The organism is Nonomuraea sp. NPDC050643 (assembly GCF_040654715.1).
Lineage (GTDB): Bacteria > Actinomycetota > Actinomycetes > Streptosporangiales > Streptosporangiaceae > Nonomuraea.
The window spans coordinates 56,395-169,665 of record NZ_JBFAIM010000007.1; the positions used below are offsets into that span (position 1 = coordinate 56,395).

At 70.8% G+C, this 113,271-nt stretch carries 106 protein-coding genes and 2 tRNA genes (2 of these 108 cut by a window edge); 66 read left to right on the forward strand and 42 right to left on the reverse strand.

Going from position 1 to position 113,271, the window contains the following annotated elements:
• Together AB0I15_RS11030 and AB0I15_RS11035 are read right to left on the reverse strand one after the other, a co-directional pair.
• Positions 1–1,223 carry the 5' portion of a potassium/proton antiporter gene (locus AB0I15_RS11030; RefSeq protein ID WP_358093000.1) on the reverse strand. The gene continues 283 nt to the left of window position 1, outside the view, so only the first 1,223 of its 1,506 coding nucleotides appear in the window; it begins with the start codon at positions 1,221–1,223; its stop codon lies off the left edge, out of view.
• A 24-nt stretch (positions 1,224–1,247) separates the two neighbouring features.
• Positions 1,248–1,817, reverse strand: coding sequence for a 5-formyltetrahydrofolate cyclo-ligase (locus tag AB0I15_RS11035; protein WP_358093002.1), 570 nt, complete (start codon positions 1,815–1,817; stop codon positions 1,248–1,250).
• 24 nt (positions 1,818–1,841) lie between these two features.
• On the opposite strand from AB0I15_RS11035, the gene galU reads away from it, so the two are divergent.
• From galU to AB0I15_RS11105, 14 genes are all read left to right on the forward strand, one after another.
• On the forward strand, positions 1,842–2,744 hold the full coding sequence (gene galU / locus AB0I15_RS11040; RefSeq protein WP_358093005.1) for a UTP--glucose-1-phosphate uridylyltransferase GalU: 903 nt from the start codon (positions 1,842–1,844) through the stop codon (positions 2,742–2,744).
• Positions 2,731–3,918 carry a gephyrin-like molybdotransferase Glp gene (glp, locus tag AB0I15_RS11045; protein ID WP_358093008.1) on the forward strand — a complete coding sequence of 396 codons (1,188 nt, stop codon included), beginning with the start codon at positions 2,731–2,733 and terminating at the stop codon, positions 3,916–3,918. The genes galU and glp overlap by 14 nt, the downstream gene beginning before the upstream one ends.
• Positions 3,915–4,391, forward strand: coding sequence for a cyclic pyranopterin monophosphate synthase MoaC (gene moaC, locus AB0I15_RS11050; RefSeq protein ID WP_358093011.1), 477 nt, complete (start codon positions 3,915–3,917; stop codon positions 4,389–4,391). The genes glp and moaC overlap by 4 nt, the downstream gene beginning before the upstream one ends.
• Positions 4,388–4,867, forward strand: a complete 480-nt coding sequence (locus AB0I15_RS11055; RefSeq protein ID WP_358093014.1) for a MogA/MoaB family molybdenum cofactor biosynthesis protein — start codon at positions 4,388–4,390, stop codon at positions 4,865–4,867. The genes moaC and AB0I15_RS11055 overlap by 4 nt, the downstream gene beginning before the upstream one ends.
• Positions 4,868–4,914: 47 nt before the next feature.
• On the forward strand, positions 4,915–5,568 hold the full coding sequence (locus AB0I15_RS11060) for a GNAT family protein (protein WP_358093648.1): 654 nt from the start codon (positions 4,915–4,917) through the stop codon (positions 5,566–5,568).
• Positions 5,569–5,692: 124 nt separating this feature from the next.
• Positions 5,693–6,280: a hypothetical protein gene (locus AB0I15_RS11065; RefSeq protein WP_358093017.1), complete on the forward strand. Its 588-nt coding sequence runs from the start codon at positions 5,693–5,695 to the stop codon at positions 6,278–6,280.
• A gap of 49 nt (positions 6,281–6,329) precedes the next feature.
• A tRNA-Ala gene (locus AB0I15_RS11070) sits at positions 6,330–6,403 on the forward strand.
• A gap of 758 nt (positions 6,404–7,161) precedes the next feature.
• Positions 7,162–7,863 carry a response regulator transcription factor gene (locus AB0I15_RS11075; RefSeq protein WP_358093019.1) on the forward strand — a complete coding sequence of 234 codons (702 nt, stop codon included), beginning with the start codon at positions 7,162–7,164 and terminating at the stop codon, positions 7,861–7,863.
• A complete protein-coding gene (locus tag AB0I15_RS11080) occupies positions 7,860–9,320 on the forward strand; it encodes an ATP-binding protein (protein WP_358093022.1) in 1,461 nt (486 codons plus the stop codon). The genes AB0I15_RS11075 and AB0I15_RS11080 overlap by 4 nt, the downstream gene beginning before the upstream one ends.
• 90 nt (positions 9,321–9,410) lie before the next feature.
• Positions 9,411–10,310: a polyphosphate polymerase domain-containing protein gene (locus AB0I15_RS11085; protein ID WP_358093025.1), complete on the forward strand. Its 900-nt coding sequence runs from the start codon at positions 9,411–9,413 to the stop codon at positions 10,308–10,310.
• A gap of 6 nt (positions 10,311–10,316) precedes the next feature.
• Positions 10,317–10,994: a DUF4956 domain-containing protein gene (locus AB0I15_RS11090; protein ID WP_358093028.1), complete on the forward strand. Its 678-nt coding sequence runs from the start codon at positions 10,317–10,319 to the stop codon at positions 10,992–10,994.
• A 9-nt stretch (positions 10,995–11,003) separates the two neighbouring features.
• On the forward strand, positions 11,004–12,566 hold the full coding sequence (locus AB0I15_RS11095; RefSeq protein WP_358093031.1) for a CotH kinase family protein: 1,563 nt from the start codon (positions 11,004–11,006) through the stop codon (positions 12,564–12,566).
• A gap of 162 nt (positions 12,567–12,728) precedes the next feature.
• Complete coding sequence (locus AB0I15_RS11100; RefSeq protein WP_358093033.1) at positions 12,729–13,985, forward strand: SMI1/KNR4 family protein; 1,257 nt, start codon at positions 12,729–12,731, stop codon at positions 13,983–13,985.
• A gap of 241 nt (positions 13,986–14,226) precedes the next feature.
• Positions 14,227–14,652, forward strand: a complete 426-nt coding sequence (locus AB0I15_RS11105) for a hypothetical protein (protein ID WP_358093036.1) — start codon at positions 14,227–14,229, stop codon at positions 14,650–14,652.
• Positions 14,653–14,668: 16 nt separating this feature from the next.
• Here the strand turns inward: AB0I15_RS11105 and AB0I15_RS11110 are convergent, their stop codons facing one another.
• The gene (locus AB0I15_RS11110) at positions 14,669–15,109 is read right to left on the reverse strand and encodes a MarR family transcriptional regulator (protein WP_358093038.1); all 441 of its coding nucleotides are present in this window, start codon (positions 15,107–15,109) and stop codon (positions 14,669–14,671) included.
• Between the two features lie 88 nt (positions 15,110–15,197).
• On the opposite strand from AB0I15_RS11110, the gene AB0I15_RS11115 reads away from it, so the two are divergent.
• Entirely contained in the window at positions 15,198–15,611 is a 414-nt protein-coding gene (locus AB0I15_RS11115; RefSeq protein ID WP_358093041.1) for a nuclear transport factor 2 family protein, read from the forward strand.
• A gap of 67 nt (positions 15,612–15,678) precedes the next feature.
• Here AB0I15_RS11115 and AB0I15_RS11120 read toward each other — a convergent pair whose 3' ends face one another.
• Positions 15,679–16,293 carry an MSMEG_1061 family FMN-dependent PPOX-type flavoprotein gene (locus AB0I15_RS11120; RefSeq protein WP_358093043.1) on the reverse strand — a complete coding sequence of 205 codons (615 nt, stop codon included), beginning with the start codon at positions 16,291–16,293 and terminating at the stop codon, positions 15,679–15,681.
• Between the two features lie 10 nt (positions 16,294–16,303).
• Positions 16,304–16,921 (reverse strand): TetR/AcrR family transcriptional regulator C-terminal domain-containing protein, encoded by a 618-nt coding sequence (locus AB0I15_RS11125; protein ID WP_358093046.1) that lies wholly within the window; start codon positions 16,919–16,921, stop codon positions 16,304–16,306.
• A 122-nt stretch (positions 16,922–17,043) separates the two neighbouring features.
• Between AB0I15_RS11125 and AB0I15_RS11130 the strand changes: the two genes are divergently transcribed.
• A complete protein-coding gene (locus AB0I15_RS11130) occupies positions 17,044–17,664 on the forward strand; it encodes a TetR/AcrR family transcriptional regulator (RefSeq protein WP_358093049.1) in 621 nt (206 codons plus the stop codon).
• Here the strand turns inward: AB0I15_RS11130 and AB0I15_RS11135 are convergent.
• Positions 17,648–18,886 carry a YbfB/YjiJ family MFS transporter gene (locus tag AB0I15_RS11135; RefSeq protein WP_358093052.1) on the reverse strand — a complete coding sequence of 413 codons (1,239 nt, stop codon included), beginning with the start codon at positions 18,884–18,886 and terminating at the stop codon, positions 17,648–17,650. The genes AB0I15_RS11130 and AB0I15_RS11135 overlap by 17 nt on opposite strands.
• Before the next feature lie 163 nt (positions 18,887–19,049).
• On the opposite strand from AB0I15_RS11135, the gene AB0I15_RS11140 reads away from it, so the two are divergent.
• From AB0I15_RS11140 to AB0I15_RS11150, 3 genes are all read left to right on the forward strand, one after another.
• Positions 19,050–19,982 carry a LysR family transcriptional regulator gene (locus AB0I15_RS11140; protein WP_358093054.1) on the forward strand — a complete coding sequence of 311 codons (933 nt, stop codon included), beginning with the start codon at positions 19,050–19,052 and terminating at the stop codon, positions 19,980–19,982.
• Between the two features lie 178 nt (positions 19,983–20,160).
• Positions 20,161–20,868, forward strand: coding sequence for an SDR family oxidoreductase (locus AB0I15_RS11145; RefSeq protein ID WP_358093057.1), 708 nt, complete (start codon positions 20,161–20,163; stop codon positions 20,866–20,868).
• A gap of 57 nt (positions 20,869–20,925) precedes the next feature.
• Positions 20,926–21,297, forward strand: coding sequence for a hypothetical protein (locus AB0I15_RS11150; RefSeq protein ID WP_358093060.1), 372 nt, complete (start codon positions 20,926–20,928; stop codon positions 21,295–21,297).
• On the opposite strand, the gene AB0I15_RS11155 is transcribed toward AB0I15_RS11150, so the two are convergent.
• From AB0I15_RS11155 to AB0I15_RS11170, 4 genes are all read right to left on the reverse strand, one after another.
• Positions 21,294–21,446, reverse strand: coding sequence for a hypothetical protein (locus tag AB0I15_RS11155; RefSeq protein WP_358093063.1), 153 nt, complete (start codon positions 21,444–21,446; stop codon positions 21,294–21,296). The two genes, AB0I15_RS11150 and AB0I15_RS11155, sit on opposite strands and share 4 nt — an antisense overlap.
• A gap of 67 nt (positions 21,447–21,513) precedes the next feature.
• Complete coding sequence (locus tag AB0I15_RS11160; RefSeq protein ID WP_358093066.1) at positions 21,514–24,651, reverse strand: BTAD domain-containing putative transcriptional regulator; 3,138 nt, start codon at positions 24,649–24,651, stop codon at positions 21,514–21,516.
• Between the two features lie 422 nt (positions 24,652–25,073).
• Positions 25,074–26,375, reverse strand: a complete 1,302-nt coding sequence (locus AB0I15_RS11165) for an FtsX-like permease family protein (RefSeq protein ID WP_358093069.1) — start codon at positions 26,373–26,375, stop codon at positions 25,074–25,076.
• Entirely contained in the window at positions 26,372–27,097 is a 726-nt protein-coding gene (locus AB0I15_RS11170) for an ABC transporter ATP-binding protein (protein ID WP_358093071.1), read from the reverse strand. The genes AB0I15_RS11165 and AB0I15_RS11170 overlap by 4 nt, the downstream gene beginning before the upstream one ends.
• A 124-nt stretch (positions 27,098–27,221) precedes the next feature.
• On the opposite strand from AB0I15_RS11170, the gene AB0I15_RS11175 reads away from it, so the two are divergent.
• Both AB0I15_RS11175 and AB0I15_RS11180 read left to right on the forward strand, forming a co-directional pair.
• Positions 27,222–28,406, forward strand: a complete 1,185-nt coding sequence (locus AB0I15_RS11175; protein WP_358093074.1) for an MFS transporter — start codon at positions 27,222–27,224, stop codon at positions 28,404–28,406.
• Between the two features lie 33 nt (positions 28,407–28,439).
• A complete protein-coding gene (locus AB0I15_RS11180; protein WP_358093077.1) occupies positions 28,440–29,285 on the forward strand; it encodes a helix-turn-helix transcriptional regulator in 846 nt (281 codons plus the stop codon).
• Positions 29,286–29,448: 163 nt separating this feature from the next.
• Here the strand turns inward: AB0I15_RS11180 and AB0I15_RS11185 are convergent, their stop codons facing one another.
• On the reverse strand, positions 29,449–29,850 hold the full coding sequence (locus AB0I15_RS11185; RefSeq protein ID WP_358093080.1) for a hypothetical protein: 402 nt from the start codon (positions 29,848–29,850) through the stop codon (positions 29,449–29,451).
• 21 nt (positions 29,851–29,871) lie between these two features.
• Positions 29,872–30,390 (reverse strand): GNAT family N-acetyltransferase, encoded by a 519-nt coding sequence (locus AB0I15_RS11190; protein ID WP_358093082.1) that lies wholly within the window; start codon positions 30,388–30,390, stop codon positions 29,872–29,874.
• 338 nt (positions 30,391–30,728) lie between these two features.
• Between AB0I15_RS11190 and AB0I15_RS11195 the strand changes: the two genes are divergently transcribed.
• Positions 30,729–31,946 carry a cytochrome P450 gene (locus AB0I15_RS11195; RefSeq protein WP_358093084.1) on the forward strand — a complete coding sequence of 406 codons (1,218 nt, stop codon included), beginning with the start codon at positions 30,729–30,731 and terminating at the stop codon, positions 31,944–31,946.
• Here the strand turns inward: AB0I15_RS11195 and AB0I15_RS11200 are convergent.
• The gene (locus tag AB0I15_RS11200; RefSeq protein WP_358093087.1) at positions 31,880–32,827 is read right to left on the reverse strand and encodes a LysR family transcriptional regulator; all 948 of its coding nucleotides are present in this window, start codon (positions 32,825–32,827) and stop codon (positions 31,880–31,882) included. The two genes, AB0I15_RS11195 and AB0I15_RS11200, sit on opposite strands and share 67 nt — an antisense overlap.
• A 73-nt stretch (positions 32,828–32,900) precedes the next feature.
• Between AB0I15_RS11200 and AB0I15_RS11205 the strand changes: the two genes are divergently transcribed.
• Together AB0I15_RS11205 and AB0I15_RS11210 are read left to right on the forward strand one after the other, a co-directional pair.
• On the forward strand, positions 32,901–33,302 hold the full coding sequence (locus AB0I15_RS11205) for a RidA family protein (RefSeq protein WP_358093090.1): 402 nt from the start codon (positions 32,901–32,903) through the stop codon (positions 33,300–33,302).
• A 4-nt stretch (positions 33,303–33,306) separates the two neighbouring features.
• Positions 33,307–33,462 carry a hypothetical protein gene (locus AB0I15_RS11210; RefSeq protein ID WP_358093092.1) on the forward strand — a complete coding sequence of 52 codons (156 nt, stop codon included), beginning with the start codon at positions 33,307–33,309 and terminating at the stop codon, positions 33,460–33,462.
• 358 nt (positions 33,463–33,820) lie between these two features.
• Here the strand turns inward: AB0I15_RS11210 and AB0I15_RS11215 are convergent, their stop codons facing one another.
• On the reverse strand, positions 33,821–34,378 hold the full coding sequence (locus AB0I15_RS11215) for a hypothetical protein (RefSeq protein WP_358093094.1): 558 nt from the start codon (positions 34,376–34,378) through the stop codon (positions 33,821–33,823).
• A gap of 320 nt (positions 34,379–34,698) precedes the next feature.
• Here AB0I15_RS11215 and AB0I15_RS11220 point away from each other — a divergent pair, with 320 nt between their 5' ends.
• Positions 34,699–35,481, forward strand: coding sequence for a neutral zinc metallopeptidase (locus AB0I15_RS11220; RefSeq protein WP_358093097.1), 783 nt, complete (start codon positions 34,699–34,701; stop codon positions 35,479–35,481).
• Between the two features lie 120 nt (positions 35,482–35,601).
• Complete coding sequence (pip, locus tag AB0I15_RS11225) at positions 35,602–36,552, forward strand: prolyl aminopeptidase (RefSeq protein WP_358093100.1); 951 nt, start codon at positions 35,602–35,604, stop codon at positions 36,550–36,552.
• Positions 36,553–36,757: 205 nt separating this feature from the next.
• Here the strand turns inward: pip and AB0I15_RS11230 are convergent, their stop codons facing one another.
• The gene (locus AB0I15_RS11230; protein WP_358093103.1) at positions 36,758–37,252 is read right to left on the reverse strand and encodes an Lrp/AsnC family transcriptional regulator; all 495 of its coding nucleotides are present in this window, start codon (positions 37,250–37,252) and stop codon (positions 36,758–36,760) included.
• 114 nt (positions 37,253–37,366) lie between these two features.
• Here AB0I15_RS11230 and AB0I15_RS11235 point away from each other — a divergent pair, with 114 nt between their 5' ends.
• The 6 genes from AB0I15_RS11235 (at position 37,367) to AB0I15_RS11260 (ending at position 51,082) form a co-directional block, all read left to right on the forward strand.
• Positions 37,367–37,819, forward strand: a complete 453-nt coding sequence (locus AB0I15_RS11235; RefSeq protein ID WP_358093106.1) for a DUF2000 domain-containing protein — start codon at positions 37,367–37,369, stop codon at positions 37,817–37,819.
• Between the two features lie 319 nt (positions 37,820–38,138).
• Positions 38,139–38,999: a DUF4132 domain-containing protein gene (locus AB0I15_RS11240; RefSeq protein ID WP_358093108.1), complete on the forward strand. Its 861-nt coding sequence runs from the start codon at positions 38,139–38,141 to the stop codon at positions 38,997–38,999.
• Entirely contained in the window at positions 38,996–43,840 is a 4,845-nt protein-coding gene (locus tag AB0I15_RS11245) for a DNA-binding protein (RefSeq protein WP_358093111.1), read from the forward strand. Before AB0I15_RS11240 ends, AB0I15_RS11245 begins: the two co-directional genes overlap by 4 nt.
• A 44-nt stretch (positions 43,841–43,884) precedes the next feature.
• Positions 43,885–45,042: an AAA family ATPase gene (locus AB0I15_RS11250; RefSeq protein WP_358093113.1), complete on the forward strand. Its 1,158-nt coding sequence runs from the start codon at positions 43,885–43,887 to the stop codon at positions 45,040–45,042.
• Positions 45,039–48,713, forward strand: a complete 3,675-nt coding sequence (locus AB0I15_RS11255) for a DUF5682 family protein (RefSeq protein WP_358093116.1) — start codon at positions 45,039–45,041, stop codon at positions 48,711–48,713. The genes AB0I15_RS11250 and AB0I15_RS11255 overlap by 4 nt, the downstream gene beginning before the upstream one ends.
• 47 nt (positions 48,714–48,760) lie before the next feature.
• Positions 48,761–51,082 (forward strand): hypothetical protein, encoded by a 2,322-nt coding sequence (locus AB0I15_RS11260; protein ID WP_358093119.1) that lies wholly within the window; start codon positions 48,761–48,763, stop codon positions 51,080–51,082.
• A 44-nt stretch (positions 51,083–51,126) separates the two neighbouring features.
• On the opposite strand, the gene AB0I15_RS11265 is transcribed toward AB0I15_RS11260, so the two are convergent.
• The 4 genes from AB0I15_RS11265 to AB0I15_RS11280 are packed head-to-tail and all read right to left on the reverse strand — an operon-like array spanning position 51,127 to position 55,230.
• Complete coding sequence (locus AB0I15_RS11265) at positions 51,127–52,074, reverse strand: LysE family transporter (RefSeq protein ID WP_358093121.1); 948 nt, start codon at positions 52,072–52,074, stop codon at positions 51,127–51,129.
• Positions 52,075–52,112: 38 nt separating this feature from the next.
• Positions 52,113–53,087: an AraC family transcriptional regulator gene (locus AB0I15_RS11270; protein ID WP_358093124.1), complete on the reverse strand. Its 975-nt coding sequence runs from the start codon at positions 53,085–53,087 to the stop codon at positions 52,113–52,115.
• 15 nt (positions 53,088–53,102) lie between these two features.
• A complete protein-coding gene (locus tag AB0I15_RS11275; RefSeq protein ID WP_358093127.1) occupies positions 53,103–53,966 on the reverse strand; it encodes a maleylpyruvate isomerase family mycothiol-dependent enzyme in 864 nt (287 codons plus the stop codon).
• A 4-nt stretch (positions 53,967–53,970) separates the two neighbouring features.
• Positions 53,971–55,230: a Cmx/CmrA family chloramphenicol efflux MFS transporter gene (locus AB0I15_RS11280; RefSeq protein ID WP_358093130.1), complete on the reverse strand. Its 1,260-nt coding sequence runs from the start codon at positions 55,228–55,230 to the stop codon at positions 53,971–53,973.
• Between the two features lie 483 nt (positions 55,231–55,713).
• Between AB0I15_RS11280 and AB0I15_RS11285 the strand changes: the two genes are divergently transcribed.
• Positions 55,714–56,262 carry a TetR/AcrR family transcriptional regulator gene (locus AB0I15_RS11285; protein ID WP_358093133.1) on the forward strand — a complete coding sequence of 183 codons (549 nt, stop codon included), beginning with the start codon at positions 55,714–55,716 and terminating at the stop codon, positions 56,260–56,262.
• Between the two features lie 34 nt (positions 56,263–56,296).
• The gene (locus tag AB0I15_RS11290) at positions 56,297–56,740 is read left to right on the forward strand and encodes a DUF5360 family protein (protein WP_358093136.1); all 444 of its coding nucleotides are present in this window, start codon (positions 56,297–56,299) and stop codon (positions 56,738–56,740) included.
• Here AB0I15_RS11290 and AB0I15_RS11295 read toward each other — a convergent pair.
• Positions 56,694–57,170 (reverse strand): VOC family protein, encoded by a 477-nt coding sequence (locus tag AB0I15_RS11295; RefSeq protein WP_358093139.1) that lies wholly within the window; start codon positions 57,168–57,170, stop codon positions 56,694–56,696. The two genes, AB0I15_RS11290 and AB0I15_RS11295, sit on opposite strands and share 47 nt — an antisense overlap.
• Before the next feature lie 68 nt (positions 57,171–57,238).
• Here AB0I15_RS11295 and AB0I15_RS11300 point away from each other — a divergent pair, with 68 nt between their 5' ends.
• Complete coding sequence (locus tag AB0I15_RS11300) at positions 57,239–58,219, forward strand: YafY family protein (protein ID WP_358093142.1); 981 nt, start codon at positions 57,239–57,241, stop codon at positions 58,217–58,219.
• Here the strand turns inward: AB0I15_RS11300 and AB0I15_RS11305 are convergent.
• Positions 58,170–58,949, reverse strand: coding sequence for an alpha/beta fold hydrolase (locus AB0I15_RS11305; RefSeq protein ID WP_358093145.1), 780 nt, complete (start codon positions 58,947–58,949; stop codon positions 58,170–58,172). The genes AB0I15_RS11300 and AB0I15_RS11305 overlap by 50 nt on opposite strands.
• A 113-nt stretch (positions 58,950–59,062) precedes the next feature.
• Between AB0I15_RS11305 and AB0I15_RS11310 the strand changes: the two genes are divergently transcribed.
• The 3 genes from AB0I15_RS11310 to AB0I15_RS11320 all read left to right on the forward strand — a co-directional run bounded on the left by AB0I15_RS11310 (position 59,063) and on the right by AB0I15_RS11320 (position 61,411).
• Positions 59,063–59,479 (forward strand): YciI family protein, encoded by a 417-nt coding sequence (locus tag AB0I15_RS11310; RefSeq protein WP_358093148.1) that lies wholly within the window; start codon positions 59,063–59,065, stop codon positions 59,477–59,479.
• Positions 59,479–60,717, forward strand: coding sequence for a sigma-70 family RNA polymerase sigma factor (locus AB0I15_RS11315; protein ID WP_358093651.1), 1,239 nt, complete (start codon positions 59,479–59,481; stop codon positions 60,715–60,717). Before AB0I15_RS11310 ends, AB0I15_RS11315 begins: the two co-directional genes overlap by 1 nt.
• 61 nt (positions 60,718–60,778) lie before the next feature.
• Positions 60,779–61,411 (forward strand): TetR/AcrR family transcriptional regulator, encoded by a 633-nt coding sequence (locus AB0I15_RS11320; protein ID WP_358093151.1) that lies wholly within the window; start codon positions 60,779–60,781, stop codon positions 61,409–61,411.
• 207 nt (positions 61,412–61,618) lie between these two features.
• Here AB0I15_RS11320 and AB0I15_RS11325 read toward each other — a convergent pair whose 3' ends face one another.
• The gene (locus AB0I15_RS11325; protein ID WP_358093154.1) at positions 61,619–62,551 is read right to left on the reverse strand and encodes a DUF5996 family protein; all 933 of its coding nucleotides are present in this window, start codon (positions 62,549–62,551) and stop codon (positions 61,619–61,621) included.
• A 130-nt stretch (positions 62,552–62,681) separates the two neighbouring features.
• Between AB0I15_RS11325 and AB0I15_RS11330 the strand changes: the two genes are divergently transcribed.
• Positions 62,682–63,071, forward strand: coding sequence for a MerR family transcriptional regulator (locus AB0I15_RS11330; protein ID WP_358093157.1), 390 nt, complete (start codon positions 62,682–62,684; stop codon positions 63,069–63,071).
• Here AB0I15_RS11330 and AB0I15_RS11335 read toward each other — a convergent pair.
• Positions 63,058–64,257: a hypothetical protein gene (locus tag AB0I15_RS11335; protein WP_358093160.1), complete on the reverse strand. Its 1,200-nt coding sequence runs from the start codon at positions 64,255–64,257 to the stop codon at positions 63,058–63,060. The two genes, AB0I15_RS11330 and AB0I15_RS11335, sit on opposite strands and share 14 nt — an antisense overlap.
• Before the next feature lie 91 nt (positions 64,258–64,348).
• Positions 64,349–65,983: a phospholipid carrier-dependent glycosyltransferase gene (locus AB0I15_RS11340; protein ID WP_358093163.1), complete on the reverse strand. Its 1,635-nt coding sequence runs from the start codon at positions 65,981–65,983 to the stop codon at positions 64,349–64,351.
• A gap of 78 nt (positions 65,984–66,061) precedes the next feature.
• Here AB0I15_RS11340 and rsmI point away from each other — a divergent pair, with 78 nt between their 5' ends.
• Complete coding sequence (gene rsmI / locus AB0I15_RS11345) at positions 66,062–66,910, forward strand: 16S rRNA (cytidine(1402)-2'-O)-methyltransferase (RefSeq protein ID WP_358093166.1); 849 nt, start codon at positions 66,062–66,064, stop codon at positions 66,908–66,910.
• Between the two features lie 10 nt (positions 66,911–66,920).
• Positions 66,921–68,507 carry a phospholipid carrier-dependent glycosyltransferase gene (locus AB0I15_RS11350; protein ID WP_358093169.1) on the forward strand — a complete coding sequence of 529 codons (1,587 nt, stop codon included), beginning with the start codon at positions 66,921–66,923 and terminating at the stop codon, positions 68,505–68,507.
• On the opposite strand, the gene AB0I15_RS11355 is transcribed toward AB0I15_RS11350, so the two are convergent.
• Positions 68,443–69,963 (reverse strand): hypothetical protein, encoded by a 1,521-nt coding sequence (locus AB0I15_RS11355; protein WP_358093172.1) that lies wholly within the window; start codon positions 69,961–69,963, stop codon positions 68,443–68,445. The genes AB0I15_RS11350 and AB0I15_RS11355 overlap by 65 nt on opposite strands.
• 126 nt (positions 69,964–70,089) lie before the next feature.
• Here AB0I15_RS11355 and AB0I15_RS11360 point away from each other — a divergent pair, with 126 nt between their 5' ends.
• Together AB0I15_RS11360 and metG are read left to right on the forward strand one after the other, a co-directional pair.
• On the forward strand, positions 70,090–71,310 hold the full coding sequence (locus tag AB0I15_RS11360) for a glycosyltransferase family 2 protein (protein WP_358093175.1): 1,221 nt from the start codon (positions 70,090–70,092) through the stop codon (positions 71,308–71,310).
• 165 nt (positions 71,311–71,475) lie between these two features.
• On the forward strand, positions 71,476–73,257 hold the full coding sequence (gene metG / locus AB0I15_RS11365) for a methionine--tRNA ligase (RefSeq protein WP_358093178.1): 1,782 nt from the start codon (positions 71,476–71,478) through the stop codon (positions 73,255–73,257).
• Positions 73,258–73,364: 107 nt separating this feature from the next.
• On the opposite strand, the gene AB0I15_RS11370 is transcribed toward metG, so the two are convergent.
• A complete protein-coding gene (locus AB0I15_RS11370) occupies positions 73,365–73,973 on the reverse strand; it encodes a TetR/AcrR family transcriptional regulator (protein ID WP_358093181.1) in 609 nt (202 codons plus the stop codon).
• A gap of 84 nt (positions 73,974–74,057) precedes the next feature.
• Here AB0I15_RS11370 and AB0I15_RS11375 point away from each other — a divergent pair, with 84 nt between their 5' ends.
• The 3 genes from AB0I15_RS11375 to AB0I15_RS11385 all read left to right on the forward strand — a co-directional run bounded on the left by AB0I15_RS11375 (position 74,058) and on the right by AB0I15_RS11385 (position 76,457).
• Positions 74,058–74,540, forward strand: a complete 483-nt coding sequence (locus AB0I15_RS11375; RefSeq protein ID WP_358093184.1) for an HXXEE domain-containing protein — start codon at positions 74,058–74,060, stop codon at positions 74,538–74,540.
• Positions 74,541–74,608: 68 nt separating this feature from the next.
• On the forward strand, positions 74,609–75,463 hold the full coding sequence (locus AB0I15_RS11380; protein ID WP_358093187.1) for a TatD family hydrolase: 855 nt from the start codon (positions 74,609–74,611) through the stop codon (positions 75,461–75,463).
• Positions 75,464–75,545: 82 nt separating this feature from the next.
• The gene (locus AB0I15_RS11385) at positions 75,546–76,457 is read left to right on the forward strand and encodes a ubiquitin-like domain-containing protein (RefSeq protein WP_358093190.1); all 912 of its coding nucleotides are present in this window, start codon (positions 75,546–75,548) and stop codon (positions 76,455–76,457) included.
• A 30-nt stretch (positions 76,458–76,487) separates the two neighbouring features.
• Here the strand turns inward: AB0I15_RS11385 and AB0I15_RS11390 are convergent, their stop codons facing one another.
• A complete protein-coding gene (locus tag AB0I15_RS11390; protein WP_358093191.1) occupies positions 76,488–77,693 on the reverse strand; it encodes a hypothetical protein in 1,206 nt (401 codons plus the stop codon).
• Positions 77,690–79,762, reverse strand: coding sequence for a serine/threonine-protein kinase (locus AB0I15_RS11395; RefSeq protein ID WP_358093194.1), 2,073 nt, complete (start codon positions 79,760–79,762; stop codon positions 77,690–77,692). The genes AB0I15_RS11390 and AB0I15_RS11395 overlap by 4 nt, the downstream gene beginning before the upstream one ends.
• Before the next feature lie 70 nt (positions 79,763–79,832).
• Here AB0I15_RS11395 and rsmA point away from each other — a divergent pair, with 70 nt between their 5' ends.
• Positions 79,833–80,693, forward strand: coding sequence for a 16S rRNA (adenine(1518)-N(6)/adenine(1519)-N(6))-dimethyltransferase RsmA (rsmA, locus tag AB0I15_RS11400; RefSeq protein WP_358093197.1), 861 nt, complete (start codon positions 79,833–79,835; stop codon positions 80,691–80,693).
• Between the two features lie 424 nt (positions 80,694–81,117).
• On the opposite strand, the gene AB0I15_RS11405 is transcribed toward rsmA, so the two are convergent.
• Positions 81,118–81,426, reverse strand: a complete 309-nt coding sequence (locus AB0I15_RS11405; protein WP_358093200.1) for a hypothetical protein — start codon at positions 81,424–81,426, stop codon at positions 81,118–81,120.
• Between the two features lie 70 nt (positions 81,427–81,496).
• Between AB0I15_RS11405 and AB0I15_RS11410 the strand changes: the two genes are divergently transcribed.
• Together AB0I15_RS11410 and AB0I15_RS11415 are read left to right on the forward strand one after the other, a co-directional pair.
• On the forward strand, positions 81,497–81,868 hold the full coding sequence (locus AB0I15_RS11410; RefSeq protein ID WP_358093203.1) for an NlpC/P60 family protein: 372 nt from the start codon (positions 81,497–81,499) through the stop codon (positions 81,866–81,868).
• Between the two features lie 182 nt (positions 81,869–82,050).
• A complete protein-coding gene (locus AB0I15_RS11415; RefSeq protein WP_358093206.1) occupies positions 82,051–82,953 on the forward strand; it encodes a 4-(cytidine 5'-diphospho)-2-C-methyl-D-erythritol kinase in 903 nt (300 codons plus the stop codon).
• 496 nt (positions 82,954–83,449) lie between these two features.
• On the opposite strand, the gene AB0I15_RS11420 is transcribed toward AB0I15_RS11415, so the two are convergent.
• From AB0I15_RS11420 to AB0I15_RS11430, 3 genes are all read right to left on the reverse strand, one after another.
• Entirely contained in the window at positions 83,450–83,899 is a 450-nt protein-coding gene (locus tag AB0I15_RS11420) for a GNAT family N-acetyltransferase (RefSeq protein WP_358093209.1), read from the reverse strand.
• 228 nt (positions 83,900–84,127) lie between these two features.
• On the reverse strand, positions 84,128–84,733 hold the full coding sequence (locus AB0I15_RS11425; RefSeq protein WP_358093212.1) for a helix-turn-helix domain-containing protein: 606 nt from the start codon (positions 84,731–84,733) through the stop codon (positions 84,128–84,130).
• Positions 84,734–84,742: 9 nt separating this feature from the next.
• Positions 84,743–85,588: an alpha/beta hydrolase gene (locus AB0I15_RS11430; protein ID WP_358093215.1), complete on the reverse strand. Its 846-nt coding sequence runs from the start codon at positions 85,586–85,588 to the stop codon at positions 84,743–84,745.
• 267 nt (positions 85,589–85,855) lie between these two features.
• On the opposite strand from AB0I15_RS11430, the gene AB0I15_RS11435 reads away from it, so the two are divergent.
• Entirely contained in the window at positions 85,856–87,745 is a 1,890-nt protein-coding gene (locus AB0I15_RS11435) for an ABC-F family ATP-binding cassette domain-containing protein (RefSeq protein ID WP_358093217.1), read from the forward strand.
• Between the two features lie 324 nt (positions 87,746–88,069).
• Here the strand turns inward: AB0I15_RS11435 and AB0I15_RS11440 are convergent, their stop codons facing one another.
• Entirely contained in the window at positions 88,070–88,576 is a 507-nt protein-coding gene (locus AB0I15_RS11440) for a MarR family transcriptional regulator (RefSeq protein ID WP_358093220.1), read from the reverse strand.
• A gap of 57 nt (positions 88,577–88,633) precedes the next feature.
• On the opposite strand from AB0I15_RS11440, the gene AB0I15_RS11445 reads away from it, so the two are divergent.
• From AB0I15_RS11445 to AB0I15_RS11460, 4 genes are read left to right on the forward strand one after another with little or no spacing between them, the layout of a single operon-like run.
• On the forward strand, positions 88,634–89,404 hold the full coding sequence (locus tag AB0I15_RS11445; protein ID WP_358093223.1) for a trans-aconitate 2-methyltransferase: 771 nt from the start codon (positions 88,634–88,636) through the stop codon (positions 89,402–89,404).
• A 59-nt stretch (positions 89,405–89,463) separates the two neighbouring features.
• The gene (locus AB0I15_RS11450; protein WP_358093225.1) at positions 89,464–89,814 is read left to right on the forward strand and encodes a glyoxalase; all 351 of its coding nucleotides are present in this window, start codon (positions 89,464–89,466) and stop codon (positions 89,812–89,814) included.
• A 52-nt stretch (positions 89,815–89,866) separates the two neighbouring features.
• The gene (locus AB0I15_RS11455) at positions 89,867–91,345 is read left to right on the forward strand and encodes a CYTH and CHAD domain-containing protein (RefSeq protein ID WP_358093228.1); all 1,479 of its coding nucleotides are present in this window, start codon (positions 89,867–89,869) and stop codon (positions 91,343–91,345) included.
• The gene (locus AB0I15_RS11460) at positions 91,342–92,517 is read left to right on the forward strand and encodes a cytochrome P450 (RefSeq protein WP_358093230.1); all 1,176 of its coding nucleotides are present in this window, start codon (positions 91,342–91,344) and stop codon (positions 92,515–92,517) included. Before AB0I15_RS11455 ends, AB0I15_RS11460 begins: the two co-directional genes overlap by 4 nt.
• A gap of 3 nt (positions 92,518–92,520) precedes the next feature.
• Here AB0I15_RS11460 and AB0I15_RS11465 read toward each other — a convergent pair whose 3' ends face one another.
• The 4 genes from AB0I15_RS11465 to AB0I15_RS11480 all read right to left on the reverse strand — a co-directional run bounded on the left by AB0I15_RS11465 (position 92,521) and on the right by AB0I15_RS11480 (position 97,410).
• Positions 92,521–93,351 (reverse strand): NUDIX hydrolase, encoded by an 831-nt coding sequence (locus tag AB0I15_RS11465; protein WP_358093233.1) that lies wholly within the window; start codon positions 93,349–93,351, stop codon positions 92,521–92,523.
• Positions 93,344–95,404 (reverse strand): RNA degradosome polyphosphate kinase, encoded by a 2,061-nt coding sequence (locus tag AB0I15_RS11470; RefSeq protein ID WP_358093236.1) that lies wholly within the window; start codon positions 95,402–95,404, stop codon positions 93,344–93,346. Before AB0I15_RS11470 ends, AB0I15_RS11465 begins: the two co-directional genes overlap by 8 nt.
• A 118-nt stretch (positions 95,405–95,522) precedes the next feature.
• Complete coding sequence (locus tag AB0I15_RS11475) at positions 95,523–96,392, reverse strand: TetR/AcrR family transcriptional regulator (protein WP_358093654.1); 870 nt, start codon at positions 96,390–96,392, stop codon at positions 95,523–95,525.
• A 79-nt stretch (positions 96,393–96,471) separates the two neighbouring features.
• On the reverse strand, positions 96,472–97,410 hold the full coding sequence (locus AB0I15_RS11480; RefSeq protein ID WP_358093239.1) for an acyl-CoA desaturase: 939 nt from the start codon (positions 97,408–97,410) through the stop codon (positions 96,472–96,474).
• 300 nt (positions 97,411–97,710) lie between these two features.
• On the opposite strand from AB0I15_RS11480, the gene AB0I15_RS11485 reads away from it, so the two are divergent.
• The 12 genes from AB0I15_RS11485 to AB0I15_RS11540 all read left to right on the forward strand — a co-directional run bounded on the left by AB0I15_RS11485 (position 97,711) and on the right by AB0I15_RS11540 (position 109,081).
• Positions 97,711–97,782 (forward strand) — tRNA-Gln (locus AB0I15_RS11485).
• Between the two features lie 154 nt (positions 97,783–97,936).
• The gene (gene glmU, locus AB0I15_RS11490; protein WP_358093241.1) at positions 97,937–99,385 is read left to right on the forward strand and encodes a bifunctional UDP-N-acetylglucosamine diphosphorylase/glucosamine-1-phosphate N-acetyltransferase GlmU; all 1,449 of its coding nucleotides are present in this window, start codon (positions 97,937–97,939) and stop codon (positions 99,383–99,385) included.
• Positions 99,382–100,359 (forward strand): ribose-phosphate diphosphokinase, encoded by a 978-nt coding sequence (locus tag AB0I15_RS11495; protein ID WP_358093244.1) that lies wholly within the window; start codon positions 99,382–99,384, stop codon positions 100,357–100,359. The genes glmU and AB0I15_RS11495 overlap by 4 nt, the downstream gene beginning before the upstream one ends.
• 159 nt (positions 100,360–100,518) lie before the next feature.
• Positions 100,519–101,145, forward strand: coding sequence for a 50S ribosomal protein L25/general stress protein Ctc (locus AB0I15_RS11500; RefSeq protein WP_358093246.1), 627 nt, complete (start codon positions 100,519–100,521; stop codon positions 101,143–101,145).
• A 67-nt stretch (positions 101,146–101,212) separates the two neighbouring features.
• On the forward strand, positions 101,213–101,797 hold the full coding sequence (gene pth, locus AB0I15_RS11505) for an aminoacyl-tRNA hydrolase (protein ID WP_358093249.1): 585 nt from the start codon (positions 101,213–101,215) through the stop codon (positions 101,795–101,797).
• A 109-nt stretch (positions 101,798–101,906) separates the two neighbouring features.
• Entirely contained in the window at positions 101,907–103,346 is a 1,440-nt protein-coding gene (locus AB0I15_RS11510; RefSeq protein WP_358093656.1) for a sugar transferase, read from the forward strand.
• Complete coding sequence (locus AB0I15_RS11515; RefSeq protein WP_358093252.1) at positions 103,346–104,110, forward strand: 3'(2'),5'-bisphosphate nucleotidase CysQ; 765 nt, start codon at positions 103,346–103,348, stop codon at positions 104,108–104,110. The genes AB0I15_RS11510 and AB0I15_RS11515 overlap by 1 nt, the downstream gene beginning before the upstream one ends.
• 20 nt (positions 104,111–104,130) lie before the next feature.
• Positions 104,131–105,045 (forward strand): sulfate adenylyltransferase subunit CysD, encoded by a 915-nt coding sequence (gene cysD, locus AB0I15_RS11520; protein ID WP_358093255.1) that lies wholly within the window; start codon positions 104,131–104,133, stop codon positions 105,043–105,045.
• 1 nt (position 105,046) lies between these two features.
• On the forward strand, positions 105,047–106,309 hold the full coding sequence (gene cysN / locus AB0I15_RS11525; protein WP_358093258.1) for a sulfate adenylyltransferase subunit CysN: 1,263 nt from the start codon (positions 105,047–105,049) through the stop codon (positions 106,307–106,309).
• 92 nt (positions 106,310–106,401) lie between these two features.
• Positions 106,402–107,298 carry a sulfotransferase gene (locus AB0I15_RS11530; RefSeq protein ID WP_358093261.1) on the forward strand — a complete coding sequence of 299 codons (897 nt, stop codon included), beginning with the start codon at positions 106,402–106,404 and terminating at the stop codon, positions 107,296–107,298.
• Entirely contained in the window at positions 107,295–108,170 is an 876-nt protein-coding gene (locus AB0I15_RS11535; protein WP_358093264.1) for a glycosyltransferase, read from the forward strand. The genes AB0I15_RS11530 and AB0I15_RS11535 overlap by 4 nt, the downstream gene beginning before the upstream one ends.
• Positions 108,171–108,358: 188 nt before the next feature.
• Positions 108,359–109,081 (forward strand): WecB/TagA/CpsF family glycosyltransferase, encoded by a 723-nt coding sequence (locus tag AB0I15_RS11540; RefSeq protein WP_358093267.1) that lies wholly within the window; start codon positions 108,359–108,361, stop codon positions 109,079–109,081.
• Between the two features lie 44 nt (positions 109,082–109,125).
• On the opposite strand, the gene AB0I15_RS11545 is transcribed toward AB0I15_RS11540, so the two are convergent.
• The 5 genes in view from AB0I15_RS11545 to AB0I15_RS11565 are tightly spaced (each overlapping or abutting the next) and all read right to left on the reverse strand, a layout consistent with a single transcriptional unit that may run on beyond the window.
• Positions 109,126–110,016 carry a sulfotransferase gene (locus tag AB0I15_RS11545; RefSeq protein WP_358093270.1) on the reverse strand — a complete coding sequence of 297 codons (891 nt, stop codon included), beginning with the start codon at positions 110,014–110,016 and terminating at the stop codon, positions 109,126–109,128.
• The gene (locus AB0I15_RS11550) at positions 110,013–111,263 is read right to left on the reverse strand and encodes a lipopolysaccharide biosynthesis protein (RefSeq protein WP_358093272.1); all 1,251 of its coding nucleotides are present in this window, start codon (positions 111,261–111,263) and stop codon (positions 110,013–110,015) included. The genes AB0I15_RS11545 and AB0I15_RS11550 overlap by 4 nt, the downstream gene beginning before the upstream one ends.
• A complete protein-coding gene (locus tag AB0I15_RS11555) occupies positions 111,251–112,105 on the reverse strand; it encodes a sulfotransferase (protein WP_358093275.1) in 855 nt (284 codons plus the stop codon). Before AB0I15_RS11555 ends, AB0I15_RS11550 begins: the two co-directional genes overlap by 13 nt.
• Positions 112,102–113,001 (reverse strand): hypothetical protein, encoded by a 900-nt coding sequence (locus tag AB0I15_RS11560; RefSeq protein WP_358093278.1) that lies wholly within the window; start codon positions 112,999–113,001, stop codon positions 112,102–112,104. The genes AB0I15_RS11555 and AB0I15_RS11560 overlap by 4 nt, the downstream gene beginning before the upstream one ends.
• Positions 112,998–113,271, reverse strand: partial view of a hypothetical protein gene (locus AB0I15_RS11565; protein WP_358093281.1) — the final stretch only. Its footprint extends 1,022 nt past the window's final position; the window shows 274 of its 1,296 coding nt (coding positions 1,023–1,296); its start codon lies off the right edge, out of view; its stop codon occupies positions 112,998–113,000. Before AB0I15_RS11565 ends, AB0I15_RS11560 begins: the two co-directional genes overlap by 4 nt.

Sequence of the window (113,271 nt, forward strand, 5' to 3'; positions counted from 1 at the left end):
AGTGGCGCCGACTCCACCGAGAGGTCGTGGATCTCGCCGGGGGCGGCCACCCCGAACAGGCGCGCCGCGAACGGCAGCGTCGGGCCCTGGAGCAGGGTGAACACGATGACGATCACGAAGACCTGGTTGAAGATCTCCTTGGAGCCGTCGACGTCGGCCGCCCAGGGAATGGTCGCGAGCACGATGGGAATCGCGCCGCGCAGCCCGGCCCACGACAGGAACGCCTGGTCGCGCCAGCTCACCCGGCCCAGCCGCAGCACACGCGCCACCAGCGAACTCACCACCACGGACAGCGGGCGCGCCACGAGCACCAGCACGGTCCCGGTGATCAGCCCGGGCACGATCGCCGACGGCATCTCCTCGGGGCTGGCCAGCATGCCGAGCATGACGAACAGCCCGATCTGCGCCAGCCAGGCCGCGCCCTCGGCGAATCCCCTGGTCGCGGCCCGGTGCGGCAGGCGTGAGTTACCCAGGATCAACGCCGTCAGGTAGACCGCGAGGAAGCCGGATCCGTGCAGCAGGACCGCGCCGCCGTACGAGACGAAGGTGAGCGCGAGCACGGCGATGGGGTACAGGCCGGAGGCGGGGAGGGCGACGCGGCGCAGCGCGTACGCGCCCGCGGGGCCGATCGCCAGACCGACCGCCGCGCCGATGATCAACTCGACCGTGGTCTCCAGCAGGAACGTTCCCAATGTCGCCGACGAGTGCGACGAGCTGCTGAGCAGCACGACCGCGATCACCGTGGGCGCGTCGTTGAACCCGGACTCCGCCTCCAGCACGCCCGCCAGCCGCGGGGGGAGCGGCAGCCTGCGCAGCACGGAGAAGACGGCCGCGGCGTCCGTGGAGGCGAGCACGGCGCCGAGGATCAGCGCCGTGGTCCGGTCTATGCCGAAAAGTCCCTGTACGGCCAGCGCCAGCACGACGATGCTGACCGCCACGCCCAGTGTCGCCAGGATCAGGGCCATGGGGACGGAACGGCGTACGTGGGACCAGGTCGTGGTGAGGCCGCCCTCGGCCAGGATCACCGCCAGCGCGGTCAGGCCGATCTGCTGGGCGAGCTCCGGGGAGTCAAAAGGGATTCCGAACCCTGATTCCCCCAGAAGCAGGCCGAAGCCCAGGAACACCAGAAGGCTGGGCAGACCGCTGCGATGCGCGATGCGTACGGAGGCGATGGCCGCGATCACGATCACGGCACCAAGAAGGAGCCAGATATCAAGTGTCATCTGGCTCCCCTCTCGTACCTGCGGTCACATAAGACTAGTGAGTCCCGATGGCGTCATGACATACCGGACCTGGCGGTCATGGGGCTCGGCCGGGACGCCGTCGATCAGCTCGCCGTCGTGCAGCAGAGCGACCGTCGGGACGTTCGGGCCGACCCTCGCCAGGGCTCGATCGTACGAACCGCCACCGCGCCCCAGGCGTACGCCCGTCCGCCGGTCGACCGCCAGCGCCGGCACGATCACGAGCGCGGCGGTGCGGACGGCCTCGACGCCCCGGCGGGTGTCCACCGGTTCCATGATCCCGTAGCGGCCCGGAGCGAGGGTGTCGGGCCCGTCGTACACCGCCCAATCCAGGTCATTGTCCTCACGAAGGACAGGGAGGATAACTGTGGCTCCATGTTTCCAGAGAGCGAACACGAGTCCGTGTGTTTCCGGCTCCGACCCCGCTGACCAGTAGCAGGCCACGAGACCGGCCATCTGGACCCACGGCTGTTCGAGCAGCGTTTCGCGGACCTTGATGGCGTTTGCCCGTAGTTGTTCGGGGGAGAGGTCGGTACGCGCCGCGTTCATCTCGCGACGGAGGTTCAGCTTGTCCACAGGTCCCTCCACTAGGGTCTACTCATGGCTGACTTCGACCCTGTGACGAAAGCCGTCGTGCCCGCCGCGGGTCTGGGCACCCGGTTCCTTCCTGCGACCAAGGCGACACCGAAAGAGATGTTGCCCATCGTCGACAAGCCCGCGATCCAGTATGTCGTCGAGGAGGCGGCCTCCGCCGGGCTCCTCGATGTGCTGATGGTCACCGGCAAGAACAAACGGTCTATTGAGGATCATTTCGACCGAGCGTTCGAGCTGGAGGAAGCCCTTGAGGCCAAGGGTGACGAGCAGCGGTTGTCCCAGGTTCGCGAGCCCGCTTCGCTGGCCACGCTCCACTACGTACGTCAGGGTGAGCCGAAGGGCCTCGGCCACGCTGTGCTCTGCGCGAAACAGCACGTCGGTGATCATCCGTTCGCCTGCCTGCTCGGTGACGACCTGATCGACCACCGCGATCACCTGCTGAAGCGGATGATCGAGGTGCGTGAGACCTACGGGGGCAGCGTGATCGCGCTGATGGAGGTCCCCAAGGAGCAGGTCTCCCTGTACGGCGTGGCGACCATCGAGGCTACCTCCGAAGACGACGTCGTCCGCGTGACCGACCTCGTCGAGAAGCCGTCGGCCGCCGAGGCGCCGTCCAACTGGGCGATCATCGGCCGTTATGTGATCGACCCCGCGGTGTTCGAGGTGCTGGAGGAGACGCCGCCGGGGCGGGGCAACGAGATCCAGCTCACCGACGCGCTCCGCACGCTGGCCGGGCGTAGCCCCGACGAGGGCGGGCCGGTGCACGGCGTGCTGTTCCGCGGGCGGCGCTATGACACCGGCGACAAGCTCGACTATTTGCGGACGGTGGTGAAGTTCGCGGCGGATCGGGAGGATCTGGCGCCGGAGTTCGTGCCGTGGCTGCGGGAGTTCCTTGATGAAATCAGTTGACGCGCATCTGGCCGAGATCCTGGCCACTGTACGTCCGCTGGCCCCCATCGAGCTGGAGCTCGAACAGAGCCTAGGGGCGACCCTGGCCGAAGAGGTGTCGTCGCCGGTGCCGCTGCCGCCGTTCGACAACTCGGCCATGGACGGCTACGCGGTGCGGGCCGAGGACATCGCGGACGTTCCGGTCACCTTGCCGGTGATCGACGACGTGGCGGCCGGGTCCGTGGAGCTGCGGGCGGTCGGGCCGGGGCACGCCGTGCGGATCATGACCGGGGCGCCGCTGCCGGCCGGGGCCGACACCGTGGTGCCGGTGGAGTGGACCGACGGGGGGACGGTCTCCGTACGGATCGATCGTCGCGCCGAGGCCGGGAACGCGATCCGCCGGGCCGGGGAGGACGTACACGCCGGTGACGTCGTGCTCGAGCCGGGCACCCTGATCGGCGCCGCGCAACTCGGGATCATCGCCGGAGTGGGGCGGCGGCGCGTCTGGGCGCGGCCGCGGCCCCGGGTCGTGGTCATCTCGACCGGCGCGGAGCTGGTCGAACCGGGCGGGACGCTCGAGCGCGGGCAGATCTGGGATTCCAACAGCTTCACCCTGACGGCCGCCGTACGTGAGGCGGGGGCCGAGGGCTACCGCGCCGGTTCCGTCGGGGACGACCCGAAGGTGCTGCTCGACCGGCTCGACACGCATCTCGTGCGGGCCGACGCGATCATCACCAGCGGCGGGGTCTCGATGGGGGCCTACGAGCCGGTCAAGGAGGCTCTGTCGCCGCTGAGCACGGTCCGGTTCGAGAAGGTGGCGATGCAGCCGGGGATGCCGCAGGGTTTCGGCGTGCTGGGGGAGGATCAAGTGCCGATCTTCACCCTTCCCGGCAATCCGGTGTCGTCCTTCGTGTCGTTCATGCTGTTCGTACGTCCGGCGCTCGCCAAGATGCGCGGCCTGCCCGCCGGCCTGCCCGAGACGGTCACCGCCTATGTCACCGGCCCACTGCGCTCGCCGGCCGGGCGGCGGTCGTTCCTGCGCGGCGTGCTGGAGGGCGACGGCACGGTGACGCCGGTGCGCGGGCAGGGCTCGCACCAGTTCGCCGCCCTGGCCTTGGCGAACGCGCTGATCGTGGTGCCCGAGGACGTGACCGAGGTGGCCGGCGGTTCTTCCGTGGAGGTGATCCGGCTGTGAGTGAGCTGACCCACATCGATGAGACCGGCGCGGCGCGCATGGTGGACGTCTCGGCCAAGGACATCTCCGCCCGTACGGCCACGGCCACCGGACGGGTGCTGCTGTCGGCCGAGGTGGTGGAGCTGCTGCGGTCGGGCGAGGTGCCCAAGGGCGACGCGCTCGGGGTGGCCAGGATCGCCGGGATCATGGGGGCGAAACGCACCCCCGACCTGATCCCGCTCTGCCATCCGATCGCGCTGCACGGGGTCAAGGTCACGCTCGACGTCGAAGACTGGGGCGTGGCGATCACGTGCCGGGTGAAGACGGCCGACCGTACGGGTGTGGAGATGGAGGCGCTGACGGCGGTCTCGGTGGCGGCGCTGGCCCTGATCGACATGGTCAAGGCGGTGGACCCGGCCGCGGTGATCACCGACGTGCGCGTGGAGGAGAAGCTGGGCGGGAAGACCGGCCGGTGGACGCGGGAGCAGGCATGACGCGCGCGCTGGTGATCACGGTGTCGAACCGGGCGTCCGCCGGGATTTATGCTGATAAATCCGGGCCGCTGCTCGCTGAGCTGCTGCGACAGGAGGCCGGGTGCGAGGTCGAGGGGCCCGTGGTGGTGCCCGACGGCGAGCCGGTCGAGAAGGCGCTGCGGGACGGGGTCGAGGGCGGTTACGACGTCATCGTGACCACCGGGGGCACCGGGTTGACGCCGATGGATTTGACGCCCGAGATGACCGCCCGGGTAATTTCCCGGGAAATTCCTGGTATCGCGGAGGCCATCCGGCTGGCGAATCGCGAAAAGGTGCCGACTTCCGTACTGTCCCGGGGATTGGCCGGGCAGGCAGGTAATACCTTGATCATTAATTTGCCCGGATCATCCGGTGGTGTGCGAGACGGCGTGGCCGTACTCGCGCCCATTCTGCGGCACGCCGTTGATCAGATTCGGGGCGGCGATCACCCCCGCTGACCATCGAATCAATGATCCGTGGCGACATCGTGCCCGATGGGGGGATGATGAGAGACGTGGATCGACTTCGTGGCTGGCCGGTGACCCTGAATGAAGGTCCGGTAGGCCTCCGGCCGCTACGGCTGAGCGACGTACGAGTGTGGCGCGAGACCCGGCTGCGAAACGCCGACTGGCTACGCCCCTGGGAGCCCAGCAATCCTGAGACCCCGCTGTTCAGGACGGGGCTAGGGCCCTACATCTCCATGGTCGGCACCCTGCGCCGCGAGGCCAGGCAGGGGCTGGCTCTGCCGTGGGTGGTGACGTACGAGGGGCGGTTCGCGGGGCAGCTCACCGTGGGCGCCATTGTGTGGGGATCCGCCCGTTCCGCCCAGGTCGGCTACTGGATCGACGGGGCGCTGGCCGGCCGCGGGATCACGCCCACCGCGCTCGCCATGGCTGTTGATCATTGTTTTTTCACCACCGGATTGCACCGGCTGGAAGCGAACATCCGTCCCGAGAACCAAGCCAGCCGTAGGGTGGTTGAGAAGTTGGGATTCAGGGAAGAAGGCATTCGGCGTCGCCAACTCCACATCGATGGAGCCTGGCGCGATCACATTTGCTACGCGCTGACCGTCGAGGACGTACCTGGCGGGCTGCTCGTGCAGTGGCGTCGCGCGCGTGAGTCAGCGGCTCACGGGGGTTCTTCTGTCGAAGAGGTTTGACGATCTCGCGACACACCGCACCGAATACTCGTCAATCAGTGACACGCGGTCTTACGGTGCGTGACGTGAGCACATCGAAGACGCGACGAGCACGGCTGCGTCTTCATGCTGCCCGGAGGTGGTCGTGAGCAGCGTCCTCCTCTATCTGGCCATCGTCGTGATGTGGCTTTGCGTCCTCATCCCGATGTGGCTGCGCAAGGACAAGACGAATTTGGCCGAGCTGGCCGAGCTGGAAGAGTATTACACCGGCGAGCACCAGTTGCCCGACCTCGACAACCTGGCGCCTTCGGATGTCACCGACGACTACGACGGGGCTTCGATCGCCGAGATCGAGAAGGTCGACGTCCGCCAGTTCCGCTTCCGCCGCCGCGCCATCATCGTGGCCCGCCGGCGGCGGCTGCTCTTCTTCACCCTGCTGCTGGTGCTGGCCTCGATCGTGACGGCCGCGGTGCAGATGATCCCGTGGTGGGGCGTGGCGCCCTCTGTGGTCATCATGCTGGCGTACATGACGTTTCTGCGCATCGCCGTACAGGTGGACACGGAACGGCGCGAACGGGCCCGTCAGGCGCGCGCTGAGCGGCAGCGGCGGGCACGCGAGCAGCGGCGGGTCGCGGCCGAGGCGGAGGCCGAGATCATCGATCTCGCGGCGATGCACGCGGACGTGCTGTTCGATCAGTACGCCGAACCGCCCAAGCGGGCGGTGGGCGACTGAAACGGTGGCGCGAGGACCCCCCGGAGTTTGCTAACCTAGTCGAGGCCAAGGGGATGTAGCGCAGTCCGGTAGCGCACTTCGTTCGCATCGAAGGGGTCAGGGGTTCGAATCCCCTCATCTCCACCTAGGTCGAAAGGCCGCTTCCAACGCCCTGGAAGCGGCCTTTCGCATTGCTGGGTGACTAGCTCTCCCGTACGTCCTCGTCCACTGGGAAGCAGCTCGACCTTCTCCACGGGCTTCCGGCCAGCCAAGAGATCGGGGCCAGCTACCTTCCGGCCGACATCGCTCGCGGAACGTACCTCGAAAAGCGAGAGGTTCTCCCCTCTGTGTGGAAGACCTCAGTGGCGACCACCACGCCCGCGACCAATCGATCGCCCGCAGTGCCGCTCCGGAGGAGACCGTCACCCTCGGTCTGAGGCAGGGTGCGCAGGTCATGTACGTCATCCACACCGCCCGGGCGGTCTGGAAGTCTCAGGGTCGATCTGGCCCGCAGAATGGGTAACCATCATCGAGGAGTACCTGATCGACCCAGAGGCGAACGTCTCGGACTCGCCTTCCCAGATCTGAGGCAGGCCCATGAGCATTCATCATGCGGACGAGGTTCGTTCCCACTGGTGGCCCCGAGAAGGCTGGCGGCCGGGCCGTCTGGTCTACACCTGGCACCTCACCTTTGAAGGCGCACCACAACTCCATCAACTCGTTGAGCGGTACCAGACAGCCCTGGCCATGGTCGGAAGTCACAACCCGATCCCGGCGCAGTGGCTTCACCTCACGCTGCAGTCTGTGGGGTGAGGTGGAGAACGAGTTGCTCGACCCGCCCGCGGGACACCATGGGCGGCGACTCACACCTTTCTCTCACCGCGAGCGCGTAGAACGATGTCGTGAACGAACAACCTGCCGCAAGAGTGCTGGTCGTCGATGACGAGCCGAACATTCGCGAGCTGCTGTCCGAAGCGCTGGAGCTGAACGGCTTCGCCGTGACGACCGCCGCGGACGGCCGCCAGGCGCTGGAGGCGGTGGCCCGGGATCGGCCCGACATCGTCGTCCTGGACGTGATGATGCCCGGCCTGGACGGGTTCGCGGTCGCGCGCAGGCTGCGCGAAGCCGGTGACAGCCCCATGGTGCTCTTCCTGACCGCCAAGGACGCGGTGCCCGACCGGATCGCGGGGCTGACCGCCGGTGGCGACGACTATGTGACCAAGCCGTTCAGCCTGGAGGAGGTGGTGCTGCGGCTCCGGGCGATCATGCGCAGAATGCGGCCGGTGGAGGAGCAGATCGACGACGGCGTGCTGCGGTACGCGGATCTGGAGCTCGATGAGCAGGCCCACACCGTACGGCGGGCCGGGCGGGCGATCCATCTGTCACCGACCGAGTTCAGCCTGCTGAAATACCTGATGATCAATGCCGAACGGGTGGTCAGCAAGGCGCAGATCCTCGACCGGGTGTGGGACTACGACTTCGACGGCGAGAGCAGGATCGTCGAGTCCTACATCAGCTATCTGCGGCGGAAGATCGACGCCGAGGGCCCGCCGCTGATCCACACGCTGCGTGGTGTCGGGTATCGGCTGCAGGGGCCGTCATGAGGTCGGCCTGGCCCCTGCGACATCGGCTGCTGGCCGCGTTGCTCGGTCTGTGCGCGGCCGGCCTGGCGGCCTTCGCCACGGCGAGCCTGCTGCTCCTCGGTCACTCGCTGCAGACCAAACTGGACGCTCAACTGACCGAGGTGGCCGCCACCTTCGGCCGGCGCCCGGTGCCGCCGCCTCCGCCGCCGGTCGACATGGGCCGGGGCGCCGAGTTGCCGACGCAGTTCAGGATCGCGTTCTACGCTCCCTCCGGGAGCCTGCTGCGCAGCCTGCCCGCCGAGACCCCCGACGGGCCGGCCATCCCCGCCTCGGTGATCTCCGCGGTCCCCCGGGGTCCCGTCGACGTGTCCGCCAGGACGGGGCCGGAGCGGTGGCGCGTGCTGGTGAAGAGCCTGCCCGACGGCGGGCGCATGGCGGTGTCGATGTCGCTGGAGCCCAACCGGGCGACCGTGCACCAGATCCTGGTCATCGAGGTGGCGGTGGGCGGTCTGGTGCTGCTGCTGCTCGGCACCCTCGCTCTCGCCGTGGTACGGCTGGGGCTGCGCCCGCTGACGCGCATGGAGCGTACCGCCGAGGCCATCGCGGGCGGTGACATCGACCGCAGGGTCAGCGACACCGACCCGAACACCGAGACGGGACGGCTCGGCGGGGCGCTCAACGTCATGCTGGAGCGCCTGGCGACCGCGCTCCGCGAGTTCGAGCGCTCCGAGCGGCGGCTGCGCCATTTCGTCGCCGACGCCTCGCACGAACTTCGCACGCCGCTCACCTCCATCCGGGGCTTCGCCGAGCTCTACCACCACGGCCAGGGCCCCAGAGATCCGGTGGCCGAGCGGCTGCTGCGCAGGATCGAGGCCGAGGCCGCACGCATGGGCGTCCTGGTGGAGGACATGCTGCTGCTGGCCCGGATGGACCAGGAGCCCACGCTGGAGCCCAGCGTCGTGGACCTGCACGTGCTGGCCGGGGACGTGGTGCACGCCGCCCGGGCCCGCGACCGCGAGCGGCCGATCCGGTTGATCGTCTCCGATGAGCCGGTGTTCGTGCTCGGCGACGAACACCGCCTGCACCAGGTCATCGCCAACCTGGTCGGCAACGCCATCCAGCACACTCCGCCGGGGACGGAGATACGTGTCGAGGTCGGCTTGCGCGCGGTCGCCGGGGCCCCCGCCTCCGGGGTCGTGCACGCCGGCTCCGGGCCCGTCCCGCACGTCAGGGCCGCGCTGATCGAGGTGGGCGACGAGGGGGAGGGCATCGACCCCGAGCACGTGCCGCACCTGTTCGACCGGTTCTACCGGGCCGACGCGGGCCGCTCGCGCGACAGCGGCGGAACGGGATTGGGCCTGGCCATCGCCGCGGCGCTCGTGCAGGCGCACGGCGGCCGGATCGAGGTGACGAGCACGCCAGGCCGCGGCTCCGCCTTCCGCGTCGTCCTACCGCTGGAGCAGCCTCAGGACGGCTGAGCACATCGGTCGTTCACCTTCGCGTCAGGCACGGTTCACACAGTATTCCCAGCTTCGTGCTGTCAGATGTGTGCTGACGAAAGGAGGGACATGCTGAAAAGGTTCCGCAAACCAGCCGTTTCCGCAGCCGACAGCGGTGATCAGCCGGTTTCCGGCGTGGAGACGGGCGGTGACCAAGGTCACCGGCTGCGGGCACCGAGCAAGCTGCACGCCTTCAACCGGTACGAGATCAAGTATCTCGTGGACGCGTCGGAGGCGGCCGCGCTCAGGGACGAGATCGAGCAGCGGCTGGATCGCGACCGTCACAGCGGCGACACGGGCTACGGCATCTGGAGCGTCTACTACGACACCCGGCAACTCCGCTTCTACTGGGAGAAGATCGAGGGCCTGAAGTTCCGCAGGAAACTGCGGATCCGCCACTACGGCGACCGGTTCGGCGTGGCGGACGGCACGCCGGTCTTCATCGAGATCAAGCAGCGGGTCAACCGGGTCACGCAGAAGCGCCGGGTCTGCCTGCCGTACCGGGACGCGCTGCGGCTGTGCGACGGACGGCGGATGGTCGAGCACGATCCTTCTCAGCGGGCCTTCCTGCAAGAGGTGCTCGACCTGGTGCTCCGCCTGGACCTGCGGGCCGTCGCGATGACCGGCTACCAGCGGCACGCGTACCTGGGCCGCGACGCCGACGTGGGGCTGCGCGTCACCTTCGACCAGCGCATCCGCGGCCGTGACCGGGACTTCCACCTCGGCGCCGACTCCGAGAACCGGCTGATCGTGCCCGCCCGCAAGTCGATCGTGGAGGTCAAGGCCAACGAGCGGGTGCCGTACTGGCTGACCGACCTGACCGCGAAGCGGAACATGCAGGTGGTGCGGGTCTCCAAGTACTGCCAGAGCGTGGAGGCCCACGGGCTGGCCCCGCGCTCGATCTTCCACGTTCCCGACCACGACCTCGACCTCGGCCGCGACCGGCCGACCGTTCTCTCGGAGGCCTGACCCCCCATGGACTTCTCCTTCCAGGACCTGTCCGGCACGTTCAGCGTGGCCGACATCGCGATCGCGATGTCCCTGTCGTTCGTGCTCAGCGCCATGATCGGCTGGGTGTACCGGGCGACGCACCGCAACGTCTCCTACAGCCAGTCGTACGTGCAGACGCTGGTCATCCTGGGCATGCTGATCTCACTGATCATGCTGGTCGTCGGCTCGAACATCGCCCGCGCCTTCGCCCTGGTCGGCGCCCTGTCGGTGGTCCGGTTCCGCAACGCGATCAAGGAAACCCGCGACGTCGGGTTCATCTTCCTGGTGATGGGCGTCGGCATGGCCGTCGGCACCCGCTTCTACCTGCTGGGCGTCGTCGCCGCCGTGGCGATCTCGCTGATCATCATGGTCATGCACCGGTTCAACTGGTTCCAGCTCAACGTGCGCCGCCAGGTCGTCAAGGTGCAGGTCCCCTCTGACGACGACTACACGCACACGATCCAGGACGTGCTCATCCGGCACACCGACGAGTTCGAGCTGGTCAGCATGGAGTCGATCAGGGCGGGCGCGCTCACCGAGCTGATGTACACCGTGAAGATCAAGAAGGGCAGCGAGCCCGCCGACCTCATCGCCGGGCTGCGCGAGCGCAACCACGGCCAGTCGGTCACCGTCCTGACCGGGTACGACCAGACCGATCTGTAGGCCCGGCACATGGCACAGTCCAAGCAGCTCAGGCATCGCATCCCGGTCGAACTCCGGCACAACTGGAAGCTGGTCGCGCTGTGCGTGGCGTTCCTGGCGGCGTGCTGGGGCGTGTTCGGCAGCGGGACGATCCGCCCGTACGTCACCACGGCCCAGGCCGCCGAGGCCGACACCGTCACCACGAACCTGACCGGCGCCAGGGACCTGTTCGACGCCTCCGTGGCGCACGAGGTGAAGCTCACCTTCACCGACCAGGCGTACGAGGACATGCTGACCGAGTACTTCAAGGAGGGCGAGAAGAAGTACGTCGAAGCCGACCTGACCATCGACGGCACCCGGATCCCCAGTGTGGGAGTCCGGCTCAAGGGCAACTCCACTCTGGGAGGGCTGACCTGGAAAGGGCAGTCCAAGCGCAGGGTGATGCCCGGTGGCGGGCAGCGGCCCGAAGGGATGCCCGAGGGTTTCCAGCCACCTGCAGGCTTCCGGCCGCCTGAGGGCTTTCAACCGCCCGGCAACGGGCAGCCGCAGGGTAACGGGGGGCCGCCTGGAGGGGGCATGTTCGGTTCGAGCCTGAAGGCCGAGGAGCCGGAGAACCTGCCGTGGCTGATCAGCTTCGACGAGTTCGTGGAGGGCCGCCGCTACCAGGGCCACAGCCAGGTGGCCGTACGGCCGGCCGCGATGGGCTCGACGACGATGCTGAACGAGGCACTGGGCATCTCGATGGTCGGCGCGGCCGGTGAGCCGACCCAGCGCTCCACCTACAGCTCCTTCACCGTCAACGGCCGCTCCTCGACGCCGCGTCTGGTGGTGGAGTACCTGGACGTGGGCTACGCGGAAGGTCTCGGCGACGGCGTGCTGTACAAGTCGCTGGCCAGCGGCTCCTTCACGTACAAGGGGGAGGACCAGACCGAGTACACCACCGACTTCAAGCAGATCAACAAGGTCGGCGGCAAGGACCTGCAGCCGGTCATCGATCTGGTCAAATGGGTGAACGACGCCTCCGACGCCGAGTTCGCCGAGGGCCTGGCCGACCGGTTGGACGTGGAGTCGTTCGCCCGCTACCTGGTCCTGCAGAACATCATGGTCAACTTCGACGACATGGCCGGGCCTGGCCGCAACTACTACCTGTGGTATGACGCGGGCACCAAGAAGTTCAAGGTCATCACGTGGGACCTCAACCTCGCCTTCAACGGCGACGCCACGAGTGGCGTGAACGACACGATCGGGATGGGCGGCTTCGGCCGTGGCCGCCCTCAGCCGAATCAGCAGCAAGACCGGCAGCAGGAGCGGCCAGGGGGCGGTGGGATGATGCGCATGGGTCATCCCCTGAAGGAGAAGTTCCTCAAGAACGCCACCTTCAAGAAGCTCTACGAAGAGCAGTATCGCGCCCTGCACACCAAGCTGCTGAGCAGCGGCACCGCCTCCGGCCTGCTCGACGACCTCGTCGCCGCCTACAAGCGGAACGAGAAGGCCGACACCGCCAAGGTCGACGCCGAGGCGCGGACCCTGCGTACGTTCCTGCAGACCCGGGCCAAGACGCTGAGCTCCGACAAGGCGATCGGCGGCTCCTGACGTGTTCGCGATGATGGGTCCGCCGGGGCCGGCCCCGAAGGACCCATCAGTTGCGCGGGAGCGGCACCTGCCCGAGGCTGCCAAGGGCCGGCAGCACCGTGGCGATCCGCTGTCCAGCGGCTCCCGGCCTTTGGTCGGGGGCGGCTGCTAGGTTGCGGTGGCATGGCGACATCCTCCCGGCAGAAGCCGCCGATCCTTCATGTGATCGACGAAGAGTTCGTTCCGCCCGATCGTGGTGACGAGCAGGGAGGGCCTGAGTCCGCGGTGCCCGCCGGCGATCCGGACGAGGCGGTGCGGCTCTTCCACCACTACCGGCGGTTGATGGCGCAGATCCTCGGCTACGAGGAGGAGCTCCCCGGGCCCGCGAGCGAGGAGGATCTCGCCGAGGCGGAGGAGAAACTCGGTGTCCCGCTGCCTCCGGACCTCCGCGCGCTGTACGCCATCGCCGACGGTGATGGCGACCTGATCAACCCGCTGTTCGACCGCCAGGAGTGGCTCCCTCTCGCCGAGATCGACGACCTGGACGACGAGTGGCTCGAGATCGCGCGGGAATGGCAGTACGAGCCCTGGCGCCAGACGGTGTTCGACGCCTGGCCACCGAATGCCGTCCGGAGGTCGCCGCTGCGTCCGGGCTGGATCCGGTTCGCGTGCGACACCGGGGGCAACTGGCTCGCCGTGGACATGGATCCCGGGCCGGACGGTCGTCCCGGGCAGGTCATCTCGGTCGGGGTCGACTGCACGTACGGGCCGGCGTACATCGCCGACTCGGTGACCACGTTCCTGCGCCGCCTGGTGGAGGCGCTGGAACGCGGTGACCATCGCTGTCACGACGAGAGCCTGTGGATCGACGCGGACCTGCCGGAGCGGCCCGGCGAGCACGCCACGTACATCGGCGGCCCGCCCTCCCGCGAGCAGGCCGTGCAGGCCGGTCCACGTGTGCAGGAGGTCCGGGTGACCGACGTGGAGGATTGCGCGTTCCTCGCCGCGGTGCCCGACGTGCGTTCGCTGGCGCTGTCGAGCAAGGGTTCCCCCGACCTGACCCCACTCGGTGGCCTTCCGGTGGAATATCTGGAGCTCGATGGGGAGTCGCTCGATCTGACGGCGCCGGCCCGTAACCGGGAGTTGCGGTCACTGTCGGTCACCTGCGCGCGGCCCGTCGAGCTGGCTCCGCTCCGTTCGGCGCCGCACCTGTGGGCGCTGGACATCGCGGCGGCAACCGTCGCCGACATCGCCACGGTGACCGAGCTGAAGGGACTGCGGTACCTGGAGGTGACCCAGGACCAATGGCGGGAGCTGTCGCAACTCGACGACCTGCCGCCGCTGGCCGTCATCGGCATCCACCCCCACCGCCCCGAACGCGACTGGCCGCTCTCGACGGCCTGGGTCACCGTCGACGAGCCTCCTTCGCCGGCAGTCTGAACGCTTGAGTCTCAGGTCCCGCGTTCGTCGTCGTGACGAGTTCGCCGCCGGAGTCGGTGCGGCTCGCCGACCTCGACTGGACGTTCGTCACCACCGGCCTGTCCGACGCCGTCACCGCCGCGCGCCTGCGGGCCGAGGCGGCATCGTCGGACAGCCCCACCCGCCGACCACGACACCGCCGTGCACCGGATCTCCACATTGATCACTCGCTGGACGCATATCGGCCTGCTTTGATGGCGGTGTGCTCGATCAGAGAAGGAACTCGACGAGCGCCGGCGACATCCGCTGGGCCTTCGGCTGCGGCTTCCCCGTGATCATCGCGCTCGCGTTCGCGACCGTCGGCACCTTGCTCGAGGTCCACCTGGTAGCCCGTGCGCACCTCTACTGCGCCGGTGACCTGAGCTCGGGCGAGAACTTCGCCGGATCCTTCTGGGTGGTGAGCCGCTTCGTCTTCTTCCCGGCCGTCTCGGTGGTGTCGGCGCTCACGTCGCTGCCCTTCCAGCTAATCGCCCGGCTGCCACGCGTGGCCGGCCGCGTGTGGCTGGAGCTCCTCCTCCTGGTGCTCACCATCGCCGTCTCGGCCGCCGGGCCGGTCGCCCTGACCCTGTACGACCTGGCCACCCAAGGCACGCCAGGCGACTGTGTGCTGCCCTGGCTGCCCTCCTAGAACGACGACCGGCTCCTCACCCCCGTTGGTGGTGCGTGAGCAGGCGGGTGAGCAGGCGGGTCAAGGTCTGCCTGTCCTCGGCCGGAAGCGGGCCGAGCAGGTCGTCCTGCACCTTGTCGAGCGCTCGATCCATGCGCCGCAGTTGCTGATCGCCCGCCTTGGTGAGGCTCACCATGTTGCGCCTTCGGTCGCCCGGGTCGGGCGTCCGCTCGACGAACCCCTGCGCGGCCAGTTCGTTGATCGCCGCCACGACGTCGCTGCGGTCCATGCTGCAGCGGCGACCGATCTCGGCCTGACTGGCCACCCCGAACTCGTCCAGCGCGGCCAGGATGCGGTAGTGGTAGCCGCGCGCGCCCACCTCGCCGAAGCTGTCGGACGCCAGCCGGTGGGCGTGCACCGCCACCTGCGTGAGCAGCCAGCTCGGCCGCGCGGTCAGGCGCGCTGGGGTCTCTTCCACGACAGCCACCCTACATTGTTGGCGTCCCCAATGAATATGTGTATGGTTGGCGCTACCAATGTTGGCGTCACCAACGAAAGAGGACGACATGTCCACGGACACCCTGATCGCCGACCGCATCGAGATCGCCGACCTGTTCACCCGCCTCGGCCGCCTGCTCGACGAGGGGCGTTACGAGGATGCCGGCACCGTCTACACCGAGGACGTGGTGGTGCACTCGCCGAGAGGCGGCCGGCTCGACGGCCTCGACAAGGTCGTCGCCTTCATGCGGCAGGCTCACGTCGAGGGGGAGCACGCCCAGCACATGACCAACGACCTGCTGGTCAACGTCAACGGCGACGAGGCGGCCACGTCGGCGAACTCGCTCGTGTACTTCTACCGCGACGGCCGGCCACCCCACCAGACGAGCGGCCTGCGACTGGCCTCCACCGCGGTACGGACACCGGCGGGCTGGCGATTCCGCGAGGCACGGATCATGCTCGCCTGGACACGCCAGGATTGATGGCCATTCGAGCCCGGTGCCGGCCGGGACGGGGACGCCGGGCGGCGGCTGTGAGGTCCGCGACGGCTCAGTACGGGTTGCGGGCTCCGTGGTTGAGGACGGCGTCGAACATCGCGGCCGGGAGTTTCAGCCCGGATTGGCTGCGGGCGATCTTTCCCGCGCTCGGCACCTTTCCGGGCTCCGGCCAACTGCTCGTGTCCCACAGCGACGAGCGGACGAAGGCGCGGCTGCAGTGCAGGAACAGTTCCTCGACGCTTACCTCCACCGCCAGTTGGGGGGTTACGCCCTGCATGATCATGCGCTCCAGGTAAGGGGCTTCGGCGACTATCCGGGCGCGGCCGTTGACGCGTACGGTGTCTCCCGAGCCGGGCACGAGGAACAACATGCCGACGTGCGGGCGCTGGAGGATGTTCTCGAGGCTGTCCAGGCGGCGGTTGCCTTTCCGGTCGGCGAAGGCCAGGGTGCGGTCGTCGAGCACCAGGACGCCTCCCGCTGGGTCGCCGCGAGGTGAGACGTCGCAGGTTCCGTCTTCTGCCGACGTCGCCAGCAGGAAGAACGGGCTGAGTTCGATGAAGCGGCGCGACTCGGCGTCGATGTGGTCGATGCCCTTGTCCGCGATGACGCGCAGTGGTGGTTTGACGTATTCGCGCAGTTCCGCCACCGTGCCGATGGTCTTCGTCATGCTCTGTCTCCTATCGGTCGGCCTGGGCCGCCGCGAGCCGCAGGCGTACGCCGTCGATGAAGAGCTCCAGGCCGTACGCGAAGCGCTCCTCGGGGTCGGCCCTGATCACGCCGTCCATCACGCGGTGCAGTTCGGTGTCGGCCAGGTCCGTTCCGCGCTGCTCCCAGTCGCCGGCGGCGCGCTGGGCCTGCTCCTCGATCGTGTGGCCGAGGACGTAGTACATGGCCGCGAAGATCACCCAGCCGGCCCGGTCGAGTGGGAAGCCCGCGTCGGTGAGGATTCGTGCGGCTTGGTGACCGCCGCGTACGGTGTTCGGCTCCACCACGTACGTGCCGGCGACCACGCGGGCGCCGTCACGGTGGGCGAGCAGGGCGCGGCGCAGGCGGTGGGCGATCTCCGTGAGTTGCGTGTCCCAGGGGCCGGGGGTGAGCGGGGTCTCGGTGACCTCGCCGACGATCCGGTCGGCCATGGCGCCGAGCAGCGCTTCCTTGTTCTTGAAGTGCCAGTAGATGCCGCCGGCCTGCACTCCGAGCCGCGCGCCCAGCTTGCGCATGGTCAGCCCGTCGAGGCCGTCGGTGTCGAGGAGGGACAGGGCCCCGGTCACCACGTCCGCACGCTTCAACTGCATACCTGGAGTGTCGCACCGAACTTGAACATCGTTCAAGCTGAACGATGTTCAAGTGAGCTATGTCACAACTTAGGGCGTGATACTAGGCGACCGGTCTAGTATCCGGACGTACGATGGGCGGCATGGGACGGACCAGCGACGCCAGAGAGAAGATCATCGACGCGGCGCGGTCGCTCATCGAGCTGCGTGGCTACTCCGCGCTGGGGGTGGCCGAGATCTGCAAGGCGGCCGGCGTGCCGAAGGGGAGCTTCTACTACTTCTTCGAGTCCAAGGAGGTCCTCGCCCTGGCCGTCATCGACGAGCACTGGGCCGGGCAGAGGCGGGACTGGACGCGCATCCTGACCGGCGACGCGGAGCCGATGCAGCGGCTGCGGCGGCTTTTCGAGGAGACGGCGGCCGGGCAGCTCGCCGGCCAGCAGAGCTGCGGCACCGTGTCGGGCTGCCTGTTCGGGAACCTCACCCTGGAGCTGAGCAACCAGACCGAGGCCATCCGTACGCGCCTGCAGGAGATCTTCGACGCGCAGGTCGAGATGGTCGATTCGGTCATCGCCGAGGCACTCGACCGCGAAGAGGTCACCGTGGCCGACACCCGGGAGGCCGCGCGGTCCGTCGTCGCCCAGCTCGAAGGACAGGTGCTGTTCGCCAAGCTCTACAACAACACCCACCGGCTCGGCCCTCTGTGGTCGAACTGCCTGGCCCTGCTCGGCGCTCGCCCGCCGCGGGAGGCTACGGCCGGTATCTGACCCCGGGCACGAGCGCTTGGCCGGAAGCGTGCTCGGCGGGCATGTGGTGCGGGAAGCCGATGCGGAGAACGGCGGCCGCCAGGGCGGCGGCGAGGACCACGACGGCGGCCACGATCAGGGCCTGGCGGTAGCCGTGGCCGAGCAGGGGAGTGACCACCAGGGGGCCGAGGATCTGGCCGGCCGAGTAGCCGGTCGTCAGCAGGGCGACCGAGCGCGGGAACCGCAGGTGCGCGCCCGCCGCCAGCGCGATGGTGCTGATGCCGAGGAACGTCGCGCCGAACAGGAACGCGGAGATCAGGGCGGCCGTCACTCCGCCGATCAGGGCGGGCAGGGCGATGCCGACCGCCTGGACGACGAGCGCGGCGCACAGCAGGCCGGGGCGGGACCAGCGCCGGCTCAGCCAGGCCCACAGCGCCGAGGACGGTACGGCCGCGAGACCGGCCAGCACCCAGGCGCCGCTGCCGATCCAGCCCGGCGCGCTCGACTCGATCGCGGCGACCAGGAACGTACCGGCGATGATGTAGCCGATGCCCTCCAGCGCGTAGCTGGCGAACAGGGCGGTGAACCAGCGATGTGTGCGCGTACTCGACCGCTGCGTGGTGGCGGCGGCGGAGGCCGGCGCCGCTTCTGGGCGCAGGCTCCACGAAGCCAGGGCCAGGAGCGCGGCGAGTCCGGCCGACGCCCACCAGGCGGCCCGCCAGTCGGCGGCCGAGCGCAGCCCGAGGACGAGCAGGCCGGACAGGGCGATGCCGGCGCCGACCCCGCCGAACGCCCAGCCCGGCAGGTGGGCGGGATGGGTGCGCAGGTGGCTGAGGAGGGAGCTGACCGCCATGACGAAGATCAAGGCGCTCGTCACGCCCGCCACCAGCCGGAGCACGATCCACACGGTCGTGCTCTGCGTGGCGGGCATCCCGGCCAGGGTGGCGACCAGCACGATCAGGGAGCCGCGCAGGACGGTGGGCGAGCGGACCAGGGCGGGCACCAGAATGCCCGCGAGCGCGCCGACGAGGTAGCCGACGTAGTTGGCGGTGGCCAGGTTCGCGGCGGCACCGGCGGACAGCCCAGCCTGGGTCTGCATCAGGGGCAGGATCGGGGTGTAGGCGAACCGGCCGACCCCCACACCGGTCGCGAGCGCGGCGGCGGCCTGGGCCACGTCGACCCACGGCGAGCGCGGCGGGCCGCCCGGTACGGCGGCGAAGCGGCGCGGGATGCGTGCGCTCATGACGAAAATCCTTGCGAGGTGGTGCGTACGGGGCGGCGGGCACCGATCATGCGGCGATCGGCCAGGTCCCACGCCCTATCGTGGGTCTGCCACCCGGGCGGATGCCACGACCGGCTTCCTCGCTGCTGATAGGCGCAGCCTCCCACCGACGTAGCATGATGGTGTGGAGCTGCGCCAACTGCGCTATTTCGTCGCGGTCGCCGAGGAGCTGAACTTCGGCCGGGCCGCCGAACGGCTCCTGATCGCCGGGCCCTCGCTGTCCCAGCAGATCAAGGCGCTCGAACGCGACCTCGGCGTCCGGCTGTTCGATCGCGACCGCCGCTCCGTCACGCTGACCCCGGCCGGAGCCGCCCTGCTCCCGGACACGCGGGCCCTGCTCGAACGCGCCGACGACCTCAAGCGGCGCGCCGGCCGGCTGTCCGGGTCGGTGCCGGTCCGGCTCGGTTACGTCAACTGGCTGCCGGCGGACCTGACCGCCCGCACGGCCGCCGTGGCTCAGTTGCACATCGACGCGTGGGTGGCCCCGTCGCACACGCAGGCCGCCCGGGTCGCCGACGGCAGCCTCGACCTCGCCGTCTGCTGGGTCCGGACCGAGGACCTGGAGCAGCGCGGCCTGCGAGCCCGCCTCATCGGCGCCGACCTGCTCTACGCCGTCGCCGCCGGCGACGACACCGCCGACGTGCCCGCCCACGACACCCTGATCCTCCTCGACGACGACACCATCTCCTGGTCGTCGTGGAACGTCTACGCCGAACACCTGGCCCGTGACACCGGGGCCCAGGAGGTACGCATCTCCGACGGCGGCATCACCGGCCCCGCCTTCTTCGACCATGTCCGCCGCAGCGGGCGGCCGGTCATCAACTGCCCCAAGGGTCAGACCACTCCGTTGCCGCCCGACCTGGTCCGGCGTCCCGTGGTCGCGCCGAAGGTCTACTGGACCTGGTCCCTGGTCTGGCGGCGCGCCGAGGACCGCGCCGCGGTTCTGGACGTCGTCGATGCGCTCTGCGGTGACGTCGGCGACCTCGGCATCCAGGCCCCGGACGCCTGGCTGCCCGACGGTGACCCGTACAAGCCTGACCGGGCCGTACGAGCCTGACCGGCCCGTAACGAGCCTGACCGACTCGTACGAGCCTGGCTGAGAGGCTGCGGCTCTCAGCAGCGAGGAAGCCGGTCATAGCGGTGTGTTGACCCCCACTCGCACGGTCGCCTACGGTCAAATAGTCGACCGGTCGTCTAGTAGCCGGTCGGCTCACCCAGCTCCGAAGAAGGTCATCATGAGCATTCAGAAGGTCGCCGTCATCACCGGCGCGTCACAGGGCATCGGCGCCGGGCTGGTCGAGGCTTACCGCAAGCTCGGCTACGGCGTGGTCGCCACCTCGCGCACCATCGCCGAGTCGCAGGACCCGAACGTCCTGACCGTCCAGGGCGACATCGCCGACCCCGCCACCGCCGAACGCGTCATCGCCGCCGGCCTCGAGCGGTTCGGCCGGATCGACACCCTGGTCAACAACGCGGGCATCTTCGTCGCCAAGCCCTTCACCGACTACTCCCAAGACGACTTCGCCACCGTGGTCGGGGTGAACCTGGCCGGGTTCTTCCGCATCACCCAACTGGCCGTCGAGCGGATGCTCACCCAGGGCGCCGGCCACGTCGTCAACATCACCACCAGCCTGGTGGACAACGCCGACTCCAACGTCCCGTCCGTGATGGCCTCGCTGACCAAGGGCGGCCTGCAGTCCGCCACCAAGTCGCTCGCCATCGAGTACGCCACCCGCGGCGTCCGCGTCAACGCCGTCTCGCCCGGCACCATCAAGACCCCCATGCACCCCGGCGAGCACCACCAGGCCCTCGCCGCGCTGCACCCGATGCGCCGGATGGGCGAGGTCGGCGACATCGTCGACGCGGTGACGTACCTCGAGACGGCCTCGTTCGTCACCGGCGAGATCCTGCACGTCGACGGCGGCATGAGCGCCGGACACTGACCCCGGAGCAGCCGGTTCCGGCTCTTCGCCCCGATCCGGCACGGAAGGAGAACCACGATGACCAGCACGACGGAGGACGAGGCGATCCTGCGCGGCGTCCTCGACCGGTGGAAGGCCGGTGTCGACGGGCACGAACCGCGGCAGGTCGCCGCCGTCTTCACCGAGGACGCGATCTTCCAGGGGCTGCGCCCCTACAGCGTCGGACGCCAGGGCGTGGCCGACTACTACGCCTCCCAGCCTCTCGGGCTGAGGGCCGCGTACCGGATCCTCGAGACCAGGCGGCCCGCCCCCGGCCTGGTCCTCGGCTATCTGAGCGTGGACTTCTCGTTCAGCGACCGTCCGACGCTCACCGTCCGTCTCAGCGTGCTGGTCACGCGGGCGGAGGACGGTTGGTACATCGGGCACTACCAGGTCTCCCGCCTGGACTAGCGCTGTGAGCACACGGTGAGGTGGGTCTCGCCCTTGAAGTCGACGGCCTGGCCGCCCAGGCGCAGGGCCGGGGCCTTCTCGACGACGGTGACGTCGCAACCGTAGTGGGCGAGGGCCGGGCCGGAGATGAGGACGGTGGTGTGCTTCATGCCCGGGAGCGTCGCCGCCGCCGCTGACAGCCGGCCGACCGTCGGCTGACACTCGCGCCGGGAGTCGTCAGGGTGTCGGCGAGCCGGCCGCGGTCAGCGTCGCCAGCGCGTCGTCCCTGCTCATCGAGGCGCCACGGGCGTACGCGGTCGCGAACGTTTCAGCCCCCAGCCTGGCGGTGGCGGTGGCGGCGATCCTGGCGACGTCACGGTCACCGGCCATGGCCATGCCCCGCAGCGCGACGCCGACGCCCAGCAGCAGGGCCGCCCGCTCCGCCGGGCCACCGAGCAGGGTCAGGCCGGCCAGACCCTCGGCCACGGCGGCGAGTTCGGTCGCCATGGGCCAGCGCAGCACGGCGGTCAGGGCCTGCTGGTGCCGGAGCGCGGCCCCGGACGCGTCGTCGTGGGCCTCGGCCAGCCGGCCGAGCGCGGTGAAGATCTGTGACCTGATCCCGTCGGCGGTGAACAGCCCCGTATCGGATGTGGCCAGCGCGGCCTCGAGCAGCCGGGCCGCCTCGGTGAGGTCGCCTTCGTCCCGGGCGATCTCACCGAGGCGCAGATTGACCTGCGTCATCAACTCCGGGCGGCCCAGCCGGCGGGCGAGGTCGCTCGCACGTTCGCAGTCGGCGTACGCGGCGCGGTCGTCGCCCGCCCGCCAGTGCGCGTCGGCCCGCTTGCGCAGCACGTCCACCAGCTCTTCGCGCGCGCCCAGCTCTTCGAGCAGGCCGAGCGCCTCCTCCCACAGGCTCATGGCCCGCGTCCACTCGCCGCGCCAGCTCGCGATCACGCCGAGCGAGTCGAGCGCCTGCGCCTTCCCCCAGCGTTCGCCCAGTGCGCCGAAGCCCGCGAGCACCGATTCGAACCCTCGCTCGGCCTCGGCGACCGAGCCGTTGAGCAGCGCCAGCAACGCGTCGCCGAGCCGTTCGAGCGTCCTGCTCCACGGATCGAAGCCGAGCCCCCAGCGCCGCCCGGCCGTGGGCGCGTCTGGAGGGCCCGCGATCATCCCCCACAGAGCCGGGCCGAACGGGTGGCGCATCGGCAGGTCGAGCGAGTCGACGATCTCCCGGGCCCGCGCCCAGTGCGGGGACCCGGCCTCGGGTACGGCGTGCAGCACGGTCAGCACGTATTCCTCGGCGAGCCCGGCGGGCGGCTCCGGGCCGATGGCGTCGAGCAGGCGTACGGCGTGCGGGATGGCCTGCCCCCGCCGCCCGCTCAGCCACCAGTACATCGCCAGCGCCGCCACCAGCCGCAACGCCGTCGGCCTCGCCCGCTCCACGGCCCAGCGCAGCGCGGCGCGCAGGTTGGCGTCGTCGGCCGACAGGGCGGCCAGCCAGTCGAGCTGCTCGGCCCGGAAGAGATGGCCGTCGGCGTGCCGCGCGAACTCCAGGAACCAGTCGGCGTGAGCCGCCCGCAGCGCCTCCTCCTCGCCGGCCTCGGCCAGCTTCCCCGCACAGAACAGCCGGATGGTCTCGAGCATCTGGTAGCGCTCGCCGTCGGTCTCGACCAGCGACTTGTCCACCAGGCCGGCCAGCGGTTCGGCGGTGTCGTCGCCGCAGACCCGCTCCACCGCCGCCAGGCTCGCGCCCCCGGAGAACACCGAGAACCGCCTGGCCAGCGCCTGCTCCTCGGCGCCGAGCAGCCCCCAGCTCCACTCCACGACGGCGTGCAGCGTCTGGTGGCGGGCGGCGGCGGTGCGGTCGCCGCGCGAGAGCAGCCGGAACCTGCCGTGCTCGGCCAGCCGGTCGGCGATCTCCGCCACGCCGAACGTCCGCACCCGGGCCGCCGCCAGCTCGATCGCCAGCGGCAGGCCGTCGAGCGCCGCGCAGATCCGCAGGACCGCGCCGAGATTGTCCGGACCGAGGGAGAACCCCTGCCGTACGGCCGCAGCCCGGTCGGCGAACAGCCGGACCGCCGGGTAGCCGAGCGGATCGCCGGCCCCGTCGAGCGGCGGGGCCGGCAGCGGCGCGAGCGGGACCAGGTGCTCACCGGTGATGCCCAGCGGCTCTCTGCTGGTGGCCATGATCGTCAGGTCTGGGCAGGCGGCGAGGAGCCGGCGGGCGAGCGTGGCGGCCTCGGCGATCACGTGTTCGCAGTTGTCGAGGATGAGCAGCAGGTCCTGTTCGGCCAGCGCGGCCACGAGGCGCTCGGTGGGATCGGGCAGGCCCGCGCCCGGCGGACGCAGCGCCGACTCCCGTAGCCCGACGGCCCCGAGGACCGCCTGCCCGACCTGTCCCGGTGGCCCTGTCCGGCTGTCGGCATCCACGAATGACAGGTCCACGAAGCACACTGCGGCGGACGGGGCGGCGCGGCGGGCTGCCGCCTCGATGGCCAGGCGGGTCTTGCCGGTGCCGCCGGGGCCGACGATCGTGACCAGGCGGGCGCCGCGCATGGTGCCGATCAGCCGCAGCTCGTCTTCCCGCCCGACGAAGCTGGTGAACTGGGCCGGCAGCCCGGCCCGTGGCACGCGTTCGCGGCGGGGCTCGCCCCGCAGGATCGCCAGGTGCACCGCGGCCAGCTCGGGCGAGGGGTCGGCGCCGAGCTCGTCGGCGAGCAGCCGGCGCATCTCGTCGAACGCCTCCAGCGCCTCCGCCTGCCGCCCGGCCGCGTGCAGCGCCCGCATCAGGAGCCCGCGCGGCCGCTCGCGCAGCGGATGGGCGGCCACCAGCTCCTGCAGCGCGGCCACCGGGCTGCCCTCGGAGAGCGCCAGCTCGGCCTCGATCAGGTCTTCGGTGGCCGACAGTCTGAGCTCCTCCAGCCGGCGGGCCTGCGGCTCCGCGAACGGCGTGCCGGCCACGTCCGCGAGCGCGGGCCCCCGCCACAGATCGAGCCCCTCCCTGAGCGCGGAGACGGCCCCGGCGTGCTGACCGGCCGCGAGCAGCCGCCGCCCGTGACGGGAGAGCCGCTCGAACCGGTGGGCGTCGACGTCTTCGGGTTCGACCGCCAGGCGGTAGCCCGCCCCGTGGAACTCGATCAGCTCGGCGGGCAGGTGCCGTCTGAGCCGGGACACCTGGGCCTGGACGGCGTTGGCCGCGCCAGGGGGCGGGCTGGAGCCGTACTGGCCGTCGATGAGCCGTTCGACGCTCACCAGCCGCCCGGCTTCGAGCAGCAGCATGGCGAGCAGGGCGCGCGGACGAGGACCGCCGACCGCGATGGGCTCGCCGCCGCCGGGGGACCGCACCACGAGCGGGCCGAGTATGCCGAACTGCACGACCCCGATTGTTCCTCAGACCGGCCCGACCCGCTGAATCGGCTCCGGGCGGCCCTGCCCGGGGGTGTGACGTGTTTCTCGGTTTCGAGCCTTTTCCAGCGGAAAGAAGTCAAGCAATTGAGAAGCCACGTGGGCTTCAACCCCTTTTCCTTGGAGAAGCCATGCTTTCGACCGCTGATTCCGTGGGTTTTCCTGGCGCGTCCAAGATCTGCTCTGGCGACCCGTCCAACCTGGCCGGTAACGCACACTTGTGGAGCGAGTTCGGTGAGGACAATCGGGGGACGCATTATCGGTGCGACGTGTGCGGTGTGACGGACGTGAGCTGACGAACAGGTGAATCAGGGCAGGGCGAAGAGGTTCTCGGGGAGAAAAGAGCCGTAATCCTGGAGCATCCGCAGGCGGATGCTGATCCACCGTTACCCTTACCGCTTCCTGCGTGCCTTCCGGGTGGAGAACAGGGTTCCCGCCAGGCCGCTGACGGCGCAGACCAGGATGAGTCCCGCGTACTGCGGCAGCGAGTAGGCGAACCCCGGCTTGCCCGTCATCGCCTGGCCGAGCGCGGTGAGGGAGGCGGCGGCGATCGCCGTGCCGAGCAGGGCGCCCGCACCAGTGACGAGCAGCGACTCCCAGCAGATCGCCCTGGCGAGCTGGGACGGCTTGGTGCCCAGGGAGCGCAGCAGGCGGATCTCCTCCGACCGCTCCGCCATCGACATCGCGCTCGCGTTCAGCACGGAGATCACCGTGTACGCCACCGCCGACCCCACCAGCATCGGAGCCGCCCACGCCGAGGCCCCCGTGCGGGTCACGCCCGCCGCGGCGTCCGAGGTCGCGACGGCGAACAGGAAGGTGCAGGCGAGCGCCACGGTCAGCATCACGGGGGAGGCCGCCGACATCGCCCGGCGCGGCTGGGTGGTCAGCGCGGACCTGGCCAGCAGGCCGGCGCCCGGGTCGAGCCAGGCGACGGGGGCGCCGAGCAGCCCGCCGATTCCACGGATGACGACGGGACCCAGCGCCGAGGCGCCGACGCAGAGGGCCATCGTCGCGCCCAGGCCGGTCGGCACTGCGGCGCTCGGCTTCACCTGCGGCACCAGCCACAGCAGTACGGCGCCGCCGGCCAGGGCCACCAGCCCGGCGACCGCTCTGGGCCACGGCATGAGGCGTTGCTGCGCCGCGCTGTCCCGCAGCACTTCCAGCGGGCCCACGCGGACCGCCTTGCGTGCGGCCGTCCGCGCGGCGAGCCGCGTCACCACCACCCCCACCACCAGGGCCAGGATGAACGGCACCGGCGTGATCTCGATGGGCACGTCCGCGGGCGCCAGCCCGACCAGGCGCATGAAGGTCGCCATGACCTGCGCGTACGGCAGGGCCAGCGCGCACCCGGCCACGCTGGCCGGCACGGACACCACCAGCGCCTCCGCCATGATCAACCGGCGTACCTGCCGCGGGGTCATGCCGACCGAGCGCAACAGGCCCCACGTACGCCGCTGGCGCAGCACGTTCAGACTCAGCATCCCGGCGACCACGAACACCGACACGAACCCGGACACCGTGGCGGACAGGATCAGCAGGCCCATGATGTCGCTCAGCTCGTCGCGCGACGCGGCACCGGCCACCAGCAGGCCGTTGCCGCTCACCAGCATCGCCGCGACGAGCACCGCGACGAACGAGGCGGCGAACCCTGCCCAGGAGGTACGCACGTTGTTCCACGCGAGGACGAGCATCATGCGCGGCCGCCCAGGCGCAGGCCGATCTGCTCGGCCGAGGGGCGCTGGACCAGGTCCACGATGCGGCCGTCGGTGAGGAAGAGCACGGCGTCGGCCCGCGCCGCCGCCTCGGGGTCGTGCGTGACCATCACCACCGTCTGGCCGAACTCGTCCACCGCCTCCCGCAGCAGCTCCAGCACCTCGTGCCCGGTGGCGCGGTCCAGCGCGCCCGTGGGCTCGTCGGCGAACAGCACCTCCGGCCGGCTGAGCAGGGCACGGGCGATGGCCACCCGCTGCTGCTGGCCGCCGGACAGTTGCGCCGGACGGTGTCCCTCCCGGTCGCCCAGGCCGACGCGGCGCAGCAACTCGCGTACGCGGGCCGGGTCGGGGCGTCGTCGGGCCAGCCGGCTGGGCAGGACGACGTTCTGCCAGGCCGTCAGGGACGGCACCAGATTGAACGTCTGGAAGATCACACCGATCCGGTCACGGCGGAGCACGGCCAGGTCCTTCTCCGGGAGCCGGGTGATGTCCTGGCCGGCGACGCGTACCGCGCCCGACTGGGGCCGGTCCAGCCCTGACGCGCACTGCAGCAGCGTGCTCTTCCCGGACCCCGACGGTCCCATGACGGCGGTGAAACTGCCCATGGGGAACGCGGCGCTCACCTGGTGGAGCGCGGCGACTTTCGCGTCGCCGTCGCCATAGGTTCTGGTCACTCCGTCGAGGAGGACCGCTGGATCGATCATGATCATGAGTGTGCCGGGCGGGGGGTGACCGGGGGCATCCGGCATGTCCCCGGCCGAACCCCGAGATGGTGCCGTCCGAAATCGGCCGGTATCCAGGGTTCGGTCGCTGCTTGGCTGGTCGACCATGTCACCTTTGAACGGCTGGCCGGCGGTCGCCTCGCTCACACTGGGCATCTTCGCCATCGTCACCAGCGAGATCCTGCCCATCGGCCTGCTGACCACCATCGGGGCCGAATTCGGCATCTCCGACGGCACCGCGGGGCTGACCATGACCCTGCCCGGAATCGTCGCCGCCGTCGCCGCGCCGGCCCTCACGGTGGCCACCGCCCGCCTGGACCGGCGGGTGATGCTCTGCCTGCTCATGGGGGTGCTCGCCGTCGCCGACGTGCTGGCGGCCGTGGCGGGCTCCTATTGGGTCATGCTGGTCTCCCGCGTGCTCGTCGGGCTGACCATCGGGGGGTTCTGGTCGATCGGCGCCGGACTGGCCGGGCGGCTGGTGCCGTCGTCCGCCGTCGCGACCGCCACCGCCGTGATCTTCTCCGCGGTGCCTCTGGGGTCCGTGCTGGGGGTGCCGGTGGGGACCTTCATCGGGCAGGTGGCGGGGTGGCGTACCGCGTTCCTGGTGCTGGCGGGGCTGGCCGTGGTGGTGCTGGCCGCGCTGGTGACGGTGGTGCCGCCGTTGCCGGCTCGGCAGGTGACCGGGCTTCGGGTGCTGGTGGGGCTGCTGGGGGAGCGGGGGGTCAGGGTCGCGCTGCTGGCCACGTTCCTCGTCGTCCTCGCCCATTTCGGGACTTATACCTATGTCACGCCTTTTCTCCGGGACGTCACCCGGTTGGAGCCGGGCGTGGTCAGCGCCGTGCTGCTGGCGTACGGGGTGGCGGGGATCGTGGGGAACTTCCTGGCGGGCCGGGCCATCGCGAACGGGCTGCGGGGCGCGTTCGTGGCCGGGGGAGCGCTGATCGCCGTCACCACGCTGCTGCTGCCCTTCGCCGGTACGAGCGTCGTCGGGGCCGTGGGGCTGCTCGTGCTCTGGGGGGTGGCCTACGGGGCCGTGCCCGTGTGCTCGCAGGCATGGTTCGTCCGCTCCGCGCCGTACGCGCCGGAAGGGGCCACCGTCGTCTTCACCTCCTCGTTCCAGGCGACCTTCGCCCTCGGCGCCCTGCTCGGAGGGACCGTGGTCGACGCTCTGTCGGTGTCCGCCGCGATGATCTGCGGCGGGCTGACGGCGCTGCTCATGGCGGTGTCCCTGTGGGCGCTCACGATCCCGGGCGTACGAACGAGTTCGCCGGCCGCCCCTGAAGCCCGCTGACCGCCCCGGCCCTCATGCTGGACAATGGGCGATATGGCGGAATTGGGGGAGTTTCTGCGGTCGAGGCGGGCGCTGTTGCGGCCCGAGGAGACCGGGCTGCCCGTGTACGGGGGGCGGCGGCGCGTACCCGGGTTGCGTCGTGAGGAGCTGGCTCAGCTCGCCGGGGTGAGCGCCGGTTACTACACGCGCCTGGAGCAGGGGCAGAGCCCGAACGCCTCGGACGCCGTTCTCGACGCCGTGGCCCGGGTGCTGCGGCTGGACGAGGCCGAGCGGGCGCACCTGTACACGCTGGCCCGGCCCAAGCCGCAGGCCCGCGGGCGGGTGGCCAGGCCGGAGCGGGTACGGCCGGGGGTGCGGCTCATGATCGAGTCGTTCGGTGACGTACCGGCCCTGGTCATGGGCCGTTTCACGGACGTGCTCGCCTGGAACCCGATGGCCCACGCCCTCCTGGCCGGGCACCTGGACTTCGACGCGCCCGCCCGGCCCGCCGGCCGCCCGAACATCGCCCGCATGCTCTTCCGCGACCCGCACACCCGCGCCCTGTACGCCGACTGGCCCGGCAAGGCCCGCTCCACGGTGGCCGACCTGCGGCTGATCGCCGGCCGGTATCCGGACGCGCCGGAGCTGGGCCGGCTGGTCGGCGAGCTGAGCGTGGCCAGTACGGAGTTCGCGAAGCTGTGGTCCGCGCACGCGGTGGCCGACTGCGAGACCGACGCGCGTACGCTGCGGCATCCGGTGGTCGGCACCTTGTCGGTGATGGCCGAGTTCATGGGGCTGCCGAAGGACGACGGGCAGCGCGTGGCCGTCTTCAACGCCGAGCCCGGCTCGTCGTCGGAGGCCGCCCTGCGCCTGCTCGCCACGCTGACCGCCGTCGCGTGACGACAGGGCCGGGGTGCCCACATTCTCCGGGTGCGCGGCCGGTGGCCACGGCTCCCGCCTCGTCCACTCCAGCACGTGCGCTCCGATCGGGGGTGAGGGGCTACCTTGCCGCGCCTGTGAGCCGTCGGCGACCCTCGCGCCGCCGTTCGACGTCGCGCGCAGGTCAGCCTTCCCTCCGCTGACCGAGGGGTACGTCGCTCACCACCGCGATCAGCTCGATCGGGAACTCCCGGTCGGCCTGGCCGACGGTGAGCGCCACCCATCGCCCCGCCTCCGGCCGCCGCCACACCAGCATCGACCCCGCGACCATGCACAGCGTGGTGATCGGTTCCGGCGTCTCGGCCTCCAGGTAGGGAGCCAGGTCGATCTTCTCGGGCGGGCCCCAGCGCGTCGTCAGGGCCGCGGCCAGCTCCTGGAGGGCGGCCTCCATCTCCTCGTCGGCCGCTTCGACGGCGTCCAGACCGGCGTCCCAGAAGTCCTGGCCGGCCCGCAGGACGACCAGGTGGTGACCCTCCGCCGGGAACGGCGCGGCCACCAAAGCGTCGAGATGATCCACCGTGCTCACGCCTACGGAGACTAGCCTGCGCTACTCGAGCTCAGCCGCCGCCGACCCGATCCCGATCGCGTGACGCGTCCCGGTGCGTTCCCAGCGCACCTCACCGTCCTGCCACCGATCGGTGGGACGCAGGCCGGCCGCGGCGGCGACGGCGGCCGAGGCCGCGTGGTCCGGGTGGATGTGGGCCACGACCGTGTCGATCTCCCGCTTCATGAGCCAGTCGACCAGGGTCTTGGCGGACGCGGAGGCCAGGCCGCGGCCCTGCCACGGCGTGCCGATCACCCAGCCCACCTCGGCGGTGCGGCCGTCGATCGTCGCCTGTACGTATCCGACCAGGCACTCCTCCTCGCGCAGCCACACCACCCAGTTACGCCAGCCGGGCGGCCCGGCGACCAGCCGCTCGTAACGGGCGCGCAGCTCCAGCCGGGTGAGCGGGGCGCCCCCCGTGTACGTGTGCAGCCCGGGATCCGACAGCACCGCGGCCATCTCGTCGGCGTGCTCCGCGCGCAGGGGGTGCAGGACGAGGCGCGGGGTCTCGATGGTGTCCACCTTGGCCACCTTATTCATACCGGTGCCGTGCCTGTTTCCCGCGAAAAAGTGGACCGGTCCGGCGGGAGCCCCAGCATGGCCGGATACGGACTCCCGCCTCTCGGCCCGGCGCTCGGCGGTGAGTGCCGACAGGCTCAGGCCCGCTCGTCCGCATCGGCGCGTCGCCGCTGGTCACCGGGGTTGTAGCGGCTTCGGGCGGGACCGGCGCGCGGAACGGGACAGCGGCAGGGTGTGGCGCGGTCGGAAGGTGTTGGGGCCGCGCGGTGACAACGAAGCTCCTTGGCTCCCGCAGGGACGACGCGGACAGTTGGAGGACAACCGCACATTGGAGATCTTCTATGGAACCTCTGCAAATTCCGGTTCCGGGGGAACGGACGTCGGAGACGATCCGCCGGTTCAGGGACGGCAACGGGCCGGTCATTCCCATCGAGCTCCCGGGCAAGGTCCACGCCTGGGCGGTGACGTCGTACGAGACGGTGGACGCGGTCCTCGCCAACGACGGCATCCTGTACAGCAAGAACGCGCGGAACTTCACCGCCCTGAACGACGGCAGGATCCCCCCGGACTGGCCCATCCGGCAGCTCATCGAGGGCGACCACCTGCTGACCCAGGACGGTGCGGACCACCGGCGGCTGCGCAGCCTCGTCAACCGCGCCTTCACCCCGGCACGCGTGCAGGCCCTCGCCCCGCGCATCCAGGAGATGACCGACGAACTGCTCGACCGGCTGGCGGACGAGGGCGACGTGGTGGACCTCGTCTGGCGCTTCAGCGAGCCGCTGCCCGTCGCCGTCATCTGCGAGCTGTTCGGCGTGCCCGAGGGCGAGCGGCACATACTGCGCCGATGCACCAACGTGCTGCTGTCGCACACCGCAACCCCGGAGGAGGCCGCGGCGGCCGGAGGCGAACTGCTCGGCTACCTGGCCACGTTCATCCAGCACAAACGGGGCGACCCCGGTGACGACCTGACCACCGCTCTCATCCGGGCCCAGGAGGACGACGGCGACCGGCTGTCCGACAACGAGATGCTGTGGATCCTGTGGCTGGTGCTCATCGCCGGTCACGAGACGACCGTGCACCTGATCGCGAACACGATCATCGCCCTGTGCGTCGACCGCGAACAGCTCGCCGTGGCGCGGGCGGACGACTCCTGGGCACAGGTGGTCGAGGAGGCATTACGCAGCCGCAACTCGGTCATCAACGTGATGTTCCGCTACCCGCTGCAGGACGTCGTCGTCGCGGGCGAGACGATCCACGCCGGTGACCCGATCATGGTCTCGGTCGGCGGCTCGGGCACGGATCCCACCCACTTCGGCGCGGCGGCCGACCGGTTCGACGTCGCCCGCGAGCCGGAGCCCCACCTCGGGTTCGGCCGCGGCCCGCACTTCTGCCTGGGCGCGCCGCTGGCCAGGCTCGAATCCCGGATCGCGCTGTCCTCGCTGTTCGCCCGCTACCCGGAACTGCGGCTGGCGGTACGGGAGGACGAGATCGTCTACACCTCCTCGCTGATCACCGAAGGGCCGGTGGAACTGCCCGTCGTTCTGGGGCCGCCGAGCTGACCGATCGTCTCCAGCAGCCTGGCGACCAGGGGGTTCCCGTCACCTTGCCGCCAGGCGACGGCCACGCTCGTCCGGACGTCCGAATCGATCGCACGGAAGGCCACGCCCTTGAGCCGCATCCGGCGGATGCCCGCGGGCGCCAGCGAGACCCCCAGCCCGGCCTCGACCAGCGCGCACACGGTCTGCCACTCCACCGCGTGCTGCGTCACCTCGGGCACGAAACCCGCGGCCCGGCAGATCGCCGTGATCCGATCGTGCAGCCGCGGGCCGTGGGCGCGCGGCAGCAGCACGAACGGCGAGCCGGCCAGCCCGGCGACGTCGACCGTGCGCCGGGCCGCCAGGGGGTGAGCCGCCGGCAACACCGCCACGAACGGCTCGGTCAGCACGGTCGCGAACGCCAGCCCCGGCTCGTCCTCCGGCGGCTCCCGCAGCAGGCCGGCGTCGATGCGCTTGTCGTGCAGGGCCGCGAGCTGCGGCGCCGTGGTCATCTCGTGGATCTCGACCCGCACACCGGGAAACCGCTCCCGGTACGCGTTCAGCAGGCCGGGCAGCACCGTCAGCGCGAGCGAGGCCGCGAACCCGAGCCGCAGCCCACCGGCCCGGCCGCTGCCCACGGCCCGCGCCGCCGCCAGCCCGTCCGCCAGCTCGGCCAGCGCGCGGTGGGCGGCGGGCAGCAGCTCCTTGCCCGCCGGGGTGAGCGCGATCCGGCCCGGCGCGCGGGTGAACAGCGCGTGCCCGACCTTGCCCTCCAGACGGCGGATCTGCTGGCTGAGCGGCGGCTGCGCGATGCCCAGGCGATCGGCGGCATGGCCGAAGTGCAGCTCCTCGGCGAGCACGACGAACGCGTGCAGTTGCGGGAGGGGTAGTTCGGGGCGATCCATACCTCCAGAGATATCAGTCCATGGTCGTGCGTGTATTAGACGTATGGGTGCCCGGCCGCATACCGTTCGGCGGGTGAGAGAGCGACGCGCGATCCTCAGCGGTTCCACGTTCGAGGAGCGGATCGGATACGCCAGGGCCGTGGTGGACGGCGACTGGGTGCACGTCTCGGGGACGACGGGTTTCGACTATTCGACGATGACGATCTCCGACGACGTGGTGGAACAGGCCGGGCAGTGCCTGCGCAACATCGGTTCCGCGCTGGCCGAGGCGGGGTGCGGCTTCGCCGACGTCGTACGCGTGCGCTACCTCCTGCCCGACCGCGCCGACTTCGAGCCCTGCTGGCCCGTCCTGCGAGAATGCTTCGGCCAGGTGCGGCCGGCGGCGACGATGCTGGTCTGCGGGCTCTCCGACCCGCGGATGAAGATCGAGATCGAGGTCTACGCACGGCGTCCTGATCCGATCGAGGAAGGGTGACGTGGTGACGGCGGCCCGCCGGGAGGTCGCCGAGGAGACCGGGATGCCGCTCACCGAGCCGGACATGGTGAGCGGCATGGAGAAGTCGTGTTTCGCCGTCGCGCGGCTCGGGCTGGAGGATGGGGTGTGTCACTCGCGGCGCGTGCGTTCGGCGTCGTAGGCGGCGACCGCGCTCCTGCTCACCCGGCGGCGCCTTCACACACAGCGCGAGCCGCCCGTCGCCATGATGATCCAGGAACAGCCAGGCGAGGCGCTTGCGGCCCAGCAGGTAGGACAGGTGCCCGTGGGAATCCTCGGACACCACGCCGGGCAGCCCGGCGATCAGCTCCAGCAGGCGATCGTGCACCCGCTCGACGTCCGCCTCGGTCCACCGCGTCATGGCATCAGCCTGCCGGTCCGCACCGACAAACCGCCGCACCTCCACCGGTCTCCCCCCGGGCCGAACCCCGGGGGAGCGCTGGACGGCGGCGGCCCGGCATCGTCCTGCCGGGAGAACTCGCTCCGCACGTGGTCCGCGGTCAGTCACCGAGCAGTTCGTTGAGCAGGCCGGGCACCCCGATGGCGTCCATGAACGAGGTGGTCGACGCGGAGTCCGACGGAGTCCGGCTCGCGCAGGCGACGGCCGGGCCGCCGATCAGCGAGTTGAGAAGCTGCTGTACGCCGAGCGCCTGGAGCAGCGACTCCTGGCTCGCCACCGGGCTCGCGGCGGTGGACCACTGTGCCGTGGTCGTCGTGCAGTCGGCCGGGGCGATGGTGACGAGCGCGTCGAGCAGTTGCGTGACCGAGAAGGACGACGCCGTCGCGGCCGGGGCCGGGGTGCCGTTGGCGCACGCGACCAGCCGGCCGGCGAGCTCGTTGGACATGGCGTCCGCAGGCGAGAAGACGAAGCCGGAGTTCGCGGGGCGCTGGGCGGCGTACGGTGACATCTCCTCCGGCATGGCCGGCATCTCCAGAGGCGGGGAGAAGAACCCGCGCAACGACGTGCCCGCGACGATCGACTGGAGCAGCCCTCTGACGTCATCGGCCGCGACGGTCGTCGTCAGCCTGGTGCCATTGGGCTGGACGACTCCCGACACCGTGTTGCCATTGCCCAGGATGAGTCCGGTCAGCCGCGAGGGCGCTGTGACGTTGACGCTAATAGTGTCATGGTTGCCGCATTGTACGGTTTCGATGGCGCTTTCGACGGCTGCCCGAGCGGGCACCGCGTTCGCTGTCAGGACGGCGGAGGTCGCGGCGAATACGGCAACGGCCTGCTTGTACATGGCACTCCCTAAGAGGCGATGATCAGCTTTTCGCTGCGATCAGTACCCTTAGTAGTGGTTCAATTACTTCATAGTTGGATCTAGCCCTCTTTACGCGTTGCGACCGACGGCAAATGGCCCTATCGTCACGCCTCGTGAAACCCCTCAAGATCGCAGCGCTGCTGTGCGCATTTATTGTGCCTTTAACCGGTATGTCCGCCGCAGGGGCGGCGACCTACCCCGTACTTGCCTCCGAACTCATCGCCAACCCGCTCTACGAGTCGGGCCGGCTCGCCCAGACGGCCTGCGACGAGAAGCCGATCAAGCGCAACAACCGCAAGCTGGCCCGTGCCTACTTCGACGGGGTCATCGCCTGCCTGGAGAGCACCTGGGAGAAGCACCTCACCGACGCCGGCCTGTCGTACACGAAGCTGAGAGTCCGGCACGTGGCCAAGATCCCGAAGAAGTACTGCGGCTACACGTCGTCCAAGGGCGACTCGGAGGCCCTGTACTGCGAAGGGAACCGTACGGTCCTTGTCGAGTTGGGCAAGGACTGGCTGAACGATGTGTCCGATCTCTGGCTGTTCCATCAGGCTTCTTTCACTTACGCCGAGCACGTGCAGAATCTCGCGGGCATATCGGCCGCCTATGAGGAGCTCCCGTATGACAAAAGGGCGGAGCTCCTCGAGCAGAGCCGTCGCCTCAGTCTGCAGACAGACTGTCTGAGCACCGTTTTCCTGCAGAGCGTCTGGCCGTTGAAGGGGCGCACCACCAAAGACTGGAATTACCTCCTGTCGCTGCAGGAGGGTGACCTCCGTGGGGAGGAGCGCTGGTGGGGGAAGAGTTCCTCCGTCCGCTACTGGATGAAGCAGGGCTTCGCCACCAGCGACCCCGCCTCGTGCAACACCTGGACGGCCTCGTCCTCCAAGGTCGCCTAGGAAAGTGCCGCGGTGGCCGTGTCCCGACCGCCGCGGGCTCCCTGGGCGCCTATCCGGCTGCGGTCGGGCAAGTGACTCCCCTATATTGAAGCGCTGTTACATCTAGGAGAGGAGTCCACCTTGCGTCCCCCGATCGAGCCCTATGAGCACGGCATGCTCGACACCGGCGACGGCGACCTCGTCTACTACGAGGTCTGCGGCAACCCGGAGGGCAAGCCCGCGCTCTACGTCCACGGAGGCCCCGGATCGGGCTGCTCGATCAACGCGCGCCGCACGTTCGACGCGGAACGCTATCGGAGCGTTCTCTTCGACCAGCGCAACTGCGGCCGCAGCCGCCCGCACGCCAGCGACCCGGCGACCGACCTGACCAACAACACGACCCAGAACCTGATCGCCGACATGGAGCGGTTGCGCGAGCATCTCGGCATCGACAAGTGGCTGCTGTACGGCGGGTCGTGGGGCTCGACGCTGATGCTGGCCTACGCCGAGGCCCATCCGGAGCGGGTCTCGGAGATGGTCATCGTGGCGGTCACGACGACACGCCGCTCCGAGATCGACTGGCTCTACCGGGGTGTCGGGCGGTTCTTCCCCGAGGCGTGGGAGCGGTTCAGGGACGGCGTGCCCGCGGCCGAGCGCGACGGCGACCTGCTGGCAGCGTACGCGCGGCTGCTGTCCGACCCCGACCAGAAGGTCCGCGAGAAGGCCGCCACCGACTGGACGACCTGGGAGGACGCGGTGATCTCGCTGGAGTCCAACGGCAAGCCGAACGCCTACAGCGACCGTCCGGCCGACGCCGTGATGGCGATGACCCGGATCTGCTCCCACTACTTCTCCAACGGCGCCTGGCTGGAGGAGGGGGTGCTGCTGCGCGAGGCCGGGAGGCTGGCCGGGATCCCCGGCGTGCTGATCCACGGCCGCCAGGACATGGGCGGCCCGCTCATCACCGCCTGGGAGCTCGCCAAGGCCTGGCCCGACGCCCGGCTCGTCGTCATCGACGACTCCGGGCACACCGGCAGCGAGGCGATGCGCAAGGCGATCTTCGCGGCGCTCGACGAGTTCGCCGCCACGTGAGAGCGAACCCGCGGCTCAGGGGACAGGACGGTGCCCCGGTGACCATCGCCTCACCGTAGTCGAGGGCGAACGGCGAGCCGCGGGTTCGCGTGGCCGGCTGGCGTACAGGGCGCGGCGAGGCGCCGTTCTACCGGCATCGTCACGTCTTGTCCGCTTGCTGACCTGCCACAACCGTACTTTCGCCGGCCATTCGGCCACCACCTATTTAACGTTTGCGGCCGGTACGTGGCCGCGAGGGCCCCTCCGGGGGCAGCACCTCGACCGAGGTCTTGCGGATGTGGTCGTAGACCAGCGACGTGCGGACGTCGGCGATGTTGCGGTGCCGCGAGACGTGGTCGAGCACGAAGTCGCGCAGGTGGCCCGCGTCCCGCACGCCCACCTGGATGATGAAGTCGTCGCCGCCCGACACGACGAACACGGCCAGGGTCTCCGGAAGGGCCGCGACGTAGTCGCGGAACCCCTCGACGGCCTCGCGGATCTTGGGGTGCAGGCGTACGTTGATCAGCGCCTGCACCGGCCGGCCGATCGCGTCGAGGTTGACCTCGGCGTGGAAGCCCTCGATGACACCGCGCTCCCGCAGCGAGCGCACGCGCTCCAGGCAGGTCGAGGGCGCGATGCCGAGGTGCTCGGCCAGCTCCCGGTTGGTCTGGCGGCCGTCGCGCTGCAACTCCGTGAGGATCGCCGTATCAAGTTCGTCCACGTACGCATCCTGGCACGGATTTCCGAACTTCCTTCGGAATCGATGCCTTCGGATTGGTGATATGACGGGGGAAATGTGAGCCTGCTGGGTGAACTTCGGAGAAGGGATCCCGAGATGAGCATGCTCGACGAGCTCGACCGCCGCAGCGACCTGCCGACCAAGAAGATCGCGGTCAAATGGGTGATCGTCATCGACCGCGACCTGCCGCCCGGCCTGCAGGCCAACGCCGCCGCCTGCCTGGCCGCCTCCATCGGGGTGGCGGTGCCGGCGATCGTGGGGCCGGGCGGCGCCGACGCCTCCGGGCTGACGCACGCCGGGCTGCCCTGGACGGGCTGCACGGTGCTGGGCGCTCCCGCCGCGATCATCAAGCGGATCAGGACCGACGCGGCCGCTGAGCCGGGGCTGGTCGTCAGCGACATGGCCGACATTGCCCAGCGCATCAACGTCTACGACGACTACCTGGCCGAGCTCGGCCGTACCGAGGAGCCGTCCTATTACGCGGTCAGCCTGTTCGGCCCGCGCGCGCTGGTCGAGGGGCTCACGGGGCGGTTGCCGCTGCTGCGATAGATGTGCGACAGATGTACGAAGATCGAGGGTTTGCGGAACATGCGTAACACCGGCCCCTTGAGGCCCTAACATCCCGGCATGGAACGTCCGGAGATCGTGCCCGCGCTGGCCCGGTCCATCGAGGAAGAAGAGGGCCGGGCCGCCGGGGCGAATGCGATCCGCGTGGTCACAACGGCCTGCCGGCAGGCCTGACCAGGTCGTGTGATCTTGGCGAGGGTTTCCAGGGTTCGTTTGTCGGTCGAGGCCGCTAACGTTCCGCGCATCGCAGCGGCGGGAGCCGTGGAGTTCTGCACATCCTTGACCATGAAAGGCAGGCGCTGTGGGTTGGCTGGCGGCGGGCGACGGTTATGAGGTCGCCCTCATAGAAGGCCGGGTGGCGGCGCGGCCGACCTCCGGGCGTGCGGCGGGGCGGCAGCTCAAATCGCTGCCCAAGACGTTGCGCGAGCACCCCGAGGTCGACCGGTTGCGCCGGCTGGCGGAGTGGCTCGACCGGCACGCCGCGACGTGCGTCGCACAGGTGGACACCTGGATGGTGTCGTCACTGCCCGTCCCCACCGGGCTGCTGGCCCGGGTGTGGCCGGACGAGGCGTGGCAGACGGCGCTGCGCGACCTGGCCGTGGTCGGCGACGACCCCGACGAGGTCGGGTTCCTGCGCGACGCCACCGAGCCGGGCGAGTTGCGGCTGGTCAACCTCGACGGCGAGACCGTGCGGCTGTCGCCGGAGACGGTGACGCTGCCGCACCCCGTGCTGCTGCCCGACCTCGACGACCTGCGCGAGTTCGCCGCGGAGCTGGGCGTGACGCAGAAGGTCGAGCAGATCCACCGGGCCATCTGGCGCAAGCCCGCCGAGCTGGCGGAGAAGGCCACGTCGGTGTCGGAGTTCTCCGGCGGCAGGTTCGCCTCCCGGTTCGGGCTGGCGGCCAGGGCCACGCAGCTCGGCTACCGGGTGTCCGGAGGCTATGCCACGTGCCGGGTGCGTGACGCGGGGCGGATCGTCGAGGCGTCGGTGTGGATCGGCGAGCCCTACTGGGACAGCGAGGTGGAGACCGGCGGTCTCACCTGGCACGACCACGACGGCAGGTCGCTGTGGCTGCGGGAGGTCGGACCGGTCGCATGGTCCGAGGGGATGCGGATGGCCGCGGCACTGTACGCCGGCCGGCAGGTCGAGGAGGGGCAGTGAGCGAGAACCTGGTTGAGGAGCTGCTGAAGGCCGGAGGCGTGCTGCCGCCGGGCACCGAGGGCGTGAGCGACCGCGCGGTGCCGCTGGTGGCGCGCTCCTACCGCCACCCCGGGCTGGACGACCGGGTCGTCGTCCGGCTGACCGCCGAAGAGCTGCTCGCGGCCGAAGACCTGGCCGCCGGCTTCCTCGGGCTGCTGCCGGAAGGAGAGCCGGCCGCGGTCGGGTTCGGGCAGCGGCGCTCGCTCGGCTTCCCCGAGTGGATCCTGGTGCACCACCCCGAGGACGGGCATCAGGCGCTGGCCCTCGTGCCCGAGCTCGAACGCGCCGCCCGGCAGGCCAAGTCCAAGCCCAAGGCGGCGCTCGACGCCTACCACGCGCTCGCCGCGCGGCTCGCCGCGTCCCTGCCGCACTTCCTGCCCACGTTCTACGAGCAGGCCGGCCGGGTGTTCACCGGCGTCGAGAACGCCACCTACGCCGGGCAGATGTTCTCCCACGCCCGCAAGGCCGAGGCGCGGCACGGGCTCGAGATCGACGAGGAACGGCTCGACTCCGTGTTCCTGGAGTTCGCGCTGGCGGGAGCGCTGCCGGTCAAGGTGCTGTCCGGCTACGCCAAGGAGCTGGCCGCCCGCCTGCCCGCCGGCGAGGCGCTCGACCGGTTCACCCGGCTGTGCCTGCGGCGCACGGCCGGAGGGTTGCCGCCGTCGGCCCAGATGGCCCAAGACCTGCGCAAGCTCGCGCGTGCCGCGGGCCAGGACGCCGACGCCGCCGAGCAGGTCTACCTCACCGAGCTGCTCGCCCTGCCCGCCACCCTGCGTGCCGCCACCGGCTGGTGGAAGGCCCACAAGGGCGCTCTCGCGGCGCTCGGCAAGAACGACCCCTCCGTACGCGTCACGCTCCTCGACGTCATCCCGGAGGCCAGAGACCACGAGATGCCCGGCATCTGGCTGGAGATCATCGAGTCGTCCGGCGCCGCCGACGACCTGGTCACCGGGGCGGTCCAGCCGCGCGACGGCGCGACCGGCTGGCTGACGCGCTTCCTCGCCGCACGCAACAGCGCCTGGGGATCCGCGCCCCACCTGCCCTCGCTGCACGCGCTGATCGAGCGGCTGGCCCCGCACCTGCGGGCGGGCGCCGCGCTGACGGCGCCGCAGGAGGTCGACCTGCTCGACCAACTGCTCGCCCTCGGCATTCCGGTGGCCCTCCCCGAAGGTCACGTCTCGTTGTGGCTGGCGCACTGGGCGGGCGCCGAGGAGCGGCGCGACCTGGTCGCCCTGGAGGCCGACGGCCGCTTCCTCGCCGCGTTCCTCAGCTCCGCCGAGAGCTTCAGCGACAACGACCGCGACCGGCGGGCCATCCGGCTGCTGGCCGAATCTCCCGGCGGACGGCCGATGCTGGCCGAATGGGTACGCCAGGTGGCCCGGCGGTCGTCGGCCGCCGGGCTCCCCGACCTGCCCGACGCCATGCGGAAGCTCGCCTGGCTGCCCGGCGAGGCGCTCGTGCTGGCCGAGGCCGAGGTGCGCGAGGCCGCCGAGGCGGACGTCGCACAGGTGCTCGCCCGCACGCTGCGCGCCGGGCTGATCGACGAGCTGAGCTGGCCGGCCTGGGAGGACGCGGCGGCTAACCTCGTCCCCGCGAAGGACGTCGACGACCTGGTCGTCGCCGACGCCTGGCCGCATCTGATCGTCTCCGGGTCCGCCCAGGTGCGCGTGCTCGGCCCCGAGGGCACCGCGCTCACCCACGACCTGCGGGTTCCCTCCCGAGACACGTGGGGCGAGGCCGGCTTCCACTACGTGGACGGCGAGCTGCTGGTCTACTGGCAGTCGGTCGAGCTCGACCGCGGGCTGCGCGGCTACTGGCACACCACCGCCGACCGGTTCCATCCGCTGGAGGGCGAGGCCAACACCAGAGGCACGAAGCTCGACTGGTACCGCGGCAGCGACTCCGTCACGCTCGCGCTGCCCGGCGGCGGGCGTACGACCGGCCACGGCGTGCTGCACCGCGGCGACACGGCGGTCCCCGACGAGCGGACGACGATCACCGACGGCACCTCCTACTGGGTGTGGTCGTGGGACGGCTCCGACCACAAGAGCACCGGCTGGTACGAGTTCGACCCCGCGAGCGGGCGGCAGGGCCGCAAGGCGATGCCCCCCTTCTTCGCCGACGCGCTGAGCACGGCGCCCGACGGCAGCAAATTCCTCAGCGGCTGGTTGCTGCCCGCCCCCTCCGACGCGCCCACGCCCATCGGCATCCCGGCGAACGGCCTGCTGGGCTGGCGGGTGATACGGCTGCCCGACGGCTCCAGGCGGGGCGAGGACCTCTCGGGGCTCACGGTAACCGTGCCCTCCGGCTCCGAGTCCCCGGTGCGGCCGCTGCTGTTTCCCGGCGCCGAGCGGGCCTGCGCCATCGTGCAGGGGAGCTACCGGCTGCTCATCCTCGACGCCGACGGCGTGGTCACCTCCACGGTCAAGACGGACGCGACGCCCGGCACGTTCGGCAAGGGCACGCTGATGCTGCCGCCGGTGCGTTACTGGAACTACCTTGAGCCCCGCGACATCGAGGGGTCCGCGGTGCTGCGCCGGATCGACGGCGACACCACGGCCGCGCTGATCAAGGCGGCCGAGGCGGCCGACGAGAAGGACCTGCCCGCGCAGATCCGCGCGCTGCTGCCGGGGGTGGGCCACGACGGGCTGGTGACGGGCATCGCCGGGGTCGCGCGCTTCGCCGCCCAGCAGCAGAGCTCGCTGCGTACGATCACCACCCGGCTCACCGAGACGCTGGCCGGCGACCATCGGCCGAAGGAGCCCGCCGGGCCCGCCGACGCGGCGGTCGACGCGGCGTTCAACGGGCTGGGCCGCCACACCAACTACGGCTGGCACGTCGAGGACCACGACGCCGTCTTCCGCCAGATCCGGGCGATCGGTGAGGCGCTGTCGAACCCGGACGAGCCGCCCGCCGGGCCTGGTCGGCTCCACCTGGACCTGCCCGGGCTGGGCGGGGCGTCGCTGCGCTGGGACCCGGCGCTGGACCAGCCCGAGGCGCTCGCCCTGCGCGCCGCCACCGCGATCACCGGCGAGCAGGACCGCGCCACGCTGTCCACGCTGCTCGGCGCGCTGCACGAGCGCGGCCTGCCCCTCTCGGCAGAGCCGGAGCGGTGGCGCCGGATGACGCTGCACCTCGACCGTCAGCACATGGTCACCCCCGACGGAAGCTGGCGGAGCGGCACCTGGCTCGGGATACTCCCGCTGGGAGACGGGGCCTTCATCGGCTTCGTGAGCGTGCTCGACTACGACGGCTCCGGCACCATGTGGTCGGCGCTGCACCACGACCCGGCGGGCCGGTTCGAGGTGCCCGCGCCCTACGTGGTCAAGTCCACCGGCCCGGTCGGCTCGGCCCGCCAGGCGGGCTGGGCACAGGCGTTCCTGGCCGAGCTCGGCACGCGTGGCCCCGCGCCGTGGCGGCCCGAGGCGGCGGCCGAGTTCGCCCGGCTGACCGGGGTGACCCCGACCGCCGCGAAGCTGGTGGTGGCCGGGATGCCGCAGATCGACGCTTACGAGCGGAGCTTCCTCGGCAAGGAGGAGCGCGCGCTGATCGAGGTGAAGCTGGCCGACGCCGCCGTGGTGCGCGACGAACTCCGGGGCCTCGACACGTCCGTACGCTGGGCGGTCGTGGCGGCGCTGCTGCCCGACGACCCGGCCGCGCTCTGGACCGACGGGCCCGACGTGGCCGCCGCGGCCGAGGTGTGGAACACCCTGGTCGGGCGGCAGGCGACCGTGCCCGAATGGCTGCTCGGCGAGGCGGCCCGCGCGCTGAAGACGGGCTGGGACTCCGGCCGGGCGCTGCGCGCGGTCATCGACCCGGCCACCGTTCCCGAGCTGAGCCGTGACGTGGCCTGGAAGGTCCGCGGCGACCGGGTGCATCGGGTCGACGACAACACCACGGGCTTCGACGCGGGCACGCTCGTCATGGCCGTGTCCACGGTCGCGTGGCTGGCCCACCGGCTGCCCGCGGGCGACCCCATCAGGGCCGCGCTGCCCGGGGCGCTGGCCTCCGTACACGAGCGGTTGGCCAACCCCGACCTGATGCTCGACCTCGGCCGCTACGTCGACCTGGTCGCCTTCAAGAAAGCCGCGGGGGTGCCGACCGAGACCGGCGAGGGCTACCTGCGCTACGGCTCGCTCATCCTGGCCACCCACGACAACCGGCCCGCGCCCGGCGTCCGCACCGCGCTGTTCGACGGCGACGACCCCTACCTGCGGGCGCTGATAGCGTCCGAGGGCGCTTTCGCCGCGGAGATCGCCCTGCGCACGGTCCGCGACCCGAGCCTGAAGGCCCTGGTCGCCGACCCGGGCGACCCCGTGGCGGGAGAGCGGGACGCCGACGGGACATGGTGGCCGCAGGACCCGACGCGTTCGGTGCCCGAGCTGGTCGCCGAGGTGGCCGGGGCGCACGCGCTGAGCGCCGACGCGGCGGCCGTTTACCTGATGCTGCTGGCCATGCCCGACCCGACCGACCGCAACCTCGCCAGGTGGACCGGGTGGAAGCCCGCCCGGCTCAAGGCCGCCCGCGCCGAGCTGGTCGCGATCGACCTCGTGGTCGAGGCCACCAGAAGCCGGGCCGGGCGCCGCCTGTTCCTGCCCGGCGGCTGGACCGAGCTGCCCACGCCCAGCCTGCCGCTGGAGCAGTGGAAGCTCGAGATGTTCCGGCCAGACCCCGACCGCAGCGCGCCGCTGGTGCCGCTCGAGCCCGTCGCCGCCCTCTACGCCAGGGCCTGGGGGCGGGTGCGCGAAGGTGACGTTCCCCGATTCGAGGAGCTCAAGGTCAGGCGCGGACGCCGTCGCTGAGCCCCTCGTCCCGTCGTTTCTCATAAGGACTCTCATCCATGACCATGACTGAAGACCAAGTGACCACCGGCCCGGCGCGCCAGGTGCTCCCGGCCGAGGAGCGGTACGCGACCGAGCTGGAGTTCCTCGCCGCCTACGACGACGACCGCCGGCCGCCCGGGTGGTTGCTGACGCCGCGCGCGGTGGTGACGTTCGTGTGCGGCAGCGGCGGCGAGGCGCTCGAACTCCCGCGCGGTCGCGACGGCCTGCCGGCACGCCTGAAGATCGAGGCCAAGTTCGTCGGGGAGCGGGCGCTCGTGGAGCGGTGCGTGGTGACGCTCGCCGGCGAGCGCGGGCTCCTGCTCGTGGGCGAGCCCGGCACCGCCAAGTCGATGCTGTCGGAGCTGCTGGCCACCGCCGTGTGCGGCACCAGCGCCCTCACCGTGCAGGGCACCGCGGGCACCACCGAAGACGCCTTCCGCTACGGCTGGAACTACGCCCTGTTGCTGGCCCAGGGCCCCAGCCGGAGCGCGCTGGTGGACTCCCCGGTGCTCACCGCCATGCGATCCGGCCGCGTGGCCAGGATCGAAGAGATCACCCGCTGCCTGCCCGAGGTCCAGGACGCGCTGGTGTCGATCCTGTCCGACCGCCGGGTCAGCGTGCCCGAGCTGGCCGGTACGGAGGAGGCCCAGGTGCCGGCGGCCTCCGGGTTCACCGTGATCGCCACGGCCAACCTGCGCGACCGCGGCGTGTCGGAGATGTCGGCGGCCTTGAAGCGCCGCTTCAACTTCGAGACCGTCGGGCCCATCGCGGACGCCGCGGCGGAGACGGCGCTGGTCCGCCGGCAGGCGACGGCGGTCGTGCAGCGGGCGGGGGCCGCGTTCGGGGTGGACGACGCCGTCCTTGAGGCGCTGGTGACCGTTTTCCGCGATCTGCGTACCGGGCGCTCCGACGAGGGCTGGGACGTGGAGCGGCCCGGCACGGTGATGTCCACGGCCGAGGCGGTGCAGGTCGCGGCCTCCCTGGGAGTGGCGGCGGCCTACCTGCCGCAGGGCGACGTGCTCGACCTGGTGCCGGGTCATCTGCTGGGCGTGGTCCGCAAGGACGACCCGGCCGACCACGGGCGCCTGCTCGGCTACTGGGACGGGCCGGTGCGCCGCCGGGCCGAGGACGGCTCGGCGATGTGGCGGCGCCTCTGGGACCTACGGGAGAACCTCCGTTGAGCGGGGCTTCGCAGGGCGAGGTTCTCCGGCAGGCGCGGGTGGCACGAGGGGAGGATCCCCGGGAGGCGGTGGGCGCTCTGGCGGCGTCCGTGCGGCCATACCTGCTGGGGGTCCGTCACCACAGCCCCGCGCTGGCCGCGGTCCTGCCCGCCCTGCTGGAGGCGGCGGACGCCGAGGTGGTGTGCATCGAGCTGCCGGCGGACTTCCAGCCGTGGCTGGAACACCTCGCCGCGCCCGAGACCGTGGCGCCGGTCGCGCTGGCCGGGGCGGATGGGGAGGGAGGGCTCGGATTCTACCCGTTCGCCGACTTCTCCCCGGAGCTGGTGGCGATCCGGTGGGCGTGGAAGCGCGGCGTGGAGGTGCTGTGCTGTGACCTCCCCCTGAGCGACCCGAAGTGGCACGCACCAACCCCCACCCTCAGCCCGGCCCCGGTCTCCGCTCCGGCCCCGGCCACCGCGGCCGCTGTGGGTCCGGAGCAGGAGGAGGAGAGCGCTTCCGGCGCGGTGGAGCGGCGGTGGAGCTCGTTCGCCGATGGGCTGGCCGCCTCCGCCAGCGGGCGGGAGGGCGACGACATGTGGGACAGGGCCGTGGAGGTCCTCGCCCCGGGATGCGAGCCGGAGTCGGTACGCCGAGCCGCGCTCGGCGTGGGTTGGGCCCTGCGCCGGGACGCCCAGACGAGCGGCGGCGTGCCGGGCAGAGACCTGGCCCGCGAGGCCCACATGCGCCGCGTCATCGCGGGAGCCGCGGCCGGTGGCCGCCGCGTCGTGGCGGTGATCGGCGCCTTCCACGCCCCCGCGCTGATCGACCCCGACACCGCCGAGGGCGACCCCACCGCCCGCGGCGACGCCGAGGAGCCGGGCCGGAGCGGTAAGTCCTCCGGCACGACCACCCCCAAGGCCTCCGCGAAGCAGCCGGTCACCTCGCTGGTTCCCTATGCGTTCGACCTGCTCGACTCCCGATCCGGCTACCCCGCCGGCATCCGTGACCCCCGATGGCAGCAGGCCGTGTTCGAGGCGGGGGGCGATCCCGACCGGGTCAGAGACGGCGCCGCCCGCGCGATCACCGACCTGTGCCGGCAGATGCGGTCCGCCGGTCACACGGCGGGCACCGGGGAGGCCGTGGAGACGTTGCGGCTGGCCTGCGACCTGGCACGGCTGCGCGGCCTGCCCGCCCCCGGGCGAGGCGAGCTGCTCGAGGCGGTGACGACGGCACTCGGCCAGGGCGAACCCCTGGGCCGGGGCCGGGCGCTCGCGCAGGCCCTCGAAACCGTCCTCGTCGGTACGGAACGCGGCCGCACCGCCCCCGGCACACCGCGCTCCGGCCTGGGCCCCGCGGTCGAGGCCGAGCTGGCCGCGCTGCGGCTGCCCGACCCGGGCAACCCCGAACGCCGGGAGGTCCGCCTCGACCCCCTCCGCTCAGACCTCGACTCCCGCCGCGAGACCCTGCTGCAGCGCCTGCTGATCTGCGGTGTCGGCTATGGCGAGCCGCTCGAGGTGGCGGGCACGGGCGACGCCTCCGCGCTCAGCACCAAGTGGCGGCTCTCCTGGACCCCGGCGGTTCCGGCCCTGCTTGACCTGGCGGGCGTACGCGGGGTGACGCTCGCGCAGGCGGCGGCGGGGACGTTGCGGGAGGCGTACCGGAGGGAGTCGGCGGAGGGAGGGCCCACCTGCCGGCTGATCCTCGACAACCTCCGCGCGGCGGCCCGGTGCGACCTGCCCGAACTGGTCGCCGACCGTCTCGCCGACGCGGCCGTCGCGCTGCCCGCCACGGCCACGCTGGCCGAGCTGCTCGACGCCCTCGACCTGCTGGAGGCGCTGCGCCGCGAACACCTGCCCGGCACCACGCCGGAGGGCCGCGAGCAGGCCGCAGAGCTGGGCGGCACGCTGGTGGAGGCCGCCGTACGCGCGCTGCCCGGACTCGCGGGCAGCGACCTGCCCGAAGACGCGGCCGCCCTGGTCGCGCTCGCCACCCGGGCGGGCGAGGATCGGCTCGGGCTGCGGATGGACGACACGCTGGGGGAGCTCGCGCGTACGGCGTCCCCGCTCATGCAGGGGGCGGCGCTGGCGGCGCGGGTCCTGCTGGACCTCGACGGGGCCGAGGAGCTCGGTTCCCGGGCCGCCGGATGGATCGACACCGCCACCCGGCTGGACGGCCGCCGCCGGCTGAGCCGCCTGCTCACCGGCGTGCTGACGGCCGCCGGGCCCCTGCTCCAGGCCGCTCCGGCGGCGCTCGGCCCGCTCATGGACCGGATCGACGACCTCGCCGACAAGGAGTTCCTCGACCGGCTGCCGGCGTTGCGCGGCGGGTTCGACACGCTGACTCCGGCGGCGCGTAGCCGGCTGCTGGGGACCGTGTCCGAGCGGCTCGGTGACCAGCTCGACCTGGTGCTGACCGCGCCGCCCGAGCTGGTCGGCCTCTGGACGGCGGCCGACGCCGCCGGCCTGGCCGTACTCCGCTCGCTGGGCCTGCCCGTCCCCGAGGCCCCCGACGGCGGCGCCCCGCCGCAGGACGCGGCGACCGACGAGGAGACGGCCGGCCAGGACGACGCCACGGCGCGGCGGCTGGCGCCGGTCGATCGCTGGCGGCTGCTGCTCGGGCGGGAGTCCGACCGGCTCCCGCCCAACGCGCGGGGCTACGCCCGTGCGCTGGACGAGCTGTACGGCGCGGGGCACGGCGAAGGTTCGGACGACTTCGAGGCCCAGAACGGCGGCGGCCGGGACGAGGCGTTCCCGACGGCGCGCGAATGGGCGAAGGAGCTGGAGGCGCTGTTCGGGACCGACGTACGCGAGGAGGTGCTGGCCAGGGCCGCCGACACGGGGCGTACCGACGTTCTGGCGGAGCTGGACCCGGCCTCGATACGGCCGTCCATCGAGCTGCTGACCTCCGTGCTCTCCCTGGCCGGTGGCCTGCCCGAGCAGCAGCTCGCCAAGCTGCGGCCGCTCGTCAAGCGCCTGGTCACCGAGTTGACCCGCGAGCTGGCCACGAAGCTGCGGCCCGCGCTCACCGGGCTGGCGAACCCACGCCCGACGCGCCGTCCCGGCGGGCGGCTGAACCTGCCGCGCACCCTGCGGGCGAACCTCCAGCACACCCGGCGCCTGGAGGACGGGCGGCTGGCGGTGGTGCCGGAGCGGCCGGTGTTCGGCACGCGGGCCAGGCAGGAGGCCGACTGGCGGCTGATCCTCGTGGTCGACGTGTCGGGCTCGATGGAGGCGTCGGTGATCTGGTCGGCGCTGACGGCCTCCGTACTGGCGGGGGTGCCCACGCTCTCCACCCACTTCCTGACGTTCTCCACGCAGGTCATCGACCTGACGGACCAGGTGAAGGACCCGCTCTCGCTGCTGCTTGAGGTGCGGGTGGGCGGCGGTACGCACATCGCCGCCGGCCTCGCCCACGCGCGCTCGCTGGTGAGCGTGCCGAGCCGCACGCTCGTCGTGGTCGTCAGCGACTTCGAGGAGGGCTATCCGATCGGCGGACTGCTGGGCGAGGTGCGGGCCCTGGCCGGGTCCGGCGTGCATCTGCTGGGGTGCGCCGCCCTGGACGACAGCGGCGTTCCACGCTATTCGCTTCCCGTCGCCCAGCAACTCGTCGCGGCCGGGATGCCGGTCGCGGCCCTCAGCCCGCTCGCCCTGGCCCGCTGGGTCGGCGACCGCCTTCGCGGAGAGAACCGGTGAATCCTCCTACAGCAGATGTTTCCGAGCACGGGCGGTCGTTGCCGCCCGTGGCTCCGCAGGTGGTCGCCGCCGCCGTGGAAGGGCTCACGTCCAGGTTGCGGAAGAAGCTGGACGCGGCGGTCGACCAGTACGCCGCCCTTCCCGTCGAGGTCGTGGACGGAGGAGGGATACGGATCCGGTGCGGTGAGGACGCCCTGGTGACGCTCTCGCCCGGGGCGGCCGGGGCGGTCGTGGAGGAGGAGCAGGCGGGGTGTAGCTGCCTGCTCGCGCCTCGGTGCCTGCATCGGGCCGCCGTACTGAGTGCCTGCCCGGTGGCCGACCCTGAGGACCTGGCCGTCGATGGGGCGGATCCAGGTGCACTCTCCGCCCCAGACCTGCCGCCCGGCCCTGAGTCGGCGGCCGGAGGTGCGGCTGCGGCCGGAGGTGCGGCTGCGGCCGGAGCTGCGGTCGGGGCTGCGGCTGGAAAGTCGGGACAGGCGGTCGGTGTCGGTGACGGGCGGGCGGTGGCCGCGGGGCCCACTTCGGCTCAGGTGGCGGCCGGGGCCGGGCTGTGGGCTGCCGGGGCCGCGGTGCTGGCCGCCGGGGTGCCCGCCGCCGGTGCCGTACCGCAGGCGGAGTTGCTGCGGGCCGCCCACACCGCCCGCCTCGCCGGGCTGCCAAGGGCGGAGGCGGCGGCCGTACGGGTCGTGCGGGGGTTGAGGTCGGCCCGCGAGACGCACGGCGGGCACCGGCTGGCAGACCTCGTGTCGGCACTGCGCGAACTCCTGCTCATCGCGGGCCGGTTGGCCGCGGCCGACGCCGATCCGGCGTTGGTCGGTACCGTTCGCCGCACCTACGACCAGGGCGGCAGCCTGCGAGTCTACGGCGTCTTCCGGGAGCCGGTGATCAGCGCGACCGGCTATGGCGGCGTTGTCACCCATGTCGTCACGGAGGACGGACGCTGGTTCTCGGTCGCCGACGTACGGCCGGGAGGAGTGGCCCGGGCCCGGGGCGCGGGCACCGCGACCGTCGCCATCGGCTCGGCCATGCTCAGCCACGCCCAGCTCGCCAGAGCCGGACTGCTCATCGCAGGCGCCACGATCTCCCCTGACGGCCGGCTCGGGGCGGGCAGCAAGGTACGCGCCACTCCGGTGAACGGCATGCCGTGGAACCAGGGTCCGATGGCGGCACTGTTCGCCCGCCCGCTCAGCGAAGCGGCCCCGGCGCGACTCTCCGGCGCCGCCTGGAGCGAGGCCGCCACGGCGGACGAGGCCAGCGAGCCGATCGGCTGCGACCTGGTGATCGTCGGCGCGGCAGGAGACGTTGTCCTGGCCCGCGAACTCACCCACGGCGAGCGACCGAACGGACCCGAGCCGGTACACGGCGACCAGGCGACCAGGGCTCCGAACGGAAGCGAGTCGGCCGACGGCGAGGCTCCGGACAGACGCGAGTCGGCGGATGGCGGGACCCCGAACGGCCATGAGCTTGCGGGCGGCGGGGCTCCAGCCAGACACGGGTCGGCGGATGGCGGGACGCCGAACGGTCATGAGTCTGCGGGCGGCGGGGCCGCCGACGGTCACGAGCCTGCGGATGGCGGGACCTCGGACGATCATGAGCTTGCGGGTGGCGGGGTCTCGAAGGGTCATGAACTTGCGGAGGGTGGGTCGCCGGATGTGGCTTTGAAGGTGGGTGGGCCTGCGGAAGGGGAGCGGTCGGGTGGGTCGTTGCCTGCGGGGGCGGCCGGGAACGGCATGCGCGCGGATGGGCCGTTGATCCGGCTTGTGCCCGCGAACCGCCATCCCGACCTCGCCCACGTCGCCAACCTGCAGCGGCTCGCCTCCCGCCCCGGCCTGTGCGTACGAGTGGTCGGCCGGATCGAACCGGACCGGCCCGCCACCCTGCAGCCCTTTGCCGTGGCACCCGTCCCTGGCGCCGAGCTGACCCTGCGACTGCCCGACGACTGGCAAGGCAGGGCCGACCTGGGCTACGACCGCTTGCAGCGCACCCATTTCCCCCCGGACAACGCTCTCGCCGCATCGGTGCCCATGGAACCGGCCGGAGAGATGGATCCGGTGGCCGGCGCGCCTTTGTGGCGGGTTAGGCGGCTGGTCGAGCTGGCCGTCGCCGGTGGCCGGCGGGCTGTGGCCGAGTCGGGACGCAGCGGCGACTTCAAGTCCCAGGAGGCGTCGCTGCGCCGGGCCGGTTTCCGGTCCGCCGCCGAACTCGCCACGGCGCTCACCGCGGAGGCCGACCGGCGCGATCGCGACGTGTTCGGTCGGCTGACCGACTCGGGCCCCGATCGGTACGTATGGGCATGGCTGGCCGCCTCCACCCACCTCGTCGCGACGGAACGGGCCCTCATCCAGGCCTCGTGGCAGAGCGAGCCATGACGGAGACCATGACCGAGCCATGACCGAGACCACGGGGCCGGCGGCTACACGAGGCGGGCGGCGAGCAGGACGGCGAACACCAGCAGGGCCGCACCACACGCCGCCTCGAGGAGCCGTACGGCCACCGGGGGCAGGGCCCTGCGGATGACGGCGATGAGCCCGGCCGAGACGAAGCACCAGAGCAGGGAGGAGGTCATGAACCCGGCGAAGAAGACGACCAGCGCGGCCGGCCCCGCGTCCTGACCGAGCGCGGCGCTGACGGCTCCGGCGGCGCCTGACCAGTAGACGATGTTCCACGGGTTGCCGAGGGACATGGCGGCACCGACCATGAGCGCACCCCGCCCTGACCGGCCACTCCCTGGCACGCCAGGGACGGGGAGGCCGCTCGGGACGGTGCGCCGCTCGGGACGACCGGCCGTGATGCCATCCCGTTCAGAAGGGGTGTCCGCAGGTGGGGTGGGTGCCGGGCACGCGTCCAGGGGCAGGCCGAACTGCGACTGGTCGTCCACGGGCATGTGGTGGGACTGCGGACGGCTGCCGGCCTCCAAACGGGGCCTTGGGGAGCTGTCCGCCTGCACGCAGGGCTGTGGGGAGCTGTCTGGCTGCATGTGGGAAGGCGCGAAGCCGTCCGCCTGTGTGCGGGGCTGTGGATGGTCGTTTGTGGATATGGCGGACTGTGGGTGGTGGTTCGTGGGGGTGGGTGAGCGGGGGAAGGCGGCGTCGCGGAGGGCTGTCAGTCCGAGCCAGCCGAGCAGAAGGCATCCGGCGATCGTCAGAGGAACGCGCAGGATCGGGACCGTGAAAAGCGCGCCCACGCCCGCCAGCCCCAGCACCGCCCACACCGCGTCCCCGGCCAGCGACCCCACCTGAACCGCGAACGCAGGCCGGAACCCACCCCGTACGCCCCTGCGCAGCGACTCGCTGAACACCGCACCCGGCACCGCGTTGAACAGCAGCCCCACCCACAGGGCCAGCATGAAGATCTCGGACATGACGTTCACTCTCGCGGCCGGACTCCTGAGCGGTCTTGTCAGATGTTGATGGACCGGTAGCGGCCGGGCGTGATGGCGTACGCGGCCAGGAAATGACGGTGGAAATGAGCCTGGTCGGCGAAGCCGAGGCCGTGCGCCACGTCGGCGACCGGTACCCCTCGCCGCAACCTGCGCCGCCCCTCGGCAAGCCGGGCCTGCAGGTGCCACGCGTAGGGCGGGCAGCCCATCGCCCGGGTGAAGGAGCGTATGAGGTGCTCACGGGACACCCCTGCGTACTCGGCGAGGTCGGCCAGGCGGGGTGCGCGCGACAGGTCACCCCGCAGCCGATCGAGTACGGCGGCGATCCGGGCGTCCCCAGGACCCGCACCGGCCGGACGCAGGGCGGGCAGTGAGGCAGAGGCACTGGTGAAGGTGTCGGCAGGGGCCGTGGCGGTAGCGGGGGCACGGGTGGTGGCGGAGGTACGGGCCGAGGCGGCGGTGGTGGTGGAGGCGACGGCGGGAGTGGAGGTGCGGGCCGAAGTGGGGGCGGTGGTGGTGTGGGAGGAGGTGGTGGCGAGGGGTGAGGTCGTTGTGGGGGTTGTGGTGAGGTCGAGTAGGTGGAGGAGTAGGAGGGTGAGGCGTTCCTCCAGTAGGGCGGGGTCGTGGCTTGTGGTAGAGGTTCGGGCGGCTTGGATGAGCTCGGTGCGCAGGTGGGCCGCGCGTACGACCGGGCGTTCGAAGTCCGGGGGTGGGCCGCCGGTCAGGGCGCTGAGTGCGGCCGGCGGGACGTACCAGCTCACACACGTGAACACTGTCTCCTCCGGTGTCCGCGTCGTGCACGACTGGACCTGCCCCGGGTTGTACGCGGTCACCTCGTCCAGATCCACCTCGAACGAAGCCCGGTCCAGTCGCACCCGCTCCCGCCCGCACAGGTTGACGCTGATGACGTACTCGTCATGGCTGTGCGGGGGGAAGCCGCCGGACGCGGGGCTGATGACGGCCAGGTGGGTGCCGTTCACGTCCGTGACCTGCATACCGGAAAGATTAGGTCATATGGGAGGAACAAGGACGAAATACCGGTCGAGCAGGGTCTTGTCGCCCTGGATGTCGAGGCCGTCGGCCGGGATCCGGTGCCAGAGGAACAGCATCAGGTCGGACGCCGTGCCGGCCAGTTCGACGTCCGCTTCCCCGTCACCGACCCGTACGTGCCGGCCGTCGAAGCACACCACCCACTCGCCCGGCCCGTCGGTACGCCGGAAGCGATACCGCTCGCCCGCCCCGGGGGGCGCCTGCCCCCAGGAGCGCCGCGCCGGCGCCATGACCTCGAACGTCTGCGAGATCGCGTCAACCGCCACCTCATCGGCGATCGGGCCCGCGGTGTTGAGGGCGTTCTCGGCGTCCCAGCGGTGGATGGCGGCCTCGATGGTCTGCATCCGCTGCCAGAACCCGACGGTCTGCTCCTCCGACCAGGTCCACGCGGGTTCGTCGGCCCGGCGCTCCCTGAACTGCCTCTCCAGCCGATCCGCCCCCTCGGCGAACCAGTCCAGCAGGGTCGGCGGGATCGGCCCGAAGTTGGGCGCCTGATCGGGAACCGGCCACCCCTCCGGCAAGCCCGCCGCGCCCGCCCTACCCGCAGTGTCCACAGTGTCCGCCGTGTCCGCCGTGTCCGGCAAGCCCGCCGTGCCCCCCGGTAGCTCGGTCGCCGCCAGCATGGCGAGGTCCGGCGGTCCCTTGAGCTGATCTTTGATGATGACGTGCACGCCTCGGTGCACCCCGCCCAGGTGGAAGACGAGGTCGGACATCGACCAACCCGGACAGGACGGTACGGAGGGCGCGTCGCCGGTGCCGGCCGCCCGGGTGGCGGCGTCGTGGAACGCGCGTACTTCCCGGCGGAAATGTGCGGCGAAGTCCATGGTCTCACTGTGCCCCAAGCCGTGGCCCGGGCTCCACCTGGTTCGGCGCCGGGCGTGGCGCCGGGTTCCCGCGGGCCGGCCGGAAGACGCCCGCGACGGCCAGCGCCACGGCCACCAGTCCGGCGCTCACCCACACCGGCGACCGGAACCCGAGCCCGGCCCCGATGGCGGCCCCGCCCAGCCAGGGCCCGATCGCGGCCCCCACGTTGAACGCCGCCGTGGCGAACCCGCCGCTCAGGGTGGGCGCGCCGGTGGCCGTGTACAGGACCTGCGAGATCAGCGTGGAGCCGACGGCGAACGACAACGTCCCCTGTACGAACACGAGCACGACCGCCAGCACCGGCATCCCGGCCACGAGCGCGAAGACCGCCCACCCGGCCGCCAGCGCCACCCCGCCGACCACCAGCAGCCGTACGGGCCGCACGTCGGCGATCCGCCCACTGATCGTGACCCCGGCGAACGATCCCAGCCCGAACAGCGCCAGCATGCCCGGCATCCACGCCGACCCGATCCCGGTGACCTCGGTGAGCAGCGGCGCCAGGTAGGTGAACGTGCAGAACGTGGCCCCGTTCACCAGCGCCCCGAGCAGCAGGAGCACCAGCAGTCGCGGCCGCCGCAACGCCCGCAACTCACCCCGCGCCGACCCCGGCGCACTCGGAGTCCCCGCCCCGCCGTGCGTGGTGGGTTCGGCGACGCCGCCGGGCGGGTTCGTCGCGTTCGACCCGGCCGGTACGGACTTCAGCACCGCGACGATCGCCGGCACCAGCGCGACCGCCACCGCCCAGAACGCCGACCGCCACCCCCACAGCTCACCGAGCAGCGCCCCTCCGGGCACCCCGGCCACGCAGGCGATGGTGACCCCGCCGAGCAGGACGGAGGTGGCGCGCCCCTTGGCGTTCGGCGGGGCCAGGCCGATGGCGGTCGCCATGGCCACGGCCAGGAACCCGGCGTTGGCCAGCGCCGCCACCACGCGGGTGACGAGCAGCACCTCATAGCTCGTGGTGACCGCCCCGATCACGTGGACGAGCAGGAAGACGACCAGGAAGGCCAGCAGGGCGAACCGCCTGGACAGGCGCAGGCTCAGCACCGCCATCAGCGGCGCGCCCACCACCATTCCGGCGGCGAACGCCGAGGTCAGCAGCCCGGCGGCCGGGATGGACACGTTCAGGTCCCGGGCGATGCCGGGCACGAGCCCGGACAGCATGAACTCGGAGGTCCCCTGGGCGAAGACCGCCAGTCCGAGCAGGTAAACAGCGAAAGGCATGAGAAGACTCCGCGACCACGTCATGAATCGACACGAGGAGGCGGGCAGGAGGAAGAGATCGTCCAGCCACGCCAGAGGAGCCCGGCGGCGTCGCGAAAAGCCGACGCGCGGTCCAGGCACGACACAGTCCGTGTGACGGTGATCCGGATGGCGAGGCGGAAGCCCAGGAAAGGCCCGACAACCGGCCCGGCCCACGAAGGGCCGAGAACGGCCGGCCCACGATGAGCCGAGAACGGCCGGCCCACGAAGAGCCGTGGCCCGCCCCATAGGTTGCGGGCGCCCCTGCCTCAACCGAAGGCGGGACGGCAGCGCCAGGAAGCCACCGGACGACCGGTGGCTAGCGTCTTGATGCCTCGGGGCTGGACATACCGGGCAACATAGCAACCCCGCCCCAGCCGGTCCAATCGAATTCCCCTCGAACCGACGCCGATGACGTCCGGAACGCAGTTCAAAGTGTACCGGCCAGCCGGTATATTAACGACTGTGCCACGACCGAGTTCCAAAGACCGGCTGCTCGACGCCGCCGCCGAAGTGCTGCTCACCGAGGGGGCCGAATCCCTCACCCTCGAAGCGGTCGCCAAGAGGGCGGGCGTGTCCAAGGGCGGGCTGTTCTACCACTTCCCGACCAAGCAGGCCCTGGTCGCCGCGATGGTCCGGCGGCTCACCGACGCCTTCGACGACGCCCTGGCCCGCGCGGGCAGCCGTCCGGGCGACTTCCTGCGGGCCTACGTCGAGGCCACCATCCCCGAGCGGCACACCGCCTCCGCCCCGGCCGACCGCCTCACCGCCGGGCTGCTGGCCGGCGTGCTGGTCGATCCGGCGGGGCTGGAGCCGCTGCGGGCGAGGTTCGCGGCCTGGCAGGCGCGGCTGGCCGACGACGGGGTCGACCCGGCCGCCGCGACGGCCGTACGCCTGGCCGTCGACGGGTGGTGGGCGGTCAGGCTGCTCGGGCTCGGCGAACCGGACCCGGAGTTGCACGAGCGCACCCGCCGCTACCTCATGGAGGCGATCGACCGTGCCGTCCGTCACTGAGACATCGCCGTGCCGTGTCGCGGGAAGGCCGGCCGTGCTGCCCGTGACCAAGGCGCTGATGCTGGTCACCGACCTGGGGTTCGTGGCCTACTTCGCGGTCACCGGGCTTGGCCTGATCCCGCCTGAGTGGGCGTTCGCCGACTACGCCGACCCCATGATGGCCGACTGGAACTGGTCGTTCCTCTGGATCGACCTGCTGGCCGCCGCCACCGGCCTCGGCAGCCTCCACCTCCTCCGCCGCGCCCGCGCGACAAATCCGACCAGCCCGACCAGCTCGAGTGGCCTGCCCCTCATGCTGGTCTCGCTCGTGCTGACGATGGCCTCAGGGTTGATGGCGATCGCGTTCTGGACCCTGCGCGGCGACTTCTCCCTGGCCTGGTGGCTCCCGAACCTCTACCTCATGATCTTCCCCATCCCGGCGATCGTCCGGCTCACGAGAAGAATCGGGCGCTCTGGACATAGTCCATCGCCTTCGTGAACTCGGGGTCGCTCATCCGCCGCGTCATCTCCTCCTCCGAGACCTCCTCGACCCGCGTCTGGATCCACCACAGGTTCCCGAACGGGTCGCGGACCCGGCCCACCCGGTCACCCCAGGGCAGGTGCGTGACCTCCGTGGTCGAGGTGCCACCCGCCTCGACGGCGCGCCGGTGGGTGGTGTCGGCGTCGGGGACGTACAGGCGCAGGAAGGCCGGTGTGGACGGCCAGTCGGGCCTGGCGTCGAACAGCATCACGATCGCGTCCCCGATCCGGACCTCCGCGTGCCCGATGCGGCCCTCCGCGTCGGTCACGCGGCCCAGCTCCACGGCGTCGAACGCGGTCTCCAGGTAGCGGATGATCCCGGCCGTGTCCTGGGAGATGATCCACGGAGTGACGGTGGTGTACCCCTCGGGGATCGGGTTGACGGTCATGGCGTCCTCCTTGAAGGCGAGTGCGTGACACCGACGTTAGAGGCGCAGTAGGTCAGGACCTGTCCTACATGTCCGGCATCCTGGAAGACGTGAGCGACTCCCGCCTGCTGACCCTGCTGAGCCTCCTCCAGACCCCGCGCGAGTGGCCCGGCGGCGAGCTGGCGGAGCGGCTGGGCGTCAGCCGCCGCACGGTACGCCGCGACGTCGAGCGCCTGCGCGACCTCGGCTACCCGGTCGAGGCCACCATGGGGGCGACCGGCGGATACCGGCTGGTCGCGGGCGCGGCCATGCCGCCGCTGCTGCTGGACGACGAGGAGGCGGTGGCCATCACGGTCGGCCTGTCCACCGCCGCCAGGCATCCGGTGCAGGGCATCGAGGAGGCGTCGGTACGGGCCCTGGCCAAGCTCGAGCAGGTGCTCCCGGCCCGCCTGCGCTACCGGGTCAGGTCGCTGGGCGTCGCCACCGTGCCCCTGCCGGTGGAGGCCGGGCCGCAGGTCGATCCGGAGCGGCTCACCGCGCTGGCGGCGGCGGTGGCGAACAAGGAGCGGGTGCGGTTCGCGTACCAGGGGAGTGACGGCGGGCGCCTGGTGGACCCGTATCGGCTGGTGGCGGCCGGACGACGCTGGTATCTCCTCGGATACGACCACGACCGCGACGACTGGCGGATCTTCCGCATCGACCGCATCGACGACGTGAAGCCCACCGGGGCCAGGGTCACGCCGCGCGAGCCGCCCGCCGGGGACGCCGCCGCGTACGTCAGGGACCGGCTCTACTCGCTGGCCCCCACGTACGAGGCCGTCGTCACGCTGCGCACCCCCGTGACAGAGCTGGTCGGCGCCCTGGGCGAGGTCACCCCGATCGACGCGGAGACCTGCCGCGTACGCCTGCACGGCGACACCCTCGACTGGCTGGCCTTCCGGCTGACGACGCTGGGCTGCGAGTTCGAGGTGCACGAGCCGCCCGAGCTGACCGCCCACCTGCGCGCGCTGGCGGCCCGTCTCACGCGCGCGACAGGAACTCCAGCACCAGAGGGCTCGCGACCTCCCTGAACTCCTCGAAGTACGCGTGCCGAGCCCCCTCGATGAGCTCCAGCTCCGCCCCGGGAATGCGCCCGGCCAGCAGCGGCGCGTTGGCCGCCGGGTTGAACACGTCGTCGGTCCCGTGCACGACCAGCGTCGGAGCGGTGATGCCGGGCAGCGCGTCCCAGGCGTCGTGCCCTCCGCTGGCGGCCAGGTGACGCCGCCGGGCGTGGGCGGGCATCCCGGGGTCGCCGGTCGTGTGGAACGGCCCCGGATGCGTGGCCAGCCACGCGGGCGTGTACATGAGTTCGAGCAGCGCCCGCTCGGCCGCCGCCCGGTCCGGCTGGGCCAGCGACCTGCGTACGTCGTTGCTGCGCTCGACCCCGTGAGCGCCGCCCGGCGAACTGCACCCGAGCACCAGCGCCCCGACCCGCTCCCCATGATCGGCCGCCACCCACTGGGCGACCCGCCCGCCCATCGACGTCCCGTACACGTGCGCCCGCTCCACCCCCAGCTCGTCGAGCACCGCCACCACGTCACCGGCGAAACCGCGCGTGGAGTACGGCTCGTCCGGCTTGTCGCTGTCGCCGGTGCCCCGGTAGTCGAGGGTGATGGTCCGGTACGCCCCGTCGAAGTCGCCACGGACGGAGTGCCACCATCGATGGTCGTTGGCCTGCCCCTGCAGCAGCACGAGGGGCGGCCCGTCGCCGCTCACCTGGTAGGACAGTTTCACGCCGTCGGGGGTCATCGCGTAGTGCACGCCTTCGATGGTGCCCTACGCCGTGACGCCGAAGAAACGTGGGGGCATGATGTCCGGTACGCCGTCCCGGCTCCGACGTCCCTGCTGAGAGCTCACAAGAGAGGACGAAACCGATGAAGTACATGATCCTTTCGTACGCGTCCCAGCAGGACTACGACGCCATGTCAGGCAAGGAGACGCCCCGGGCCGTCTGGACGCCCGAGGACCTGGCGGCCATGAGCCAGTTCATGGAGACCGTCAACAAGGAGCTGGAGGAGTCCGGCGAGCTGGTCGAGACCCGGGGCCTGGCCGCCCCGGTGCACACCCGCAGGGTCGGCGCCCGCGACGGGGTCCCGTTCGTCACCGACGGGCCCTATGCCGAGACCCAGGAGGTGCTGGCCGGCTACTGGGTCGTGGAGTGCGCGAGCTTCGACCGGGCCACCGAGATCGCCGCCCGCCTGGGCCAGTGCCCCTACCCGGGCAACGCCTATGACGACGCCTACGCCGACATCCGGCCCATGATCGAGTCGTCCGAGGACCTGGGGTTCTGATCGACGGCTTCGCGGGCGAGGACCTGCTGCGCGAGCTGGCGCCGCAGGTCCTCGGCGCGGTCGTACGCCGTTACGGGCACTTCGCCACCGCCGAGGACGCCGTGCAGGAGGCGCTGCTCGCGGCCGCCCTGCAGTGGCCGGAGCAGGGCGTTCCGGACGATCCGCGGGCCTGGCTCATCACGGTGGCCGCCCGGCGGCTGACCGACCTGCTCCGCGCCGAGCAGGCCCGCCGGCGCCGCGAGGACACCGTCGCGTCCTGGACGCTGCCGGCCGACTGGCTCGCACCAGGCGCCGACCAGCCGGACGCCGCCTCGGACGACACGCTCATCCTGCTGTTCATGTGCTGCCACCCGTCGCTGACGCCGCCCTCGCAGATCGCGCTCACGCTGCGGGCGGTGGGCGGCCTGACCACCGCGGAGATCGCCCGCGCGTTCCTGGTGCCCGAGGCCACGATGACCAGGCGCATCACCCGCGCCAAGCAGCGCGTCAAGGACAGCGGCCTGCCCTTCCGGCTGCCGCGCGGGCCCGAGCGCGCGCAGCGGCTCGGCGCGGTGCTGCACGTGCTGTACCTGATCTTCAACGAGGGGTACGCCAGCACCTCCGGCCCCGACCTCCATCGCGCGGAGCTGACGTCGGAGGCCATCAGGCTGGCCCGCCTGGTGCACCGGCTGCTGCCCGGCGACGCCGAGGTGGCCGGGCTGCTGGCCCTCATGCTGCTCACCGACGCGCGGCGCCCGGCGCGTACCGGGCCGGACGGCGCCCTGATCCCGATGGCCGAGCAGGATCGCGGCCGGTGGAACGCCGCCTTCATCGCCGAGGGCGTCGAGCTCGTCACCGGGGCGCTCTCCCGGGGGACGCCGGAGCCGTACCAGCTCCAGGCGGCCATCGCGGCCGTGCACGACGAGGCGCCCACGGCGGAGGAGACCGACTGGCCGCAGATCACCGCGCTGTACGAGCTGCTGATGCGGCTCTCCGACAATCCCATGGTGGCGCTCAACCACGCCGTCGCCGTGGCCATGGCCCGCGGCCCCGAGGCGGGTCTCGGCCTGCTCGAACGGCTCGGGCACGACGACCGGCTGGCCGGCGACCACCGCCTGCACGCCGTCCGCGCGCACCTGCTGGAGATGTCCGGCGACCACGCGGGCGCCCGCCACGCCTACGAGGAGGCCGCCGGTCGCGCCATGAGCTTCCCCCAGCAGCGTTACCTCCACGCCAGAGCGGCCCGCCTGAAGGAATGACACGGGCTCGCATCACCGGAGGAGTTGACGGAGTGAGTACTCACTCCGTACTCTCGAAGGCATGACGGACATCCAAAGCCGGCGGCGAGCGCCGGCGATGAGCCCGGAGCAGCGTCGCGAGATGATCGTCCGCGCGGCCCTGCCCCTCGTGGTCGAATACGGCACCTCGGTCACCACCGCACAGGTCGCCCGTGCGGCGGGCATCGGCGAGGGCACGATCTTCCGCGCCTTCGGCGACAAGGAGGCGCTGCTGGCCGCCTGCATGGCGGAGGCGGTGCGACCGGACGACACGCTCGCCCACGTGGCCGCGATCTCCCTGGAGTTGCCGCTGGCCGAGCGCCTGATCGAGGCGACGGAGGCCCTGCGCGGCTACCTGGCCAGGATGGGCGCGATCGCCGGCGCCCTGGCGGCCTCCGGCGGCCTGCGGCGCGAGGTCCCCCAGGGCGGCGGCGACACCCGCCGCGCGGCCCCCTCCGGGCGGGAGGAGTCGATGGCGGCCACCCGGGAGGTGCTGGTGGGCCTGTTCGAGCCCGAGCGTGACTCCCTCAGGCTGGCCCCCGAGCGGCTCGCCGAGGCGTTCCAGTTCCTGACCATGGCGTCGGGCCGGGGCGCGTCCCCGCTGACCTCGGCCGAACTGGTCGACCTGTTCCTGAACGGCGCGCTCGAGGATGCCACAGGGACTCACGGGAAATAATCGGCCGCGGCGGGGAATGCGGGGCCCGCAAGTGTGGTTACATACATCGTGGCCGGTGTGCCCAGTGTCCCCGGGCCTCACCTATTGCCTTCGCGGACTACCGTTCGGCTGGAGCCGCGTTGTGCCTTTCGCCGAGAGGCGACACGCACACCGGTACGCACTCGTAGAGCGCCCGCTCTCCCCGGAGGGCGGGCGCTCACGTGTGTGTCAGGACCCCCCGTAGTACGGATCCGTGACGCCTCCCGGCGAGGCCATCGCCTCGGTGTCGACCCCGGTCAGCCGCGCGCCCGCCTGATAGGCGCTGTCCAGGAACTCCAGCACGGCGCCCACGGGATCCTCCATGACCCGCACGTCGTCGTAGCGCAGCACCGCCAGATGGCTGCCGCGCGCCGCCATCCACTCGGCCTGCGCGGGGCGCAGCGGCTCCCGTTCCAGCCCGGCCGGCTCGGGCGCGGTGTAGGAGTAGAACGCCGGCCACGGGCGTTCCTTGTCGCCGAACCAGAACCCCGAGCTGATGACCTCCCAGCTGTAGGCCTCCCGCGTGACCGGATCGGTGGCGGGTGAGACCTTCACCACGCGCCCGGTGAACCGGGTGACCGCGATGTCGAACGTGTGCCAGAAGTGGTGCACCGGGCTCGTCTTGCCGGCGAAGTCGGAGGCGAAGCGGTCGAGGAGTTGCACCACCTGCGACAGGATCCGCCAGTAGCGGTTGATGAGCACCGGGTCGTAGCGCGCGTGCAGGGTGTCGTCCGCGAACGGCGTGTCGTCGCCCAGGTCGAACGGCACCGCCCAGATCTCGGGCCGGATGCCCAGCCCGGCCAGGGTCTCGAACAGCCGGTCGTGGAACGAGGCCACCGACCTGCCGATCAAGCTGAACTCCGCGCTGCGCCCGTCGAACACGTCCACCACCAGTCGATGGCGTACGAGGTCGAAGTCCACGCAGAACAGCGGCTGCTCACCCAGGCCGCCCATCGGGCGCGTGGTGAGCCCTCGTCCGGTCGGGTGGAAGGGAACCTGCCACCAGTGGTTGCGCCGGTTGCTCGACGCCAGCCGGATCTTCCCGACGATCTGCGCGAATCGGTGAAAGGTCTCTTTGGCTTCCGTCCACTCCGCGAGCGGCATGGCCGGGAACAGCTCCATGACGGCCCCCTCCGATTTGAGAGCGTTTCTCCGCAATCGTAACTACTCTCAGTATTTGACCAGCTCACAGGGGGTCGCGGGAGATACACTTCGGGCTCGAAGCGCGGTTCGAGCCGAGGAGCCAGGGGTCGTGGAGGACACGTTGATCGACATCGGCGAGGTGGCCAGGCAGAGCGGGCTCGCCGCGTCAGCCCTGCGGTTCTACGAGCGCAAGGGCCTGATCGAGGCCGAGGGGCGCAACGGGTTGCGGCGGGCGTACCGGCCGGAGACGCTCGACCGGCTGGCGCTGATCGCCTGCGCCCGCGACGCCGGGTTCACGCTGTCGGAGATCGCGGAGTTCCTGCGGGCGCGGCCGTCCGACGAGAGGCTGCGCGAGCGCATGGCCGACAAGGAGCGCGAGGTGGCCATGCGGGTCGCGCAGCTCACCCGGCTGCGTGACAGCCTGCGTCACGCGGCCGTGTGCGAGCACGACCCGCTGGTCGAATGCCCCGAGTTCAAGCGGGTCGTCACCCGGAGCTGACATATTTCCTGGGCCGCAGCGCGTGGGCGCGCAGCGCCGCCAGGGCCGCGAGCTGGCCCGAGCGGTCCATCCGCACCGCCAGCTCGTCACTGAACGCCAGCCCCAGGGCCGTGAGCTGGGCCACCAGATCGGCCACCGGCGCGGCGACGTCATCGACGGTCCTGGCCGGATGCCAGCCCTCGCCGCCCACCACCTCGGCCACCCGCTCGCGCAGCTCGCCCGGCGACATCAGCGTGCCGTCGGCGAGCAGCATGAGCGCGGCCTCCCTGGCCGACACCTCGAAGTCGTGCTCGCCCCTGGCCAGCAGCAGCCGGGTGACCGCCCGCCACATGGCCTTGGGCGACTTGAGCAGCCGCTTTCCGTAGTCGGTGATCACCAGCTTGGCGCCGTCGCGGCTGATCGCGCCCAGCTCGCGCTCGGCCAGATCACGCAGCCTGAGCGCCTCGGGCGAGGGCGCCAGCCGCAGCGGCAGGCTCTCCCCGGAGGCGGCCAGGGACAGCAGCCGGTGCAGCGCGGGCAGCGGCTGGGGAGTGACGGGAGCGTGCAGGCGCACCTCGAACGGCTGGGCCAGCTCCCGCCTGGCCGGGCCGCGGCCCAGCACCCAGCGGTTGAGCCGCTCGCCGTGCACCCGGTTGAGCCAGCTGTCGCCGCCCAGCTCGGAGCGGGGCTCGGTCAGCCAGCGACGGGTCAGGGCGGTCCGGTCCACGCTCTCGCCGGCCACGATCGCCAGCTCGAGCGCGGCGGAGCAGGCGATGTGCGCGCCCAGCTCCTCGGGCCCCATGATCATGCTCCACTGAAGCTCCGGCACATCGGGCGGGAGCACACCCGTGGCCTCGAGCGCCTGCTGATAGGCGCTGGTGCCCGCCTCCTCGCCCTCACGGGCGTAGGTACGCAGGATCTGTGCGGTCGTGGGCGAGACGCACAGGGCGGCGTACCGCTCCATGCCGCCCAGTTGGAGCAGCCGTCCCAGGGAACGTGCCAGACGCTCATGGTCGCCATCGGCCTTGAGCGGCCCTACTTTGATCGGCAACGTGTACCAGAGGAACTCGCAGACGTCGAGCTGGGTCACCGTCTCCAGCGGTTCCCCACCCGTCAACCATTCGACGGCGGTCCTGGCCTCCTCGGCCAGGTCCGGCTGAGATCGCTCCAACTCGGCGAGAAGGGCGGTGACATCCGGTGCACTCATGCCTCGAAGTTTGCCGTATCGACCCCGGGCCTGACGATGACCGAATCCGGTGCGTATTGGGTCTTGCACAGCAACTACCTTAAGAAACCGATCATATCCACCGTTTCTCAAACAACATGCGCGCCTTCCACTCCACGTACGGGATCAACTCGGCGGACAGAACGGGATGCAACCACCAGAAGTTGATGAGCGCCAGCAGGGCGAAGGCGCCGACGACGGCGGCCCCCACAGTGCGCCGCACCGGCGTGGTGCCCGCGGCCGTCGGGGTCGAGGACCCTATCAGCAGCCCGGCGCACAGCGTGATGGCCAGCACCATGAACGGCACCATCGGGATGGCGTAGAACAGGAACATCGTGCGGTTGTCGGCGATGGCGAAGTAGAACCACGGCAGCCAGCCCATGGCGTAGGCCAGCAGCACGGCCCCGGCCCGCCAGTCGCGTGAGGAGACGTACCAGGCGATGAGGGCCACCAGCGCGGCCACCGCGCCGAACCAGATCACCGGCGTGCCCACCCCGAGGACCGCCTCGGAGCAGTCCTTGACGCCGCAGAGCTCCTGCCGGCCCTCGTACCAGAAGGCGACGGGACGCAGCAGCAGCGGCCACTGCCACGGCTCGGACATGTAGGGGTGCGAGGTCTCCAGGCCGCTGTGGAAGGTGAACACCTGCCACTGGTAGTGGATCCACGACCGCATCGAGTCGAACGCGAAGAAGAACGGGTTGCCCGCCGAGGTGGCCTGGTCCCAGTTGCGGCCGTAGCCGGTGGCGGTGGCGAACCAGCCCGCCCAGGTGGCCATGTAGGCCACGAACGGCACGATCGCGAACGCCACGATCCCCTGGGGCACGTCCTTGTTGAACGCCCCCAGGTACGGCTGGCGCAGCCCCACCGCGCGCCGGGCCCCGAAGTCCCACAGCAGCGACATGATGGCGAACGCCACCGCGAACGCCAGCCCCGACCACTTGACCGACATCGAGAAGGCCAGGCACACCCCGGCCCCGATCCGCCACCACCGGATGCCCAGCGATGGCCCCTGCGGCGAGATCGGCGAGCTCTCGTACCAGGTGACCAGCCGTTCGCGCGCCTGGTCGCGGTCCACCACCAGACAGGCGAACGCCGCCAGCACCCAGAACATCAGGAAGATGTCCAGCAGCGCCGTGCGCGAGAGCACGTAGTGCAGGCCGTCGAGCGCCAGCAACAGGCCCGCGAAGCAGCCGAGCAGCGTCGAGCGGGTCATCCGGCGGGCGACCCTGGCCAGGACGAGGATGGACAGCGTGCCGATCACCGCCGCGGCGAAGCGCCAGCCGAACGGGTTGAGCCCGAACAACCACTCGCCGAAGCCGATCATCCACTTGCCCAGCGGCGGGTGGACGACGTAGGAGGCGCACTTGTCGAGGTCCTGAGGGGTGCACTGCTGCCAGATGTTGAGGTTGTTCGCGAGGATCGCCTTGTCGGCGTCCTTGATCGTCACCCGCTCGACACCCCAGGTGATCAGCGAGTAGCCGTCCTTCATGTAGTACGTCTCGTCGAACACCACGGCCTTGGGATGGCCGAGCTGGATGAAACGCAGGACCCCGCCGAACAGGGTGACGAGCAACGGCCCGACCCACCCCCACAGCACGCTGCCGCGCATGGGCGGTATGACCCGATCGCGTACGGACCGCGTCTGAGGCTGGCTCTCGCCGGCCTCCGAGCTCTCGTAGGCCTGGTACGGGGAATCGGTCACCGCCATTCGGACATCGTACGGGCCCCAGAGCGGTGGTTACCCAAGAAACACGGTCTAATTGGGATGCCCTGCCACAATGGTCAGGTGACGGTGAACGGCAGGTTGGTGCTGGCAGGAGCCCCCATAGGCCAGGCGGGAGACGTCTCGCCGCGGCTGCGCGAGGTGCTCGGGAGCGCCGACGTCGTGGCGGCCGAGGACACGAGGAGGCTGCGCAGGCTCGCGGCCGACCTCGACGTGGAGATCAAGGGGCGCGTCGTCTCCTACTACGACCAGAACGAGGTGGGCCGGGCCCAGGAGCTCGTCGAGATCCTCAAGGACGGCCGCACGGTCGTCGTCATCACGGACGCGGGCATGCCGGGCGTGTCGGACCCCGGCTACCGCCTGACGCACCTCGCGGTCGAGGCCGGCATCACGGTCACCGCGCTGCCGGGGCCGAGCGCCGTGACCACCGCCCTGGCCGTGTCCGGGCTGGCCAGCGACCGGTTCTGCTTCGAGGGCTTCCCGCCGCGCAAATCCGGCGACCGCGCCCGCCGCCTGGCCGCGCTGGCGGACGAGGAGCGCACGATGGTGTTCTTCGAGTCGCCGCACCGGCTGGCGGCCTGCCTCGAGGCCATGGCCGAGGCGTTCGGCCCCGACCGGCGGGCCGCGGTGTGCCGGGAGCTGACCAAGACCTACGAGGAGGTGCGCAGGGGCGGGCTCGGCGAGCTGGCCGCCTGGGCGGCGGAGGGCGTCAAGGGCGAGATCACGATCGTGATCGCCGGCCACGTGCCGGGTGAGACGGAGCTCGACCTCGACGCGCTGGTGGCCGAGGTGGACCGCAGGGTGGCCGAGGGCGCGCAACGCAAGCTGGCGATCGCCGACGTGGCCAAGGGCGCGGGGATGCCCAAACGAGAGCTGTACGACCTGGTTCACAGGAGATCTGCCACGCCATAGGGTGCGCAACGTGAGCAATTGGGGGGCGCCGGCGCGGCGCCTGGTCCCGCCCATGCAGGACTCACCCCTCGTGGGCTGGTCGGGGCCGATCGCCATCGCGATCTTCGGCGGCCTGCTGCGCTTCGTCAGGCTCGGCGAGCCCAAGGCCGTCGTGTTCGACGAGACGTACTACGTCAAGGACGCCTACTCGCTGCTCACCCACGGCGTCGAGCGCACGATGCTGGGCGACGCCAAGAACCCCATCGCCGACCAGCGCCTGCTCACCGAGAACCTGGACATCTTCAAGCAGTGCCCGCAGCCGGCCGACTGCGCCTCGTTCGTGGCGCACCCGCCGCTGGGCAAGTGGATGATCGCGGCGGGCGAGTGGCTGTTCGGGATGACCCCGTTCGGCTGGCGCTTCGCCGCGGCGGTGGTCGGCACGCTGTCCATCCTCGTCCTGGCCAGGGTCGCCCGCCGGATGACCCGCTCGACGCTGCTCGGCTGCCTCGCGGGCCTGCTGCTGGCGCTCGACGGCCTGCACCTGGTCCTGTCGCGCACGGCGCTGCTGGACATCTTCCTGATGTTCTGGGTGCTGGCGGGGTTCGCCTGCCTGGTGGCCGACCGGGACCAGGCCCGCGCACGGCTCGTCGCCTGGTACGAGAGCGCGTCCCATACCGGGACGGGCCCCCGGCTCGGGTTCCGGGCGTGGCGGATCGGGGCCGGGCTGTGCCTGGGGGCCGCGTGCGCGGTCAAGTGGTCGGGGATCTTCTTCCTCGTCGCGTTCGCCGTCATGTCGCTGCTGTGGGACATGGGGGCCAGGCGGGCGCTGGGGCTGCGGGAGCCGTACCGGGGGGCGCTATCGTACGACCTGCCCGGCGGATTCGCGGCGCTGGGCGTCGTGCCCGCCGTGACCTTCCTCACCTCGTGGACCGGCTGGTTCGTCACGGCGGGCGGCTGGGGGCGCAACTGGGACCAGGCCACCTCGTCGGGGCCGGTGTTCTTCGTGGTCGACTCGGTGCGGTCGTGGCTGGGCTACCAGTCGCAGGTGCTCGGCTATCACAGCGGCCTGGACAGCTATCACCAGTACATGTCGGAGCCCTGGCAGTGGCCGCTGCTGGTGCGGCCGGTCTCCTTCTACTACCCGGTGGACCTGCCGCCCTCGGCGTGCGGGGCCGACAAGTGCTCACAGGCCGTGCTCGGGGTCGGCACCCCGGCCCTCTGGTACGGCGCCGTCCTCGCCCTGTTAGGCCTCATCGCCTGGTACGTCTCCTCCCGCGACTGGCGGGCCGGGGCCGTGCTGCTGGCGTTCGCGGCCGGCTGGCTGCCCTGGTTCTACTACGCCCTGGCCGACAACCGCACGATGTACCTGTTCTACATGATCCCCGTCGTGCCGTTCATGGTGCTGGCGATCGTGCTCATGGCGGGGCTGACGATCGGCAGGCAGGACGCCCCGGCCACCCGGCGGGCCGTCGGGGCGGGGGTCGTGGGGGCGTACGCGCTCGTCGTGCTGATCAACTTCTGGTGGCTCTATCCCGTGCTCGCCGCCGAGGTGATCACGCAGGCACAGTGGTGGGCTCGGATGCTGATGCGTTCTTGGGTGACCGCCGCCCCCAAGTGACGCCCCTGCGCAGCGTGATCGCCGCCGCGACGCAGGCCAGCGGCACGGCCGGAAGCACATAGCGGTAGTCGAACTCCGCCGTCGCCGCCGGGGCCAGCAGCAGGCCGACCGCGCCCAGCCAGGGCAGCACCACCGGGCCGCCGAACGTGCGCCAGCGCACCACCACGCCGTACAGGCCGATCAGCAGGATGCCGCCCAGCATGATGCCGCGCAGGTAGAACACCTTCTGGTAGCCGCTCATGATGTCGGCCCACGGGTGCACGATCCGCGTCTCGGGCGGGCCCTGCTCGTAGCTGAACGCGTCGGTGTCGGTCCGGCCGCCCGCGTAGGAGGACCACTTCGGCAGCCGCTTGGGCTGGCCGTTCTCGTCGAGCTGCTCGTACGGCTTGAACTCGTACATCAGGTAGGTCGGCTCGTCCGGGAAACGCGGCCGCGACCAGTGGAACGAGCGGAAGAAGTCACGCGCGACCACGCGCAGGTAGTCGCCGGGCTGCGACAGGATGGCCCGCGTCGCGAACTTGCTCGCGGCGTCGTTGGTGATCTCGCTCCACTTCTTGTTGACGCCCCACCGGTGTAGCACCTCCCCGGTGCCCGTGCCGTTGCCGTTGCCCTGCCCCCACAGGTACCACTGCGCGTGGTCCTTGCGCTGGTCGATGGGGTCGGTGATGCACAGCAGCAGGAGCTGGACCTCTTTGTACTTGTCGATGTCCATCTTGTTGCAGTCGGCGAAGATGGCCGTGCGCATGTAGAGGATCAGGCCGTCGCTGTTGGTCATCGCGAACTTGCCGTACGCGGAGGCGAACCACCCCATGTACGCCATCACCGGAATCGCGCAGGCGGTGACGACGGCCACGATCGGGCGCCAGCCGGTCCGCTTGACCAGCAGATAGAGCACCACGAGCGCCAGGATGGGCAGGCCGATCGAGCGCGTCAGCCACGTCAGCGCCAGCAGCAGGCCGACGACCGCGCCCGCCTTCCACGTCAGCCGCCGCTTCCACAGCACCATCGTGATCACACCGACCACGAGCAGCAGGAACAGGGTGTCGGACATCACCATCTGCTCGAGCTGGATCTGGTAGGCGTCGAACAGCACCGGCGCCGCCGCCAGCGTGGCCCCCCACTTCGGCAGCCGGAACTTGATCCGCAAAAGCGCGTAGATCAGGCAGGCGGTGGCCAGACCCATGAGATGCTGGGTGAAGGTCAACAGCGTGAAGCTGTGAAACGGCTTGAGCAGCATCAGCCAGAAGCTGTAGCCGTCGGGCCTGATCGGGTGCGGCCGCGGGTGCAGCGACACCGAGACATACTCGTAGGAGTCGTTGAACCACATGGCCGGGCCGTAGCCGAGCATGGTGATGAGCCGCAGCACGGCGCCCACGCCGAAGGCCGCGGCGAACACCCGATGCCTGCGCAGCATGGACAGCGCGCGCGCTGCCCGGCCAGGAGCGGAGTGGTCCACAGGGGTAATCTCCGCGACGCTCACCATGCTGTAAAGAATGCCAGTCGTTTTCAGGTCTGTGCCCGAGCATGGTCGGGCACAGGGCATGATGGTTCACTGGAAGAGCCTTAACTGAAGGGTAGACACGTGGAACTGACGGTGGTCATGCCCTGCCTCAATGAGGCGGAGACCGTGGAAGTCTGTGTACGCAAGGCCGTGGCGTGCATGGAGGAGCACGGCATCGAGGGCGAGGTCCTGATCGCCGACAACGGCAGCACGGACGGCTCGCAGCAGCTCGCCCGCGACGCCGGCGCCCGCGTGGTCCATGTCGATGAGAAGGGTTACGGCAACGCCCTCATCGGCGGCATCAGGGCGGCCCGCGGCAAATACGTCATCATGGGCGACGCCGACGACTCCTATGACTTCACCGCGCTGCTGCCGTTCGTCGAGCAGCTCCGCGACGGTGCCGACCTGGTGATGGGCAACCGCTTCAGGGGCGGCATCTCCCCGGGCGCCATGCCCCCGCTGCACCGCTACCTGGGCAACCCGGTGCTGTCGTTCATCGGGCGGCTGTTCTTCCCCTCGGCGATCAAGGACTTCCACTGCGGGCTGCGCGGCTTCCGCCGCGACTCGATCCTGAAGCTGCAACTGCAGACGGGCGGCATGGAGTTCGCTTCGGAGATGGTCGTCCGCTCCACGCTGGCGGGCCTCGACGTGCGCGAGGTGCCCACGACGCTCTCGCCCGACGGCCGCTCCCGCCCGCCGCACCTGCGCTCCTGGCGCGACGGCTGGCGCCACCTGCGCTTCCTGCTCCTCTACAGCCCGAAGTGGCTGTTCTTCTACCCCGGCCTGGTCATGATGCTGATCGGCGCCGTGGCCGGCACGGCGCTGACGTTCGGCCCGGTGGAGATCGGGGAGCTGGCCTTCGACGTCGACACCCTGGTGGGCGCCTCGGCGATGGTGGTGATCGGCTTCCAGGCGGCCCTGTTCGCGGTCTTCACGAAGGTCTACGCGGCCGAGGAGGGCTTCCTGCCGGAGTCGCCACGCATCCGCCGCCTCGTCGACATCATCACCCTGGAGAAGGGGCTGGTGGTGGGCGGCCTGCTGGCGCTGGCCGGTCTGGTCGGCCTGGTGATGTCGCTGGTGCACTGGCAGGTGCGCAGCTTCGGCGAGCTCGACCCGCGCGAGTCGCTGCGCCTGGTGGTGCCGTCGGCGACGGCCCTCATCATGAGCTTCCAGACGATCTTCGCGGCGCTGTTCATCAGCATCCTGGGCATCCGCCGCACGCGGGAGACCCCGATCGACCACGCCGCCGCCGCGGCCGAGGAGGCCGCCGAGGCGCTCTCCCGCGAAGAGGCCAAGCGCTGACCGCCTGCTCAAGAGCCACGACCATCCTTCCTTTACGCGCTGCCGTGGCCGGCCACCCGCCGACACGGGCGCACGTCCTGGCTCCCCCCTCGCCGGAGTGCGGCGAGGGGGGAGCCACGGCGGCGCGTAACAAATGAATCTCTTCAACCCCGTAGGCTTGGAATCATGTCCCAGCACATCTTGACCGCCGTGGCGTGGCCGTATGCGAATGGCCCCCGGCATATCGGGCACGTTTCCGGGTTCGGCGTGCCGTCCGACGTCTTCAGCCGCTACCAGCGGATGGCGGGCAACAAGGTGCTGATGGTGTCCGGCACCGATGAGCACGGCACCCCCATCCAGGTGCAGGCCGACAAGGAGGGCGTGAGCGCCAGGGAGCTGGCCGACCGCTACAACCGCGTCATCGCCGAGGACCTCACCGGCCTCGGGCTCTCCTACGACCTGTTCACCCGGACCACGACGAACAACCACTACGCCGTCACGCAGGAGATCTTCAAGGGTCTCCATGACAACGGCTACATCTTCCCCAAGACCACGATGGGGGCGATCTCACCCTCCACCGGCCGCACCCTGCCCGACCGCTACATCGAGGGCACCTGCCCCATCTGCGGCTACGACGGCGCGCGCGGCGACCAGTGCGACAACTGCGGCAACCAGCTCGACCCGATCGAGCTCATCAACCCGAAGAGCCGCATCAACGGCGAGACGCCGGTGTTCGCCGAGACCGAGCACTTCATGCTCGACCTGCCCGCCTTCGCCGAGGTGCTCGGCACCTACCTGCAGTCCAAGCAGGGCGAGTGGCGGCCCAACGTGCTGAAGTTCGCGCTCAACCTGCTCGGCGACCTGCAGCCGCGGGCGATCAGCCGCGACCTCGACTGGGGCGTGCCGATCCCGCTCGACGGCTGGCGCGACCAGTCCAACAAGCGCCTCTACGTGTGGTTCGACGCGGTCATCGGCTACCTGTCGGCCTCCATCGAGTGGGCCAGGCGTTCGGGCGACCCCGACGCGTGGCGCCAGTGGTGGCAGAGCCCCGACGCCCGTGGCTACTACTTCATGGGCAAGGACAACATCGTCTTCCACGCCGAGATCTGGCCGGCGATGCTGTTCGGCTACAGCGGCATCGGCGCCCGCGACGGCTCGCCGGGCTCGCTCGGGGCGCTCAACGTGCCGTCCGAGGTGGTCTCCAGCGAGTTCCTGACGATGGAGGGCAAGAAGTTCTCCTCCTCCCGCCAGGTCGTCATCTACGTGCGCGACTTCCTCGCGCGCTACGACGCCGACGCGCTGCGCTACTACATCTCGGTCGCCGGCCCGGAAAACCAGGACACCGACTTCACCTGGCAGGAGTTCGTCAACCGCAACAACGGCGAACTGGTCGCGGCCTGGGGCAACCTGGTCAACCGGTCGATCTCGATGGCGGCCAAGAACTTCGGCGCCGTCCCGGAGGCCGGTGAGCTGACCGACGCCGACCGGGCGATGCTCGAGCGTTCGCGCAACACGTTCGCGCCGGTGGGGGCGGAGCTCGACCGCTCCCGCTTCAAGAACGCGATCACCGAGGCGTTCGACGTGGTCCGCGAGGCCAACAAATACCTGGCCGAGCAGGAGCCGTGGAAGCTCAAGGACGACCCGGAGCGGCAGAAGTCGATCCTGCACGTCGCCCTCCAGGTGGTCGACGACGCGAAGACGATGCTCACGCCGTTCCTGCCCGGCTCGTCCAACAAGGTCCACGCCATGCTCGGCGGCGAGGGCGTGTGGTCGGGCATGCCGGAGATCCGTGAGGTCGACGAGGACGGCGGGACCCCCTACCCGGTGATCACGGGTGAATATGACGGGGCGGCCCGCTGGGAGCACCGGCCGATCAAGCCGGGCACCCCGCTCGCCCCGCCCTCCCCGCTGTTCAAGAAGCTCGACCCGAAGGTCGTCGACGAAGAGCTGGCCCGGCTGGCCGACTGAGCCCGTAGTGCTTGAGGGCGATGGCCTCGGCGGTCTTCCCGACCGTCCTGGCCATCGCCTTTTCCATGACGGGCAGGCCATGGTCCGCCGTCCTTCGAACGATCGCGTCAGGCCACGTAGCGGGTCACGATCGTGATGATCTCCCGTTCGAGCGCCGCCGCGTCGAGGCCGGGCTCGTCCCCGGCGAAACGGTGGACGAGCGACTCCATCGTGGCCACGACGAACCGCGCCTGGCGTCCGTGGTCGCGCGGCGCCAGATCCGGGTCCGCGCGCAGGAGCCGCTCGACGGCGGCCACCGCCTCGCCTTCGGCCTGGTGAAAGCGGACGAGCACGTCCGGCGGACGCGGCGCCTGCTCGAACAGCACCTGGTGAAGCCGCGGGTCCTCGGCATGGACCCGCACGAGCGCCCGGGTCAGTTCCGGTAGCCACAGGCGCAGGGGCCGTGGCTCGGCCAGTACGGCCCGCACCGTTTCGGCCGTCTGCTCCAGGTGCGCCTGCGCGAGCACGACCAGGATCGCGTCCTTGTTCGGGAAGTACTGATAAAGCGATCCGATCGACAGCCCGGCCTCCTCGGCGATCCGGTCGGTGGTCCCGGAGGCGTAGCCGTGGCGCGCGAAAACGCGAGCCGCCGCCTGCTCGATGCGCCGGCGGGTCTGCCACGCACGCTGCTGTCGCGGCGTCTTCCTGGGGCGATAGGGGGAGCGGGCGGGGGGCACCGGCGACCTCCGTACACGAGTGCAAAAGCTGAGGAATCTCTCGTATTCTAGCCGCTCGCCAACAAACCCCCTGGAGGTATCACCGTGACCGTCCTCGACACCCGCCGGACTCCGCTCACCGCCGGAGCGCTGCCCTTCCTGCTGCCGTTCGGCGTCTACGTCCTGCACACGCTGGAGGAACTACAGGGGTTCGCCGCCTGGGCCACGCGGCACTTCGGGCCGGAGACCACGGGCATGTTCGCCGCGTACCACATCCCGCTGATGCTGCTGGTGCTGGCCTGCTCCTGGTACGCCATGCGTCAGGGCCGGCACGGCGCCTGGGTCGTGCTGACCACCGCGTTCCAGTGGCAGTTCGGCGTCAACGCGCTCTTCCACCTGAGCAGCTGGATCATCCTGGGCGAGTACTCGCCGGGAGCGGTCACCGCCGCCGTCGTGTCCATCCCGGCCACCGCGTTCTTCCTGACCTGGATTCGGCGCGAGGAGCGGGCGAGCGGCCGGGAGATCGCCGTGGCCCTGGTCCTCGGCACTCTCATCGCGGCAGGCGCGATCGGCTTCCTCTTCTTGTGAGCTCCCGCCGATCGCGGGGGCGTGGGAGACCTGCGACCGCGAACCGGGTGGACGCTACTTTAGAGGGCGTGACCAAGCTTCCCGCCGTGCCAGAGCCGCTCTCCGCACCCGTGTTCGACAGCCACTGCCACCTCGACATCATGGTCGGCAACCGGCAGGCGTCATCGGGCGACCCCGTGGCCCAGGCCGCGCAGGCGGCGTCGGCCAGCGTACGGAGCATCCTTGAGGACGCCAGGGCGGTCGGCGTGACGAGGCTGGTCACGATCGGCTACGACCTGGCCTCCTCGCGCTGGAACGCCGAGATGGCGGCCGGGCAGGAGGGCGTCTACGCCGGCGTGGCCATCCACCCCAACGAGGCCCACGAGGCCACTCCCGAGGTGCTGGCCGAGATCGAGGCCCTGGCCGGGCGGCCGGAGGTGCGGGCGGTGGGGGAGACGGGCCTCGACTACTACCGCGACTGGGCGAGTAAGGACGACCAGCACGCGAGTTTCCGGGCGCACATCGAGATCGCCAAGCGCACCGGCAAGGCGCTGGTCATCCACGACCGCGACGCCCACGACGACGTCCTGAAGGTGCTGGCGGCGGAGGGCGCGCCGGACAAGGTGGTGTTCCACAGCTTCTCGGGCGACGCCGAAATGGCGAAAAAGTGCGTTGAAGCTGGATATTTCATGTCGTTCTCCGGTCCTGTCACGTACAAGAACGCCGCCTACCTCCGCGAGGCGGCCGAGGTCGCGCCCGCCGAGCTCATGCTGGTCGAGACCGACGCCCCCTACCTGCCGCCGGTCCCGCACCGCGGCAAGCCCAACGCCCCCTACCTCATCCCGCTCACCCTGCGCTGCCTGGCCGAGGTCAAGAAGGTCCATCCGGATGAGTTGTGTGAGGCGATCAGTGCCAACGGAGTCACGGTCTTCGGCGCGTGGTGACCATCTTTTGGTGAACCGGTGGATGCGGGTGAGCGGGCGCCGCTAGCGTTCGGGCGGTCCTGCCCCCCACCGGAGGTGGTTCGTGCGAGGCAAGAGGCGTGCGCCGCGTCCGCCGATCCCGTGGCGTTCCAAGTGGACGCCGGCCGTGTTCCTGGCGGGCACGGTGGCCATCGGCGCGCTCGTTGCGGTGTCGTTCCGCGTCAAGGAGGTCGTCGTGGTCGTCGACGGCGAGCGCAGGCCGGTGCGCGGCTTCGCCGCGACCGTGCACGACGTGCTCGCCGACGCCGGGGTGTCGCTGGGCTTCGGCGACGTCGTACGCCCGTCCACCCAGGCGGCGGTGGTCGACGGGACCACGATCGAGGTGCACCGCGCCCGCCCGATCACGCTCACCCTCGACGGCCGCACCAGCAGGCACCTGGTCACCGCCACGAACGTGGGCGACGCCCTGGCCGAGCTCGACATCGCCCCGGCCGCCGGCCGCCTCTCCGCGCCGCGCGAGAACGCGGTGCCGCTGGAGGGGATGAAGCTGACGGTGTACACGAGGCGGAAGGTGTACGTGGTCGCGGGCACCACCCGGCTCACCTCGCGCACGACCGCCAGGACGGTACGCGAGGTGCTCAGGCAGAAGCGCATCGCGCTGCGCCGCGGCTACCAGGTGACCCCGCCGCTCGGCAGCTTCCCCGAGGACGGCACGGTCATCACGGTCACCCCGCCCCGAACCGTGGCGATCGATCCCGCCGTCGCCCGCCTCAACTGGCGCGGCCTGGCCGACTGCGAGTCCCATGGGAATCCGCAGGCCTACAACCAGGACGGGCCGTACTACGGGATGTACCAGTTCAGCATGCCCATGTGGCAGGCGGTGGGCGGCATGGACCTGCCGACCTCCTGGCCGGAGGAGGAGCAGACCTATCGGGCCCAGGTCCTCTACCAGCAGGTGGGCGGCAGGTGGCAGAGCCAGTGGCCGAACTGCGGTGCCCGCCTGTTCAGCCCCTGACCTGCCACGGTCTTCTTGTCCGGCTTTGTTTTAGCCTGAGAGTGAGATCCCGAAGTCGGCGCCCTTGGGCGGCTGGAGGGTTTGCAGTGTCTCGGCGTTCCGCCCCGCCACCGCGACCCTGCCGTACGGCTGCGCGTCCGGCTGCCCCACGAACAGCTTGTTGCCGCTGAAGGCCACCGACCAGCCGAACAGCCCGTCGGCGTCGGCCAGCTTCCGGTCCTCGGCCGCGTTCTTCCAGGAGACCACCCGGACACCGCCGCCGTACGGCGCGCCGATGGCCAGCCGGCCGTCCGCGGAGGCGGCCATGGAGAACCCGAACGCCTGCTTGCCCTGCTGGGTCACCCTTCTCGTGGGCTTCCTGGCGGGGTCGAGGAGCTGTACGTAACCGGGGCCGGGGGAGCTGACGGCGTAGCCGGAGCCCTCGGAGTAGGCGACCGCGTAGCCGAACCGGTCGCCGGAGGCGTTGGTCGGCGAGTCCAGCTTCAAGGATGTGATCTTGGGCGCGAGCACGTCGTCGATGAAGACCACCGAGCCCGAGTCGATCTTGCCCGCCTCGATCTGGCGGCCGGCACCGTCGTCGTTCTCGTACGGGACGCCGACGACCAGCCCGTTCCTGGGCCCGAACGCCATCGACCAGCCGAACTGGTCGCCGACCTCGCTGTTGCCCCTTACGTCCACGGTCTCCTGGCTGATCCTGCGCAGGTCGCCCGCGCCCTTGCGGACGTAGAGGGCCCCGACGTCCAAGCGCTGGGCCTCGTCCTCGTAAGGGGCGCTGATCGCCACCAGGTCCCCGCGGGCCGCCAGCGACCAGCCGAAGTGCGCGAACCGCTGCGGCTCGGCCGCCGTCAGGCGCTGCGGGGGCGTGGCGCCGCCGCCGTAGACCACGTACGCGGCCCCGGCGTCCTCGGTGCCGTCGATGTCGGCGTACGGGGCGCCGATCACCAGGTCGGCACAGGCGTCGCCGTTGACCTGCGCGAGACGTACCGACCAGCCGAAGCCGTCGCCACTCGCCAGGCCGGGGACGGTGACCGGGACGACCTTGTCGCCGGACAGCACGTGCGCGGCGCCCTTCAGGTCGTCCGCGAACGGATCGCCCACCGCCACGTCGTCCACACCGTCACCGTCGAAGTCGGCGACCCCGGCACAGGCCGTCGCCGTCGCCGTGGCCGCCAGGGCGGGAGCCGGGGCTCCCGCCGCCGCGAGCATGAGCGCCATGAGCGCGGACCGGAGCCTCACAGCGCCACCTCGATCTGCTCGCCGTTCTCCAGCAGCGTCGCCGTCAGCTTCACCGGCTTGCGGTACGTGGCCAGGTCGAACACGAACGCGCTGTCCACCCGCGCACCGGGCAGGATCGCCGGCGGCAGGGTGGCGGGGACCGGGTCGTGCTCCCCGCCCCGGTCGTCGATCATGGTCACGACGGGCTGGATCAGCAGCCTGCGCTCACCGCCCGGGTTGATCATGGTCCAGCGGATCACGCAGAGCTGGCCCTCGGCGGAGGTCTTGCCCTCGAACTCCTTCAGCCCGCACTCCGGCGTCGCCGTCACGATCGCGAGGGGGTCGTCGAAGTTGGCGCCCAGCGCGAACCTGCGGCCCACGTCGTTGGGCTTGGCGGTGGTGGCGACCTGGGAGGGGCTGCCGGGGGTCGCGGTGGTGACCGTGTTCCTGCCGGAGGTGACGATCAGCACGGCCGCGGTCACGACGATGGCCAGTACGGCGGCCGCGGCGGCGATGAGCCACCGGGTGCCGGGCGTACGCGTCCCGCCGAGCGTGTCGGACTCGTCGAGGGGTCCGGCCGGGGAGCCGGGCTGGGTCTGGGTGCCTAAGGGGGCGGCGGGGCGTACTTCCGCGAACTGCTGCTGGGGCTCCTTCTGCTTCTTCTCCCGGGAGCGGAACAGCCCACGAGCCCGCCCCCCTTGCGGTTGGTCGTTCTGTACTTCCCACCGGGCCAGCTCGGCCCTGGCCGCCTCCTCTTCCCGGCGGGCCAGTTCCTCGACGGACGGGGCACTGGGGGCACTCGGCGACGTCGCGCCGTCCGTACTCGCCTGACCACCGGCATCCGCCTGCGTGACCGCGCCCCCAGAAGCGCCGGAACCACCGGAACTGTCGGACTTGGCGGCACCTTTCCCACCACCGGGCGCGCTACCGGAACTCACGGCGCTTCCCGCGCCAGCGGAACCCCCGGCACTTCCCGCGCCACCGGGGGCACTACCGGGACCCCCGGTGCCGTCCCTGGCACCACCTGCAGCATCCCTGGCGCCACCGGTCCCATCCCTCGCACCACCGGAACCGAATGCCACCGGCGGCGCGATCGGAGCCCGCCCCGTCGTGTCGCTGGGCGGCGGTGTCGTGAACGTGGCCGTGATGTCAGGCTCGTCCACGACGTTCTGCGGCGGCTCCCAGTCGCTGAGCATCTCGTTGGCCACCAGGGTGGGCGGATTGACCGCCACGGCCGTGGCCGCCGCCGTCGCCGCCGTGCCGGGAGCGCTGCCTCCCACCAGGGCGATCAGCAGGTCCTGCGCACTGGGACGCAGCGCGGGATCCATCGAGGTGGCCCGCCGCACGAGCTCGTTGAGCGGCGCCGGCAACGCACCCAGCTCGGGCGGGGTGTTGAGCACCCGTGTGGCCAGCGTGATGGGGTCGCCACGCCCGAACGGATGCCGTCCATTGCCGGCATAGGCCACCAGGCAGCCCCAGGCGAAGATGTCGGCCGCCGGGTTGACGACCTCACCCCGTACCTGCTCGGGCGCCCACCATCCCGGGCTCCCCAGCAACTCGCCGGACATCGTGAACCCCGTCTCCCGGTCGAGCGCCCTGGCGATCCCGAAATCGATCACCCGGGGCCCCGACAGCGAGAGGATCACGTTCGCCGGTTTCAGGTCTCTGTGCACCAGCCCCGCCACATGGATCGCCGCCAGCGCCGCCGCGACTCCGAGCGCGACGCCGTGCAGCGGGCCCGGGTCGAGGGCGCCGTACTGCGCGATCTGGTCCGACAGGGGAGTGCCCGCTATGTATTCGGTCACCATGTACGGCCGGCCGTCGCCGGTGTTGCCGTTGTCCAGCACCTGCGCCGTGCAGAACGACGCCACCCGCCGCGCGTTCTCGACCTCCGCATGGAACCTGGCTGCGAACCCCTCCTGGTTGGCGAACTCGGCCTTGACCACTTTCAGCGCGACGAACCGGCCTGTCGGCGCCCGTGCGAGGAAGACGGTTCCCATACCGCCCTCGCCCAGCCGCCCCAGCAGCCGGTACGGCCCGATCTCCCGCAAGTCCGTCGGGCGGAGCGGCGCGGCGCCCGTTGGCTCCATGAGAGACGTCCCTTCCTGTTCCACGCCATCCTCTCCTTTGGTCTCCCCATCCGCCATCACACGTTCTTCGATGCGAGAGACTGGTTGGATGATGAGGCTGTTGGGCCCTGCAGAAATACGTATTTTGGCGAACAAGCTAGATCTTCGCCCGACAAAAAAGCTAGGCCAGAACTTCGTGATCGACGCAGGGACCGTCCGGCGCATCGTCCGCGTGGCCGATTTGTCACCCGATGACGTGGTCATCGAGGTGGGTCCGGGCCTCGGCTCGCTCACCCTCGCCCTCCTGCCGCCGGCCGCTCACGTGGTGGCCGTCGAGATCGACCCGGTGCTGGCGGGCCAGCTTCCCATCACGGTGGCGGAGCGCGAAGCCGCCGACCGGCTCACGGTCGTGAACGCCGACGCCATGAGGATCACCGTGGACGACCTCCGGGGGCATGTGCCGACGGCGCTGGTGGCGAACCTCCCGTACAACGTGGCCGTCCCGGTGGTGCTCCACCTCCTGGAGGTCCTGCCGTCGCTGCGCAAGGGCCTGGTCATGGTCCAGTCGGAGGTGGCCGACCGCCTCGCCGCGGGGCCCGGCTCGAAGGTGTACGGCGTGCCCTCGGTCAAGGCGTCCTGGTACGCGGACGTACGCCGTGCGGGGCCGGTGGGCCGTACCGTGTTCTGGCCCGTACCCAACGTCGACTCCGGCCTCGTCTCCCTGATCCGCCGCGACCCGCCCACCACGACGGCGTCGCGAGAAGAGGTCTTCGAGGTGGTGGACGCCGCCTTCGCCCAGCGCCGCAAAACCCTGCGCGCGGCCCTGGCCAACTGGGCAGGCAGCGCCGCCCAAGCGGAGACCACCCTCCGCGCCGCCGGAGTGAACCCATCGGAACGAGGCGAACAACTAGACGTCCACGCCTTCGCCCGAATAGCCGAACACCGCCCCTAACCACCCCACCCGCCCTCACCGTGCAGTGCCGCCCCTGCACGCAAACCCCATGCTCCTCGCCAACCACACTCCTCCACCACCGCGGTCTCCCACCACCGCGGTCTCCCACCCGACGAGCACTTCTCAATCGACCCCTTCTCCACAGCCCCCCACTCCCATCACCTGTCCGTCCACAGAACCCCGTTCGGCCCTCCGCCCTCACCCGCCGCCGAACGATCCTGGCCTCCCATCCCGCACTCGAGGAGGCCACAATGCCCGCTCACCCCCACGCCGCTCACCCGCGGGCGCATCACCCCGACGGCGCGCACCTCCATCCCGCTCACCCCGACGGCGCGCACCTCCAAGCTGCATACGCACACGGCGCTCGCCCCCAGGGCGCGCATCCTCGGGTCGCACACCCCTGGGCCGATCGCCCCCGCGCCACCTACGCGCGCCTCAACCGCGTCACCTGCGCTTCCCACCCCACCGCCGGCAAAAATCCCACCACTCCTCCTGCTCTCACCTTCATCCCCGTCCACAGCCCCGCCGCCACCAGGGTCTTCCTCCGCCTGACCCTCCTCACCAGCTTCCTCACAGCCTCCTTGGCAGCCCTCTCCACACCCGCGCAAGTCGCTGCCGCCGTCGCCCTGACGCCGACCACCCCCACCCCCGTCCCCACTTCCACTCCCACCACCACACCGACCATCTCCGCCACCCCGTTTGGCCCGGTTGCTCCGACCACGATGACGTTCACAGCCACCACCTCAACTCAGAAGACGAGACAGACCAGAGGCGAGATAGCCGCCTCCGCAGCTCTCGACCAGTTGGGCGTCTCCTTCTCCTGGGGCGGCGGCTCCACCAAGGGCCCGACGATCGGCATCGGCAGGGGCGCCACCACCAAAGGCTTCGACTGCAGCGGCCTCACCCTCTACGCCTGGTCGAGAGCCGGCATAAGACTGAGCCACTACACGGGAGCCCAGTTCCGCCAGGGTCGAAGAATCCCCCTCCACGCCCGCCGCACAGGAGACCTGCTCTTCTTCGGCGGCGGATCCGGCGACCCCACCCACGTGGCGTTGTTCCTGCGAGGAGGCCTCATGATTCACGCCCCCAAGACGGGCGACGTGGTCAAGAAGACCCGCTTTCTCGGCTCGTCCTACTACCGCACCACCTACCGCGGCGCCGTACGTCCAGGCTGACTTCGGCCGGACGACTCGTGGCCACAGCTTAGGATCGGGCAAATAGCCACCAACTTGACTCTGCGTGTTGATGAGGCGGCAGTACTGGCAGTCATATTTCGAGAACCGCATGTCAGGGCAGCGTGCCCCGATAACATCGAGTGTCCTTGACCCCGGCAAGTGATGAGAGTGGCAGAAGATCGATGAGTTCGGTGACCGTACGTGTGCCCGCGAAGGTCAACGTGCAGCTTTCTGTCGGCCCGCTCAGGGAAGATGGCTACCACGACCTGGTCAACGTCTTCCACGCTGTGTCGATCTTCGATGAGGTGACGGCGAAGGAGTCCGAGTCGATCACCGTTGAGGTCAACGGGAAGTGGTCCGACCAGGTGCCCGTCGATGACAGCAACCTGGCGATCCGGGCCGCCCGAGCCCTGGCCAAGCACGCGGGCCGCACTTACGGCGCCGACCTGGTCATCCAGAAGGACATCCCGGTGGCCGGCGGAATGGCGGGCGGCAGTGCCGACGCCGCCGGGGCGCTGGTGGCCTGTAACGAGCTCTGGGGATTGGGCCTGCCCCTCGAAGATCTCATGGAGATCGCCGGCGATCTGGGCAGCGATGTCCCGTTCTCGTTGATGGGTGGCACCGCGGTCGGCACGGGCCGTGGCGAGCAACTGAGCGAGCTCCCCACCGGGGGTACGTTCCACTGGGTCTTCGCCCTGTCCAACGGCGGCCTCTCGACGGCCAGCGTCTACGCGGAGTGCGACCGCCTCAGGAGCGAGTCGGCCGCCAAGGTCGCCTGGCCCCAGCTCAACGACTCCCTCATGGAGGCATTGGGCACCGGCGACGCCTACGCACTGGGCTCCCACCTGAGCAACGACCTCCAGACCGCCGCTCTCAACCTCCGCCCCGAACTCGCCCCCACCCTCGACTCGGGCCGCCAGCACGGAGCCCTGGGCGCGATCGTCTCCGGCTCGGGCCCCACCTGCGCGTTCCTGGCCATCGACGCCACCCACGCCCGCGACCTGGCCCACAGCCTCACCACCACAGGCGCCGCCCACACCGCCGTAGCCGCCCACGGCCCAGTCCAGGGCGCCACCCTCCTCTAACGAGGCCGTGACCGAATACGGTCCCGACGTGCCCCCCGCCCAGCCCGGCTGACGGCCGTACAGTTCGACGGTCCAACGGTCCGGTTCAGCCGTCAGCCGTGCAGTTTCGGCGAGCAAACGCCCAACTCGGGTGGCAGCCGCCCAGCTCGGGTGGCGGCCGTGCAGTTCGGCTTACCGAAGGTCGGTAGGCGGCAGCAGCGTGTACGAGTTTCGCGTCGGCTCAGCGCCGCATGGCCCTGAGAGCGGCATGGTCGGGTGGAGGTGGAATTGCTCGGCGATGTTTCGGTGCGCACCGAGAGGTCTCGTCGTGCGTCCGGCCGAGCCGGTCGGCTTCTGCCCGCAGAATGGGGTCCTGCTCATCGCAGATCGTGAGCTTGATGATGTTCTGCGCCATTTCTCGCCAGCGCCGAAGACCCGCCGTCCGAGGCCACCCAATTGCGACAAGGACGCATGGCCCATACGGAACGGCACGCCTCACGTACACCCACATTCCTCTTCACGTCCCGAGGGCGCGTCGCACCATGTAGACGTCGATCGGGTCCTGAGCCTCCACCGTGAACCCGTGACGCTCGTACAGTCGCTGGGCGGCGCTGCCCTGCAGCACGTTCAGGCGCGCGAGTGCGCCGTCGGCGTCGATTCGCTTCAGCATGGTCCGCAGGACGGCCGATCCGATCCCTCGGCCATGGAGGCTCGGAGCAAGATAGAAATGCTCCAGCCACCGCCCGTCCTCGGCCGGGCGCACGGCGACACAGCCCGCGAAGGCGCCATCGGCGACGATGATCGATGTGTGCTGCGGAGCGAAGGAATCCCGGAACCGCTGCCTGACCCGATGCTCGTCGAACCGTCCTAACCGCTCCAGGTCCGGACGCATCACCGTTGCTCGCAACTCCGCGATCGCCTCGACATCCGCCGGCTCCGCAGAACGCAGCGCCACCGCGACGCCCATCTCCGGCGCCTCCTGGCCTGGCCGTATCCAGTCCGTCCTCGCACTCATATCCACGGTGGGAGTATCTCAACAGCCCACCCCACCACCCTGACCTCACCCCACCCCACCGCCCTGGCGTTGCTCCTGACCCGCCGCCGCGAGCCCACCATCGCCCGCCAAGACGGACCGTCGCCCCTCGCCACGGCCGCCCGTCCACATCCAGTTACGCCGGGCCGGCTGCGAACCGCTTCATGGGGTGGCGAGCGCGATGAGGGCGTTCGCGAGAAGGTGTGTCTGGTGCTCGCAGGCTGCCTCGTCACGGGTTTCGGCGAGTTCCAGGACCAGGCCGTCCATGCGGTGAATGAGGAAGCGGACCAGCTCGGGGACGGGGACGGCGGGGTGGAGGTGGTCGGCCTGGGCGGCGGAGGTGAGGGCGTCCTGGATGAGGTCACCGCCGAAGGGGGCGTTCACCGTGGCCCAAACGTCACGGCCCGGCGCCACGGTCTGCCGGTTGCGGATCACCCAGAGGGTCAGCTCCAGGAGCGCCAAGTGGAGGCCGGGGGCGTCGCGGATCCACTGCCAGTAGGCGGCGACGACGGCCCGGACGGTCGCCTCGAATCCGGAGCCGGGTGACAGAGGGGCGAAGGCGGCGTACATGGTGGAGCGGGCCCGGCCCAGGATGAGAAGGGTCAGCTCGTCCTTGTCACGGAAGCAGTAGTGGATGGTCGCGCGCGGCGTGCCGGCCCGTTCGGCGATGCGGCGGGTGGTGGCACGGGCGAGTCCCTCTTCCGCGATCACCTCGATGGCGGCGTCGATGATGGCGCGCCGCCGCTCATCCACCGGCAGATACGTCATGGTGTCGGGTCAGCCGGTGATGAAGGAGCGCAGCAGGGAGAAGAACCGCTCGCCCTCGGTGTCGGGGATGAAGTGGCCGGAGCGTTCGAACACCTCCAGGCGTGCCCTGGGCAGGCCGTCCACGATCTCCCGCGCCGTGGACAGCGGCGTGATGGGGTCGCGGGTACCGGCCACGACGAGCGCCGGGCACTCGATGGAGGCCAGGCGCGCGGTCAGGTCGAACCGGGCGGTGGACATGAAGCTCATGGTGAGCTCGAGGTTCGGGATGATGCGGCTCATGGCCTGGACGTCGGATTCCGCGGGGAAGTTCGGGTCGGGGCTGTAGGCGGGGGCGCAGAGCTGTCCGAAGGCGGCGAAGGTCTCCGGGGTCCCCTCGGTGAGGAACGCCTTGGCGGCTGTGGCGGCCTCCTCGCCGGCCTCGGCGCGGAAGCCTTCGACGATCCGGTTCAGGTCCCAGCGGGCGACGGTGCTCTGCAGGATCAGTTTGGCCGGGTGGCCGGGGTGGCGAGAGGCGTAACTCATGGCCACGGCTCCGCCCCACGACCAGCCCAGGACGATCGGCTTGACGATGCCGAGCGTGTCGCACAGGGCGCGTACGTCGTCGCCCCACTGGTCGAGGTTCCAGGTGGCCGGGTCGGAGTTCTGGCTGCGGCCGTTGCCGCGCTGGTCGACGTAGACGATCTGGACCAGGTCGGCGAGTCGGCCGTAGGCGGGCTTGAAGATCGAGTGATCGTGGCCGGGACCGCCGTGCAGGAGCAGGAGGGTCGGCTTCTCCCGCATCGTGTAGCCGTCGGGTTCCAGGGCGGCGCCTTCGACGTCCACGTACAGCGACGTGCCGTTCACCTGAACACGCATGGGATCCTCCATTGAATCGGGCGCTTGGCCAACTTTCTTGATCAGTTTGGCGGCGTCCGGCGGTGGAGACCATGAAGGCCGCCGCCCGGACGGCGGTAGGGGTGGCCTTACCGCCTTCCGGGGGCGGTCAGGTGCGGGACGGGGTCGCAGGCCGCCGGCTCGCCTCGTCCGGAAGCGTCGAGCGGCCGTAGCGGGCGGGTTGAGGATTTCGAAGAGCCACACTGGTGGGAAGTGGGCGCGGTGGGGAGCCGATACCCTGGGAAGGCCATGAATCTGGTCAATCTAGAGTCGGTTTCCCATGCTTATGGGCCCAAGCCACTCCTCAGCGACGTCTCCCTCGGCGTAGAAGCCGGCGAGCGCATCGGCGTCGTCGGACGCAACGGGGGCGGCAAGACGACCCTGCTGTCCGTCCTTGCGGGCTCCATACGCCCCGACAGCGGTCGTGTCACCCACAACCGGGGCCTACGCGTCGGTTTCCTATCACAGCAGGACTCTCTCGACCCCACCGCGACGATCAGCGAACTCGTCCTGGGCCAGCTCGCCGAGCACGAGTGGGCCGGCGACCAGCGGGTTCGCGAGATCCTCGCGAACCTGATCGGCGATCTCGACCTCAACGCCAAGACCGCCGACCTGTCCGGCGGTGAGCGCAGGCGTACGGCGCTGGCGAAGCTGCTCATCGACGATCACGACCTGATCATGCTCGACGAGCCCACCAACCACCTCGACATCGAGGCCATCGCCTGGCTGGCCGCACACCTGGCGACGCAGAAGAGCGCCCTGGTGATCGTGACGCACGACAGGTGGTTCCTCGACGCCGTCTCCACCCGTACGTGGGAGGTGGTCGACGGGCGGGTCGAGCGGTACGAGGGGGGTTACGCCGCCTATGTCCTCGCCAAGGCCGAGCGCGCCCGCATCGCCCAGGCCGCCGAAGACCGCCGCCAGAACCTCATGCGCAAGGAGATCGCCTGGCTGCGGCGCGGCCCACCTGCCCGCACCTCGAAGCCCAAGTTCCGCATCGACGCCGCCCAGGCGCTGATCGCGAACGAGCCTCCGCCCCGTGAGACCGTCGAGCTGATGCGCTTCGCCGCGGCCCGGCTCGGCAAGACCGTCTACGACCTCGCGGACGTCACCCTGCACGCGGGCGGCCCCGGCACCGGCCCGCTGGTGCTCGACGACCTCACGTGGCAGTTCGGCCCGGGCGACCGGATCGGGCTGATCGGCGTCAACGGGTCCGGCAAGTCCTCCGTGCTGCGGCTGCTCGCCGACACGATCAAGCCCGACTCGGGACGCGTGATCAGGGGCAAGACCGTACGCCTCGCGCACCTTTCCCAGGAGCTGGCCGAGGTCGACCCGAGCCGGCGGGTGCTGGAGTCGGTGGAGGAAGTACGCAAGTACCTCCAGGTCGGCAAGCGGGAGTGGACTGCCTCCCAACTGCTCGAACGGCTGGGCTTCAAGGGCGAGGCGCAGTGGAAGGTGGTCGGCGACCTGTCGGGCGGCGAGCGGCGGCGGCTGCAACTGCTCAGGCTCCTGATGGACGACCCCAACGTCATGCTGCTCGACGAGCCCACCAACGACCTCGACATCGAGACCCTCAACGAGCTCGAGGACATGCTGGACGCCTGGCCCGGCACGCTGATCCTGGTGAGCCACGACCGCTACTTCCTGGAGCGGGTGACCGACAAGTGCGTCGCGCTGCTGGGTGACGGCAAGTTGTCGATGTTGCCGGGCGGGGTGGACGATTACCTCGCACGGCGAGCGGCGGGCACCGCGCTGACCGCCCGCCTCAACACCGCCGCCCCGGCCTCCGCCACGTCCGGCAGCGCCGACACGGCTACTGCGGCGTCCGCCTTCGCCGGAACCGGAACCGGAACCGGCGTCGGCTCCGGTGATGGCTCGGGCACTGGTGATGGCTCGGCGGCCCTTGGCACGGGTCTGTCGGCCAAGGAGGAACGTGAGCTCCGCAAGGAACTCAACCGCCTTGAACGTCAGCTCGACAAGCTGAGCGACCAGGAGTCCCGTCTCCACGCCGCCATGGCGGAAGCGGCCAGCGACTACGCCAAGCTCGGCTCACTCGACGCCCAACTCCGCGACATCACCACCCAGAAGGACGACATCGAAGCCGAGTGGCTGGAGGTCGCCGACCGCTTGGGCGACTGACCAAGCGGTCGGGAGGTACGACGGCCCGGCACGCGGCACAGGCGCTCGCGTGGCACAGGCGCTCACGTGGCGAGTGCCGAAACCTGGTGGCCGCGCAGGGTGCCGGGCTGGCCGCCAGGGGTGGGGCCGCCATAGTGCCGGGGCGACCGCCGGGAGCGTGGTCGCCATCGTGTCGGGGGGTGACGGTCAGGAGCGTGGTCGGCCATGGTGCCGGGCTGGGCGCCAAGGGTGTGGCCGCCAAGGAGTCAGGAGCGGCCACGCGGGTGTGTGGCCGCCGGAGGGTGTGATGGCCGGAGGTCCGGCGAGGCCGGTGATGGGGGAAGGTCAGAGGGGGGAGTCGAAGGGGGCCAGGAGGGTGCGGAGAAGGGACGCGAGGGCGCGCTGATCACCCAGCCCGAGCCCCGACAGAAGCTCCCGCTCCCTCCGCAGCAGATCCGCGAAGGCCGCGTCCACCCGCTCCAGCCCCGTGTCCGTGAGCGACACCAGCACCCCCCGCCGATCCTCAGGGTCCGGTCGCCGCCGGACCAGCCCCGCCTGGGCCAGCCGGTCGATGCGGTTGGTCATGGTCCCCGAGGTGACCAGTGTGGCCCGGAGCAGCGCCCCCGGGCTGAGTTCGTACGGTTTGCCGGCCCGTCGCAACGCCGTCAGCACGTCGAACTCCCACGGCTCCAGGTCGTGCTCCGCGAAAGCCGCGCGCCTGGCGCGGTCGAGATGCTTGGCCAGTCGTGACACCCTGGAGAGCACCTGGAGCGGCTCGACGTCGAGGTCGGGGCGCTCCGCTCGCCAGGCCGCGACGAGGCGGTCGACCTCGTCTCTAGCATCCTCCGTCATGACACAAGAGTGTACTGTCTTGACATCGAGATATCTCTCTCGATATCAATTATCTTCATGTCAAGAGATATCTGGGACCCCGTGACGTACGCCGTCTACGCGGACGAGCGGTCGCGGCCGTTCATCGAACTGATCTCCAGAGTAGGAGCGGTCGAACCCGATTATGTCGTGGACGCCGGTTGCGGCAGCGGCGAACTCACGGCGGAGCTGTGCAATCGCTGGCCCAACGCGACCGTGGAGGGCTTCGACTCCTCGCCCGCGATGATCACCAAGGCCCGCCAGTTGCAGTCGTCGGCCCGGTACGCGGTCGCCGACGTGGCCACGTGGCGGCCCGACCGGCCCATGGACGTGATCGTGTCCAACGCCGTCCTGCAGTGGGTGCCCGAGCACCGCGCCGTGCTGGAGCACTGGGTCGAGGAGTTGGCGCCCGGCGGGTGGCTGGCGTTTCAGGTGCCGGGGAACTTCGACGCCCCGAGCCACGTCGCCATCCGCGAGCTGTGCGCCTCCCGCACGTGGTCGGACCGGGTCGGCGACGTGCTCAGGCCGAACCCGGTCGACGACCCGGCCGAATACCTCGACCTGCTCCACCACGGCGGCTCCCAGGTGGACGCGTGGGAGACGACGTACGTGCACGTGCTCCAAGGGGAGAACCCGGTGCTCGGCTGGGTCTCCGGCACGGCCCTGCGCCCGATCCTGGACCGCCTCGACCCCGACGAGCAGCGGCGCTTCAAGCGGGACCTGGCCAAGCCGCTGGCCGAGGCGTACCCGACCAGGAGTTACGGCACGCCCTTCCCGTTCCGCCGGATCTTCGTGGTGGCGCAGAAGTAGCGGCGCCACGGAGATAGCAGTGACGATCAGCGGGCAGAAACGAGAACGAGGGAGCGTAAATGACGATCACGGCGCTGCACCACGTGCTGCTCGCCGCGCCCAGAGGCAGTGAGCCGCTGTTACGGCGGTTCTACGAGGGCGTGCTCGGCCTGCGCGAGGTGCCCAAGCCGCCCGAGCTGGCCGAGCGGGGCGGCGTCTGGTTCAGGGGTGACGGCGTGGAGGTCCACGTGGGCATCGAGGACGACTTCAGGCCCGCGCGCAAGGCGCACCCCGCGTTCCTGGTGGACGACCTCGACGCGTACGCCGCCCGATTCCCGGACGCGTTACCCGACCTGCTGTTCCCCGGGCACCGCCGGATCTATGTGTCCGACCCGGTGGGCAACCGAATTGAACTCCTGCAACCCGTGTGATGTTCACCCGCGGGTGGCATTATTGTCCGAAATCGGACTCTTGCGAGGTGCAGTGGGCATCGAGATCGAGGACAAGTTCGACGTTCCCGCCGACTACACGATCCCGGACCTGAGCGGTCTGGCCGGCGTCGTGGGCCCGAAGAGCTACCAGCTCGTGGCCCTCTACTTTGACACTCCCGATCTGCGGCTGGCCGCCCGAGGCGTCACGCTCAGGCGAAGACGGGGCGGTTCCGACCCCGGCTGGCACCTGAAGCTCCCCAAGGCCAAGGGCGTCCGCCAGGAGATCACGCATCCGCTCACCCGCAGCACCAAGGCCGTGCCCGAGGAGCTGGCCGAACTCGTCCGCGCCTACACCCGCGGCGTCGGGCTCCAGCCGGTCGCCGAGCTCGACACCCGCAGAAGCGTCACCATTCTGCTCGACGGCGAGAGCAGGCTGGTCGAGATCGCCGACGACCGCGTCAAGGGCACCGCATACGGCGCGGAGCCGACGGTCGTACGGTGGCGCGAGGTCGAGGCCGAGCTGCTCGAGGACGGCACCCAGGCGCTGCTGGCCAAGGTCGGCAAGCGGCTCAGGAAGGCGGGCGCGGTCCCGTCGGCCGCCACCAGCAAGCTCGCCAAGCTGCTCGAGCCCGCCCCGCTGCCCACGGCCGACACGGAGCAGGGCTCGGCCGGCGAGGTCGTCGTCGACTACCTGGCGGGCCAGGTCAGGGCGCTCCTGTCGCAGGATCCGCGGGTCCGCCGGGCCGAGGAGGACGCCGTGCACCAGATGCGGGTGGCCGCCCGCCGGATGCGCAGCGCGCTCAAGGCGTTCAAGACGGTCGTGGTCGACACCGAGGCGATCCAGGAGGAGCTGCGCTGGCTCGGCACGGTGCTCGGCGAGGCCCGCGACCTCGAGGTCATCAGGGCCAGGTTCGCCAAGGAGCTGGCCTCCCTGGCGCCAGAGCTCGTCACGGGCCCCATCCTGACCCGGCTCGGCTCGGACCTGTACGAACGCGAGCAGGAGGCGTACGTGCGGATCAAGGAGACGCTCAGCGGCGAACGCTACTATCTCCTCCTCAACGCGCTCGACGAGCTCATCGCCGCCCCCAACCTGGGCAAGGCGGCGGCCAAGCCGGCGCAGGAGAAGCTCCGTGACATCGCCGGCGTCAACTGGAACCGGGTGACGAAGGCGTACGACCACGCCCAGGCCATCGAGGACCTGGAGCGCCGCGAGATCGCCATGCACGACGTGCGCAAGGCGGCCAAGCGCGCCCGCTACACCGCCGAGGCCCTCCAGCCGGCGATCGGCGGCGGCATGGGCAAGCTCGCCAAGCTGGCCGAGGACGTCCAGGAGGTCCTCGGCACCCACCAGGACGGCGTGGTCGCCCAGGAGACGCTGGCCAAGGAGGCGGAGAGCGCCCGCCAGGCCGGTGAGGACACCTTCACGTACGGGCTGCTCATCGGCATCGAACGCAACACCGCCGAGCGCGCCCATGCCGAGTTCCCCAAGGTCTGGGCAGATACCGTCAAAGCGGTTAGTAAGGTTCTATGAGTAGCCTTCCTACCATCCCTTTCGCACGCAGCAGTCTGCTCGAGGTGCCCGAGGCGTACCGGGAACTGCGGGTCGCGGAGGGCATCGCGAAGGTACGCACGCCGGCGGGCGACGAGGTCTGGCTGGTCAGCGGGTACGAGGACGCCCGCACCCTGTTCAACGACGGCCGCCTCGGACGTTCCCACCCGGAGCCGGAGAAGGCGGCGCGCCTGTCCGGCTCCGCCCTGCTCGGCGGGCCCACGGGCGACATCGCCACGGAGAAGGCCGAGCACGACCGCATGCGCAAGCTCTTCATGCCGTCGTTCTCCGCGCGCCGCATGAAGAGGCTCAGTGAGCATGTCGGCTCGCTGGTGGACGAGCGGCTCGACCACATGGCCAAGCTGACGCCACCGCTCGACCTGCACGCCGAGCTCTCCTTCCCGCTCCCCGTGCTGGTCATCTGCCGGCTCCTGGGGGTCCCGTACGAGGACCGGGACTACTTCAGCGGCGTGTCCCACCGCATGGGCGACATGCTCGACCGGGCGAAAGGCGAGGCCGCCCGCGAGGAGCTGAGCGTCTACATGGCCGGGCTGATCGAGCGCAAGCGGGTCGAGCCGGCCGAGGACGTCCTGTCAGACCTGGCCAACGAGCTGGACGACGACGGGACGATCTCCGATCTGGCCGGCACGCTGCTGTTCGCGGGGCACGAGACCACGGTCAACCGCATCGACTTCGGCGTGCTGCTCCTGCTGGCCAACCCGGAGCAGCTCGCGCTGCTCAAGGCCGACCCGGGGCTGGCGCCCGCCGCCGTGGAGGAGATCCTGCGCCTGGCCTCGCCGAGCCTGCACGGCCTGGTCAGGTACGCGCACGAGGACATCGAGATCGGCGACCGCGTGATCCGCAAGGGCGAGGCCGTCGTCATCACCCCGGGCGTGGCCAACCGGGATGAGCGGATCTATCCGGATCCGGATGTGTTCGACCTCCGCCGCCCGCCGGCCGACCCCCACCTGAGCTTCGGGTACGGTCCCCGCTTCTGCGTCGGCGCCAGCCTGGCCAGGGTCGAGCTGGAAGCGGTGTTCGGCCGGCTCTTCCAGCGCTTCCCCGGCCTGCGGCTGGCCGTGCCGGAGGAGGAGCTCCAGCGCAGCGAGGGGAGGATCGCCGACGGCTTCGCCAAGCTCCCCGTCACCTGGTGATCGTCAGGTCGCGTAACGCTCGACGCTGACGACCTGCCCGTCCACCCGGTGCAACACGGCGAACGCGCCTTTTCGCAGGTGCACGTTTTTGCCGCTCAGCGCCTCGATCAAGCCGGGCAGCACCTTCCCATGGCTGCCCGCCGCCGCGGGCACCGTGATGTTCCTGACCAGCGCGGGGGTCTTCTGCGGATCCTGGCTCTCCTCGCTGAGCAGCGGCTCGATCCTGATCTCGGCTCCGTACGGCTCCAGCGTCTGGACGCAGCGGACGCTGGGGGAGCTCAGCAGCACCTCGGGCCGGTACGCGGGCAACGCCGTGGCCAGGCTCGCCGCCTGGGAGAGGCCGTCGGTGTCGAGCGGCCGGGCCGCGTCGTCGCCGTCCCACTCGCTCCTGGAGCCCGCCGAGCCATGCCGGACGAGGACGAGCGGCACGGTGTCGAGCGGCGCCGCCCGCAGGGCACGCAGCAGCCCGACGTCCCACTCGTACGTCAGCAGCCGCCTGGCCTCCTCAAGCGTCAGCCAGCGCAGCTCGTCGACCTCGTCATCGGGCGCGAACCCGGCGTCGGCGACCGCCCGCGCGATCCAGTAGTCGACCCGCTTGAGCCGGCCGGCGCTCAGGTAGTGGATGGGCGGCAGCGCGCGGCCGAGCACGACGGTCAGGCCGGTCTCTTCGCGCACCTCGCGCAGGGCGGCGGCGATCACATGCTCCCCGGACTTCAGCTTGCCCTTGGGGAAGGTCCAGTCGTCGTAGTTCGGGCGATGGATGACGGCCACTTCTGGGCTGCTCTGCTCGCCCCTCCAGACCACGGCTCCGGCTGCCCGGAGCAGGTCAGTCATCAACGGTCCTCCAGCGGCGCGTACCTAGGAGACGGCTCTGCAGGTCGTCGCCCTGATGGCGGACCCACGTGCCGTCGGAGTTGAGCCACCACGCGTTGGTGGTCTCGGCCATGGCCAGGTCCATCAGCTCGATGAGATAGGCCTTGTGCTGCTGCGACGTCACCTTGACCAGGGCTTCGACCCGGCGTTCCAGGTTTCTGCGCATCAGGTCGGCGCTGCCGATCCATACCTCGGGGCGGCGCCCCAGGCCGAATTCGTACACGCGGGAGTGCTCGAGGAACCTGCCCAGGACCGAACGCACACGGATGTTCTCGGACAGGTCGGGAATGCCGGGCCGCAGGATGCAGATGCCGCGTACCCACAGGTCCACCGGGACGCCGGCCCTGGAGGCCCGGTAGAGGGCGTCGATGATCGGCTCGTCCACCAGCGAGTTCGTCTTGATCCTGATCCTGGCGGGCCGTCCGGCCTGCTGGTGGGCGATCTCCCGCTCGATCCTGGCCAGCAGCCCGCTGCGCATCGAGTGCGGCGCGACCAGGAGCCGCCGGTAGGCGGAGTGGTGGGAGTAGCCGGTCAGGTGGATGAACAGGTCCGTCACGTCCTCGCCGACCAGTGGGTCGGCGGTGAGCAGGCCGAAGTCCTCGTAGTGGCGGGCGGTTTTGGGGTTGTAGTTGCCGGTGCCGATGTGGCAGTAGCGGCGCAGCTCGCCCGAGGGCTCCTGGCGGACCACCAGGGCGAGCTTGCAGTGGGTCTTCAGGCCGACCACGCCGTAGACCACGTGGCAGCCGGCGCGTTCGAGCTTGCGGGCCCAGGAGATGTTGGCGTGCTCGTCGAAGCGGGCCTTGATCTCCACGACCACCACGACCTGCTTGCCCGCCTCGGCCGCGTCGATCAGCGCGTCCACGATGGGGGAGTCGCCGCTGGTCCGGTAGAGGGTCTGCTTGATCGCCAGGACCCGGGGGTCGGCCGCGGCCACCTCGATGAAGTGCTGCACGCTGGTGGCGAACGAGTCGTACGGGTGGTGCAGCAGCACGTCGCGCTCGCGCAGCGTGGAGAAGATGTCGTCCTCGGCGTTGATCACCTCGGCCGGCACGTACGGGCGGTAGCTCAGCTCGCCCCGGTCCAGGTCGGCGATGGCGTGCAGGCCCGACAGGTCGAGCGGCCCGGGCAGGCGGTAGATCTCGTGCGACGCCAGCTCCAGCTCCTCCACCAGCGGCGCCAGCACCTCGGGCGTGATCGTGTCCTCGACCTCAAGTCGTACGGGCGGCCCGAACCGCCTCTTGAGCAGCTCCTTCTCCAGGGCCTGCATGAGGTTCTCGGTGACGTCCTCGTCGACGTCGAGGTCCTCGTTCCTGGTGACGCGGAAGACGTGGTGCTGGAGGATCTCCATCCCCTTGAAGAGCTGCCCCAGATGGGCGGCGATGACATCCTCAAGGGGGACGAACCGGTCTTTCGACGCAGGTACGAACCTGGGCAACTGCGAAGGAACCTTGACCCGGGCGAAGACCGTGTGATCGGTCGCCGGATTACGCACCAGGACGGCAAGGTTCAGGCTGAGCCCAGAAATATAGGGAAAAGGGTGGGCGGGGTCCACGGCCAGCGGGGTCAGCACCGGCCTGATCCGCTCCCTGAACAGCTTGCGCAGCTCCGTGCGCTCCTCGCGGCCCAGGTCGTCCCACCTGGTGATCTCGATGCCCTCGGAGGCGAGCTGCGGGCAGACGTGCTGGTGGAAGGCCGCCGCGTGCCGCCGGGCCAGCTCGTCGGCGATCAGCGCGATCCTGGCCAGCTCTTCGCGCGGTTTCAGCCCGCTCTTGGTACGCAGCAGCAGGCCCGTCGCCATGCGCCGCTTGAGCCCCGCCACGCGTACGCGGAAGAACTCGTCGAGGTTGCTGGCGAAGATGGCGAGGAAGCGGACCCGCTCGAGCAGTGGCAACGAGGCGTCCTCGGCCAATTCGAGCACCCGTTCGTTGAACTGGAGCCAGCTCTCCTCACGGTTGAGAAACCGCTCCTGTGGCAGGGGCAGGTCGTTGGATGATTGGAACGGTTCCGCGGACATATGGCGTATATTGCCCCGTTTGGTTGAACAGAACGTTAACGTAGCCGCAACGGCTCACCCTAAAAGGTCAGCCCTGCTCAACCCAATCGTCACCCCGGACACCTCGCCCGTTCAAGACTCACTCCGGATGATCTACCTGTTCGAGCCGGGCGGCCCGCTCGGCCAGCCGCGCCTCCCGCTGGCGGATCTTCTCCTCGCGCTCGCGGGCCTTCTCCGCCTCCTTCAGCAGCCGCTCGCGCTCCTTCAGGTCCCGCACCCGGGCCTTCTCGGCCTCCTTGAGCTCACGCTGGCGGACCTTCTCCGCCTCCTTGAACTCCTTCTCGCGGGCCTTCTCGAACTCGCGCAGCTCCTTCTCACTGGTGGGCCGCGGCTTGACCGCGGGCGTGTGGCTCCGGCTCGTGGCGGTGATCGCGGGGTTGGGGTTGAGCCCGGTCAGGCCGTTCCAGGCCAGGTTGACCAGGTGGGCGGCGACCTCCTCGCGGCCGGGCTTGCGCACGTCGAGCCACCACTGGCCGGTCAGCGCCACCATGCCGACCAGCATCTGGGCGTACATCGGCGCGAGCTTGGGGTCGTAGCCGCGGCTCGCGAACTCGTCGGCCAGCACGTCTTCCACCTGGCTGGCGATCTCGCTGATCAGGCTCGCGAACGTGCCGGTGCCCGAGGCGGCGTGCGAGTCGCGGACCAGGATGCGGAAGCCCTCGCTGCTCTCCTCGATGTAGCGCAGCAGGGCCAGCGCGGCCCGCTCCAGCTTCACCAGGGAATGGGTGGCGGAGAGGGCCTCGGTGATCATGCCGAGCAGTTTCTGCATCTCGCGGTCCACCACGACCGCGTAGACGCCTTCTTTGCCGCCGAAATGTTCGTATACCACGGGTTTCGACACCTGTGCGGTAGCTGCGATTTCCTCGATAGAGGTCCCGTCGAACCCCTTCTCCGCGAAGAGCGTGCGGCTGATCAGGATCAGTTGCTCTCTTCGCTCCGCGCCGGTCATGCGTCTGCGAGATCGGGGTTCGGTCACGGTCTCCATAATGACGGCCACGGCTCCATGGCCGCTCACCGCCTGATCGACATCAGGCAATGCGCTTCGCCGCCAGGCGCTCGGGTGTCGGCCAGCGGACGTCGTACACCCAGCCCAGCTTCTCGAAGATCCGGATCAGGCCGGCGCTCAGGTCGATCTGGCCCTTCAGGGCGCCGTGCCTGGCACAGGTCGGGTCGGAGTGGTGCAGGTTGTGCCAGGACTCGCCGAAGGACGGGATGGCCAGCCACCACACGTTGCGCGACTTGTCGCGGACCTGGAAGTCCTCCTCGCCGAAGACGTGGCAGATCGAGTTGATCGACCAGGTCACGTGGTGCAGGAGGCCGATGCGGACGATCGAGCCCCAGAACAGCGCGGTCAGCCCGCCCTGCCACGACCAGGTGAGCAGCAGGCCCAGCACGCCGGGCAGCACGATCGAGGTGATCGCCATCGCGCCGAACCACTTGTGCAGCTTGATGATGTCCTGGTCCTTGCACAGGTCGGGGGCGTACTTCTCCCGGTTTGTCCGCTCGCTCTCGAACAGCCAGCCCATGTGGGCGTAGAGCAGGCCCTTGGCCATGTTCTTGAAGCCGGGGCCGAAGCGCCACGGCGAGTGCGGGTCGCCCTCCTTGTCGGAGAACTTGTGGTGCTTGCGGTGGGTGGCCACCCAGTCCAGCACGGACATCTCCAGCGACAGGCTGCCCGCGATGCCCATCGCGATCTTCAGCGGCCGCTTGGCCTTGAACGAGCCGTGCGTGAAGTAGCGGTGCAGGCCGACGGTGACGCCGAGCCCGGAGACCACGTAGAAGACGAAGGCGATGGCGATGTCCGTCCAGCCGAGTCCCCATCCCCAGGCCAACGGCACCGCGGCGGCGATCGCCACCAGGGGCAGGCCGACGACGAGACCGAAGATGATGAGCTCCGCCTTGGACTTGGGCTCGGGTTCGAAGTCGGGCTTCGGGGCAGGTGATGAGCGCTCGGCGATAACGGTCATGGGCGACCTCCAACGGCATGTATGAGGATGAATGTCCAGTCTACGCGACCGTAACCTACGCAAGCGTAAGTAAGGAAGACCTAAGCCGGTAATGTGGAGAAGGTCAGGCTCCGTCGGGCAAGGTGAGTGGGTTTCGCGCCTTGCGCCTTTTCGGGTGGTCTGTTATATCGCGCGCCACGCCGCGCACCCCCTATCAGCAGGGAACTTCCGGCTAGGGGTGGTTGTGGGGTGTAATTACGGGCGCGCGCTCGCGTGCGGGCTCGGTATGGTGGAGGTGCCGGACCACACGCGTTCGGCCCGTCCCGGATCGTCTAATCGGCAGGACAAGTGGTTTTGGTCCACTTTGTAGGGGTTCGAGTCCTCTTCCGGGAGCTTTGAGGTATGGCCCGAGTTTAGTGAGCCCTGAGGTGTGCCCCGAGCGACCTGCACGGGGAGAGGTTAGGTATCCTCACGGTGTCGGGAGGGTAGCGGTGCAGTAGACGCACCAAAACGCCCTGATCCGTCCAGTCACAGGGAGCCTCAGTCCGTGAGTGTGCCGCGCCCGGCAGCCGTCATCGTCCTCGCCGCCGGCGAGGGCACCCGGATGAAGAGCCAGACCCCCAAGGTCCTGCACGAGCTGTGCGGCCGCGCCTTGGTCGACCACATGCTCTCGGCCGCCCGGGACCTCGGTCCCGAGCAGCTCATCGTCGTCATCGGCCACGCGCTCGAACAGGTCGGCGGCCACCTGGCCGCCACCAGCCCCGACGCCCGCGCCGTCGTCCAGCGGGAGCAGCGTGGCACCGGCCACGCCGTGCGCACCGTGCTCGAGGAGCTCGGCACGATCGCCGGCACGGTCCTCGTCACCTACGGCGACGTCCCGCTCCTGCGCACCCAGACCCTCGCCGACCTGCTCGAACGGCACGCCTCCGACGGCAACGCGGTCACCGTGCTGACGGCCGAGGTGCCCGATCCGACCGGCTACGGGCGGATCATCCGCGACGAGGCCGGCGGCGTGCTGGCCATCGTCGAGCAGAAGGACGCCGACGCCGAGCAGCGCGCCATCAAGGAGATGAACTCCGGCATCTACGCCTTCGACGGCCTGCTGCTGGCCGACGCCGTCAAGCGCGTGTCCACCGACAACGCCCAGGGCGAGGAATACCTCACCGACGTGCTGGCCATCCTGCGCGGCGACGGCCACCGGGTCGGCGCCTTCGTGGCCGGCGACTTCGTCGAGGTCGAGGGCGTCAACGACCGCGTCCAGCTCGCCGCCGCCCGCCAGGTGCTCAACCGGCGCCTGCTCGAGGACCACATGCGCGCCGGGGTCACGATCATCGACCCGGCCAGCACCTGGATCGACGTCGGCGTACGCGTCGGGCCCGACACCGTCATCCACCCCGGCACCCAGCTCCACGGCCGCACCGTCATCGAGGCCGGCGCCGAGGTCGGTCCCTTCACCACGCTGACCGACACCCTGGTCGGCGAGGGTGCCGTCGTCCGCAACGCCGTCGCCGACAGCGCCGAGGTCGGCCCCGAGGCCAACGTCGGCCCCTACGCCTACCTGCGCCCCGGCACGGTGCTCGGCCGCAAGTCCAAGGCCGGGACATTCGTCGAGATGAAGAACACCAAGGTCGGCGAGCGTTCCAAGGTGCCGCACCTGTCCTACGCCGGCGACGCCGTCATCGGCGACGACGTCAACATCGGAGCCTCCACCGTCTTCGTCAACTACGACGGGGTCAACAAGCACCAAACGACAGTGCGCGACGGAGCGTTCGTCGGCTGCGACACCATGCTCATCGCCCCGGTGACGATCAACGACGGCGCCTACACGGCGGCCGGCTCGACGATCGTCGACGACGTTCCGCCAGGCGCGATCGGCGTGGCACGTGCGCGGCAGCGCAACATCGAGAAATGGGTCTTGCGCAGGCGCGCGGGAACGAAGTCGGCCGTGGCCGCCGAGCGGGCGCTGGCCGAGCAAGAGCAGGAGAATGAGCAGTGACCAGCATCAAGCAGCCCGGTGAGAAGAACCTCATGCTCTTCTCCGGCCGGGCACATCCGGAGCTGGCCGAGGAGGTCGCCGAGCACGTCGGCGTCTCCCTCACCCCCACCAAGCTGATCGACTTCGCCAACGGCGAGATCTACGCCCGCTACCTCGAGTCCGTCCGCGGCTGTGACGCCTTCGTCATCCAGAGCCACACCGGGCCCATCAACAAATGGATCATGGAACAGCTCATCATGGTCGACGCGCTCAAGCGGGCCTCGGCCAAGCGCATCACCGTGGTCATGCCGTTCTTCGGCTACGCCCGCCAGGACAAGAAGGGCCGCGGCCGCGAGCCCATCACGGCCAGGCTGATGGCCGACCTGTTCAAGACCGCGGGCGCAGACCGGCTCATGTCGATCGACCTGCACACCTCGCAGATCCAGGGCTTCTTCGACGGCCCGGTCGACCACCTGTTCGCCATGCCGGTGCTGGAAAGCTACCTCAAGAACAAGCTCGACCTCGAGAACACCACGGTCGTCTCGCCCGACACCGGCCGCGTCCGTCTGTCGGAGCGCTGGGCCGACACGCTGGGCACGCCGCTCGCCTTCATACACAAGCGCCGCGACCTCGACGTCGCCAACTCGGTGAAGGTCAGCGAGGTCGTCGGCAAAGTACGCGGCCGCACCTGTGTGCTGATCGACGACATGATCGACACCGCCGGCACCATCTGCAAGGCCTCCGACGCCCTCTACGAGCAGGGCGCCACCAACGTGATCGTCGCCGCCACCCACGCGGTCTTCTCCGACCCCGCCGTCGACCGGCTGAAGAACTCCCGCATCTCCGAGGTCATCGTCACCAACACCCTGCCGCTGGCGCAGGCCAACCGGTTCGACAAGCTGACCGTGCTGTCCATCTCCCCGCTCATCGCCCGCGCCATCACCGAGATCTTCCAGGACGGCTCCGTCACGAGCCTGTTCGAGGGCGACACGTGAGCGCGCGGAGCGAGTGAGCGACCGGACGCCGAGTTTCCGGCTGGTCGGCCGGAGGCCGGGCAGCCGGTAGTCTAAGAGGGTTGCGCTCGTAACGCCTTCCGCTAGGGCGGGTAAGGGGGAGCGCTCGATCATCCGACTCATGCATCCCTAGGAGATGTCGTGTCTGAAGTACGTATCGCCGCCGAGCCGCGCACCGCTTTCGGCAAGGGCGCCGCTCGCAAGATCCGCCGCGCCGACAAGGTGCCCGCCGTCCTCTACGGCCACGGCATCGACCCCAAGCACCTCACCCTGCCCGGCCACGAGGTGCTGCTCGCGCTGCGCACCCCCAACGTGCTGATCCGCCTCAAGGGTGAGGGCGTCGACGAGCTCGCCCTGCCCAAGGGCGTGCAGCGTGACCCGATCAAGGGCTTCGTCGAGCACGTCGACCTGCTCCTGGTCAAGCGCGGCGAGAAGGTCACGGTCGAGATCCCGGTCACCACGGTCGGCGATGTCAACTCCGAGGGCCTGCTCGACCAGCAGCTCGTCTCCATCGGCGTGGAGGCCGAGGCCACCCACATCCCGACCGGCGTCGAGGTCGACGTCGAGGGCCTCGTGATCGGCACCGTGATCACCGCCGGCCAGCTCCAGCTCCCCAAGGGCGCCACGCTGACCGCCGACCCGGAGAGCGTCATCCTCCAGGTCATCAACAAGCCGATCGAGGCTCCCGCCGAGGGCGAGGAGGCCGCTGCGGGCGAGGCCGCCGAGGCCGCCGAGGGCGAGACCGCCGAGGCTTCCGCCGCCGAGTAAGCGACGGGTTCACTCGTGAACGGGGCGGCCGGACTCGAGCCGTCCCGTTCCGCTGTAGGGGGATCGCATGGACCGCTGGCTGATCGCCGGACTGGGCAACCCTGGGCCCGAATACGCGGGCAACAGGCACAACGCCGGCTTCATGGTGCTCGACGAGCTGGCCGCCAGGGCCGGTGGGCGATTCAAGGCGCACAAGAGCAGGGCCGAGGTGTGCGAGACGAGCACGGCCATCCTGGCCAAGCCCCTCACGTACATGAACCTCTCCGGCGGGCCCGTCAAGGGGCTCTCCGACTTCTACAAGATCGGCCCTGACCGGCTGATCGTCGTGCACGACGAGCTCGACGTGTCCTACGGCGCGCTGCGGGCCAAGCTGGGCGGCGGCGACAACGGCCACAACGGGCTCAAGTCGATCACCAAGGTCCTCGGCACCCGTGACTACCTCCGGGTCCGCTTCGGCATCGGGCGTCCGCCCGGCCGCATGGACCCCGCCTCCTTCGTGCTGAAGGACTTCGCCACCATGGAGCGCAAGGACCTGCCGTTCCTCGTCGACAAGGCGGCCGACGTGGTGGAGTCGCTGATGGCGCGCGGCCTGGAGGCGACTCAGAACGACTTTCACCGGTCCGATCTGAACATTTCCGGCCCTCCTCGCTGATCGCCGCATAGGGTCGTTCGCCGGTTCCCCGCCTCCAGCGCGGCTACGATCTGTGACTGTCCGTTCAGGAATGGTCACCTGGAGGCAACGCGTGCGCGGTGAGGGGCTCATGGCCGCCGTCAGGGTCGGTCATGGGGCTGGCTGGGGGGCCAGACCGCGCACGCCCTCATGGGTCCGCTCCTACCGGCTGCGGGCCGTGCTGGGCGACCTGTGCGGGGCCTGGCTCGGGGCCGGGGCGGCCTTCTTCGTCAGGTTCGGCGGGCTGACGCCCTACGTGCTCCCCTACCTGCTGGTCAGCCTGGCGCTGCCGGTGGTGTGGTGCTGCGCGGTGGCGCTCAACCGGGCCTACGAGCCGCGCATGCTGGGCGTCGGCTCCGAGGAGTTCCGCCGGGTCATGCAGGCGGGAGTGGCGCTGATCGCGGGCACCGCCATCGGCTCCTACGTGACCAAGACCGACGTCGCCCGCGGCTACGTGGTGCTGGCCCTGCCGCTGGTCACCCTCTTCACCCTGTTCTTCAGATACGCCCTGCGCCGCGCGCTCTATCGGCGCCGGGCCTCGGGCGCCTGCATGCGCAGGGTCGTCGCGGTCGGCCATCCGGCCTCGATCGCTGAGCTCGTACGCCTCTTCCGCAAGGAGCGCTACCACGGCATGGAGGTCGTGGCCGCCTGCCTGCCCGGTGGCGCGGCCGGAGCGTCCATCTCCGAGGTGCCGGTCGGCGGCGACCTCAGCGACGTGCCGATCGTGGTCGACCACTACCGGGCCGACACCGTGGCCGTGCTGGCCTGCCCCGAGATGGACGGCCAGGCTCTGCGCCGGCTGGCCTGGCGGCTCGAGCGCACCCACACCGAGCTGGTCGTCGCCCCCGCGCTGATGGACGTGGCCGGGCCGCGCACCACGATCAGACCGGCCGCCGGGCTGCCGCTCCTCCACGTGGAGCACCCCGAGCTGACCGGGGCCAGGCAGCTCGTCAAGAACGTCTTCGACCGGCTGGTGGCCGCCACGCTGGTGGTGCTGCTGGCGCCGATGCTGGCGGGGCTGGCCATGGCGGTGCGCGCGACGAGCCCGGGTCCCGCGCTCTTCAGGCAGACCCGGGTGGGCCGGGACGGCCGGGTGTTCACGATCATCAAGTTCCGCACCATGCGGCGCGGCTCCGAGCAGCAGAAGATCACTCTGGTCAGTGAGCGCGACGGCGTGCTGTTCAAGATCCGCAACGACCCGCGCGTCACGCCGCTCGGCACGCTCATGCGCCGCCACTCGCTGGACGAGCTGCCCCAGCTCATCAACGTGGTGCTCGGCCACATGTCGCTCGTCGGCCCCCGCCCGCCGCTGCCCGAGGAGGTGGCGCGCTACGGTGACGACGTGCGCAGACGACTCCTCGTACGCCCTGGGCTGACCGGGCTGTGGCAGGTCAGTGGCAGATCTGACCTATCGTGGGAGGAATCCGTACGTCTCGACCTGCGTTACGTGGAGAACTGGTCCCTCACTCTGGACCTCCAGATCCTGTGGAAGACTTGGTCGGCCGTCGCCCGCGGGCAAGGAGCTTATTGATGACGATTCGCGACGACCACGCCCTCGCCGGCGACCTGGCGACGGAGGCGGGCGAGCGACTGCTGGGGATCCGCGAGCGCACAGGGTTCGGCGACTCCGCCGCGCTCCGCGCCGAAGGAGACCGGGCGGCGCACCTTTTCCTCATGGAGTCGCTGGCGCGGCTGCGGCCGAGCGACAGCGTGCTGTCAGAGGAGGCCACCCGCGAGGAGCGCCTCGACCCGCGCAGGCTGAGTGCCGAGCGGGTGTGGATCGTCGACCCGCTCGACGGCACCCGGGAGTTCTCCGAGGAGGGGCGCCCCGACTGGGCCGTTCACGTGGCGCTGTGGGAGCGGGGGAAGCTGAGCGCGGGCGCCGTGGCGCTGCCCGCCCAGGGACGCACGCTGACGACCGCCGAGCCGCCGAAGCCGCCCTCCTACGACAGTGGCCGCTTCCGGATCGCCGTGAGCCGCACCAGGCCCCCTGAGTTCGTACGGAAGCTGGCCTACCTCGTCGGCGCCGACCTCGTGCCGATCGGCTCGGCCGGGGCCAAGATCTCGGCGGTGCTGACCGGCGAGGTGGAGGCGTACGTACACGCCGGTGGCCAGTACGAATGGGATTCCGCCGCGCCGGTCGCCGTAGCGCTGGCCGCCGGGGTCCACGCGAGCCGGATCGACGGCTCCGAGCTGACCTACAACCAAGCCGACCCGTCACTACCGGATATCCTGGTTTCCCTACCGGAGCTGGCGACATCCCTGCTCGCTGGCATCCGGGACCTGCACCGCTGAACCCGCCGGAGGAAGCTCCCATGCTCCAGCGCGACTACACGACGTCGCAGCTCGACGTGCTCGAAGCAGAAGCCATCCACATCATGCGTGAGGTGGCCGCCGAGTTCGAGCGTCCTTGTCTGCTCTTCTCCGGGGGTAAGGACTCGATCGTCATGCTCCGCATCGCGGAGAAGGCGTTCTGGCCCGCCCCGATCCCGTTCCCGCTCATGCACGTCGACACCGGGCACAACTTCGACGAGGTCATCGAGTTCCGCGACCGCCGCTCCGCCGAGCTGGGCGCGCGGCTGATCGTGGCCAGCGTGCAGGACTCCATCGACCAGGGCCGGGTCGTGGAGGAGACCGGGCGGCGCGCCTCGCGCAACCGCCTGCAGACCACCACGCTGCTCGACGCGATCGAGGAGCACGAGTTCGACTCCGTGTTCGGCGGCGCGCGGCGCGACGAGGAGAAGGCCAGGGCCAAGGAGCGGGTGTTCTCCTTCCGCGACGACTTCGGGCAGTGGGATCCGAAGAACCAGCGTCCCGAGCTGTGGAACCTCTACAACGCGCGCATCCGCAAGGGTGAGCACATCCGCGTCTTCCCGCTGTCCAACTGGACCGAGCTCGACGTCTGGGACTACATCAGGCGCGAGGGCATCGAGATCCCCTCCATCTACTTCTCCCACACCCGCAAGGTGTTCGAGCGCGACGGCATGCTGCTGCCCGACTCCGACGTCGTACGCCGCGGGGACGACGAGCCGCTGTTCGAGGCGGTGGTGCGCTACCGCACGGTGGGCGACATGACCTGCACGGGCGCCGTGCAGTCCGCGGCCGGCACGGTCGAGGAGATCATCGAGGAGATCGCGGCGACCCGGATCACCGAGCGCGGGGCCACCAGGGCCGACGACCGCGCCTCCGAGGCCGCCATGGAGGACCGTAAGCGAGAGGGCTACTTCTAAAATGGACATTCTTCGCTTTGCCACGGCGGGAAGCGTCGACGACGGCAAGTCCACCCTCATCGGACGGTTGCTCTTCGACTCCAAGGCGATCTTCGAGGACCAGCTCGAGGCGGTCGAGCGCACCTCGCGCGACCGGGGCACGGAATACACCGACCTGTCGCTGCTGACCGACGGCCTGCGGGCCGAGCGGGAGCAGGGGATCACGATCGACGTGGCGTACCGGTATTTCGCGACGCCGCGCCGCAAGTTCATCATCGCCGACACGCCCGGGCACATCCAGTACACCCGGAACATGGTCACCGGCGCCTCCACGGCCGATCTGGCGATCATCCTCATCGACGCCCGCAAGGGCGTGCTCGAGCAGTCGCGGCGGCACGCGTTCCTGACGACCCTGCTGCGCGTCCCGCACCTGGTGCTGGCCGTCAACAAGATGGACCTGGTCGGCTACTCCCAGGAGCGCTTCGAGGAGATCAGGGAGGAGTTCACGTCGTTCGCGTCCAAGCTGAACGTCTCCGACCTCACCTTCATCCCGATCTCCGCGCTCAACGGCGACAACGTGGTCTCGCGCTCGGAGAACATGCCCTGGTACCTCGGCACGTCGCTCCTGCACCACCTGGAGAACGTGCACATCGCCTCCGACCGCAACCTCACCGACGTGCGCTTCCCGGTCCAGTACGTGATCCGGCCCCAGCGGGCCACCGATCACGCCTTCCACGACTACCGCGGCTACGCGGGCCAGGTGGCGGGCGGCGTGCTGAAGCCGGGTGACGAGGTCGTGCACCTGCCGTCGGGCCTGAACACCCGCATCGCCTCGATCGACACGTTCGACGGGCCGGTGGAGGAGGCGTTCCCGCCCATGTCGGTGACGCTGCGCTTCGAGGACGACATCGACATCTCGCGGGGCGACATGATCGCCAGGCCCAACAACCAGCCGCAGGCGGCGCAGGAGCTGGAGGCGATGGTCTGCTGGATGGCCGACGGGCTCAAGCTGACGCCGCGCTCCAAGCTGATGATCAAGCACACCACCCGTACGGCCCGCGCCCTCGTACGCGATCTGCACTACCGGCTCGACGTCAACACCCTGCACCGCGACGAGGAGGCCACCTCGCTGAGCCTCAACGAGATCGGCCGGGTGTCGCTGCGGGTCACGCAGCCCATGTTCGTCGACGACTACGCGCGCAACAGGCTCACCGGCGGCTTCATCCTCGTGGACGAGTCCACGAACGGCACCGTCGGCGCCGGCATGATCATCGACGCGAGCTGAGGTAGATCTTTTAGCGTTCCGCTTACCGACTGATTACCCTCCGCGCTAGGGTCATCGCGTTCCGTGTTCGTCGCGACGCGAAGGCCCTCCCCTTGAACGATCGTGCGCCCACCCAGGTGATCTATCTGGGTGGCCTTGGCCGCAGCGGCACCACGCTGCTCGAGAGGCTCCTCGGCGAGCTTCCCGGCGTGGTGGCGCTCGGCGAGGTGGTGCACCTGTGGGAGCGGGGGATCCTCGCGGAGGAGCTCTGCGGCTGCGGGGTGGCCTTTCCCTCCTGCTCCTTCTGGCGGCAGGTGGGGGAGCGGGCGTTCGGCGGCTGGACGCGTGGCCTGGCCGAACGGGTTCTCGCGCTCCGGCAGCGGATCGACCGCACCCGCAGGATCGCCCGGATCGACCACCCTGACCTGGCCGAATACGCGCGGGCATACCGGCGGCTCTACGACGCGGCGGGCGCGCCGGTCGTGATCGACTCCAGCAAGCACGCGTCACTGGCCTGGTGCCTGGTGGCGAGCGGCATGGACGTACGCGTCGTCCACGTGGTCAGAGACCCTCGCGCGGTCGCCCACTCCTGGGCCAGGACCGTGCGGCGGCCCGAGGACGGGCGGCCCATGACCCGCTGGAGCCCCGCCCGCACGGCGATCCACTGGTCGGCCCAGAACGCCGCGCTGGAGATGCTCCCCGGGCGCGGGGCGCGGGTGACCAGGGTCCGCTACGAGGACCTGCTCGCCGCTCCCGGGGCCACCCTGACGTCGCTGCTGGCCCGGCTCGGGATGCCCGCGCCGGAGCTGCCGTTCCTGGAGGGCCGCACCGCCTGGCTCGGCCCCTCCCACACCGCCTCCGGCAACCCGATGCGCTTCCACGTGGGGCGGGTCGAGCTGCGACGGGACGACGCGTGGGTGTCGGGCCTGCCCGGCGGCGACCGGCGGGTGGTCAACGCCCTCACCTGGCCGCTCAGAGGCCGGTACGGCTACTCGGGGGTCGCCGCGTGAGCCGGCATCCCTCGGTCGGGGTCGTCATCCCCACGCGCGGCGACCGCCCGGCCCGGCTTCGCGAGGCCGTCGAGGCGGCGCTCGCCCAGGACTATCCGGGTGAGCTGTCCGTGGTCGTGGTGGTCGACGGGCCCGAGCGGGTGAGCGGCGTCGGCGTCAGGACGCTGCCCAACTCGCGCACCCCCGGCCTCCCCGGGGCGCGCAACACCGGGATCGCCGCCTGCGACACCGACCTGGTGGCCTTCTGCGACGACGACGACGTGTGGTTGCCCGGCAAGCTCGCCGCGCAGGTGCGGGCGCTGCGAGACGGAGGCGAGTTCGCGAGCTGCGGCATCGAGGTCGAGTACGGTCGCCGCCGCGTGACGCGCCTCGCCGGCACCTCCACCATCACCGTGAGCGATCTGGTCCGTTCGCGGATGGCGATGGTGCACTCGTCGACATTTCTGTTCGAACGCGGCGTGCTCTGGCTCGACGAGAGCGCGCCCGGAGGACAGAACGAAGACTGGGACCTGGCCCTGCGCGCCGCCAAGCGGCGATCGTTCGTCCACATCGATGAACCGCTTGTGCGGGTGCGATGGGCCGGGTCCCACTATGCCGCCCGGTGGGCGGACCGCATCGCCGGGCTCGACTGGATGCTCGCCCGGCACCCCGAACTGGCCGTGGACCCGTGCGGCGCGGCGCGGGTCTACGGTCAGCTTGCCTTCGGCCACGCCGCGCTGGGGCACCGGCGCGAGGCCGTCCGCTGGGCCGCCCGCGCCCTCGGCGCCCGGCCCGGCGAACCACGCGCCCCGATCGCGCTGGCGGTGGCGGCCGGTCTCGTCTCCGCGCCCAAGGTCATGGCCGCCCTCCACCGCCGAGGACACGGCATTTGACCCCGTCCCACCGCCCCACCGGTTCGCCCTGCGATTCGGTCGGGCGTTCCGGGGTTCGCGGGCGGTGGTCTCTGGTGGCGGGTGGGGGGTCGGGCGCTTCGGTGCGGCGGCTTCCGGCGGCCGCTGCGGGGCCGGAGGCCCGGAACGGGAAGGCGCGGGTTCAGGTGGGTGGGGTCGGGGTCGACGCGATGACCGAGGACGAGGTCGTCGAGTGGGTGGCGGCGGAGCTGGAGGCCGGACGGGGCGGGCGGATCGTCACCCCGAACGTCGACATCTGCCGCGCCGCCGGCACCGATCCGGCGCTCAAGGAGCTCGTGTGCTCGGCCGAGCTGGTCGTCACCGACGGCATGCCGCTGGTCTGGGCGGCCAGGCTGCTCGGCACGCCCGTGCCCGGCCGCGTGACCGGCGCCGACCTCATCTGGTCGCTCAGCGACCTCGCCGCCCGCCGTGGCTGGCCCGTCTATCTGCTCGGCGGGCCCCCGGGTGTGGCGCGCCGGGCCGCCGCCGAGCTGACCGGCCGCCATCCGGGACTGAAGGTGTGCGGCGTGCACGCGCCGCCCTACCACTTCGACGCCACGCCTGAAGGAAGCGATCGGGTGCGGCGCAAGGTGGTCGCCGCCCGGCCGCGGCTGGTCTTCGTCGGGCTCGGGTTCCCCCGCCAGGATCGGCTCATCGCCGACCTGCGGGCTGAGCTGCCGGGGGTGTGGTTCCTGGGCTGCGGGGCGGCGATCGCCTTCGCGGCGGGCACGGTGGCCAGGGCGCCGGAGTGGATGCGGCGGGCCGGGCTGGAGTGGGCGTTCCGGCTGGTCAGCGAGCCCGGCCGGCTGGCGCGCCGCTACCTGGTCGACGACCTGCCGTTCGCGGCGCGGCTGCTCGGCGGCTGCCTGGCCGCCCGCCTCAGGCCCAGGTGAGCGTGCGGACGTGGGCGTTCGGCCAGAACCTGAGGTCAGCCGCGTCAGCCTGAGGTCAGGGCGCGGACGCGGGCGGCGTCCTCGGGGCTGAGACCGCGGGCCGCGCCGGCCAGTGCCAGGCGGGAGTCCATCGGCCGGTACGCCGTGCGCGACAGCCCCGTCCAGGCGAAACCCGTGCCCGCCCCCGAGCCTCCCGTACAGGCTCTTGTGACGCGCCGGGCGGCGGCCGGTGTCCAGGGCAGGCCGGCGTGGGCGTACAGGCGTTGGAAGCCCGGGAGGGGGTCGGCGGCCAGCGACTCGTACGACGTGACGAGGATACCGGGGGTGCGGGCCAGGAGATCGCGGGCCGCCCGCCACAGCGCCGCCGCCTTGGCCACCCGGTCCTGGGAGCCGACGAGGGCGCGCAGTTCCAGCAGCTCGGGATGGTCGCGGACCAGCAGCGGCTGTTCGAGGAGCTCGTGGAAGTAGACCGTCCACCCCAGCCGCTGCCAACTGGCCACGAACGACACCGGATCCCGGACGAGAGCGATCACCTTGCACCCCAGCCGTTCGGCGAACCAGCCCGCGCTCAGCACCGCGAACGGGTCGTCGAGCAGCGCCCGGCGGCCGGCCAGGCGACCGAGGGTGAAGGCGGTGCCGTAGCGGAGCAGGCGGGCCAGGTCGTACGGGGAGCGGTTCGCGCGCAGCTCGGCCAGCCAGCGGTAGCGCAGGGCCACCGTGTCGCGGAAGGCGGGCAGCCAGTCGGCGGAGTTGTCGTCGCAGATGTACTGGAACCTGTGCGTCACCCGGGCGTCGAGCACCCCGGGGCAGTGGCCCGGCGGGTGCTGCGGGTTGAGCGGCTCGTTGACGTAGACCAGGTCGCCTCCGGCGGCGAGCATCTTGCCGGTCCAGCTCGTACCGCTGCGCGGCAGGCCCGTCACCAGGACCGGGGTCACGCGGCGGCCCAGCCGCGCACGCGCAGGGCGGCCAGGGTGTGGCGGCCGAAGGGGCGCAGGCCGTAGCGGCGGTGCAGTTGCCACAGGGGGAGCAGGTTCTTGACGAGCACGCCGCCCGACCAGCCCGCGACCGCTCCGAGCGCCCCGTGGGCCGGGATCAGCGCCAGGTCCAGCAGCACGGTGCACCCGATGGCGGCCACCAGGTTGAGCAGGCTCAGGCCGGTGTGCCCGGCGGCCGTCAGCACGACGTCCACCATGCCGCAGGCCGTCGCCACCATCATCGTCCCGGCCAGCACCAGCGCCACCGGCACCGCGGAGCCGTACGAGGGCCCGAACAGCCCCAGCACCCACGGGGCGGCGACGGCGTACGCGAGCCACACCGGCCACGTCAGCAGCACCAGCCACACCGTCGCGGCCTGGTACAGCTCGCGGGCCCGCCGGTGCTCACCGTCGGTGAGCGCCGCCACCAGCCGGGTCTGTACGGCCTGCGCCAGCCCCTGATTGGCGAGCTGCCCCACCACCTTGAACCGGGTCGCGGCCGTGTACACGGCGGCCTGCGCCGGCCCGCCGAGCACGGCCACGATCACGATGTCCACCCGCTGGAACACCGCCTGGATCGCCCCCGCGACCGACCGGGGCGCGGTGTGGCGCCACAGATCCCGCCCCATCCCCGGCAGGTACGGCGTCCGCGGCACCCGCCCCCGCAACCCCGTCACCGCCAGGACCACCACCGCCAGGTACGGCACCCCCCACGCCACGGGCAGCCACCCGGCCACCCCGGCCAGGGCCGCGGCGCCCACCAGGACGAGCTGGCAGGCGGGCACCAGCACCCCGTCGGCCAGCACCGTGGGCCGCAGGACCCCGAAACCGCGCGTGGCCGACAGCAGCACGTCGCCCGCCACCATGACCGGCACGACGAGGGCGAGCGCCCCGAGCCGGGGGTACAGCACCGCCGCGGCGGCTCCGGACACCAGCAGGCAGGGCACGAGCGCCGCCCGGATATATCCAGACATGCCGCGATACCCATACGTCTTCGCCCGCGCGATGAAGTAGATCAGCCCGTTCCCCGCGTCCAGCTTGGCGATCCCCGCCGCCATGAGCACCAGCGCGGTCGCGGTGAAGAAGGCCCCGGCCTCGGCGGCGGAGAACGCCCTGGTCACGACCACCACCACGACGAACTGCGCCAGCGCGCTGCACGCCGCCCCCGTGACCCCCGCGAGCCCCTTGCGGCCGATCACCGCCGCCACGACGGCTCACCGCCCAGCCACCGCGCCAGCCGCGCGTCGTACACCTCGAAGTGGTCGCGCAGCGCCCGCTCCAGCACCGGGGACACGCCGCGCGGCAGCGACCGGCCGTTGTAGCGCTCGAACACCGGGTAGCCCAGGTTCGGCACGCCCAGGAAGTCCAGCACGCGGTCGTAGACGGCCTCCGGCTCGGCGAAGAAGCGGTGGCTGTCGAGCACCAGGAGGCGTTCGCGGCCGATCAGCGGCTCCAGCCGGTCGAGCTGCTCGGCGTAGCGCCCGCGCGCCAGATAGGCGTGGTGGCGGTGCGAGTGGTGCAGGGAGAAGGGTTCGTCGCGCAGCAGGTCCTCGGCGCCGGCCAGGCGGGGGGCCTCCAGCTCCAGGGCGTGCTCGAAGCAGGCCTCGGTCTCGTAGCCCCTGGCCAGCTCGTGGGCGTGCGCGGAGCGGGCACGGGCCACGGGGTCGCGGACGAGGACGATGAGCTTGACCCCCGGCAGGTCGGCCGCGATGCGCTCACCGGCCAGCGGGTGGAACAGGTAGTAGGGGGACGACTCGAACGCCAGGGCGCGGGAGCCGTACCGGTGGGCGAGCAGCGCCGCGCCCACCCGCAGCGGGAAGTGGGCCTGATACCAGGCCGGGCCTCGCCCGTAGGCGACGTCGAAATAGTGCACGCCCTTGTGCAGCACCGGTTTGAGCAGCAGCGGATGCTGGGCCAGCGCCCGGTAGAGCGAGGTGGTGCCGCAGCGCTGACCCCCGGTGATGAGGAACGACGGCAGCACCCGCGCCCCGGACGTGAACCTTCCGGTGGCCCGCGACAGGGAGAGCACCGATCGTTTCATGGTCCTCATGTCAGCAGCTCCTCGTGGTCGACGACCGGGCTGAGCCAGGACTCCGGCGGGCCCAGCGGCGCGTGGCCGTCGGCGGCGTGCCGGTCGGCCAGCGCGATGAGGTAGCGCAGCGCGGTCTGCCTGGCCGCCGCCGCCGACAGCCCGAGGGGGGCGAGAGTCCGTACGGACCGGGCCACGCACGCCCGCGCGGCGACCCGGGGCTCCATGCGGCGCAGCGCCCGCTGGAAGAAGTGGTGCACGGCGTCGAAGCCGTAGGGGACGCCGACCTCGTAGCGCTCCCAGTCCCACACGAGCAGCCGGCCGTCGCGGGAGGGGCAGATGTTCCACGGGGCGAAATCTCCGTGCCAGGCCGGACGGGGGCCGCCGGTGCCGGCGATCTCCCTGACGGCCGCCAGCAGCAGGGGGCGGGGCACGCGACGACGGCGGCGTACCGGCAGGGGGGACAGCGCCAGCACCGACAGCCCCCGCCAGTCGCCGTGGTGCAGCACGGCGGGCGCGGCGACCGTGTCCAGGGACAGGCCGGCCAGCCTGCGCAGGGCCGCCGCCTCGGCGGTGATCAGCGCGCGCGCCCGCGCGCTGTCGCCGATCTTCACGAACGCCAGCCGCCGCCCGCCCGAGCGCGCCTCCAGGATGGGCTTGCGGTTGGCCCGCAGCGCGGGCCGCACGTGCAGGACGGTCTCGACCGGCCGGTGGAAGACCTCGCTGAGGTGTGCCGCGATGGAGCCCTCGACGGGCACCACGACCTCGGCCCCCACGTGCCACCAGCGGCGCGGCGCCAGCCTGCGGGGCACGGCGGCGTGCGGCAGCACGGTGTACGCCCGCGGCGACCCCGAGCCCGGATACAGCAGCCGCACGGTCTCCGCGAGATAGCCAAGGCGGACCGCGGCGTCGTTCATACGCCCTCCTTCGGTCGCTCGCTCGCCCGGCTGTTCCGCCACAGGAGGGCGAACGAGATGAGGTAGAGGCTGAGGGGCGTGACCAGGCCGTCGTAGACGAACATGTAGAGCAGCACCAGCCCCATCACGAGCACCCCGGCCAGCCCGACGGGGCTGCGGTCGGGCCAGTGGCGGCGGATCGCGCCCGCGAAGAACGCCACGTAGAGCGCCGCCCCCGTGAAGCCCTGCGTGATGATCAGCAGCCAGAGCTGCCCGTCGCTGCCCAGCGGC

Coding starts and splice junctions, on each gene's coding strand:
- AB0I15_RS11270 (WP_358093124.1), bottom strand. CDS start 53,087: ATGCAGGTCACGGACGTGAACGGCACCCACCTGGCCGTCATCAGCCCC.
- AB0I15_RS11275 (WP_358093127.1), bottom strand. CDS start 53,966: ATGGACTTCGCCGCACATTTCCGCCGGGAAGTACGCGCGTTCCACGAC.
- AB0I15_RS11340 (WP_358093163.1), bottom strand. CDS start 65,983: ATGGCGGTGACCGATTCCCCGTACCAGGCCTACGAGAGCTCGGAGGCC.
- AB0I15_RS11310 (WP_358093148.1), top strand. CDS start 59,063: ATGAAGTACATGATCCTTTCGTACGCGTCCCAGCAGGACTACGACGCC.
- AB0I15_RS11480 (WP_358093239.1), bottom strand. CDS start 97,410: ATGACCGTTATCGCCGAGCGCTCATCACCTGCCCCGAAGCCCGACTTC.
- AB0I15_RS11060 (WP_358093648.1), top strand. CDS start 4,915: ATGAGAGACGTGGATCGACTTCGTGGCTGGCCGGTGACCCTGAATGAA.
- AB0I15_RS11135 (WP_358093052.1), bottom strand. CDS start 18,886: ATGAGCGCACGCATCCCGCGCCGCTTCGCCGCCGTACCGGGCGGCCCG.
- AB0I15_RS11555 (WP_358093275.1), bottom strand. CDS start 112,105: ATGAGGACCATGAAACGATCGGTGCTCTCCCTGTCGCGGGCCACCGGA.
- AB0I15_RS11450 (WP_358093225.1), top strand. CDS start 89,464: ATGACGATCACGGCGCTGCACCACGTGCTGCTCGCCGCGCCCAGAGGC.
- glp (WP_358093008.1), top strand. CDS start 2,731: ATGAAATCAGTTGACGCGCATCTGGCCGAGATCCTGGCCACTGTACGT.
- galU (WP_358093005.1), top strand. CDS start 1,842: ATGGCTGACTTCGACCCTGTGACGAAAGCCGTCGTGCCCGCCGCGGGT.
- AB0I15_RS11100 (WP_358093033.1), top strand. CDS start 12,729: ATGGCGACATCCTCCCGGCAGAAGCCGCCGATCCTTCATGTGATCGAC.
- AB0I15_RS11145 (WP_358093057.1), top strand. CDS start 20,161: ATGAGCATTCAGAAGGTCGCCGTCATCACCGGCGCGTCACAGGGCATC.
- AB0I15_RS11430 (WP_358093215.1), bottom strand. CDS start 85,588: ATGCGTGTTCAGGTGAACGGCACGTCGCTGTACGTGGACGTCGAAGGC.
- AB0I15_RS11425 (WP_358093212.1), bottom strand. CDS start 84,733: ATGACGTATCTGCCGGTGGATGAGCGGCGGCGCGCCATCATCGACGCC.
- pth (WP_358093249.1), top strand. CDS start 101,213: ATGGACCGCTGGCTGATCGCCGGACTGGGCAACCCTGGGCCCGAATAC.
- AB0I15_RS11120 (WP_358093043.1), bottom strand. CDS start 16,293: ATGACGAAGACCATCGGCACGGTGGCGGAACTGCGCGAATACGTCAAA.
- AB0I15_RS11195 (WP_358093084.1), top strand. CDS start 30,729: ATGGAACCTCTGCAAATTCCGGTTCCGGGGGAACGGACGTCGGAGACG.
- AB0I15_RS11115 (WP_358093041.1), top strand. CDS start 15,198: ATGTCCACGGACACCCTGATCGCCGACCGCATCGAGATCGCCGACCTG.
- cysN (WP_358093258.1), top strand. CDS start 105,047: ATGGACATTCTTCGCTTTGCCACGGCGGGAAGCGTCGACGACGGCAAG.
- AB0I15_RS11090 (WP_358093028.1), top strand. CDS start 10,317: ATGGACTTCTCCTTCCAGGACCTGTCCGGCACGTTCAGCGTGGCCGAC.
- AB0I15_RS11420 (WP_358093209.1), bottom strand. CDS start 83,899: ATGGGCGTCGCGGTGGCGCTGCGTTCTGCGGAGCCGGCGGATGTCGAG.
- AB0I15_RS11095 (WP_358093031.1), top strand. CDS start 11,004: ATGGCACAGTCCAAGCAGCTCAGGCATCGCATCCCGGTCGAACTCCGG.
- AB0I15_RS11150 (WP_358093060.1), top strand. CDS start 20,926: ATGACCAGCACGACGGAGGACGAGGCGATCCTGCGCGGCGTCCTCGAC.
- AB0I15_RS11415 (WP_358093206.1), top strand. CDS start 82,051: ATGAGTTCGGTGACCGTACGTGTGCCCGCGAAGGTCAACGTGCAGCTT.
- cysD (WP_358093255.1), top strand. CDS start 104,131: ATGCTCCAGCGCGACTACACGACGTCGCAGCTCGACGTGCTCGAAGCA.
- AB0I15_RS11155 (WP_358093063.1), bottom strand. CDS start 21,446: ATGAAGCACACCACCGTCCTCATCTCCGGCCCGGCCCTCGCCCACTAC.
- AB0I15_RS11435 (WP_358093217.1), top strand. CDS start 85,856: ATGAATCTGGTCAATCTAGAGTCGGTTTCCCATGCTTATGGGCCCAAG.
- AB0I15_RS11175 (WP_358093074.1), top strand. CDS start 27,222: ATGTCACCTTTGAACGGCTGGCCGGCGGTCGCCTCGCTCACACTGGGC.
- AB0I15_RS11470 (WP_358093236.1), bottom strand. CDS start 95,404: ATGTCCGCGGAACCGTTCCAATCATCCAACGACCTGCCCCTGCCACAG.
- AB0I15_RS11295 (WP_358093139.1), bottom strand. CDS start 57,170: ATGACCGTCAACCCGATCCCCGAGGGGTACACCACCGTCACTCCGTGG.
- AB0I15_RS11080 (WP_358093022.1), top strand. CDS start 7,860: ATGAGGTCGGCCTGGCCCCTGCGACATCGGCTGCTGGCCGCGTTGCTC.
- AB0I15_RS11180 (WP_358093077.1), top strand. CDS start 28,440: ATGGCGGAATTGGGGGAGTTTCTGCGGTCGAGGCGGGCGCTGTTGCGG.
- AB0I15_RS11440 (WP_358093220.1), bottom strand. CDS start 88,576: ATGACGGAGGATGCTAGAGACGAGGTCGACCGCCTCGTCGCGGCCTGG.
- AB0I15_RS11200 (WP_358093087.1), bottom strand. CDS start 32,827: ATGGATCGCCCCGAACTACCCCTCCCGCAACTGCACGCGTTCGTCGTG.
- AB0I15_RS11510 (WP_358093656.1), top strand. CDS start 101,907: ATGGCCGCCGTCAGGGTCGGTCATGGGGCTGGCTGGGGGGCCAGACCG.
- AB0I15_RS11465 (WP_358093233.1), bottom strand. CDS start 93,351: ATGACTGACCTGCTCCGGGCAGCCGGAGCCGTGGTCTGGAGGGGCGAG.
- AB0I15_RS11085 (WP_358093025.1), top strand. CDS start 9,411: ATGCTGAAAAGGTTCCGCAAACCAGCCGTTTCCGCAGCCGACAGCGGT.
- rsmA (WP_358093197.1), top strand. CDS start 79,833: ATGCGAGAGACTGGTTGGATGATGAGGCTGTTGGGCCCTGCAGAAATA.
- AB0I15_RS11335 (WP_358093160.1), bottom strand. CDS start 64,257: ATGAGTGCACCGGATGTCACCGCCCTTCTCGCCGAGTTGGAGCGATCT.
- AB0I15_RS11165 (WP_358093069.1), bottom strand. CDS start 26,375: ATGATGCTCGTCCTCGCGTGGAACAACGTGCGTACCTCCTGGGCAGGG.
- metG (WP_358093178.1), top strand. CDS start 71,476: ATGTCCCAGCACATCTTGACCGCCGTGGCGTGGCCGTATGCGAATGGC.
- AB0I15_RS11265 (WP_358093121.1), bottom strand. CDS start 52,074: ATGTCCGAGATCTTCATGCTGGCCCTGTGGGTGGGGCTGCTGTTCAAC.
- AB0I15_RS11280 (WP_358093130.1), bottom strand. CDS start 55,230: ATGCCTTTCGCTGTTTACCTGCTCGGACTGGCGGTCTTCGCCCAGGGG.
- AB0I15_RS11540 (WP_358093267.1), top strand. CDS start 108,359: ATGACCGAGGACGAGGTCGTCGAGTGGGTGGCGGCGGAGCTGGAGGCC.
- AB0I15_RS11320 (WP_358093151.1), top strand. CDS start 60,779: ATGACGGACATCCAAAGCCGGCGGCGAGCGCCGGCGATGAGCCCGGAG.
- AB0I15_RS11125 (WP_358093046.1), bottom strand. CDS start 16,921: ATGCAGTTGAAGCGTGCGGACGTGGTGACCGGGGCCCTGTCCCTCCTC.
- AB0I15_RS11475 (WP_358093654.1), bottom strand. CDS start 96,392: ATGACCGGCGCGGAGCGAAGAGAGCAACTGATCCTGATCAGCCGCACG.
- AB0I15_RS11250 (WP_358093113.1), top strand. CDS start 43,885: ATGACTGAAGACCAAGTGACCACCGGCCCGGCGCGCCAGGTGCTCCCG.
- AB0I15_RS11445 (WP_358093223.1), top strand. CDS start 88,634: ATGTCAAGAGATATCTGGGACCCCGTGACGTACGCCGTCTACGCGGAC.
- AB0I15_RS11395 (WP_358093194.1), bottom strand. CDS start 79,762: ATGGAGCCAACGGGCGCCGCGCCGCTCCGCCCGACGGACTTGCGGGAG.
- AB0I15_RS11055 (WP_358093014.1), top strand. CDS start 4,388: ATGACGCGCGCGCTGGTGATCACGGTGTCGAACCGGGCGTCCGCCGGG.
- AB0I15_RS11460 (WP_358093230.1), top strand. CDS start 91,342: ATGAGTAGCCTTCCTACCATCCCTTTCGCACGCAGCAGTCTGCTCGAG.
- AB0I15_RS11560 (WP_358093278.1), bottom strand. CDS start 113,001: ATGAACGACGCCGCGGTCCGCCTTGGCTATCTCGCGGAGACCGTGCGG.
- AB0I15_RS11300 (WP_358093142.1), top strand. CDS start 57,239: ATGTCCGGCATCCTGGAAGACGTGAGCGACTCCCGCCTGCTGACCCTG.
- AB0I15_RS11515 (WP_358093252.1), top strand. CDS start 103,346: ATGACGATTCGCGACGACCACGCCCTCGCCGGCGACCTGGCGACGGAG.
- AB0I15_RS11130 (WP_358093049.1), top strand. CDS start 17,044: ATGGGACGGACCAGCGACGCCAGAGAGAAGATCATCGACGCGGCGCGG.
- AB0I15_RS11170 (WP_358093071.1), bottom strand. CDS start 27,097: ATGATCGATCCAGCGGTCCTCCTCGACGGAGTGACCAGAACCTATGGC.
- AB0I15_RS11325 (WP_358093154.1), bottom strand. CDS start 62,551: ATGGAGCTGTTCCCGGCCATGCCGCTCGCGGAGTGGACGGAAGCCAAA.
- AB0I15_RS11235 (WP_358093106.1), top strand. CDS start 37,367: ATGAGCATGCTCGACGAGCTCGACCGCCGCAGCGACCTGCCGACCAAG.